Below are 115,343 nucleotides of genomic sequence, written 5' to 3'. Positions count from 1 at the left end.
TCGTGATCAGCCAGGCAGTGCCGCCGAATCGGACGATCGGCAGCAGAAAGCTGAAGCCGGACGCGAGCAGTGTGAGCGTCGACAGCGCCCCGATGACACCGAGCACCAGCCCGATCTGGGCCGCGGCACGTGGCAACAGGCCCCCGATCAAGCCGGGCACCGCGATCCCGGCGATGAGCAGGGCGAACATCACGGCGTAGGCCGGACCGCCAGTCAAGAACGACAGATCGGCCAACGCACGCGCCAATGCGGTGTCGGCATCGGCGGGCAATCTGCCGACGGACCACGCGAACATTGCGCTGATGCCGAGGGCACCTGATGCCAACACTCCGCCAACCATGGCGATCGCCGAACCGGGCGCGGTGATGCCCAGTGCGCGCAGCCGTCGGTAGATCACCGCCGCGACGACGGCCAACAGCACCGACGAAGCGAACAACAGGAAGGCACCCACCTTGATCGTGGTGTCGTGAGTCTGCGCGTAGTGCACGACATCCAGGCCCGAAGCGTCCGGGTGCGGCGTGGACACGTTGGCGACGACAGCCGCGATTGTCAGCGCAGCGTAGCCAAGCACAGGGAGTGGCAATAGCGGGCCGGCTTGGGGGCGACGACGGCCTGCGTCTTCAGCGTGAGGTGGGGCAGATGCGGAGGTCATGGGTCGCTCCCTCAGGTTGTAGTTGTTCAGGGCTGGTGTCCTGGACGCCTAGGGCGGTGGGGTGTAGCTGACGGTTATTGCAGCTGGCTCACGAGGAGTGGCTGCCCCGCCGCGCTGGACGCTGCGGCCACTGATTGAGATCTAATGCGAGTCGTCGCCGCAGCTGTCGTTGCCGCCGGTGAGCAGGACATCGTGGTGCCAGCAGAAGCAGCCACAGCGTCGATCAAGCGGCTGGCCGGTCTGCTGCCTTTCGCGCTCTGGCAGGTCGAGTTCCGTCACCTGTTCACGATAGCAGTTGACGTAGAGCGGCAATAAATTTATAGTAACATAAATATTATGTTGACTGGGCGAGGTGCGAGATCGACGCAACCTCGTGCGCTTCGCTGGTGAGGAATCGGTCGATGGTGCGACATCGTCGGGATCGTGTCGTTTCGTTCGCGAAGGAGAATGAGCGCCGTGATTCGGAGTCTGTCGAGGATTCGGCTGCGTCCGTAGAGATTCCCGAAGACACGCACCATGCCGACAAGCCGGCACACGTCGCCTTCGTCGATATCGGAATAAGGGACACCGCAAATGTCGAGGAAGAACGCGACCTCACCAGGCAATGACATGCTGGCCCGATGCGAACGGGAGCCTGGAGAACCCCCGGGCCCGAAGCCGCGGCGTAGCGGCGTATTGTAGTGCAGCACAACAAATTCCAGCCCACCCTATCCCGGCGCCGTGAAAATCCAAGAGGTTTCTAGCAGATGAATAGCAGGTTTCTGAAAGAAGTTGCCACGCAACTGTAGTTGCGTCATGCTGAGGTCATGGCCACACGGTCGAAGAGCCGGCCGGTCCGGCTGGGGCGGGGATCAGCGGATCCGCTGGGCTGCTGTGGGCAGCCTCTGATGTTGCTGCGTCGGCTCGGCGCGGGCCCTTGGCGGCGCCGGGTGGGCTGGATTCTGGTCATCATTTTCGTACTGTTCGTCTTTCCCGGCCTCATCGGTGCGGTGGCCAGCGCGCAACTCGAGGCCGCCACGACCGGCGCCAGCGTCTCCGAGTTCGACGGGCTCAGCTGGATGAAAATCCGAGACTCGGCGGGAGTTCCGCTGGCGAACTACGTATTCGCGACCAACCACGGCGGGATATTCAATCCGGGCGCGACGATCCTCTGGGCGATCCTCGGCTTCGAATTCGTCGGCTACATGGCCATCGTGACGACCGCAATCTGGCTGATCGGCAACGCCTTGAGTTTTCAGTGGCTGAACATGTTCGGCTCGGCGTTGACCGGGGTCGCCGACCGGCTGACCGGTCAGATCGCGACGCCGATCCTGCTGGTCACCGCGGCCACGATCGGCGCATTGTGCGTCGCCTGGTTCTGGCTGCGTGGTTATCACGCCAAAGCGGTGCTGCAGATCGTCACGATGTTGGGGGTGGCGGTGCTGGGTCCGGTGTTCCTGGCCCAGCCGCTGGCCGATGTGCTGTCCTCGGATGGATTGCTCGCGCAGGGCAGGAATCTGGGCCTTGCGGTCGCGGCGGGCTTGAACGGCAACAACAATCCGAACCCCACCCAGTTGGTCACGACCATGCAGCAGGACCTGGCCGACAACTTCGCGCGACACCCCATGCAGGTATGGAACTTCGGGCATGTGATCGACGACCAACCGGCGTGCCGGTCGGTGTGGTCTGCGGGCATGGCCGCCGGTGACGAGGATCGAGTGCGCAAAGGTTTGCAGACCTGCGGTGACTCCGCCGCCCACGCCAAGGCCGAGAATCCCAGCATGGGCCAGGTCGGCACCGGATTGATGTTGCTGATCTGCGGTGGCATTCTGTTGGTTTTCGCGGCGGTCCTCGGAGTCAGGGTCATCAAGGCCGCCCTGGACACGATCTACCACGGATTCATGTCGATATTCGGTTTCGCCGCAGGCGGATTCGTCTACGGTCCGACACAGACCTTTCTGGTCCGCAATCTCGTCGACAGCGTCGTCGCGGCCGGCCGGATGGCGGCATACACCATCTTCCTCGGCGTCTATGTGCTGTTCATGGGCAATCTGTTCCAGCAGGCCAGCGGACAGACCATGGCGGTGATCGTGATCGCGGGCACCATCGAGATCGTCGCCATCTTCCAGCTCAAACGCCTGAGCCGCAGCCTCAGTCGCGGCAACGACTGGATCGCCAACCGGTTCGCGCTGGCGATCCAGGGCACCCGCCCGGCGCCCGCGACCAGCGGCGGCACCGCCTTGGGGATGGGTACCGCGCATACCGGCGGCAGTATGTCGGGTTCCGGGCTCATTACCGGCCTCGCCGCACTCAACACCGCCAACACCTCACCGGTGCTGGCCTGGTTGGCGTTGAAGACGAATAGACCGCTGGATCCCAATGCGCGACTGCGGAAAGAGGCCGAGATGGTCAACATGCGCATCGCGGCCTCTCACATGACGCTCGAGCAGCAGGAGGAACTACGCGCCGCCAGACATGTCATGGACGCCAAGGCGACGTCGCGCGCGGACGCGTACGGCGGAATCGGCACCCCGGTCGGCAACGCCCATGCCTGGGATGGGCTCGGCGATATGGAAGCCAGCTTCCAAGCCAAGATGGGCTCGCTGACTCGGCTCGGTGTCGACACTAGAAGCATCTCCAATATTTCCACGGCCCTCGCTCTTCAGCGGGCAAACACACCGCCGAACGTCTTCGAATATCTGCCCCGGGCAAAAGCACACGCGGCGTTGGAATCGGCTGCGGCGGAGAATCGTCGGGGCTCGGCCATCGCCCCCGAGTTGCGCGGCCAAGCGCATGTCGCGGCCTTCAACTTCCGCAACAACGCACCCTCGCCCGCGCCCGGCGCCGCTATCGACCACGTACTCGTCAACCATGCCACCGCCGCCTGGCGGGCGGGTACTCCGCTCGATGTGGCAATCAGTCCGGATCGGTGGCGGGCCGCCGATAAGGCGACGCTGCAACGCGTCGGAAAGAACCTCGCCAACGATTATTTCGATGCGTTGGAACCGTGGGTATACACCCCGAATGATGCGAATCTTGCCAGGGCCATGGCAATGCTCGAACATGCGCACAACTTCGATGGCCTCACCGACGGCCTGACCAATGATCCGTGGGCCGGCCTACGGGCACGCAACCTTGCGACGCAACCCGGCGATCCCTTCGCATAACCCCGAGTAGGTTGAAGGCCCTCGGCGGGGGAAATAGGAACAAGTGGGCCCGCAGTAATCGCGCGGGCGCATCGGTTCGATCCCGAATGATCACGAGGCTGATCGTGCAGGACACGGCACCCATCACGTTCCAGGAACTGCGCGCCCTACTCCAGCAGCGATTGCCCGAACCAGCCGAGGGCCAGCAGCGAATAGCACGGCTGGTATTGGACGATCCGGAGGGCACCGCATTCCGCAGCATCGGCCAGAGCGCCGGACTCGCGGGGGTGCATCCGTCCTCGATGGTGCGTTTCGCAACCATGCTCGGGCTCTCGGGCTACCAGGCCCTGGAGCGTTATTCATAAGCCTCCGCGAAAAAGTGCAGTGCGACTATCGTTTTCAGGGCAGAGGGGAATTTGTGGACTGGCGCGCGGTAGCGGCCGCCTTCCTCGCTGAGCATGCGCCAGGTCTTCAGGTGAGCGACGGCTCGCTCCACCGCGGCCCGGATTCCGGAGAGTGCGGTATTGAACGCGGCCTGGCTCTCGTGCAGTTCGCGGCCCGGAGGTTTCTTGTAGGGCACCAGATCGATTCCGTCGACACCGACGTAACCGGAATCGGCGACAGTGTCGATCTCGGCGAGAAGGTCGGCGAGTCCGGAGGCGGCGTATGCGTGCGCGTCGTGTCGGGCGCCGTGCACGATCGTCATGCCGACCGCGACGAGCCTGCCGTCGAGGTCGGCGGCGATCTGGATGTTGAACCCCGGATACTGGGTTTTTCCGGAGAACAGGTCCGGGATCGCCGACCAGTCCCAGGTCGGGCAGATTGTGCCGTCCACCAGCACGGACCCGACTCCGATGACGTCGCGGGGGTTGGGAACGAACTCTTCGAGTACGTCAGCGATCACCGGTCGCAGCAGATCCCAGCGGCGGCTCACCGTGGACTGACTGATCCCGAAGAACGCGCCCGCGACATCCTGGACGAGGTTTCTGCGCATCAACGACACCACCAAAGCGACAGACCTGAACAAGCTCAACGCGTAAGGGCGACCGGCCGACTCGAACCCGCCGACGGTCTCGTGTACCCGGGCAGTCAGTTCCGTCAGTTGCCCATCGGTCAGCCCCGTAATAGCCTTGTACCGCAACGGCCCTCGTTCTCGCTCGTAGACTTCGTAACTCCACGAACTGAGATACATGAGGGCCGTTGCCAATTCGGCTGCGACGCGCCGACGTATCAAGCAGTGCGATCACCGTCTCACCGGCCACACAGGCCACGAGAGTTGCTATGCCACAGCCGATTGCGGGACAGGCTTATGAATAAGCCTCCCGGTCGAGTGCTGCCGCCGACAACTCGCCGCCGAGGCGTACCTGGTCCGCAGGCCGGCCGGTGCCCAGCCGCCGACCTCGAACGACGAATTCTTTACCGCGATCACAGAGTATGACGCGAACCATATGTTCCGGACCTTCGCCCGGATCGATCGCGGCGACTGGGACCGCGCGGTCAAAACACTGGCCACCGCACCGACCGTGCACGTGATAGGTCTGCGTCGCTGCCTCGCGGTCGCCTACCTGCTGCAGACAGTGCGTCCCCCGGTGCGGCAGCTGGGGCGACCGGCCGCCTGCTAACCGATGAGCTGCGTGACCTCGCGCCCGGCGATGCACTGATCGCCGTATCGATCCGCTCGCTTGTCTGACCGCCCCCTCGCTGCGGCGCTTGCCGCGGCGAGCAGTTGCCGGGCCTGCTTCAGCGAGATCTCAAGGAGTTCGGCGATGACGTCGTCGATCTGGCCTTGGTCGCGAATACTCGCCGCGGCCAACGCCTGTTCGGCGCAGTGGCCGGAGATCTCTTCGGCCGCAGGTGCTTACAACGTCTTGATCTGTAGGTGCAGCGCCTCGATTTCGCTGTCGCGTTTGTTTTCACACGCGGTGATCGCGTCCCATGCCGCGATGCAACTCGGCAACCAACCCTATTCTGACGCTGTTCGTGCCGGTCGGATGTGTGGTGTTGGGGTGTACTCAAACGCCACACAGGGGTCATTCACAGTCACCGGCTACGCCGTTGTCGCCCGCAAGCCGTAGGCACCGCGAGCCCCCGCTCGACCCGTCCTGTCGATTCCGGCCGCGGTGGTTCGTCGTTGTTGTGTCAGCAACTGCAATATCGAAAGGACATACCATGAGCGCACGACTCGATTTGTTCGGCAGCCCGACCGGCGGGAAGGTCGTCAAGTACGTCCAGGCCGCGAGTAAGGCGATCACCGACTCGCCGCTGCCCGCGGCGACTAAGCAGCTGGTGGAGATCCGCGCCAGCCAGATCAACGGCTGCGGGCGCTGCATCGACATACACACCAAGGACGCGGCCCACGCAGGAGAGACAGCTGTGCGGCTCAACCTGGTGGCAGCCTGGCGGGAAGCCACGGTCTTCACCGAGGCCGAGCGCGCGGCGCTCGAACTGGTCGAGCAGGGCACGCGAATCGCCGACGCCGCGGGCGGCGTCGGCGACGAGGCGTGGATGAACGCGCGCAAGCACTACGACGACGAGCAGCTCGTCGCACTAGTGTCGCTGATCGCCGTCATCAACGCCTGGAACCGGCTCAACGTCGTCCTGCAAACTCCGGGGGGCGACTACCAGCCGGGTCAGTTCGGCTGACCGGCAACCGCCGCGTCGTAGACGGCTTGGGCGGCCCACACCTCCTCGATCTATTCGAGAACCACCCTGCGGCCCTGGGTCATACTGGTGGCGGCCAAGGCGGTCTCGTTCATTGCAGGTCAACTCATATACGGAGAACGCAGTCGCGGCGCATAGAGGGTGTGTGAACCGCCCGAGTTTGATGCACGTGTGCATCAAACTCGGGCGGTTCAGTGTCTCCCATAGATTCGGGGCCCACTCACCGACGTGCAGGCGACTCCGGACGCCGTGCAGACGACTCCGAACATTGACAGAAACTCAAGGACGCGCTTACCGGATCAGTGTCTAAAAAACGTGTTGAAAAAGATCGGTGTCCAACAATTCTTGTCGGACCTTTCTCCTACACTCGCCGCGTGGACAGCCCGACCCCAGGGCTCCGGCGTTGTCGGGGTCTAGGTCATGAGCTGCGGAAACCGGTTGCGCGACACGCCGGTTCGGGATGCGAGGCGGACACGGGCTTCTCGGTGACGATGAAGGTTCCTACGCCTGAATCGATTTCCGGAGTCGCCCGTGTCCGCTGGTCCAGTATCGCTTGCCGAGCCCGTGGTGGAGGTGTTGACCCGTCGGCGCGTCGAACCGGCACCGTCGCCGCTACCGCAGGACCGGGTGATCGCGCCGTGTTTGCTACAGATGTTGGGGACGGTGCCCGACCCCCGCGATCCACGCGGGGTCCGCTACCCGTTGACCGCGTTGTTGGCGATCATGATCCTGGCCACCGCGGCCGGGATGCGGTCGGTGGCCGGGATCGCCTGTTGGACCCGTACCGCGCCGACGGAAGTGTTGGCGCAGTTGGGCATCCGGGTCCGACGCCCGAGCGAGAAGACGTTGCGCACGATTATGGCCCGCCTCGACGCCGCCGACCTGGACCAACGGTTGGGCGACTACTTCGCCGGCATAGCCGCCACGGTCGACACCACTACGGAGCTGATGGCCGTCGCGCTGGACGGCAAGACCGTGAGAGGTGCACGGTTGGGTGGTGGCCGGGCACCGCACCTGGTGTCGATGTTCGCCCACCACACCCGCCTGGTCCTGGGCCAGTTGGCGGTCGCCTCGAAGACCAATGAGATCCCAACGGTCCGGAAATTACTGCAATTATTCAGTCGCACAACGCTTTTGGTGACCATCGATGCTATGCACACGCAGACCGCGACGGCGAAGCTGATCTGCGGAAAGCTGAAATCGCACTACCTGATGACCGTAAAATCCAACCAGCCCGGCCTGCTGACCCGCATCAAAGCCCAGCCCTGGGCCGCGGTGCCGGTGGTGTGCACCGACAGCGACGACAAGCCACGCCACGGCCGTATCGAGACCCGCACCTTCAAAGTCCTCACCGTGACACGAGGACTCGGGTTCCCCCACGCCCGCCAGATCATCGAAGTCACCCGTGAACGCGTCCTGGTCAGCACCGGCAAGCGGACCTTCGAGACCGTCTACGCCGTGTGCAGCCTGCCCTTCGAACACGCCACACCCAGGAAGATAGCCGAATGGTTGCGCCTACACTGGGGAATCGAGAATTCGGTCCACTGGGTCCGTGATGTCACCTACGGCGAAGACCTCAGCACTCTGCGCACCGGCCATGCTCCCCAAGTCGCGGCCACGCTCAGAAACACCGCGATGAACCTCCACCGTCTCGACGGAGCCACCAACATCGCCGAGGCCTGCCGCACCACCGCGTTCAGCCCAGATAGAGGCATACACCTGCTAATGAAACCAAAAAACAGCTGGTCAGAGGCAGCTTAAGCGACAACGCCGGAGCCCTGAGCCCGACCCGCACCCTCGACAAGCCCACCGCTCTCGTTCTCGACGGCGACGTGCTCGACCGATCGGCGGGGGCGGCGCCCTTGTCGGCTATGGCCGCGTCCCCACCAAGGGCCAGCTGCTCGGCCGGCAGATCCACGCCCTCACCAAAGCTGGGTGCCAGCGGATCTTCACCGACAAGAAGTCCGGGAAGGACACCGAACGCGAAGAACTGTGGAAATGCGGCATCGGATTCCGATCCCTCCACGAAGCGCTCGACACCACCCACCCCCGGCGGGCGACTTGTGTTCTACGTCTTTGCCGCACTGGCGGAGTTCAACCGGGAACTGATCGTGCAGGTCACTCATGAGGGCCTGGCCGCCGCGCGTGCCCGCGGGCAGCGTCTCGGCCGGCCATCGGCCATGACCGCTGACCAGATCCAGCAGGCCCGCGCCATCCTCACCCGCCCGGAGAATACCGTGTCGTCGGTCGCCCGGCTGTTGAGGGTCTCGCGATCGACCATCTATACAGTAAGTACCTGCCCGATCTCGCCGAAACCCGAGGGGAACGCCGGAACGCTCATTGGAGATAGCGAGCCGGGGCGCCGGGAGATAACGCCAACCACCGTTCCGATGGCCACGGCCGAGCCTGATACCCGGTTGCTCTCCCACCCAGGCAGGGAGCTAGTTCGGAGGGCGCAGAGGACGCCAGTCGCCCCTGTTGGGTCTCCTTCCCAACCCGGCGTCGCAATTCAGCATCAAGCGCGTAGCGCATCAAGCGCGGTGGCGACAGCGTCGGTGATGCCTTCCATGGCCGGGAGTAAGGAGAAATCGCAACCAGGTACCGGCAGATGGATCTCCTCAGAGTATTCGAACTCGACATCGAAAGGCATTCTTGTGCACTCGCACAGGCTGACTGGGGTCGCGCAGCGGACGGTTGATGTTGACCGCGGCGATAACTGCGCCGTCGATCATTTCGCGTGGCATGTCTGCGACTATGCACATCCGCCGTGGTGATGGTGATCGTGAAGCTGTGCTGGGCGTAGGTAACGATCCGCAGGCTTCGGTGCTTGTCCTGGTTTACCAAGCCATTCAGCACCTGCAGCGGATGCTCGCCGGGCGTGGCCAGCTTGAACGGCTGGCAATCTTCGACGGCGTCCAGCACAGCGGGGTCGAGGTAGCCCGCCAGGATCTGCTGCACGTTCGGCCACTCCGGTGCGGTCATCACGAGGGGGAAGTTCAGCCCACGTTCTTGTGCCGGGGTGAGCGGTTGTCGGGTCGCGGCGTGGCCGAACACCGCATGATCCAGAGCCGCACGGAGGTTGGTAAGAAGATCCCCAATGATCAGCGGCCTGCCCGCGGGAAGGGGCTCGCGGACGTGCACTCGGTAGTGCACTCGCGCGAGGGACGGCACGAGGTCCTCTTGACGGAATTCGTGCGGACGGCGGGCACGGTAGTCGTTCACGGACGCGCTGAGGGCGTCCAAATGAACTCGGGCGCGCCCCAGTTTGGCGTCTGCGCTTTTCATCGCCTCAGATGCTAGCCAGCAGGTATCGACAACGATGACGAATAGTTGAACCTTTTGCCGGTGAGGCGGGCGGCAAGCGGGCCTCGGCAGGGCATTCCGCTCAGTTCGTAGAACATTGCGCTTGCCGAGCCGGTGAATTCATCGTCGCTCACGGTCAGTTCGAAGCGCACGATTCCTTTGTGCACCGAATCCGGGTCCTCCCGGTCGACGGTAAACTCCAGGAACGCTCCCGACACCTGCGCTCCCTCAGCGTGCCAGGTGCCCATGCCATTGCTGTCGCTGGTGCCACGGTTTCCGAGGTCCGGATTCGACTGGAGCATGGTGCCCTCCGCGTGAAACGTCATGACGTGGTACCCGAACGGCGCGCCGTCGGCGTGAACTTCCCAGACCCCGACGATGCTCATGACGCCTCGCAGAGAGCAGCCAACAGTTCTATACCACGGTCGATCTCGGAGTTCGGCACGTTCGCGAAGCTCAGGCGGATCCCGTTGCGCGGCGCGTCGGCGTCGGCGTCGGCGTAGAACATCGTGCCGGGCAGGAACGCCACTCCGGCGTCCAATGCCGGAGCGGTCAGCGCATCGGCGTCGAAATCGTTCGGGCCCTCGATCCACACGAACATTCCGCCCTCGGGCTCGGTCCAGGAGAAGCCGGGAGGCAGATGTTTCCCGAGCGCCGCGGTGAGCGTTGCCAGCTTGAGCGCATAGCTTTCCACGGTGCGTGCCACGTGCGCGGTTCCTACCGCACTGCCGAGGAAGGTGGCGGCGATGGCCTGGTTGAAGGTCGAGGTCTGCATGTCGATGCCTTGCTTCAGGGCGAGGACGTGTTCCAGCAGATCGACCGGCATCGCCGCGATGCCGATTCGTAGTGCCGGCGCAAGGGTTTTCGACAACGACGTGATATAGACGGTGTTGTGCGGCGCGATCGCCCAGAAAGCGGACAGTGGCTCGCCCCGGTACCGGAGCTCGACGTACACGTCGTCTTCCACCACCATGACGCCGTGCCGGGTGATCACATCGCCCACCTGTCGGCGGCGCTCGGTCGGCATGGTGCGTCCGGTCGGGTTCTGGAAGGTCGGCAACAGATAGACGAAGGCGGCATTGTGTTGTGCCAGTGCGGCATCCAATGCCTCGGGTCGGATGCCGTGCTCATCGGACTCGACTCCCACGACGATCGCGCCGTGACTGCGGAACACCTTCACTGCAGGACCGTAGGTCGGGGTCTCCACCAGCACCACGGCGCCCGGATCGAGCAGCGTCATGCACACGCTGTGCAACGCGCCCGATCCGCCCGTCGCAATGTGCAGTTGGTCCGGCGAGCAGGTGATCCCGCGTCCCGCCAGCAGCGTCTGCGCCTTCTCGAGCAGTGGTGGAAACCCCCGGGTCGGTCCGTACTGCAGCACCGAATTCCCGTACTCGGCAAACGCGTCGGCCGCCAGCGAGGCGACGAGCTCGCCGGGCAGCAGCGCCGGATCCGGCGCGCCGACGGCAAACGAGATCACGTCGGGGCGACGCGCGAGGGCCGCGAAAATATCGTCTATCGGTCCACTGCTCACCGCGGTAGCGCCCCGGCTCAGTCGGGCAATCACAGTCCGGCGCTCACCGGCGCGAGTTGGTGGCGCAACCGCGCGACAACGTCCGCCACATAGGCGTCGTGTTCCGGGGTCAGCACCACGTCGTCGTTGAACATGGGATCGGTGCGCATTTCCACCGCGACCAGATCGTCCGTCTCGCTGAGATTCACCGCCACGTGCACCACACCCTCGGGGATGTAGATGAATTCACCCGGCCCATGTAGATGCGGCGTCAATTCCGGCCCGATCAGCGTCGCCGCCCTCCCGCGCATACATACGACGATGATTTCGCTGTGCGCGTGGTAGTGGGCCTGAGACACCTTCCCCGCAGCCATGTTCACCATCCCCGCCGAAATACCTTGGCTCCCACATGTTTCCCGGGTGACGCAGGGGATCAGATGCTGCCCCTGGCGTCCGATCTTCGCTGTGACATCGGCTGCGGCTATCACTCGCACGGCCTGCGAAACGTCATCCATTGGGCATCCCATACTGTTCGGTCGGTACGGCTGAAAATAAGCTATTCTCACCGTTGGGAAAACCTCCGGAAAATGAGTCATCCACGCGCCGATCGCGCCTGCGATGAACATGGACCGGGGTCTTCGCCTGCTTCCAACGGTGACTGGTCAGACGGTGCTCGGCGTGGTGGCTCGAGTTTCTGCCATTTTTGTTGAATCATGCTGTGGTGGCTGATGATCCGTGTCCGACGTATGAGGAGTTGGCTGCTCTTGTTGTAAGTCAGGCGGAGACGATCGCGCGGTTGGATGCTCGGGTCGCGGGGTTGGAGGCCGAAAGTGCGGAGCTGCGGCGGCAGCTGGGTCAGAACTCGCGAAACTCGCCGAACCACCGTCATCGGACTCGCCGTTCGTCAAACCCGCTCCGAAGTCGTTGCGCCGCAAGTCCGGCCGTAAGCCGGGCGGGCAGACCGGCCACACGGCTCGACCCTGGCATTGGTCGATTCTCCGAACGAGACTCTGCGCCATGAACCGCCCGCGTGCCGGGGCTGCGGAGGCGAGTTGTGCGACGCCGAGCACGTCGGTGTGCAACGCCGTCAGGTGTTCGATCTTCCGGCGGTGACGATCCTGGTCACCGAGCATCGACTGATCACCAGCCGTTGCGCATGTGGTGTCGCGACCTGCGGCGACACCCCGGCCGGGGTAAACGCGAGCACCTAGACTAGGGGCTGGTGTCAAACGAGGTCTGTGACCGGTGAAGCGGCGGGCGTCGATTTCGGGGTGTAGTGGCGGATTTCGTTGGTGGCGTGGTGGTTTGGCCCTGATCGGGTGGGCGGCGACGGGCGGGTTGGCGTGTCGGTTGGATGTGCGGTGTTTGGACGGCTCAGTCATGCTGTTCACGCGGTGGCGGTGGCCCATCGTCGTGCTGTGTAGCCGATCCCGAGGGTGGTCAGGCGTGCGAGGTTGACCGCGGCGGCGAGCAGGGAAAAATCGGCGGCGATCTTCATCCGGCCTCGGAGACGAGCGCGACGCCCGCCGTGGCGGCGGCGCATGAGGTGGCCGATTTTGCGTTCGACCTTGGGGCGGGTGGCGTGGCACTCGGCTTTCCATGCCGGGTCGTCCTGGCGTGCGCGGGCTGTGGCCAGGTATTTCTCATGCGGGCCGATGCTGATCGTGCGGCCCTTGACGGCCGAGGTGCACTGCGCCCGCAGCGGGCAGTCGGTGCAGGCCGCGCCGAACGAGGCGGCGGCGGTGTGGCGTTCGCCGGTGCGGGCGCGTAGCGGCGCGGTGACCCCGGCCGGGCAGGTCACCGTCTGCTGCTCCAGGTCGACCGCGAAGCGATCCTTGGAGAAATGTCCCTTCACCGACGTCGCCGGATGGACCTTCAGCCCATTGTCAATACCGTTGTCGTCCAACCGTTTCAGCAACTCTCCCGCACCATAGGCCGCGTCACCGAACACCCAGTCCCCGGCATCGGCTTCGGGTCTACACGGACCACCGTTGTGTTCTCGGGAGTGAGCGGCTCAATATTCATCGTGCGCGCCTTTCTCATATCTCATGTGTGTTGACGTCGACGCGGATGTACTCACGTGTCGGCGGAGAGCCGGAGCGATCTCCTCGCCGAGGCGATGCAGGGACTCCACCACCGATTCACGAGGAAGCCCGCCCCAGTCCACTAGGGCCTGGATTCGGTCGAAGGGCACCGCGTCATACAGTTCGGCGAGCTTGGCAGCGATATGCTCGGTGGTGCCGACCATCAGGTGCTGTCCGGTTCTCATTCCAACCTCGAATTGCTCGGGCGTGACTACGAAGCCGTTGCCATGGGGATGTTTGGGGCGCAGGAAGTCGTGGTAGTAGGGATATGTCGCTGCTGCGGCTGCCGCACTCGAAGCCCCGAAATAATGCAATGCGATCCCCAGTCGAAGGTCGCTCGCGTGTCCTGACCGCTCACCGGTCTCGCGATATACCTCAGCCAACTCCCGCAGCGGGGCAGCCGAACCTCCGATGTACCCGAGGATCATCGGCAGGCCGAGCCGGCCGGCGCGGGCCGCGCTGGTGGGTGTCCCTCCCACGCCGAGCCACACCGGCAGCGGGTCCTGCACCGCCCTCGGCACAACCGCCGCAGAGTCCAGCGGAGGCCGGAATCGACCTCGCCATGTAACGACGGGGTTCGACCGAATCTCCAACAGCAAGCCGAGTTTCTCGGCGAAGAGTGAATCGTAGTCGCGTAGATCCGCACCGAACAGCGTAAACGGCTCCGTATAGGCACTTCTCCCGACCGTGATCTCGGCGCGACCGGAACTCAGGAGGTCCAGGGTGGCGAAGTCCTGGTAGACGCGGACCGGATCGAGGGCGCCGAGAGTAGTGACCGAACTCGTCAGCCGCAACCGTGAGGTTCGTGCTGCAATCGCGGACAGTACGACGGCGGGCGACGAGACGGCGAAGTCCGGATTATGGTGCTCACCGAGTCCGAAGTGATCCAACCCGAGTTGCTCGGCCAGCGCGCCGAGGGAAACTATCTGTTCTATGCGTTCCCACACTGTCCGAGAGATGCCGTCCACTGTGGTTGGTTGAATGTCGGCCAGTGATGCGATACCGATGTCGACCTCGCTCATGCGCTGCTGGCCTTGCGTACGGCGTCCTCCTCGTCGACCGCGATACATTCGGCACCGAGGTCGACCTCGCCCAAGTGGTGATAGGTATCCGGACCGCGTCGGGCGAAGGTTTCTCGCAGCGGAACCGTCACGCCGTTCATCGTCATGCTTCCCGAGAACACAAGCCGATCGTTCGTCCAGCCGGGAGAGCATTGGATCCCGCGGCCACCGTTGCTGTCATACCAGTCGGCGACGAACTCACTGGTGGCCGAGTCGTAACCCCACACGTAGCGAGCTGTCAACGGGGCGGGGTTGTCTGGCGTTGACACTTCGGCGGTGTCGATGGCGATCCGGAAGCCGCGGTGTTCCCGGCCGCCATCGATCCGCATCTGGATCGGCTTGCGCGGACCGAACGGGGTTTCGTGGAAGACATCGGGCGCCTCCCAGTGACCGAGGAAGAACTCCAGCTCACGCATCCGCGCATGTGGGCCAGGGTTGCCAGGGTGTGCTGAGGTGGACTCGGTCGTGTCGGCGGACATCGGCGTCCCCTTTCTAGGTGTGGTGCGCTTCATAGCTCAGGTTACACTATGATTAGTATAGTGCGCTATTAAATACATACCTCCTATGGACGTGTCAGAATGGTAGGCATGGGTGCGGAAACCGGACAAATGGGCGCATGTCCCGACTTTCACGCCGCTATCGAGCTCATCGGCAAGCGGTGGACGGGCCTCATCCTCCAACATCTTCTCGGTGGTGCGCTGCGGTTCAACGAGGTGAGTGACCGCATCCCACGCATCACCGACGCGATGCTGTCTCAGCGACTGAAGGAGCTCGAACAGGCCGAAGTCGTCGAGCGACTGGTGACCGTCGCGCGGCCGGTCGAGGTTCGATATGCGCTCACGCCGATCGGCCGCAAGCTGGAACCGGTACTCGATGCGGTGTTGGAATGGAGCGTGAACTGGGCGGCGCATCAAAAGGACAAAGCCGGTCGGTGAGGGCCTCACACCATCCACCCGAGAAACGGACTCCGCGCATCGGCTATTCGAAAACACTTTGCGGGGGTCACTTACAGGTGATGCAACGGCCGTCCGGCCATCGCCATCACTGTTTCGCCAAATGCCTCGGCCTGGGTCAGGTGCGCGTGAACGAATCACGCTATGAGGGAGGGCAACGCTTCCCATCCAATAACAAGCTGAGCTTCGCCGATGAGTTCGCTGCGAAGAAAATTGAGGCCGCTTTCAGGATCTCGTTGGCCTCCTTCAGATCTCGGTTCTCGCGTTCGAGTTCCTTGATCCGCGCCTGCTCCGCGCTCCTCACCCCGGGAGCCTTCCCGGTGTCGACCTAGACGGTATGAGGAGGCTGGGGCCTCTCTCACATGTAACCGTGGGTTGCCGACAGGGGTTGGTCCTGGCGGTAGAGCCACAAGATGTGGGAGGCCCAGTGAGGAATCAGCGTACGAGTGTCGGGCTGGATGTGCACGCACGGTCGGTGGTGGCGTGTGGTCTGGACGGTGAGACCGGTGAGTTGTTCGAGCGTCGGCTCACGCCGGATCACGGTGAGATCCTGGCCTGGATCGGTGGGTTGGCGCCGCCGGTGGCGGTGACCTATGAGGCCGGTCCGACCGGTTACGGGCTGGCCCGGCGACTGATCGAGGCCGGGATCGACTGTCAGGTCGCGGCGCCGTCGAAGTTGCAGCGCCCGGCGGGGGATCGGGTGAAGACCGACGTACGTGATGCGCGGCATCTGGCCCGGTTGCTGCACCTGGGTGAGATCGTGGCGGTGACGATCCCGACGGTGGCGCGCGAAGCCGCGCGAGATCTGGTTCGTGCGCGCGAGGATGTGCGCGGCGATTTGATGTCGGTGCGGCATCGAGTGTCGAAACTGCTTCTGCGGCAAGGGATCGTGTATCACGGCGGGAATGCGTGGACGGGTAAGCACGAGGTATGGTTACGGTCGCAACGATTCGACCTGCCCGGTGTGCAGCTGGCCTACGACACCGCGTTCGACGCGATGCTCGCGTGTATGGACTCCAACCTTCCTCGAGGAATGAAGTCTCTCGACATACCAGGAGATTCATTCAAAGTGCTGCTGGAGGCTTGGGAGGTGACGTTGTCGGTATGCGGCTGCTCGAACTGCAGGGGCAAGGTGCGCATATGCCCGCGTGGCCAGGGGAGGGGGCACGCGCGTGCCTGCACCGTCGATGCGACTGTGGTTGCGGCTGAGGTGGTGGGCCCGTATAGGCCGGATGCGTAATGATGGTGTCTCGTGGTGGATTACATGATGGTCTTCGACCGGGTCCGGGGTTCTCTGCTGGGTGGGGCGGTCGGTGATGCGCTCGGGTGGCCTATCGAATTCCTGCAGCTGAGGCAGATTCGCGAGCGGTATGGGCCCGAAGGTGTGACGGGATTTCTACCGCAGTACGACGAGGGTGCGCCGCAGCAGATTACCGATGACACTCAGATGACGCTGTTTACCGCGGAGGGGTTGTTGCGGTCGGTGCTGGGCGCTGACCCGGTGCCTGCGCTGCGGCGGGCGTATCTGCGCTGGTTGCAGACTCAGCGACAGGCCGGTCCCGGCCCTCGAATCGATGGCTGGCTGGCAGGTCTGCCGTTTCTGTATGCGGCGCGTGCGCCGGGGAATGCGTGCATGTCCGGGCTGGGTCAGCAGGCGCGGGGATATCTCGCGCCGGGGCCGTTCGGCGCAGCCGGTCCGGTGAATCCGGGGTCGAAGGGATGCGGCACGGTGATGCGGTCGGCGCCGTTCGGATTGGCCGGTGTCGGGCCTGACCTCGCATTCACCACGGCCGCGCGGGGTGCGCAGCTGACCCATGGGCATCCCACGGGATATCTCGCAGCGGGTGCGTTCGCGGCACTGGTCGATCGCATGGTGAGCGGTGTCGAACTGCCGATTGCGTTGCAGCAGACCATTACTCAGCTCGCGGCATTCCCGGCAGGTGCGGAAATAGTGGCGGCACTGACTCGAGCTGTCGAACTGTCCGAGGGTGTGGCGACCGCTGAAAAGGTCGAGCAGGTCGGCGCGGGGTGGATCGCTGAGGAGTGTCTGGCTATCGCGGTGTACTGCGCTCTGTACGCGGCCCGGACCGGCGATACGCGCGGCGCGCTGCTGTTGTCGGTGAACCACTCCGGTGATTCTGATTCCACGGGTGCGGTCGCCGGGAACCTGATCGGCGCCGCCCATGGTGTGTCTGGGCTGCCGATGGATTGGGCATCCGAGGTCGAGGGACGCGACGTGCTGGTCCAGGTCGCCGATGACCTCGTCATGAACTATTTTGTCGGCGACCGGTCCGCACTGGACGCCCGATACCAGTTCGACGAGGGACTGTAAGTGGTCGCTCGTTAGTTCGAGTGTCCGTGTCTTCGGGGTTCTCGGAGATCGGGACGGCGTCGGTCCGAACGCGATCGTCGGGACAGCGGACTCATCCGTGAATGCGTCCCCCGGCAGGGGACAGCAACGAACCGGAACACGTGTGAGCGGCTAGTTCGACTTGCTCGGTGCGGGGTGCACCAGTGCCGACGCTGGATGTTCTCATCGGTGCTAGCGGACACGTAATAATCCGGTTGGGCGGACATATGGCTCCGGGTCGGCGGACATGATTTCTCCGGGTGGGCGGACATCCGAGGTCTGCGGGACACGCCTGAGCAAATGCGAAACGGGATCCCTTCGAGCGAGTTGAGTTTTGGTTGCTGAGCCAAACCAACTGACGCGTCGAAGGGATCCCGTTGACCAAGTCTGACAGGGAGATCATGGAGATTCTGGAAGCGTTCGACTTAACACGCTGCGCGCATTCGGCCGCGGAGTTGGCGGGTGTGGACGAGAAGACGGTGGCCCGGTATGTCGCGGTCCGCGACTCGGGCCACGACCCGCTGGCAAAGCTGCGGCGACCGCGGGCGATAGACCCGTTCATGGGAAGATCGAGGAATGGGTGGACAAGTCCGGGGGCCGGGTGCGTGCGGATGTGGTGCATCAGCGGCTGACGGCGATGGGGTTCACCGGCACCGACCGCAGCACGCGGCGCGCGGTCGCAAGGGCGAAAGCGGCGTTCAAGACCGGGCACCGCAGAAAATACCGGCCGTGGCTGCCTTCTCTGAACTAGCCCCTGAGCCTGGTGGGAGGAATAGAAGTCGCTGTTCAGGGCTTGTTTTCCGGTTGTGCGGTGGTGGTGCGTCCGGCGAGTTCCCGGTAGCTGGGGATGCCGAGTGCGACGGCGGTGGTGTGCCGGGTGAGGGTGTTGTCGATCTGGGCGAGTTTGTCTTTGGTCGCGGCGAGGCTGACGCGTAGTCCTTCGCCTTCGCCGAGCCAGCCTTCGCCTTCGGCCTCGGCGATGCGGGCGGTGAGGTTGTCGTGGATGTCGGCCAGGCGTTGCCGCTGAGCGGGGTCGACCCGCAGCAACGGGCAGCGGACGCAGCTGTGCTCGAACTGACAGCTTGTTCCCCAGGCTCTGCCGCAGTCGCCGAGAGCGACGCGGCGCCGTTCGAAATGTCCGAGGAATTCGTCCCATTCGGCGTCGGTGGGCTGGCGATATTCTTCGCTGGGCCGCAAGGCGCGGCGGCGGGCGATGAAGGCCCGGTGACCGTTGATCGCTTCTTCGGGGTAGACGGCCTTGTATCCCATGGTGGTGTTAATATCCTTGTGCCCCAATAAAATTTGCGCGATGTGGGGCGGCATCCCGTTCATGATAGCTTCCGTCGTAAAGACTCTCCGGAAGTCGTGTGGGGCCCATGTCAGTGGTTGGCCGCTGGCGTCGGTGATCCCGCTGCGGGCCAGGGCTCCGGTGAGTAGGTCACGGATGCCGGCGATGGGGATCGGGCGGGCTTCGAGGCTGATGGTGCGCTGGAACAGTAGTGGCATCGGCGGGTTCCAGATCTTTTCGTGGTGGTCGTAGGCGACCACGAGTGGGACGCTGCCGTCGGGGTTGCGGATGCGGCAGATGATCGCTGAGAGGACATCGGCCAGCTCGGGCGCGATGACCAGGAGTCGTTCCTCATCGGTCTTTGAGGGTGGAATCTGAAGCAGCGCAACGAGTTCACCGGTTTTCGGGGTCCGGTATTGGACCAGGCTGTGGTGGGACAGTTCGGTCAGTTCCTCGACCCGGATGCCGGTCTGGCGCAGCACCTCGACCGCGGCCCAAGCCCAGAAAGCGTTGTCTTCCTCGCGGGTCAGATCCCGGCGCCGGCCGGTGGCGGGATCGTCAGCCCAGATGCGGGGCGAATGCCGGGCCAGCAGTGCGCGGTGCAGGGTGGTGTTGTCGACGGTGAACGGTTCGCCGGGTGCGGTGTTGCGGGCGAGTTCCAGCCGGGCAGCGGTGGTGGTGCGTTCACCGTCGACGGCCGCGATGAGGGCGGGCAGCATCGGCATTCGTTCGCGAGTGCGTTGGTCCATCCGCGCTTTCTGACGCGATTTCATGTGTTTTTGACGGGTGTCGGTGGCTTTGATCGGGCACGGCACCGCCCACTGACCCCACCGGGCAGGGTCGTCGAGCGCCCATGACGCAAGGTCGAGATAGAAGCTGCGGACCTTCATCAGCACGTCGGCGGCGCTGTCGCGTTCCACCGTGGTCTCGGTGACAGCACCGTCGGCGCCGGTGGAGCGCACGACCCTGGTGCGGATCCGCTGTTTCCAGGCCGCGGCGATCTCAGGGTTCAGTTGCAGCGCGCCGATGCCGGGGTGGTGGCGTTCGAGGTCTTTCCAGAACCACAACGCCAGCGTGGTGGCCAGGTTCGTCAGCGTGTTGTAGTCGATGCCCGGTTGCCGCTCGCGCAGGTAGTCCACCAGCAGATCCCGGATAGGCCGGCAGGACAGGTGGTAGCGGTCGATGAGTTGCTCGACAGTCATCCGCCCCGCGAACCGGCGGTTGAACATGCGCACCGTCGCCGGAGCGTCGGCGGGGAACTGCCCGAGCGCGTGCAGCAGCTGGTAGAAGGCGGGGCTGTGACGGTTCACGCGGGTCCGGCCGGTGAACACCTCTTGGGTGATCCGCATCGTTTCCAGGCAGTCGCCGACGGTGATGTCGCGGACTGAGCCGCCCTTGGCAGCCATGATCAGCGCGATCTTCTCGATCGCGGGCAGCATGGTCGCATCGCCCAGGGTGGTGGTCATTCGGACAGCCCGGAGTTCGGCGATGCTGTGCGGGTCGCGGACCTTGGCGATCTCGTTCGCGATCCGCAGCGGCGACGCGGTCGTCATCAGCCAACCCACCGGCGGGCGAACATAATCGGCGCCGATCAGCTGAATCATGCCCATACCCAAGACATTCCGAGCATGATCTCGATGCTTGCCCGCCAGCCCGGCAGCGTCGAGATCGGCAAGCAGTTTCGACCGCCAATCATTGCGGCCGTCACTACCGGCACCGGTGGCTTCCCATCGCCGCTGCCAGGAGTCGCCGGGATAGAGCTCGAGCCAATCCAGCACAACCGCCAGCGCCAGCTTCCGGTTGGATCGAGCATGAGAGTCACTGGCACGGAACGGTTCCCGAGCCAACCGGCCCTCGACCGCGGCGCGGGTCTCGCGAGTCCTGGGCCAGCTGGCCCGGACCGGGCGAGGCGGGAACTTCTCCAGCAGAGATTGGGCCTCGCTGCTGATCTGCCAGGTCCGCGCCACCGACAGCGGAGCCTTCGTCACGGTTGTCGTCACGGCTTGCTCCGTCCGAACAGCACGTCCAGGCTTTCCTGCCGATACCGCAGCACCGGTTGCGGGGCCGGCTGATCGGGCTGGGATCGGCGCTGGTGATGGGCCAGCACCGACTCGACAACATCGGCCGGGGTGGGGGTTGTATAGATCTGGGTGGTGGTCAGCGAGGCGTGACCGAGGACCCACTGGACGTCGGTGATCGGCATCTCGGGGTCGCGAGCGAGCCGATAAGCAGCCGTGTGACGAAGTTCGTGCAGCGAATGGTTCGATCCGAGAAGGTTGTTGGCGCGCACGAACATCGCCCGGGCGGCATGGTAGTTCAGCGGCCGGAACGGCCGCCGCAGCGTCCACCACAACGGGTCGTCCGGCCCGGCGGGCACCTGGCCGTGAATCTGCTGCTGGTAGAGCCGCAACCACACGAACGCATCCGGCGAGGCCGGCAGCTGCTGCAACGCGCGAGATCCTTTGCGCACCACAGTGATCAGTTGCTGCCCCGGGTCAGCACCGCCGCGCAGCACACCCAGCAGTTCCGCTGCTCGCGCGCCGGTCGACACCCACAACGCCACCAACGCGCGGTCTCGGTCGCTGGACAGGCGGGCGAACAGCTCGTTGAACACCTCGTCGGGGATCTGGCGGGGAATCCGCTTCGGTTGCCGCGGCCGATACAAGCCACCGCGTTGCGGCTCGAACCGGTCCATCGGGTTGTGATGCGCGTGAGCACGCCGGGCTCGCGCCAGCGGGAACGGGTTGATCAGCGGCCCGGTCCCGGCTTCCAGGTGAACCGCATAAAAGCTGCGCAGCACCGTCTCACAATGCGCGATCGTCGACGGCGCATAAGTGCGCCCCGGCGGACGCCGGCCGGTCACCGGGTTCACGGGCTTCGGCTTGACCACCCCAGGCTTGTCCGGCGAACGCCAATGCGGCCGAACAGGTTTCGAGGTGATCTGGATCCACCGCGAGAAATCCCGTGCCTCGTCGCGGGTGGCCTTCTGCCACTCGACGTCCACCGACCACAGGAACCGGAGCCACCGAAGCAGATCCATCCCATACGACCGTTGCGTCGCCGCCGACCGACCGGCGGCCTGCAGCTCGCCGAAGAACGCGGCGGCCGGGCCCACCGGCTCGCCCGACGGGTCGAGCAGCCGATACGGCTCCCACGGATCACCCGTCGCCGCGGCCAATCGCCCGACCCGCGCTACTACCAGCGTCGTCAAATCTCTTGGAGCGTCCCGCAATCCAGACACGAGACCGAACCCAACCACACACCATGGCCCCGAGTCCGCCGAATCACCCTCGGACCACGGGTAGTTCAGTCAACACACCGGAGCCGGGGATGTGGTTGCAGTTCGACTGGGGTGAGGGCCCGCGGGTGGCGGGTCGGCGCACGCAGTTGTTCTGCGCGTGGCTGGCGTGGTCACGATTCCGGGTGGTGATCCCGTCGTGGGATCAAACCCTGGGTTCGTTGGTGCTAGGTGTGGACGTGACGTTGCGCCGGATCGGTGGTGCGCCAACGTATTTGCTGACCGACAACCCGAGAACCGTGACGGTGGACCGGATCGCGGGGATTCCGGTGCGGCATCCCGAAATCATTGCTGCCGGAAGACATTACGGCTGCAAGGTAGAGACGTGTGAGCCGTTCGACCCGGAATCCAAGGGCGGGGCGGAACACACGGTGAAGATCGCCAAGGCCGATCTGGTGCCGACCACGGCGAACCTGTTGGCGGAGTATGCGACGTTCACCGATCTGGCCGACGCGTGCTGGGCGTGGTGCGAGCGGATCAACGCCCGCCCGCACCGCGAGACCGGCGTGGCGCCGGTGATCCGGCTGGGGATCGAACGTGAGCATCTGCATGTGCTGCCCGCCGAGCCGCATGCGATGGCGCTCGGTGAGGAACGCCTGGTCACCGACGATCAAACGATCCGATGGGGGTCGGTGCGGTATTCGACCCCGGACGGGCACCAAGGCAGGAAAGTCTGGTGCCGGGTTGCCGGTGAGGAGTTGGTGATCACCGGGCCGACCCCGGCCGGGTTGGCTGAGATCGCGCGGCACCGGCTCTCGACGCCAGGGAACCCGCGCATCCTCGATGAGCACTATCCGCACCACGTCGGCGGTGATCTGCCGCGGGTGCGGAAACTACGGCCCCGCACCGTCGAGGAGATCGCGTTCCTCGAACTCGGCGAGGGCGCGCACCGCTGGCTGGTCGAGGCTTCAGCCTCCGGGGTGTCGAGGATCCGCGCGAAAATGACCCGCGCCCTCGAGTTGGCCGCCCTCACTAGCTCAGAGGCGGTCGAGGAAGCACTCGGGGTAGCTGCGGTCGCGGGCCGCTTCGACGACGGCGACCTGGCCGCGATCCTCGATCACCTCGCGAAGTTCTCTCGCCTCACCGACGAGACGCGCGCCGACGAGACGCACTCGGCGCAGCCGGGCACCAGTAACTGGGAAAGGTTCGGCGCATGAGCCACCCGAGGCCACCGGCGCTGCCGGAAGAGCTGGACAAGATCTGCCGCCGGATGCGCCTGCCCTATCTGCGCAAGGCCGCACCCGACGTGCTCGCCACCGCCCGCGCCCAACGCTGGGACCCCGCCGAAGTGCTGCGGGTGCTACTCGCCGAAGAGGTCACCGGCCGCGACTCGGCGACCCGGCGGATGCGACGCAAGACGGCGAATTTCCCAACTGGCAAGACATTTTCGTCCTGGCGGCCGGAGGAGTCCACTATCACCGAGGCCACTCAGAACGCGCTTGCTACCCTGGAATGGGTTGGGCGACAAGAGAATTTAGCTGTCGCTGGACCATCGGGTACTGGAAAGAGTCACTTCGTCGAAGCGCTCGCGCATTCGGCGATCGAGAACGATCTGAGGGTGTCGTGGTTCACCCTCGAGTCGCTGACCGCCACGATCGGCAAAGCCAAGGTCGACGGGTCGATCGCTCGCGCGGTCGCCCGCATCTGCAGCTGTGATCTGATCGTGGTCGATGACATCGGCATGCTGCCGGTCGGCGCCGACGCCGCCGAAGCGTTCTACCGGGTGATCGATGCAGCATACGAGCGGCGGTCTATCGCGGTAACAAGCAATATTCATCCGTCCGGTTTCGACACCATCATGCCCAAGACCCTGGCCACAGCCACTGTCGATAACCGGAGTAGGTGCGGGTTCCTTCAACCGGATTTCGCTGGTGTCAACGCATCTCAGCAGCTCTCGGCCCGTTCGATGGCCTGATCAGACATATCCGGCAATCTGCGAGTTATTACAGGAATCCTGGAGCAGCTGCTGTAATCTGCGACACCATGCCGGATTCCGGGACACGCCCACTGTCGCTCGTTCCGGCGGCCACGCCCGATGGCGATGAAACGTCTGTGGAACCGATCCTCGAGCCGGGGCTAGCAGATGTTGTCACGCTCCAGCGGCGCAAGGCCGCCGAGGTTACTGCCGACGACGAGCAGAGTTTCTTCCTGGATACAGTCGCTGAGTATCAATGGGCCAGGGACACAGCGGGTTTGGCTGCTGCCACGCTGGATGGGCTGACCAAGCCGATCATCGAGATCTGCCAGTACTACGGTTTGGTGCCGTGGCAACTGACCCCACGCCAAGTCGACAAGTACTTCGCGGGTGTCGGCAAGCGGGCACGCTCGACGGTGCGCCGCAAGATGACCCTGATCGACAGCTACTTCGCCTTCCTCGAGCAGCGGTATGCCGGTGAGATCGCCCGCAACTACGGCGTCGGCGTGGAGTCGCCGATCGACCCGTTCAACCGGCCGACCCATCGCGGCGACTTCGGGCTGCGGATACCGCCGTCCCAGCGGGCGACACGCGAATTCTTCGGCCGCTGGCGGGAATCGCTGCCGCAGTCGCGCAAGCCGGCGATCGCCCGCCGCGACTACGTCATGGGCAAGCTCACCTACATCTCCGGCGTTCGCGCCGCCGAGCTGTGCTCGGTGAGGATCGGCGACGTTCACTGGGAGTCCGGTCAATGGGGCCGATTCCTGGTGCACGGCAAGGGAGCTCGCGGATCCGGGCCTCGCCAACGCGAGGCTTATCTGTTCGAGGAAGGCCGGGCGCTGTTGTGGTGGTATATCGAGGAAGTCCGCGCCGAATTCTGCGACGACCCAGACGATTCCGAAGCCCCACTGTTCCCGTCCGAGCGGATCCCGCAGGCCGTCGCCGCGTTGAATCTGGCCACCCCCGGCATCGCGGTCACCCCGTCGACGTTCCGGCGGGCACTGAAAGCCGTCGGCCGCCGGTTTCTCACCGGCCCAGTGACCGAGCTGCATCCACATCTACTCCGACATGCCTGCGCAACCCACAACTACGAGCGGGGAATGTCGCTCTGGGAAGTACAGAAATTATTGGGACACGATCGCCCGACCACCACTGTTTCCTACCTGGCCACCGCACACGCCGACCCGGAAACCGCGAGCCTGGCAGCAGCCGGGAGAGCGGTGCAACGACTCGTCATGGACAAAGGAACCCTGCGATGAAATGGAACCTGCGCTGGGCCGCGGCCAAACGCGACATCTGGCGGCCCAGCGAGCTGATGACCGTATTCGCCGAGGTCGGCTTCACGCCATCGCTGAGCAAAGTCGCCGCCCTCTGGAGCAACAAACCCACCACGGTCAGGCTCGATGACCTGGACAAGATATGCGCCGCACTGCAGTGCACGGTCGCCGATCTCCTGGAAGCCGAGCCCCTCACGACCGCCAATGAGCAAGAGCGGCAAACCAATCGGGCCGTCGGTGGGACGGATGAACCCGTGCGACCGACCGCCCGCCGCGGCGGGACCAAACGATCAATGCCGCCGAACTGACCCGTGACAGCGACACCGAGGAACTGGCCGATCGGGCAGTGCCCGGTCTGCCTGGGCTGGGGCGAGAGACGGCAATACACCACCTGCGCCCCCTGCGGGAAATGGCGCCGCGCCTTCCCAGAATGCAAGCCGTGCTTGCGATGTCGGCATCGCAACCATGTCAGCGACGAGGGACTCTGCCGCTCGTGCTTGCAAGTCCTGCGTGTCGACGATCCCGGATGGCTGCTCGATCCCGTGCCCGGCCGCCCGACGCAACTCACGCTGATCCTGCCGGAACTGCGCTCGTTTCGGGCCACCCCGATCGTTCTGCCCGCGAAGTGGAAAAACCCAAGTGCCGCAACGGGAAAACCCTTCCCCGACCTGGTGCCGACCCCGCAGCAACGACGGCGGCTGACCCCACGGCCTCCCGCGCCATCGATATCACCTCACCTGCTCGACCCCACGCAGATCATGCTGTTCGACGCCCGTCGAGACTGGAGTCGCTTCACCGTCGGTTCCCCCAATGCCCTGCCTGAGCTGACACCGGCAGCCACAGCCCTGCTCGAGGAGTTCCAGCAGCACGCACGAAACCACGGGTGGGGTCCGATGCCCCGCAACGCCGGGGCGATGACCTTGCGGGTCCTGCTGGGCTGGCTCGGCGCAGCCGCCCCCATCCCCGAAGCCGACATCCGTGCGGTCGCCGACCACCGCCCCAATTCCGCCATCCGACGCGTCCTGCAGTTCCTCGACGCTCACGGCATGGTCATCGCCGACCCCGCCCGCCAAGGCGACACCATCGAACGGGCCATCCAGCAGCGCATCGACACCCTTCCCGATGCCCTCGCCGATGAAATCGGTTGCTGGATAAGTGTTCTGCGTGGCGAAGGACGCCGACCACACCCACAATTCCCCTTCGCCACGATCCGCTCCTACCTGAACTGCCTGCGGCCGACGCTGGCCATCTGGACCGAGTCCGTCACCAGCCTGCGTGAGATCACCGGTCCCGACATCCAATCCGCCCTCGACCGGCAACCACCCGTCACAGCCCGCAACCTGCTCTCGGCCCTGCACAGCCTGTTCCGCGCCCTCAAACAAGAACGACGCATCTTCCGCGATCCCACCCGCGGGATCACCCTGACCGCGATGCGTCGCCTGCCCGTCCCGATTCCCACCGACCGCCTGCACGGTCTCATCGACCGCACCGAAGGGCAGATGGCCAAACTCGTCGTCGCCCTCATCGCCATCCACGGCCTGGGCAAACAAGAAACCACCCACCTGCAACTGAACGATCTCGACCTATCCGCCGGACGGCTGCTGGTTCGACGACAAACCCGACACCACACCGTCTACCTCGACGAACTCACCCACACCCTCGCGCTCGACTGGCTACACCAGCGGCGGCGCCTCTGGAGCCGAACCTCCAACCCCCACCTGCTGGTCAGCCAGGTGACCGCAGCCGATGCCACGCTCCCACCCGTCTCCCACCGGGTCATCGACATCATCTTCGAGCGGCTCGGTCTCACCCCATCCCAACTCCGCCGCGACCGCATCCTCGACGAAGCCGCACACACCGCCGACCCCGTCCACCTCATGCGCGTCTTCGGCATAACCGCCAAGACCGCCATCACCTACGTCCAAGCAGCCCACCCCGAACGCCGCTCCACCACACCCCGGTAACAACCCGCCGACGACCGCCCACATCCGCGAACCCGACCCGCTTCGACCACACACCACCCGACCACGCACGGGTTCATCGCATACCACCACCGAGAATCGGCGAACCCGCGCGCTTTCGCCTGCTCCACCACGCGCATCTCGTGCTCACCACAGGTGATTCCCACCGCTTGGCCGAAGCGCTCGCCGGCAAGGGGGTGGTCGCCTTGGCCTGACCCAGCACCTCCAGCGCCGCGGCCCGCGGCTAGAACGGCTCACCGTCGAACATCGGCTCGCCGCGGCTGCCGCCGAACAGGAACGCGAACCGGCCCAGATCGACGCGCAACAGCTCGATCGAGTAGGTATCGGACCCGACGACCCCGGCCAGCGATTCCGCAACGGCCGGACCAGCATTCGCCAGCCAATCATCGAGAAACATCAGCATCTCGGCGAGTTCGACGGCATCGGCAGTTGCCAGGCGGATGTCAGACACGACCACCACAATGCACCACCTCACACAACGCGGAAACCCCGGACCGCCGACGGCCACCCACCCGGACAACCAATGGCCGCCGATCCGGAGAACTAATGTCCACCAGCCCGGACGCTAGCTGTCCACCCACCCGGTTTTCCCGGTGACCGTTGACACCTGCGGTAACCAACCTGCGCATATCAGACTGACAACGCGTCGACACCGACACGCTCGCCACCCCCGACACGGACGACCGATCCCGGCAAACGAAGCGGCGTCCACGACGACGGTCCTGGACGCCGCTTCCCCATGCCTCTTGACAAACCGGCCTACATATCAGGTGGCTGGTGGGGACTGTCAAGTTTCCGGTGTAACTGATTGATTGCTCGGTTACTTTCGTGCGGCGGACAGGCGTCCGTCGAAGGTGATCTCGAAGGCGTTGAGGGCGTCTTTCCAACGGTTGGACCAGCGTTTGCGGCCTTTGCCGGTGGGGTCGAGACTCATGACCGCGAGATAGACGCATTTGAGACATCCCAGGGCTTAGCTTGTCAAGCTGCGGCTTGTTGATCTTGGGTGTGGTGTGTCCAGGCGGTGGTCTCGTTGTAGAGGGTTCCGGATTTGAGGCAGCCGTGGAGGATGCCCACGAGCCGGTTGGCGACCTGACGCAGGGCGGCACGGTGGGCTAGGCCGCGGGCGCGTTGCTTGTCGTAGTAGGCGCGGGCTCCCGGCGATACGTTGAGCGCACTGAATGCTTGGGCCATCAGCGCGTCGACGAGCCGGTCCTGGTGCACGAACCGGGCCGCGACGACCTTCATTTTCCCCGAGGCGCGGGTGATGGGGCTGGTCGCGGCATAGTTCTTGCGGGCCTTGGCGCTGGCGTAGCGGGTGGGGTCGTCCCCGAACTCGGCGAGCACCCGGGCGCCGAGGATCTTGCCCAGTCCTGGCTGGGACAAGATGATCTCAGCGGCCGGGTGCCGGCCAAAATGGGCCTCGACCTCCCCTTGCAGGACTTTCACCTGCTCGTCGAGGGTGGCCAGGACCGCGACCGCGGCGCGGGTCCCTGCCGCGTAGGCCGCCGCGATGACCTGGTTGCGGCCCAGCTGCTCGCTGCGCAGGATTGCCTGGATACGGGCGGCTCTAGCGTCGAGGTCGCCGCGGCGGCCGGCCCGCTTCAGCGCGGCCCGGATCTGGTTGAGCGACAACCGCGCCGCGGCGGCCGGGTCGGGTGCCTTGCCGAGCAGCTCCAGGGCGTCGGGAGCGTCGAGGTCGTCGAACGCTTCCAAAGCGGCGGGGAAGTACTCCCGCAACGCGTACCGTAACCGCTGCGTGTGGCGGGTGCGTTCCCAGATCAACGTTTTATGTGCTCGCGCAACAACTTTCACCGCTTCTGCGGCGGGACTGTCCCCGGCGACCGGACGCAACTGGTGCGCGTCGGTACGGACCATGTCGGCAAGGGTATGCGCGTCGGCGGCATCGCTCTTCGCACCCGAAACGCTGCGGCGTTCCCGGAACCGGGCCGCCTGCAACGGGTTCACCGCGTACACCGTGTAGCCGGCCGCGATCAACGCCGCGACCCACGGGCCACGATCGGTTTCGATCCCGATCCGTACCTGCGCGGCATCGGCGTCGTCGCCGAGGTGTTCACCGATCATGGCGTGCAGCCGGGTGATCCCGGCGATCCCTTCCGGTAATCGAGCCTTGGCCAGCCGTTTCCCGGCCTCATCCATCAGCTCGACATCGTGGTGGTCCTCGGCCCAGTCATCACCGACCAGCAGCACAGCTGTTCCCTCTTCATCGTTGTCGGACACCAAATCCGGCAGCGTGCGGGAGAACGTCGGCGACCTAATGAATCGGTGCTCACGCCGTCATGCGGCAGGCACGACATCCCATCAGCGATCCATTTCTCCCGGCCGACCGGCAGGGGCACGATCTCAAAGCAGGACTCGAAGTCCGGGGCCAATCAGTGCTCACCTACCAGCCGCTACCAGTAGCGAGTCTGCCCGATCGACCGACCCGCTACATCTCATTAGGGCGGCCTGCTGGTTCGGGAAGTGGCCGCGGGCGTTGACGGCGCGGCGGATGCGGGCGTTGATGGACTCGATGGCGTTGGTGGTGCAGATCAGGGTGCGGATTGCCTTGTCGAACTGCAGGAACGGCACGAACTCCGCCCATGCGTTGGTCCACAACCGGATGATCGCGGGATACCGTTTCTCCCACTTCTCGCTGAACTCGGCGAACCGGTCGAGCGCGTCGGACTCCGACGCCGCGGTGTAGACGGGTTTGAGGTCTTTCGCGATCGCGGACCAGTCCTTGCGAGAAGCGTAGTGAAAGCTGTTGCGCAGCAAGTGAACTACACAGGTTTGCACGATCGTTTGCGGCCACACCGCGCTGATCGCGTCGGGCAGGCCCTTGAGTCCGTCGCACACCATGATCAGGCAGTCGGCGACGCCGCGGGTCTTGATCTCGGTCAGCACCCGCAGCCAGTACTTCGCGCCCTCCCCGTCGCCGTGCTCCCCGGCCCACAGCCCCAGCACCTCTCGGGTGCCTTCGCGGGTCACCGCCAACGCGACATAGATCGGCCGGTTGGCGACCTGGCCGTCGCGGATCTTCACATTGACCGCGTCGATGAAGATCACCGGATACACCGAGTCCAAAGGCCGGTTCTCCCCACTCGCCCATACCCTCGATCACGCGGTCGGTGATCGTGGAAATCGTCTGCTTGGAGACATCGGCGCCGTATACCTCGGCCAGGTGCGCGGAGATCTCACCGTGGGTCAATCCCTTGGCCGACAACGACATCACCATGTCATCGACCCCCGACAGGCGGCGCTGGCGTTTCGCTACGAGCTTCGGGGCGAAGCTGCCTCCGCGGTCGCGGGGCACACTGATCTCGACCGGGCCGGTGTCGGTCAGCACCGTCTTGGCTCGCTTGCCGTTGCGGGAGTTCTCCCCGTCACGGCCGGCCGGGTCGTGCTTGCCGTAGCCGAGGTGGTCATCGAGTTCGCCTTCCAGCGCGGACTCGATCACCGCCTTCGTCAGCTGCCCCAGCAGCCCGCCCTCACCGGTCAGCCGCAAACCGTCAGCGCGGGCGCGGTCCACCATCTGCCGGATCAGGTCACCCTCCGGCGGCGCCGCTCGGGTCGCGTCCAGCTCGGCTACCATCTCCTCATTAATCACATAAGTCACAGTGAGCTCCTTCTGTCTCAGGAGTTACACCGTTTACCGTACAGTCCCGGCTGGTGTCGAACGGGGGTGGTTTGTGGGCTCGGGTCGGACGGATCGATCGTGCGGCGGGTCGGACGGTCGATTGTGTGTGGGTCGGCTTGTGTTGCTGGATTTGCGTTTTCGGTGCCGACGACCTCTTGTGAATGTCCCCGACGGTCTAATGTGGTCGCCTGATCTGCCCTAGTTCACTGGTCAGGCTGTCGCGATCGTCCAGGATCGGTTGGGTGCACCGCTGACGCCGAGTACGGCCAGCCGGGCAAGGTTGGTCGCTGCCGCCAACAATGCGAAGTCTGCGGCGACCTTCAGTCGTCCCCGGACACGCGCGCGACGGCCGCCGTGGGCAGTCGGCACAGACCGCACCGAACGCGGCGGAGCCGACGGCGCGTTCACCTTTGCGGGCACGGATGGGCGCGGTGTTGCCGGCCGGACAGGTCACCGTCTCACGCTCGAGGTCGACATCGAAACGATCCTTGGAGAAATGTCCCTTCACCGACGCCGATGGCTGCACCTTCAGTCCGTTGTGAACCCCGTTGTCGTCCAAGTGTTTCAACAACTCACCAGCACCATAGGCGGCATCGCCGAACACTCTCCGACCATCACCATCACCATCACCATCACTATTTTCGGCTTCGGCTTGCAGGATGTCGGCGAGCAGTTCCTCGGCGATCTCAGCATCGCCGCTGTTACCGGGCGTGACTTCGGTGGCGGTGATGATCTCGGTGTCCGGGTCGATCGCGATGTGGCCCTTGTAGCCGTCGAATCCCCGCGCACTGGTCTTGTGCCCGTGGCGGGTCTCGGGATCCACCGTGGAAATAACCCGGTCCGGGGCAACCCTGCGCAGGATCCGAAACACCCCGTCATCACCAGCGCCGATGTCTTGACCCAACACGGTCGCCAACAACTGCGACGCCTTGTCCACCGCGACGCCCAACTCGCGCCCGTCGAGACGGGCCAGCACTGCCATCCCGTCACGGGTCCGGGAATCGACCAATTCCTCACGGGCAGCGTGGTCGTCCCAGTCGATGCTCGGCTTACCCGTGCCGGCGTAGTCGTCGCCGCTGGTGATCACCCCACGCAGTTCCTCACCCAACTCGCCGGCGGCTACCGCGAGCAGGCCACGAATCGCCGAACGCAGCAGTGTGATGGTGTCCATCGTGGCCACCGCGTCATACAACGGCGTCGAGTCCAGCACCCGCTTACGACCCACCACACCCGCTCGCCGGGCCACCTCGAGGACCACCTCGAAAATCCGGTCCGGGGAATCCGAACGAGCCAACCTGGCACGCATGTCCACCAACACCGTGTGTACGAACCCCGGATAATCGAAATCCAACCCACCCGCCGCGTACTTCCACCGCGCGTCGAACGCGAACCGGTCCACCGCCTCCCGATCCGACAGTCCCTCCAACCGTTGCAGCACCATCACCACCGCCACGATCATCAGCGGAACACTGCGACGACCCACATCGGTGAACAGATCAGCGAACATCTCATCGGGGAACAACCCGAAGCATTCCCGATGCAGCACACCATAAATCGAGTCCGACCCGACCCTGCCCTCACAGAGGGCCACCGTCGACCGCAACAAGTCCGCCTGCCTCGGCGCCTGCCCCAACGTCACCCGACAATTCAACTCGAGCCGCCACAAGCGCGTCAACGCCTCACGAAAAACACCAGCCACCTATGGCTGGGTTCGTTGGTGAGGAACTGCCAGTAGGTCACGCCGCCGATATTGAGGGCGACGATCAGGGATGACTCATCGAGTGTTCGGAGCATATAACGGACCCTGATCCCGACCTGCTTGGACATCAGGACGGCGGCGATGTGGCACCCGCGGATGGTGATGGTGCCGGTTCCGCGGTCGAAGCCGGAGGTGGCGTTGAAGATCCGCTCGTAGGTCCGGCGACGATTGTCGATCAGGCTCACTGGGTCGAGGACGCGTAGCACGGTGTTCATGGGTTCCTCATGTTCGTTGTCGCAGGCTCGGCCTGAAGTCGTTGTGCCCGTGATGCTTTCGGTATTTGAAATCGCAATGTGCCCCGCGTGGCCTGGACCAGTGGAGGTCGAAGTCGTCCGTCTACCGAACTTGGGCGTCGAAGAAGTCGAGGTCGCGCGGGTTCGTCGAGTTCGCGACCATTGCGGACAGAAGCAGCGGAAACGTGCTCGCCGTAGGACTAGTAGTACTCAGGTGCGTAGCGAGTGTGGATCGCAGACAGGATCGGCTCGACTGCGGTGTTGATGGCGTCGGCGACGCGATCGAGTTCCGCTGCATGGTCGGCGTGCATGCAGGCGCGGCGCGTACAGGTGGTGTAGAGCCACAATTCGCCGAAGGGTAGCTGCGCAGCTTCCGTTGTTGCGCTCGGCCCGGACGAACTCCTGGTCATCGGACTGGCCGTGGTCGCGGACACCGACCGCGACCCGACCAGGGCGATCGCGCGGGAGATGGTGTCGGGAAGGCACGAACAGCCGTCATGCGCGTCGAGCATGGTCTGGGCTACACCTAGGACGTCGCCGCGGGGAGTGGCCGAGATGGTTGCGTCGGACAAGACCTCAGTCTTGCCGGACTCGTTGTAGCCCAGAACTAGCCTGCGCATCAAGACTCCTCAAGGTCATAAGTGCAGCCGGGACTGGCTGCAGGACTCCATACCGCGCCGCACGTCCCCCGCGGCTGGCACCACTGACGGTACGAGCGGCGGGCGCAGCGCGGTTGCAGGTCGGCGCACGAAAGTTGCTGACACGCGCAACGTTCGCCCGCGACCTCCCTGAGTCCGCGGAGGGGCGACGGCGCGGCGACGATCATCGCAGTCGCGGGTCGCACTGACGGGGTCCTCCGCCCACAAGTACGCACTCGTCCGATCGCTGTCCGACTCCCCTGCGTACGATGCGGTTGGAGGCCGCGGCCGTCACGTTGCGGTCGTCGGTACAGCAACAGCGCAGAGCGGATGGCACGCGTGGTCCCGTGTTCGGGGTGTCTTGGTCCCATGCGAAGCGGAGCCGGCACTCTCTCGACTCCTTGTCGGTCCAGTTCACAGCGCCATCATCCTCGCGGCCACCGATAACACCGCAGCGATTGCTGCGGCTATGCTGGGTCCGGGAACGAGCAACCCGCCTCGACAACTCGTGGTTGCGGCGGTCGCTGGCGCTACGTCGTCGCTCGACGACCCCCTTGCTGTCGAGATTGTCGACCAGTGCCACCACGCGACTGGAGACGACACCGAGTTCGCTCGCCAGCGACCGCTGGCTGCCACCCGGCTGGGCGGCGATCATCCGGAGCAGTCCGACATCGGGTGGCGAAAGCCCGAGATCGCTTATCCGCTCGGAGAACCGCTGCGCCGCATGTGCACCGGTCTGAGCGAGCAGGAACGGCGCTGCCCGCGGCGGCTGTGTGCGCGCCGCACGATTCTCATCCCTTGCTCCATGTCGCTCACCGCGCTATCGTACACACTCGAATACCGTTCACTTCAGTGAATGAGTTAGTGCAGGAATGGATTGACATGGCGCTTTCGTCACCACTGCCAGAGACCGTGCACAACCGGCAATCAGAATCCGAACCACCGCTCGGTGTGCTAGGCATCATAACCACCGCACTATTCGCGGCCGGGTTGGTCATCGGCAAAGTACATGCCGGCGGTGACGTGTTTCCGTCACCGTTCGGGTCGGCAGCCGCCGCGCTGACCTACTTCACCGCACATTCCGATGCCGTCCGGACCGGGGCGACCCTTCAGTTCGCCAGCACGATCCCACTGGTGATCTACGCATCGGCCGCGTCGGCTCGGCTGAATGCCCTTGGTCTGCGGGCGACGGGCGCCACCGTCACACTCGCAGGCGGCGTGCTTGCCGCGGCGTTCTTGGCATGCTCGGCCATCGTCACATGGGTGTTGACCGTGCCTGATGTTGTCGCCGACCTGGCGTTGGTGCGGGCGCTGCACACCCTGGCGTCCTCGGTGGCCCCGGTGCTGTCGTCCCGACCGGCATGCTTATTGCTGCATTGGCGGCCTCCGGCGTGCTCGGACGGGCGCTCGGGCCGCGGCTCGGCTGGAGCGGTGTGCTGATCGGGGCAATCGCTGGGCCGACCATTCTCACCTTCATGTTCACCGGCGGGGCCTTTCTGCTGCCTATCGCGCGATTCGCTGGACTGGCCTGGCTAATCGCCGCCGGTTTCGCTCTACCGAAACGCGGCACGACCGTCGTTTCCGACCGCAACGAAAAGGAGTCTCAATGAGGATGTCAAGCCGCAGCTGGGGATCCGATCGGGTTGGGGGCCTGGTCGGTGAGGTGGCGGCCGTCGCGCAGCAGCGCCCACAGGACGTCGACCAAGCGCCGGGCCAGGGCTAGAAGGGGGCTTGGGTATGGATGAGTCGTTCGGATCGTTTGCGCTGGTCGAACGCTCGCGATCGGCCTTCGGTGTTGATGGAGGACTGGGCGGCCATAAAGAACACGCGCCGCAACCGCTGGTTGTAGCGTTTTGGTCGGTGCAGGTTGCCGCTGACCCGGCCGGAATCCCGCGGCACTGGCACCAGCCCAGCGTAGGAGGCCAGTCGGCCCGGGGTGGCGAACGCGGCCAGGTCGGCGCCAGTGGCGATGAGGAACTCGGTACCCGGGTGCGGGCCCATGCTGGGCATCGACTCGATGATCGAGGCCTGTGGACACTCACGGAAGCGGGTCGCGATCTGCTTGTCGAGATCTTTGATCTCGCGATCCAGATCGAGCAGCTTGGCCGCCAGCCGCTTGATCAATCCCGCCGTGGCCGCTTCCGCGGGCACCGAGATGTCCTGCTCGCCCGCGGCGGTGACAGCCTCGGCGGCGATGGTGTCGATGGTCCTGGCCCACGCTCCGTTCTCGGTGAGATATGTTGTGACACCAGCAATTCCGTCCGCGCGGATCTCGGTCGGGGTGCACATTCCGGCGACCAGGATCAGCGGCGAGCGGTTGGAGTAGTCGAATTCGGCCTCCAGTGCGGGGAAGATAGAGGCGAGCATGGCGCGCAGTTGGTTGACCCCTCGCACTCAATCGGCCATGAGGTCGCTGCGGTAGCTCGACAGCTGAGTCAGCTCGGCGACCAGCTCATCGGGTGCGGTTACGGCCGTCAGGTCGGTGCGTATGCGTGCGGTCTCAGCGATGACGCGGGCATCTTTGGCGTCGGTTTTACCCTCGCCGCACAACACTCCGGTCATGGTGGCCACCATGCGGCCCGGCACATACACCACCCGCTCGCCAGCGGCGAGCAACACCGTGATCAGCAGCGCGGCAAGCGGGCTGGTCAGATCGATCGCCCATTGCAACTCGATCCCGGTCTTGCGCGCACGGGCGATCACCGACTCGATCGAGTGTTGATCGTTGCCGAACTTGCCCGACCAGCATGCTTTGCCGGTCTCGTCGACCACGCACACATGATAGCTGGCCTTACCGACATCGATCCAGATCCAGATCCAGATCCAGATCCAGATCCAGATCCATTGACGCAAAGCCACTCTCACACTCCTGTCAACACAAAACAGGCCCGTGGACAACCCCGCCATCAGGTCCCCAACAGCGACGACTCGCATCAGATCTCAATAAGTGTCGGCGCGTCCAGCACGGCGGAACAGCCACTCCTTCGGAGCCACAAACGCAGCAAACAACCATCGCTACACCCCACCGCCCTGGGCATCCAGGGCACCAAATCCCAGACACCCACAAACTTAGGGAGATCAATCATGTTGCTTTGGACCTCGGGCACGAGCCGAGTACGGCATGCACTGGCGCGAACCGCCATCGTCGGGACATTGGCACTCGCCCCGGCCGCGCTCGCCGTACCGGCGTTCGCGACCCCCGGCTCGGGCACCGACCTGCCTGGCGTCAACACCACGTGCGGCATGCCGCCCTGCACTCCCGACGGCTTCGGCTCCGACGGCTTCGGCGCGGATGGTCGCGACCGATTCGGTCGCGACCGATTCGGCCGGGACCCAGGAGGTTTCGGTCTGGACGGCTACGGCCTCGACGGCTTCGACCGATTCGGTTACGGTCGCGACGGCTACGACCGATCCGGCTACGACCGATCCGGCTACGATGGATTCGGCCGCGACGCTTGGGGATACGACCGTAGCGGCTACAACGCGCAGGGCTGCGGCCGCTCCGGCGAGGACCGCCCGGACGCCGACCACGCGGAATGCGACCGCCAGCGCCAGTCCCTCCTCCCCTCCACCGGCAGCAGCTCATAACCTCCCCCGCCCTCACCAGCGTCACGAGTGGCACACTATGGAGGAGGCTTCTCGGTGTTTCCCGCAACCATGTGCCACTCACGTATGCCGAATCCCGCGGTGGGCCGCTTCCGCGGGCACCGAGATGTCCTGCTCGCCCGCGGCGGTGACAGCCTCGGCGGCGATGGTGTCGATGGTCCTGGCCCACGCTCCGTTCTCGGTGAGATATGTTGTGACACCAGCAATTCCGTCCGCGCGAATCTCGGTCGGGGTGCACATTCCGGCGACCAGGATCAGCGGCGAGCGGTTGGAGTAGTCGAATTCGGCCTCCAGTGCGGGGAAGATAGAGGCGAGCATGGCGCGCAGTTGGTTGACCCCACGCACTCAATCGGCATGAGGTCGCTGCGGTAGCTCGACAGCTGAGTCAGCTCGGCGACCAGCGAGTGATCGACATTCCCGAGGAGATCGCGGTCGCGGTGTTCGAGCATCGTCTGCATTCGGTGCGGTGCGGGTGCGGTCATGTCACCGAGGCGGACGCGCCGGACGGGGTGAACGCCCCGGTGCAGTACGGCACGAACCTGCGGGCGTTGGCGACGTATCTGGTGGTGTATCAACATATTCCCCTCGCTCGTGCGGGGTGAGTTGATCGCCGATGTCACCGGGGCACGACCCTCGACCGGGTGGATCAGTTCGGTGATCGCGGCCACGGGCGAGTCACTCGCCGATGCCGACGCGGCGATCCGCGCCCGGTTGATCGCGGCGTACACGCTGCACGTCGATGAGACCACGATCAACCTCAACGGGGGAGAAGATGTGGCTGCACATCGCCTCGACGGCCACGTTGACATCGTATTTCCTGCACAAGTCGCGGGGGCGGGTCGCGGTCGACGAGTTCGGAGTCCTGCCCGGTCTCACCGAGGTGTGCCTGCACGACGCGTTGGCCGTCTACGACGGCCCCGACTATGCCACCGCCACCCACGCGTTGTGTGGCGCCCACATCGCCCGCGAACTCGTCGTCGCGGGCGAGGCCGACCCCGACAATCCGTGGCCCACCCACGCCCTCGATGCCTTGTACGGGCTCAACACCGGCGCACGCCAGGCCCGCGACGACGGCCGCGACACGATCGCCGCCGAGGTCCTCGATCCGCTGCTGCATCGAGGAAAACATGCCCTGTTGTGCGGGCTGGTCGATAATCCCCGCCGCGACGGGCGTCCCACCAGGGACAAATTGGCTAGACAAAGCTTTTCAGTGCTTGAACGGTGTCGTCAGCCGCCCGATCAGTTCGGGGAGGTGATTTCGGAGGTAGAAATGATCCCCTCGGTATACATACGTCGTTACGGAACCGGTCGCCTGTTTATCCCATCCCTCCAGATGTTCGGGCCTGCAAAGCGGGTCATCGTCTCCGGCGAAGAGGACGAAGGGGCAGTCGAGCAGAGTCGATGCCGCCGTGTACCGATAATTGCGGTACATGGTGTAGTCGTAGGTCAGCGCCCGCGTGGCGCGTTCGAGCAGGGCTTGTTCCTGCCGGATCTCCGATGGGATGAAGGCCAGAGCCTCCAACGCCTCGGGACTCGGGTTACGGAAAAGACGTTCCGACAGCTGGTCCATTCCCGGGCCGTCGGGGGCCGGCATCGCCGAGAGCCCGAGCGTCACAGGGGCGATGCCGTGTCCGCGCCAGAGTGCGCGAGCGGTCTCGAACGCCAGCAGGCTGCCGCCGCTGTGCCCGAAGAATGCGAACGGGCGGGGGTCCCGATCCGCTGAGATCATCATTGAGAGTTCTTCGGCCAGTGCGGACAGATCGCTCCGCGGTTCCTCCTCCGCGCGGTCTTCGCGCCCGGGCAACTGGACGGCGTGCAACTCTACGTGCTCGGGAAGGAGGTCGATCCAGGGCAGGTAGGTCGATGCCGAACCTCCGGCGTGCGGGAAGCAGTAGAGCCGTGTCGTGGCTTCAGGTCGTGGAACGAACGTCCGAAACCAGCGTCCGGCGGTGACGCCGGTGTCGGCGGGGGCGGCATGGGTCTGCTCGTCGTCGGTGGTCCGCACTTCCAGGTCGAGACGTTCCATGAGATAGCCGACCAGCTCGCCCGCACTGGGGTGGGTCCACACGATGGTGGCGGGGATCTTCACCTGCAGGTCCACTTCGAGGCGATTGCGTAACTGCAGGGCCGTGAGCGAGTCGAACCCGAGGTCGGACAGCACCGTGCTCGAGTCGATCGATGCGCTGCTCAGTCCGAGTATCGCCTGCATGCATGTACCGAGGTAGCCCAGGTCGACCCGGCTTCGCTCATCGGGCGATGCGGTCCGGAGCCTGGTGTTGATGCCGTCGTTGCCGGTGACGCCGGACTCGCCCGCCGACCGGACCGGCATGTCCGCGAAGAAGGTGGACTCGGCTGCGCCAGGGGCGGCACGGAACCAGTGTTCGGGGTCGTAGACGAATACGCCGGCGTTGGTCCGCTCGTGGTCGATCAGTTCCGCCAGACAGCGCAGCCCGTCGGCGGTGGTGAACGCGGCGTACCCGTGCCGCCCCAGCTCCGTGGCTCGGCCAGCCTCGCCCCAGACCCCCCAGCTGATCGCCTGAGCTGGTAGTCCGCGCGCCCGTCGCCACCGAGCAAAGGAATCGAGCCAGTCGTTGGCCGCGGCGTAGTTACCCTGCCCCGGGCTCCCGAGCAGCGACGCCACCGACGAGAACAACACGAACCAGTCCAGCGGGAGACTAGTGGTCGCCTCGTGCAATCGCCATGCGCCGGTCACTTTCGGCCGCCACACACGTTCGAGCCGCTGGGCGTTCAGATGGCCCAGGGCACCGTCATCGAGGATGGTCGCTGCGTGCAGCACCCCGGACAGCGCCCGTCCGTCGGCGGTCGCCGCGGCGACCAACCGCTCGGCCACGCCGGGTTCGGCGATGTCGCCGCGGACGACGTCGATCTGCGTACCGCCTGCGCGGATTTCGGCCAGCGCGGCAGCGGCGTGTTCCGAGGGCGCCGACCTGCCGTTGAGCACGATCCTGCCGGCGTCCTGGTCGGCGAGCCAGCGAGCGATTTCCAGACCGAGACCGCCGAGCCCGCCGGTGATGATGTAGCTCGCGCCGTGACGCACGGCAGGCCTGGCACCGTGCGGGAGGGCGACGTCGACTTCACCCTGCTGCGGCACCGTCAGAATCAGCTTTCCGATATGCTTGGCAGCGGCCATGTGCCGCAACGCCGTGGCTGCCTCGTTGAACGGGAACTCGGTGCAGACCGGCGGGCTGAGTCGACCGGCGGTGAACTCGTCCCGGAGTTCGTTCAACAACTCACGGATCAGCGGACGGCGTTCGCGGCCGAGAACAGCGAGATCTACCGCAGCCACCGTGATGTTACGGCGCAGCGCCAGCAGACCCAGCTTGGCGTTGGCGTAAATATCACGTTTGCCGATCTCGATGAACCGCCCGCCGAGGTTCAGCACGTCCAGGCCGGCGAAGAGCGCGGGTCCGGACAACGAATTCAGCACCATGTCGACCCCCTCGCCGTCGGTCGCGGCGAGGGTCTGGGCGGCAAAATCCAGTGACCGAGAGTCCATCACATGCTGCACACCGAGAGCGCGGAGGTAGGCGCGCTTACGGTCGCTGCCAGCCGTGGCGAGGACCTCCGCATCGAGCGACCGGGCGATCGCTATCGCGGCCAGGCCGACACCCCCGGTTCCCGCATGGATGAGGATTCGCTCGCCGGCGGTGATGTGGCCGACTCGCGTCAGCGCGTACCAGGCGGTCAGGTAGGCGGCGGGCACACCGGCGGCCTGGATATCAGTCATCCCGTCGGGCACCGGCACGACCACTTCGGCAGGCAAGGTGACGAAAGTGTCGGCCGTGCCGTCGTGGAACGCCATCACCCTGTCGCCGATCCGCAGGTCGTCCACTCCAGGACCCACATCGGTGATGACGCCGGAGCATTCCAGACCGAGCCGACCGGAGGTGCCGTGCAGGTCGGGGAACATGTCGAGCATGTGCATGACGTCTGCGAAATTCAAACCTATTGCCGCCGTCCTGATCTCGACCTCACCGTGCGCCGGTTCGCGGCGTGGCCGGGTGAGCGCGCCGATCGTGTCCAGATCGCCGGGCCGGGCGATGTCGAGAGAGATGCGGTCCTGGCCGTACCGCCGGATCCGCCGGGGCCGAGTTCGCCAGGTTCCGTCGCTGATGTGGGCCTTCACCAGCCGCGCCGCCCACCGCCGGTCGCCCCGCCAGGCGATCTCGTCGTCGGAGCCGTCGGCGAAGAGTTCGGCGACGAGATTGCGCACAGTGTCGGTGCCCGGCTCCACGTCGACCAGGGTTGTGCGGAGGCCGGGGTGCTCGCACATCGCCACGCGGGCGACGCCGCGCAACCCACCGTGCACGAGTGTGGGCGCCTCGTCTCCGTCGATGGTCTGAGCGCCCTGGGTGACGATCCATAGCCGAGGCATGCCGGTCTCGGACTCCGACAGCAGCCCGGTCAGATCGACGAGACGCATCACCTCGTCACGGCACAGATCCGGGACATCCGGCTGCGCCGAGGCCGACGAAGCCGGGAGGAACACGACGTCCGTCGCGGGAGCCAGCGCCTTCGTAACCGGTGCCACAGGCCACGACTCGCGTGGGCCCTCGGCGCTCAGCAGTGTGGCAGGCGCCCCCGACGCGGCCAGTCCAGCATGGAGAGCTGCCGACAGTGGGTTGTCGCTGTCACCGAGTACGAGCCACGTTCCGCGGGCAGTGGTCGGCAGTTCCAGCGGCAGGGACGTCCACCGGACCTCATGGAACAATCGCTCGTGCCGGGAGGCCGGTCCCTGCCGCTCCATCGGAGCGAACCGCACATCGGCGGCTTCGGTCAGCACGGAGCCGTCCTCTGCCAGCAACCGCAGCTTCCCAATTGCTCCGTCCGCCGACGCCGAGACAAGTGTTGTCTGGCAGTACGCGGCGGCCGGATCGGCCGCCGCGTAGACGCGAAGCGATCCCATCCCGACAGGGAAGAGCAGCCGCGCCCCCGCGCTGCCGGTCGCGGCGACCGCCGAGATGAGCAGCGTCTGCAGGCATGTGTCGAGCAGGACCGGATGCAGACTCACCGGCCCGGCGAGCGTACGTGCCGCGGGCGGTACGCCGACCCGCGCGAGCATCCCACCGTCGGCCGCCCTCCGCAGACTCTCCACACCAGCAAAGGCCGGGCCGTGATGGTAACCGTCGGCGCGTAGTTCCGCGTAGCGGCCTTCGACGTCGATCCGCTCGTCATAGACCGCATCCAAGGAGGCTGGATCGACCGGTTCGGGAGGAATGCCCTGGGGTAGATACAGCAATTCGGCGGTCGCGTGGGTGATCCACTCGTCGTCGCCGTCTCCCTTGCTGAGCATCTCCACGACCGCCGTGTCATCGCCACGAGGTATGAGCGAGGTATACAGCGTCGTGTGCTCCTCGAGTGGCAGCAGCCGGACGAATCGTATATCGACCAGCTGGACGTGCTCTTCGGCGCAGTCGAAGAATTCGGTCGCCGCTGCCAGCGCGGTCTCGCAGTACGCCGCTCCGGGCAGTACCGTGACGCCTTCCACCTGGTGCCCGGCGAGCCACGCCTGTGCCCGTGTGCCGACATCGACCTGCCAGAGGTGCCTTCGCCCGGCCTCAGGGACGGCCGTGTGCGTGCCGAGCAGCGGTGGCCGGATCTCCTCCGCCACTTGTCGAGCCGGGTGTGGCAACGGTAGATCGACCCAATGGCGTATCCGATTCCACGTGGTCGCCGGGGCCGCGACGAGCGTCCCGTCCGCGTGTCGCCGACCGAAGTCGATGGGAACGCCTGCGCGGTACAGACGGGCCATTTGGCCGGTGATCGTGCGCAGATTGTCGTTGTCGCGCCGGATGGTGTGCGCGATAACCGCGTCGCCGTCGGTCTCCTGGAGCGTCTCTCGCATCGCGTGGCCGACGATGGGATGCACCGAGACCTCGAGGAAGGCGGCGTGGCCGTCCTCGGCGGCGGCCCGGACCGCGTTGGCGAACCGGACCGGTCTGCGGAGGTTGTCGGCCCAGTAAGCGCCGTCGAAGGCAACCGTTTGTCGCGGGTCTTCGGTGACGGTGGAGTAGAACGGCACGGTGGGACGTTCGGGCCGGATCTCGGAGAGCGCACCGATCAGCAGGGGGGCGTACGGGTCCAGATGCGGCCCGTGCGCCGCCACGTCGGAGGCGACGAACCGGGCCATCAGCTCGCGTTCCTGCCATTGCTCGACAATGTGCCGTATCGCTTCTGGGCCTCCCGCGACCACGGTGGCCTGTGGCGACGAGATCACGGCCACAGTGACATCCTTGACCCGGCGGAGTTCCTCCTCGACCTGCTGGTGGGGGAGGTCAACCGACGCCATAGCCCCGGTACCTGCCAGCGGGATCAGCTGGGCGGCACGGCGGCAGCTGACCCGTACACCGTCCTGTAGGGACAGGGCACCGCAGACCACCGCGGCGGACACCTCGCCCATCGAATGGCCGAGCACCGCCGCGGGTCTCAGGCCGAGGGATCGCCAGATCGCGGCAAGAGCTACCTGAGTGGCGAACAAGGCGACCTGGACGCGGTCGATCTCTGTGACCACCGTCGGGGCGCGCAGCGTGTCGGTCACCGAGAAGCCGGCCTCGGCGGCTACCAGTGGCTCCAGTTCGGCAATCGCCGCAGCGAACACGGGCTCCTCGTCGAGTAGGCGGCGCCCCATGCCTGCCCACTGCGAGCCCTGTCCGGAGAAAACCCAGACCGCACCCATGCCGGCAGCAGCGCGGGCGGTGCCGCTGAGCGAATCGTCCTCCTCCTCGCCCGCGGCGAGTCGGTCGAGTCCTTGGATGAGCTCATCCACAGACTCGGCGACCACGGCCGTCCGCGCCCGGTGATGCGAGCGCCGCACCGCGAGCGTGTGCACCACATCGCCGAGTTCAACCCGGTCGTGGGTGTCGGTCAGCCAGCGGGAAAGCCGCGCAGCGGTCGCACCCAGCATCTCCGGCGCTGTCGCCGAGAGCGGTACCAGAACCGGGCACGGCGCGGAGTCGGTCCGCGTCCCCGTGGCAGCGGGCGGATCCGTGTACTCCTCCAGAACAATGTGAGCGTTTGTGCCGCTGAAGCCGAACGAGGACACTGCCGCCAGCCGCGTCGGCGCGTCCACCGGCCAGGCAGTCGGCTCGGTCGGCACGAAGAAGCGGGTGTCGTCCGGAGAGATCTCCGGGTTCCACCGCTGGAAATGCAGATTCGGCGGGATGACGCCGCGCTGGATCGCGAGTACGGCCTTGATGAAGCCCGCGATTCCTGAGGCGGACTCCAGATGGCCGATGTTCGACTTCACCGAGCCCAGCGCGCATCGTCCCGCGCCGTCCCCATAGATCGGAGACAACGCGCGGAACTCGATCGGGTCGCCGACCGGCGTCCCGGGGCCGTGGGTCTCCACCAGCCCCACCAGGCCGGGGTCGATCCCCGCCTGCGCGACCGCTGCAGAGTAGACCATGCGTTGCGCTTCCTCGGATGGGTGGACCAGTCCCTGCGACCGCCCGTCCTGGTTGATCGCGGAGCCGCGGATGACCGCCAGCACCCGGTCCCCGTCGCGTTGTGCGTCCGAAAGCCGTTTGAGCACAACAATTCCGACGCCTTCGCTACGCACCAAGCCGTCCGCGCGGGCGTCGAAGGCGTGACAGCGTCCGGTGGGCGAGAACATCCCCCACCGCGTCCCGGACAGCATGAACTCTGGACTCAGCATAACGTTCACACCGCCAGCCAGCGCGAAGTCGGACTCTCCCGTCCGCAGACTCTGGACGGCCAGATGGGTGGCGACCAGCGATGACGAGCATGCTGTGTCGATGGCGACACAAGGACCGTGCAACCCGAGGACATAGGAGACACGTCCCGCCGCGGTGCTGTGGACGTTCCCGATAGTCGCGGCGTAGGCATCGATGTTCTGGTAATGCGTGCCGAGTCGCACGGAGTTGTCCTGACTCCAGATCCCGACGAAGACACCACCCTGCGTTCCCATGACATTGCGTGGCGGGATGCCAGCGTGTTCCAGGGCCTCCCAGGAGGCTTCCAGGAGCAGCCGATGCTGGGGGTCCATCGAGGCGGCTTCCGCGGGCGATATACCGAAGAAGGCGGCGTCAAAACCGGTGATGTCGTCCAATGTGGCGGCCCAGCGGGTGTTGGAACGGCCCGGTACCTGTCGATCCGGGTCGTAGAAGGCATCCACGTCCCATCGGTCGAAGGGACCCTCGCGCACCGGGTCCTTTTTCTCGATCAGAAGACGCCAGAGGTCATCCGCCGAATTGACGTCCCCCGGCATTCGACAGGCCATCCCGATGACCGCGATACGCTCGTCAAATTTGTGTGGTTCGTCCATGAGCAGATGCGAGATGTCACCGATAACCATCGTTCTTTCCTTTCCGACAACTGCCGCAACTCGTATCGAGACAATGAAGGGTATTTCTACAGCGGGATGTTGCCGTGTCGCTTCGGCGGCGATGGCTCTCGCTTGTGGTTCATGACGGACAGTGCGGCAGCGATATTCTGCCGTGTTTCCGATGGGGCGATCACCGCGTCGACGTACCCGCGTTCGGCAGCACGGTATGGCGTGCAATGGGTTTGGTCATACTCATCGATCAGTTGACTGCGAACGGCCGCCGGGTCTGTCGCGGCGGCAATTTGGTCGCGGTGCAGAATGTTGCTGGCGGCTTCCGCGCCCATCACGGCGATCTCAGCGGTCGGCCAGGCGAAGCAAATATCCGCGTGCAGGTGCTTCGAACCCATGACAACGTATGCTCCGCCGTAGGCTTTACGGATTATCGTGGTGATCTTCGGCACAGCGGCCTCTGCGTAGGCGTACAGCAGTTTTGCGCCGCGGCGGATGATGCCGTTCCATTCCTGGTTGGAACCAGGCAGAAATCCTGGAACGTCGACCAGCGTGATGATCGGGATATTGAAGGCGTCGCAGGTCCGCACGAATCTCGCGGCTTTTTCCGATGCGTCTATGTCCAGGCATCCGGCGGATTTCAGTGGCTGATTCGCCACGATACCGACCGAATTCCCGTTGATCCTGCCGAGGCCACAGATGATGTTGGGTGCGAACAGTTGCTGCACATCGAGGAAGTCGCCATCGTCCACGATGGCGTTCACCACCGCATACATGTCATACGGCTGGTTCACCGAGTCGGGAACCAGCGAGTCCAGCAAGGCTCCGTCGGGGTTTTTCCCCGCTGTGTAGACGGGCGGGAGTTCGCGGTTGTTGCCAGGCAGATAGGCCAGCAGATCCCGGACATAATCGATCGCGTCTTCCTCGTCCGCGGCGAGATAGTGCGCGTTGCCGGAGCGGGAGTTGTGCACCCGAGCGCTGCCGAGTTCTTCGAGCCCCACTTGTTCGCCCATGGCGACGGCCAGTACGTCTGGGCCGGTGACGAACATGTGTGATGTCTTGTCCACCATCACGACGAAGTCTGTGAGCGCTGGTGAGTACGCCGCGCCTCCGGCGCACGGGCCCATGATGATCGAGATCTGCGGAACGACGCCGGACATGCGCACGTTCCGGAAGAAGATCTCGCCGTAGAGCGCCTGTGCGACTACCCCTTCCTGGATGCGACCGCCGGCTCCATCGTTGATACCCACCACCGGACAACCCGACTTGGCGGCCAGATCGAGGATCTTACAGATCTTCTCGCCGTGCGTCTGTCCGAGCGTGCCGCCGAAGACGGTGAAGTCCTGAGCGAACACCGCCAGCGGTCTCCCGTCCACCGTCCCGTGGCCGATCACGACGCCGTCGCCGTACGGACGGTCGTCGACGTTCTGATCGGTCGAATGGTTTCGTGCGAACGCGTCGAGTTCGACGAAGGAACCGGGATCGAGGAGGTGTGCGATGCGTTCCCGGGCGGTCTTCTTGCCGCGGGAACGTTGTCTAGCGATCGCGCGCGCCGTTCCGGGGGATCGCGAACTGGCCGCGAGCTCCTGGAGGCTTATTCATAAGCCTGTCCCGCAATCGGCTGTGGCATAGCAACTCTCGTGGCCTGTGTGGCCGGTGAGACGGTGATCGCACTGCTTGATACGTCGGCGCGTCGCAGCCGAATTGGCAACGGCCCTCATGTATCTCAGTTCGTGGAGTTACGAAGTCTACGAGCGAGAACGAGGGCCGTTGCGGTACAAGGCTATTACGGGGCTGACCGATGGGCAACTGACGGAACTGACTGCCCGGGTACACGAGACCGTCGGCGGGTTCGAGTCGGCCGGTCGCCCTTACGCGTTGAGCTTGTTCAGGTCTGTCGCTTTGGTGGTGTCGTTGATGCGCAGAAACCTCGTCCAGGATGTCGCGGGCGCGTTCTTCGGGATCAGTCAGTCCACGGTGAGCCGCCGCTGGGATCTGCTGCGACCGGTGATCGCTGACGTACTCGAAGAGTTCGTTCCCAACCCCCGCGACGTCATCGGAGTCGGGTCCGTGCTGGTGGACGGCACAATCTGCCCGACCTGGGACTGGTCGGCGATCCCGGACCTGTTCTCCGGAAAAACCCAGTATCCGGGGTTCAACATCCAGATCGCCGCCGACCTCGACGGCAGGCTCGTCGCGGTCGGCATGACGATCGTGCACGGCGCCCGACACGACGCGCACGCATACGCCGCCTCCGGACTCGCCGACCTTCTCGCCGAGATCGACACTGTCGCCGATTCCGGTTACGTCGGTGTCGACGGAATCGATCTGGTGCCCTACAAGAAACCTCCGGGCCGCGAACTGCACGAGAGCCAGGCCGCGTTCAATACCGCACTCTCCGGAATCCGGGCCGCGGTGGAGCGAGCCGTCGCTCACCTGAAGACCTGGCGCATGCTCAGCGAGGAAGGCGGCCGCTACCGCGCGCCAGTCCACAAATTCCCCTCTGCCCTGAAAACGATAGTCGCACTGCACTTTTTCGCGGAGGCTTATGAATAACGCTCCTGGAACTCGGCAAGCTTCGCCACCGTTGCACGCCGACCATCGACAGGCCCGGTCGCGCTCCTGCCCGCGACCTGGTTGTCGGTCATCGCGAGAGACCTTGCTTGTTGGCTGGGTAACGACCAGCCGTGGTCGCTTGCCGCCTGCTCATGATCGCGAACATAGTAATTCGATCAAGTCTGTGTCCACCGGCGTGTTCACCGCCTGTGGGAAGGATCGCTGTCCGGGGTGGCAGTGAGCCTTTCCGGGTAGCAGCCCGCCTGGTCGAGTTCAACGCTCACGTCAACGCGGCCGTCGACCGGTTCGCAGAGCTGCTCGGTTCGCCGGAATGCGACCTTCGGGCCGAGCACCCTACCCCGTCCACTGTCCCCACTCATGGCGGTACGTAGCCTGGCGTCGTGGCGGGAATGTCCTCGCCATCGGCCAGACCTTCGAAAGCTGCTTCTCCTACGGCCATGACGAGCAGGCCGTCGTCTACATAGGCGCCCTGGGATCTGGTTGCCGTCGTGCAACAGCACCGTCCGGTCGCACTCGCGCGCTCGGCCATGTCATTTGATCTTCCCGGCGAACGGCGGGTCGCCTGCCTGGTAAATCAGGCAAACGGCGTACTGCTGCTGATTCGGGATTTTCCAGGAGCCGCTCCTCGGATAGAGCATGGTGAGTTCGAAGCCCTTCGGCGACAATGCTATTCGATCGCATGCCGACCAGGCCAGGATACTGACCACGGCATCCCCGGGCCAGGCAGCGCCCGGTTCGTCGAGTATCGGATAGCCCATTATCTGCGCCCAGTGTGGGCTGTCACACGCCACCGCGGCAACGAGGTGAGCAGGTCTTCGAAGTCACCTTGCTCTCGACACAGCTGCCTACGGGCGGATTCGCTGAAATAGCCAGGTTGTACAGCCACATCCGCACCGAGGCATGCGGATGACGGTCCAGCTCCGTACGCCTGCCTCCCAGCATGGGTGCGTCGTCGACGCGATGTAGAACACAGGTCGCATAGTTCTCGTGGCCTGTGCCGCTGTCGTTCCAGTCAGCTTGTCCGGCAACCATGTCGCTGTATTTCGCTATCGCGTCGGGCGCCGAGGTGTAGAACGCCTGGCACGCCGCCCGACGAGGAGCCGATCGGGCTCGATCCCCCGGCTACACGCCGCTGTTCGTGCGTGGTTCGGCCACTCACGAACACCTGCTCGAGCTGTACGTGACGGAATCCGACGAACCGCGACCGGCGCGGGGACCCGCCGCCCCCACTCAACCGCCGAGAACATGGAAACTCGAAACCCCCGAACGACTTGTCCTCGTCGTGTTGGCGCAGCGCTACCTGCTACAGGAGCCCTACCCGCAACCGATGGCCTGGCAACAGGCAGCGACCCACCTCAACGACCTGCAACCCGATGCCGGATGGACCGACAGGAACGTCGCATGCCTGGTCGAGAAGGTCCGCACACGCCTGTCCAAAGAGGGCGTCGCAGGTCTCATCCGTGAAGAGGTAGGCGAGCCGGTCGGCAACACGTTGAACCACAACCTCATCCGCGAACTCATCGACAGCACCACCCTGGTCCCACCGGACCTACGCTTGCTCGATCACCCCGACGACTGATGTACCCGGTCCGGTAGATACGGAGCCTCGCCACAGGTCCGACTCGCGTCGGGACCGGTCCCGACCAGTGCGGGCAGTATCGCTCCGTGAGCATCACACGTCGTGGTGTTCGGCGAGATGTGCGGCTCGGCACGGCCGCCACGATGCGAGGAGTGTAAAATGCTTATCCGATCAATCACGTCCGCGGCCTTCACCATTGCCGGGCTTGCGGTGTGGTCTGGTAGCCATGGGCGTCTCTGGAGCCCAGACGCTCGAGCAAGGATCAGACCCGGCGCTGCTGAGATCGGTGGCGGCGGGGCCGATCGCCGGAAATGTGGCGTCCGGTTCGGCGCAACAGCCCGGCTTCGACCCCGGGCCCTATCCGAATCTCGATGCATGTGAACGAGCGCGGGCCCAGTATTACGACCCGTCGCAGTTGGAATGTGTTCCGGTATAGAGCCGCTGATACCAGCCGTTGCCGAGGGACGACGATGGCTGCCTGCATAACCCGCTGACCAGTTACGACCCAAAACCCATGGCCTCCAAGTTTTCTGGGGTGGTCCGACCGGGACAGCGGGGCAGACCCGGGCGGATACGCGTTATGGAACGCTATTGAGGTGGCGGTCAATCACTCTCGGTGCGAATGGCCTATTTTGTTTGGTTAGTCGCCCCTGCCCGGCACCAGCCGGCAGCAACATCGAGGAGGTCCAGATGACGACGCCAGATACGCTTGAGGCTACGCTCGCCGCCGCCGAACGCCAGGCCGAGGCCACCTTGAAGTTGGCCGGTGCGGCGACCACCCAACTTCGGAAGGCCCGCGCCGCAGCCAAGTCTGGCCAGTTACGTGACATGCGCCGGGCGTTCTCGGCCGCCGAGTCGGTTACTGCGGAGCTGACGGCTGGTGTCGCGGCGTTGCGGGACTCCTTCGACATCGATGAGCAGGCGTACCTGTCGTCGGGCGATTTTACGAAGGAGCTGCTGGCGGCAGCGGAGGTTGCCGGGGTGGCAATGTTCGAGGAGGACGACCGGCTGATGTGTTATCCGTCGTTGCTGCGGGTGCTCCCTGCCGACGTTTCCGTCGAGGTCGACAAGGTACGAGAGCGGCGGATCAGGCCTTCGGTACTGGTGGCCCAGTTGGCAGCGGCGCAGGGGCGGGCGCCCCGATTCAAGCCGGAACAGTTCCTGGACAGCCTGCGGGGCGCCTATGAACTGGCCGTCGCCGGTGAAGGTAAGAATCCCGACGCCGTGGTCCGATTGGTCGATGTGTGGTCGGTGCTGACCTTGCTACCGGGCCAGGCCAGGGAATACTCCAAACAGGAGTTCGCCCGCGACCTGTACCTGCTGGATCAAAGCGGGGTTACCACGACGACGCGCAGCGCTCGCCAACTCCGCTGGTCGGCGAGCACCGGCACGAAGGGTTCGGGGGTGTTGACCACGGTGGCCAGAAGCGGCCAGCAGCAACGGTACTGGGGGATCTCCTTCACCACCGCTGACGGTGGCCGATGAGCTTCCCGGTCGCACGCGGCGAATTGCCCGGCGGCGGCGGGAACCATCGGGTCGAAGACTACCTCGACTTTGTCGCAGCCGAGTATTTACACACCTTCGTTGCGCACGGTGGGACAGCTGTCAAGCTGGTCGTCCCTGGGGACCGCGACATTGCCCGACGGTTCTCGGCCGGACTCGCCGATGTCACCGACGGGTTCATCCATGTTTCCGTCGACACCGCGGGTACCAGGGTCCACTTGATGGACCAACTGTTCGCGGCGATCGCCCGACAGATCGACTGGCTGTCATTGGCGGCCAACGTACTTCACGACGCCTATCGGCACGCCGGCTTCCCGTCAGCGAGATCCGGTGAGGCCGATCTGCCTGTCGCGGTGGTCGCCGCCCAGCACGGGATCGATGCCGCCGAGTTGTACCGCAGCGTTCGGCGGGCCCTGGAGAGTCTCGTGCTTGCCGACCACACCCTCGCCCACGAGTTCCGAGTGGCGATGCTGCGGTTGTGTCAGGCGCTGATGGCCCACGGCGACGTCAGCGAAGCCGATCGTGCGGCGGTGTTGGGCTGGCTACATGGCGAGAAGGTACCTGCCGCACAGTTGCGGGCGCTGTTGATACACAACCGGATCACCAGGCACAACGCCCGGCCCATGTTGACTTCGTTGACGCGGTGGGTCCGACGTGCGGGCAGAGCGGGGGTTGTGCTGGAACTCGATCTGGCGCGGGTCGCGGTCGGGCGGCGACCCCCCGTCGAGGAGCGCGACGGTTTCTACTACTCGAAGGCCGCGGCGTTGGACGCGTACGAACTACTGCGTCAACTCATCGACGCCACCGACGAACTGGTCGGTCTGTTCGTCGCGGTGCTGCTGCCTCCGGAGTTGGTCGGCGACGAGGCCCGCGGCTTGCCCGCCTACAGCGCGTTACAGCTGCGGGTCGCCGACGAGGTCCGGGATCGTAACCGGGCCAACCCCTATGCCGCGCTGGTGCGGCTCGACGTCCGATTGGAGGCCGTCCGGTGACGGTGGTGGTAGAGCCGTCGGTCACGCACCGGCGGGCGATCGAGGCCCTGCGGGCAGGCGTGCCGAGCCTGGACGCCGTGGCGATGCTCGGCTCCGGCCAGACCGAGATCGAGGACCTGTTCCTGGAGTTGTTGGGCGCTGCCCGCACCGGCACCCCCGGTGGGATGCTCATCGGGGGCGGGTTCGGTTCCGGAAAATCCCACCTGCTCGAGCACCTGATGCGGCTGGCACTGGATGAGGGGTACGCGGTCAGCCGGGTCGTAGTGAGTAAGGAAACCCCGCTGCACGACCCGGTGAAGGTGTTCCGGGCCGCCGCCGATTGTGTTGTTGTGGCGGGCCGGAACGATTCGGCCATCGCCGAGGCCGCTGCCGAACTCGACGTGCACGGCCCGGCGTACGCCGAACTGTTGCGCTGGGCGATGTCGCCTGCCGCCAATCTCAACGAGCGGTTTGCGGCCTCGTTGCTGCTGTACGCCAAGATTCGCGACTCCGACCCGGAGTTCGCCGAGACGCTGGTGCGCTTCTGGTCCGGCGATCCGATCAGTGCCCCCGAGTTGCGCCGCAGGCTCAAGGCCGCCGGCGAGGGACCGGTCGCGCTCTCGTCGGTGTCGGTCAGGGATCTGGGCGCCCAACGCCTTCGGTTCGTCTCCCGGCTGATGACCGCCGCGGGTTGCGCCGGCTGGTTGGTGCTCTTCGACGAGGTCGAGTTGATCGGCCGGTACTCGGTGCTGCAACGCGCGAAATCCTACGCGGAGATCACCCGTTGGGTCCGAGGCAATCACGATGCGGCCGGCCTGCCCATCGCCGCGGTCTTGGCGATGACCGACGACTTCGAGGCCGCCGTCATCACCGGCAAGAAGGACCGGGTCAATATCCCCGCCAAGCTGGCAGGCAATGAACTCTCCGCCGCCGCGCAGACGGGTATGCGGATCATCGACCGCGAGATGACCTTGCTCACGCCTCCGGACACCGCGGAACTCGACCGTGCCTACGCCCGGTTGAAGGACCTGCACGCGGCCGCGTTCAACTGGAGCCCACCGGATATCGCCGGGCTGGAACGGCTCGGCGCCACCCGCATGCGTCAGTACATCCGCGCGTGGATCAACGAGTGGGATCTGCTGCGGCTGGATCCGGAGTTCCGCCCGCAGACCGAGACAGTCGACGTCCACACCGACTACCGGGAGGACGTCGATCTGGAGGGTGCGCTTGCGGGTTCTGAAACTCGCTCGATCACAGGCGCCGAGGCCGACTTGTAAGATGCACCGCGTGCAACCCGATAACGGGGTGTCGGCGGTCTTCGTGCCGGACGGGCTCCCACGTGCTGGCCGGTTCGCGTTGTGGGGCAAGGGAATCGCGGGTCCTGATACGGTCGACGTGTTCGTCAGACACGCCGGGGCGGTAGTCAAACGCGCGACCGCGGCGCATTTCGTGTCCCTCGAGCAAGCACTTCCGCTACTGCTGTCCAGGCAGCAGAAAAGCCCCGCGTTGGCAGCGTGGTCGGCCGCGGCTCTGGCCGGGTTGGAGCTGATCGCCCGAGGTCGACTCCTACCGGCGGTGACTGCGGCCGGCTACGACAGCTGGCGGATCGGCCCCTTGGAGGCTACCGACGCCGAGCGGCTGCATGCGTTGGCCGCCGCGTTACCTCCCGAAGGGCACGCCCTGGCAGTGCCCGGTTCCTGGCCTGCGGTCAGGGTACATGAGCCGGTGTCGTTGATCCGGGACTTCTGGGACGCCCTGGCCGATACCCTGCCGCGGGTGGGCGCCAACGGTCCATTCGCAGGCAGGTCGCCGACCAAGGTTCGGGGTCCGCTCGACTGGCTGCGGCCCGACGAGACCGCCAGGGTCGTACTCCAGGCTGCTCTGCCCACTGCCGCGGACGCGCCGTATAGCATCGCCGTGCGGCTGCGCAGCGCCATCGACCCGAGCTTGGTTATCGATGCCGCCGAGCTGTGGACAGCGCCACCCGCCGTCTCGGCCCGCTTCGGCGCGGACCCGGAGCCCGCGCTGCTGGCCTCGCTGCGCCGGGGCGCCCGGATCTGGCCGCCGTTGGCCGGGATCCTCGGCCAGTCCAGCCCCAGCCCGATAGCGGTCGCAGACGAGGCCGTCAGCGAACTCTTGGACGTCGCCGAGCCGTTGTCTGCCACCGGCATCGAAATATTGCTGCCCAGCGAACTGCTTGGTGAGCCACTCACACTCACGGCGGTAGCCACTCCCACCCCCGGCAGCGTCACCGATACCGTGTTCAACCTGACCGAGTTGGTCAGGTTCACCTGGCAACTCACGGCCGGCGACGAACCTCTCACCGAGGACGAACTGGCTGAACTCGCCGCAGCCAAGCGCTCGCTGGTCCAGTTCCGAGGCAAGTGGGTGAAGGTCGACGCGCAGGTACTGCACAAGGTCCGGCGTCAACGCCGGCCGCTGACCGGCCCAGTAGCGCTGGCGGCCGCACTGACCGGCAGCCTCGCCATCGACGGTGAGCTGGTCGAGTTCAAGGCCACCGGCGCGCTGTTGGCGCTGAAAGACACCTTGACGGAGCCGCCGAAGGTCGTGGCTCCTGCCTCGTTGAACGCCACCCTGCGGCCGTACCAAGAGCGCGGTCTGAGCTGGTTGGCGGCGATGGCCGAGCTGGGCTTGGGTGGCTGCCTGGCCGATGACATGGGTCTGGGCAAGACCATCCAGGTCATCGCACTGCACTTGCATCGGGAGGGCGACGGCCATCGGGAGGGCCATGGCCCGACGTTAGTGGTGTGCCCGACGTCGCTGCTCGGCAACTGGGAGCGGGAGATCACCCGGTTCGCGCCGAGCATTCCGGTCCGCCGCTATCACGGCGGCAACCGGCACCTCGAGGGCATCGCGTCCAATGAAATGGTGCTGGTCACCTATGGCCTGATCCGCAACGACGCCCCCGCCCTCGCCGAGGTCATGTGGGGCCTGATCGTGGCCGACGAGGCCCAATACGTGAAGAATCCGCTATCGCGAACCGCAAAGCAGCTGCGCGCCATACCTGCTCGTGTCAGGCTGGCACTGTCGGGCACCCCGGTGGAGAATCGGCTCTCGGAACTGTGGTCTCTGCTGGACTGGACCACCCCTGGGCTGCTCGGCTCGCTGGACCACTTCACCCGGACGCTGGCCGTCCCGGTGGAACGCTACCGGGATCCGGAGGCCACCGAGCGACTCGCGCGACTGGTCAGACCGTTCCTGCTCCGCCGTCGCAAAATTGACCCTGGGATCGCGCCCGAACTGCCTGCCAAAACCGAGACCGATCGGATCGTGCAGCTGACTGCGGAGCAGGCCTCGTTGTACAAAGCCGTAGTTGCCCAGAGCCTTGCCGACATCGAGCAATCCACCGGGATCCAACGGCGCGGTTTGGTCCTGAAGCTGCTCACCGCGTTGAAGCAGGTCTGTAACCACCCTGCGCAATACCTGCACGAGCTGCGGCCGATCGCAGGCCGCTCCGGCAAACTGGCCGCCCTCGACGACCTGCTGGAGGTGATCCTGGCCGCGGGTGAGTCTGTGCTGATCTTCAGCCAATACGTCCAGATGTGCACTTTGATCGAGCTACACCTCCAGGCCCGAGGCATCCGGACCCTGTTCCTGAACGGACGGACCATCGACCGGGACACAATGGTCGCCGAGTTCCAGGCAGGCAGGGCACCGGTTTTCCTGCTCTCCCTCAAGGCCGGGGGTGTCGGACTCAACTTGACCCGAGCCGGCCACGTTGTCCACTACGACCGCTGGTGGAACCCCGCCGTGGAAGACCAAGCGACCGACCGCGCATACCGGATCGGTCAGGACCGACACGTCCAGGTCCACAAACTCGTTACCGCGGGCACCATCGAGGACCGGATCGCCACCCTGCTGAACGACAAACGAACGCTTGCCGAGTCTGTGACCGGCGCCGGCGAGAACTGGCTCACCGAACTATCGACCGCCGAACTAGCGGACCTTGTCAGTTTGGGGGCGGAATAAGGTGGATCGCCTACCATACGGCCGGACCTGGTGGGGTAAGGCGTGGCTGGATGCTCTCACTGATCGAGCCAAGCTCGACCTCAACCGGTTGATCCGGGGCCGGAGCTACGCGCGCGGCGACCGGGTGCGTGACCTGCACATCGAACCCGGCGCCATCCGTGCGCTCGTCCAGGGCAGCCGGGCATGGCCGTACGCGGTGACCGTCACGGTTCCGATGTTCGACGACGCCACTTGGTCCAAGCTGCTCGACACAATGGCTGCCGAGGTAGGTCACCTCGCCGCGCTCCTCGACGGTGAACTGCCAGCCGCGATCGGTACCGAACAGGAGCTGCTGCCTGGCTCCGGGGAACTGGGGATCAGCTGTTCCTGCCCGGACTGGGCCGAGCCGTGCAAACATGCTGCCGCCGTCTGCTATCTGACCGCCGACGTGCTCGACGTCGACCCGTTCGCCCTGCTGCTCATGCGGGGACGCACGAAAGTCGAGGTTGTCGCTGCGCTCCGCGATCGCAGGAAACCGGCCTGGTCAGCGCCTGCCGGCATGCTTGCCAAGGACGCCTACCGACGAAAACCGGCCCCGCTGCCGACACTCGCACTGCCGGCGGGCCAACCCGGCCAGCCCACCACGCTGCCCGTTCCACCGCCCGCCGCCGCCGGCGTCACCGCCCGCGAACTCACCGAACTGGCGGCATCCGCGGCCCGCCGCGCCTGGGAACTGTTGATCTGACGTGGCCATGCGCGTACTTGCTACACCGGGAGATGAATTCGCGCTTCGGGCCACGCACCACCCGCGACCGGCGGTCGAGCCGGGTGCCGATCGCGAGATCCGAATGTCCGGACATCAGGGGAGCCACTAACGGCAGCAAGCCGTTCAGGTCCGTGGACAGGTCCACATCCATATAGGCAACCACCTCGGCGTCCGACGCCGTACCGGTGCCGCAGGGAAAATCACGATCGGCCGGGGCCGGCCTGGGTGAGTTGCGCGGATCCTGGCACCGCTACCGGCCCGGAACCCGACTCCACCTCCCAGAATTGGGAAGGCGCAGAACTTTTCCAGCGGAACACTATTTGATGTACCGTTAGATAGCGGCACATAGATTAGTAGGATTTGCGGTCCGTGAACACACTGCCAGTCAAGTTCCTGGACCGGCAGAACGAAGGGGATATCGATAACCATGAACCTCAAGTCCAAGAAGGTCGTCATTTCCGCCACGATCGCCGGCGCACTGGTCATCACGCCGGCCGCCATGGCGATTCAGTCGACCCTTGCGACGCCCGGAAGCCACGGTAACAGCAACGGCAGCAACGGTCGTGGCGGCTACGGCGCCGGTGCCGGTAACGGCGCAAGGGACAGCTTCCACGGCGGCGGGGGCGGACGACGCGCGGACCACGACTCATCCGCCAACTCGGACCGGAACCCGCACTACGAGAGCCATTACGACGGCGAGAGCTGGGTCTGGCTTCGCCGCTGACCCCATTCGCGTCATTGCTGTCGACGCGAAAACGCCCCCGCTGGCCCCGATTCAGGCGAATTCCCGGGACCATGCGGGGACGTTTTGTCGTTCCAGCGTCTGCGGCAACGGCCACCTGCAAGTCGGTCAGGCTTGCGCAACGCGTATCCACCACCCCGCTGGCAATTGCTATGACGGCACAAGCCTTTTCGTCACCACACCCGCGCGATCGCAGCTGTGTCTTGACGAACAGGCTTGTGCCTCCTCTGATCTCATCAATGGCGTAAGTAGGTCCCAGTAAGTAGGTCAGGTCAGGTTGCCGTCGATGCAGAGGCTCGAGGACCGCCACGATGGGCCCGGGCGGTTTGCGCTGAGGTCGAAGGTCCACACGGAGATAGGGCCGGCCGCCCGCCAGTACAACCCGCCTCGGCCGTCCGGGACGGCCTCGTAGATATCCTCCCTGCCCTCGATCAGCTGGCTGCCGACGCAGGAGTCCATGTAGTCGGTGCCGGGCTGCTGCGCACCCGGGCTGAACTGGCCGACGGGATTACCGTTCGTGCCAGGATTGCGGACGGTGCTGCGCCCCGGGGCCAGACCCTCACGGTTCCAGCGGGGGAAGCCGAAGAAGTCCATCTGGCACCGGTATATCCAGCCGCCCGCGGCAACTGGCACACCCTGTGGATGCGCGGTGCCCGCCCACAGGCAGGTGACGCCGACGTCGGCGCGGGCCGTGGTGGTTGCCGTGCCGAGGCTGAGCCCGCCCGCGGTCGCGGCGATCGCCGCAATCAGCGTCAGCGCTCGGACCTTCGAACCGATCTTGGCGCTACATGCCGGAAGTTTCGGCGCCGGGCGCCGTCCATTGAGGTTGATCATCGACGTTTCCTTCATCATCGGTCGCCGCCGGCCGATGCCAACGGGCCGACGGGAATGTTGATCACGTCGATTAATGTACCGCTATTTAACGGCACGTTATGATGGGTATCACCACGGGTGGGAATGATGGAGGAGTGATGGATCCCATGCGATGGGAGGTGACATCAGCAGTCACAAGCGGTGCCGTTTCGAGCGACCTGCGAGCAGTCGCAAGCGGTGCGCGAGTGCCGGCCGCGTCAAGCGTCGGGCAGGGTCTCTGCGAGTTCGGTGTCCTGCTCGAGATACCGGGCGACGAAACGGTTCACCAGTTCGGCGGTCGCCTGCCCGGGGCAGACCCGGGCCGCTGCTACCCGCTCGGCGAGGTCCGTCGGGGTGCGTTCGGACCGCTGGAACGGCTCCCACACGGTCCGGTGGAACAGATCGACGAATCTGCGGGCGATACGGTCGCAGTCGGCACGCAGCTTCTCCAGTTCGCCGAGCAGTTCGTCGGCGGGGATGCCGGCGCCCACGAGCTGGTCGAAGATGCGAATCAGTTGGCGATCCACGATTCGGTACGTCGTGGCGTCGACGGGTTCGTACAGACCGGCCGAGACCACACGGGCCAGGCCGTTCGGCACATCGCGATAGCGCTGCTCGAGTTCGGTGGCCGCGATCGTGTCGCCGGAAGACGCAACGTCGGGCTGTGTCGCATCAGGTTCCGCGACGCCGAGAATGTGGCCGAGGTCGTCACCGCGGTCCCAGGCGGCGAGCAGCTCTTTGATCCCGTTGAGCTTGATCCCCCGGTCCAGCAGCCGGCTGATCGTTTGCACCCGGTTGAGGTGGTCCGGCCCGTAGAAGCCCGTGCGCCCCTTCACCTGCGGTGGGGGCAGAATGCCTCGCTCGGCGTAAACCCGTAGGCTGCGCACGGTCGTACCGGCCTCGCGTGCCAGCTCGTCGATCGTGTACGTCACATCCCCACCCATACCTCTATGAAACCACATTGAAACATACTCGAGGTAAGCATACGTCGGCGATGCCGGACACCTATCGGTCCGCCGCCCGCTCCCCTCGCCGCCGCAACTCTTCCCGCCGTTGGAAATTCACGTCGCACAATGCAACGGTCCGCGGGCTTATCCTTCCGATATGAGTGAAGCGCAGGCTCCTCGAATTACTGTCGCGGAACGGGAACGCGCGCTGGAAGAGCTGTCGCGCCATCTCGGCACCGGGCGACTGAACCTGACCGAGTTCGACGAACGCGCCGCAATTGCGGTGGCCGCCACCACCAAAGGACAATTGGCGGAATTGTTCGCCGACCTACCCGGCACCGCGCCGCCGTCACCGCCGGTGCACACCGACAATCGGAAGAACCGGGCCGCGACATTCGCCGCGGCGATAACGATCGCCGCGGTCTTCCTGGCCGTCGCCTCGGGCAATTGGGTGTGGTTGTTGGCGGCCACAGGTACCGTCGTCGTTTTCCTGGTCGACCGGCTCCGCTGAGGATCCTCCCCCTACCACCGCGTCTGTGGCCGGACATGGTTGGCCAGATCGACCAGACGGTACCGATGCCAGCGATCCGGTGCAGTGCGAGCCAGGGCACGCAGGGATGATTCGAGCCCTTGCCGCAGTCCCGACTGGGTGACCGGGAAACCGAGGATGGTCCGGGTCGAATTCCGCGGTCTGCCACCCGCACGCAACCATTCCAGCGCGGCACCGACCACAATGACCTGCAATTGCAATGTTCGCGTGTCGTCCGGCAGCGCGTCCAGACGGGCCGCCGCCGCGGCAATGTCCGCCTCGGTGATATCGACGATCGGCCGCGACACCAGCAGCAGACAACCGGTCGTGTGCGCCACGGTGTGGTGGCGCGACACGGCAGGCACCTGGTCGAGGACCGCGACGGCCTCGAGCAGTTCGCCGTCGGCGGCGAGCCGGCGGGCCAGGCCGAAGGCCGCACTCACCACACCGTGGTTGGTCCGCCACACCGCCCGGTAGTGCTCCGCCGCGGACCGGTGCCAGCGATCGGTATCGGCGGGAACATCCAGACGTTGCAGCACCAGTTCCGCGGTGGCAGCGAGCGCCAGTTCCGGGCCGATCTCGCCGGGCAGCATCGAGTGCACGGTCTCGAAATGCTGCCAGGCCCGCTCGTAGTAGCCGTCGAGCAGCGCGGCGACTCCCACGTACCACTCGATGCGCCAGTCCGCGCCATAGCGGGGTCCCAGATCCGCGAGCAGCTGACAGGCCGGGACGGTTTCCCCCATGTCCAGATAGGCCCGGACCGCGGTCAGTGGTCCCTCCAACTCGAAGGACTCCGGCGCGATGATCGTCCCGGCACGGATGCGTTCGTGGGTCCGGCGCAACGCGTCGAGCGCGTGCCGCGGCTCGCCGTGCAGCAGCGTGGACAGCAGGTCCGCACTGGGATCCTCGCTGTCGATCAACGGCGTCGGCAGGCCCGCGACGACTTCGCCCGCCGCGAGCACGGGCATGCGCGTCATACCGTCGACGATCCCGTCGGTCTGGCCGATGAGCGTATCGGTGCCGAAATCGTTTCGCATGGAGCTGAATTCGACCGACGGCTGCGGATGTTCCAGGCCGGTGTCGATCGCGAGGACCATCCGCAGTGCACCGGCGAGCTGGCAGTACATCGAATACGCGGAGGGGAACCGGCGCTCCGGCTCCGGATCCGTGGCGCGCAGCAGCAACCGGTACAGGCACGGATAACGCTCCAGCAGCGGATCCTCGTCGGGCTCGGGTATGCCGCCAAGAAAGTGACCGTCGCGGTCCCGTGGCAGATCCAGTGCCAGCGCGGCCAACGTCCGGCCGACGGCATAGATGTCCGATACCACCGTGGGCCCGGTCTCGGTGATCTCGGGCGCCTGATAGCCGGGTGTGCCGTAGATACTGCCGTAGGAGTCCATGGCCGCGACCGCACCCAGATCGATGAGTTTGACCTCGTGCTCACCGACCATGATGTTGTCGGGTTTCACGTCGTTGTAAGCCAACCCGAACGAATGCAGATAGTCCAGCGCGGGCAGGATTTCCATGATGTAGGCAATGGCCTCGACGACCGGAATGCGATCCGGGTGGCGCAGATCGAGCACCTTCTTCAGCGATTGGCCGCCCACATATTCCATGACGATGTAGCCGTCGGGAATATCACGTGCCGACCGATGCTTGACGAAGTTGTAAATCTTGACCACACCGGGATGGGCCACCTCGGAAAGAAATTGACGTTCGGCGAGGGCGACCACATGCGCTTCGAAGTCGAGCGGGTTCTGCAATCCCTTCAACACGACCCAGCGATCACTCACATTGCGATCGATGGCGAGATAGATCCACCCCAGCCCGCCGTGCGCCAGCGATCCCTGCACCTCGTACTGATCGGCCACCAGTTCGCCCGGCTGCAGGGCGGGCCTGAAGTTGAACGGCGATCCACATCGGCCACATTCGCCGACCACGGCACCCGGTCCGGCGGCGGTTTTGCGACCGACCGGTTCCTGACACTTCCAGCAGAACCGTTTGAGTTCGGGCACTTCAGGATTCGAGAGGATGGCAGTGCGCGGATCAACCGGTGCCACCCGCGGCATCGGTACCAGGCCGGCGCCCAGCCGGCGCACGCTCGGACGCGACCGGCCACTGCGACCGGAAACGGGCTCTTCGAAGTCGATGATCGGACCGGAGACCGGCTCCGAGGTATCCAGGACCGGCATCGTCGAGCGCGCTTCGACCGGCGAGCCCCGCGTCCCCGGCCCGGGGAGTGAGAACCGTTGCGACGGTTCACCTTCCGTGGTGCGCGGCCGCGACCACGGGTTCGGGAGGCGTTGGGACGGTGCGACTTTCGACATGCCGCGGGTGGCCCAGGGGTGCGGCGTCCGCCGCGGCACCTCAGTACCGCGCATCCGCCGATTCGCCCATGGGTGCGGCAGCGGATTCTCGGAGGCGCTGGGTTGCTCCGGCATGGGAACCTTTCGAGCCTGTTGAGTCGAGGTCCCATTCTGTTCCGCCGTCCACCGCTATGCGCATGCCTTATTCCCTGCGGTGGGAATAGCTCCGCCCCGGACGAATCGTCCGGGGCGGATGTCGGTTACTTCTCGTCTGGCTCGTCGAGAACGACGACTTCGCCGTCACGCTGACGCGGCGGCCGCTCGGCCAGGACCGGGAACTGACCGGTGATGCCCTCACGCTCCTTGGCGATGCTCAAGACTCGCTTGCGGGCGAGGAACCACCCGCCGACCAGCACCGGAACCACGATGACGCACATGGCGATCACCGCTCCGCGCTGCTCGGCGCTATCGCTGAACGCCATCAGCAAGACCACGGCGACGAGGAAGACCAGCGTTGCGTAGCTCGTGTACGGCGCACCGATCAACCGGAACGACGGACGCTCCACCAGACCCTTGCGCCACCACCGCCACAGCTGCAGCTGACAGACGATGATCGCGGTCCAGGAGGTGATGGTGCCCAGCGCCGACATGTTCAGCACGATCTCGAATGCCTTGTCGGGCACCACCGCATTAAGTCCGACGCCGAGCAACGCGATCGCGCCCGTGGCGAGAATGCCGACGTAGGGCACGCCGCCACTCGACATTCGCGAGGCCAGCTTGGGCGCACTGCCGTTCATCGACATCGAGCGCAGGATCCGCCCCGTCGAGTACAGACCCGCGTTCAGGCTGGAGAAGGCCGCGGTCAGCACCACCAGGTTCATGATCGTGCCCGCACCACCGACACCGAGCCTGGAGAAAAAGGAGACGAAGGGGCTCTCACCGGACTTGAAGGCGGTGTAGGGCAGCAGCAGTCCGAGCAGCACCAGCGATCCGACGTAGAACAGTCCGATACGGGCGATAACCGAGTTGATGGCCCGCGGCATGATCTTTTCCGGATTCTCCGCCTCACCCGCCGCCGTACCGATCAATTCCACTGCGGCGTAGGCGAATACGACGCCCGTGGTGACGGTGACCAGCGGTATCAAGCCGGTCGGGAACAGTCCGCCGTGGTCGGCGATCACACTGAAGCCGGTGGTCTGGCCCTGCACCTTGAATCGGCCGACGAGGAAGATCGTGCCGACAATAAGGAAGGTGACCAGCGCGATGACCTTGATCAGCGCGGCCCAGAACTCGAGTTCACCGAACCAGCGCACCGAAATCAGGTTGATGCTGACCACCAGAGCCAGCGCCACCAGCGCGATCAGCCACTGCGGAACAACCTGGAAGGCTCCCCAGAAATGGACATAGGTGGCGATGGCGGTGATGTCTACGATGCCCGTCATGCACCAGTGGAAGAAGTACATCCACCCGACCGCGAAAGCGAGCTTCTCGCCGTAGAACTCACGCGCGTAGGAAACGAACGACCCCGAGGACGGACGATGCAGCACCAGCTCGCCGAGCGCTCGCAAGATGAAGAACACGAACACGCCACAGACGGCGTACACCAGGAACAATCCTGGACCGGCACTGGCCAGCCGACCACCCGCGCCGAGGAACAGTCCGGTGCCGATCGCGCCGCCGATCGCGATCATCTGCAGCTGACGCGGGCGCAGCGCCTTGTGGTAGCCCGCATCTTCGGCGTGCAGGGCGTCCGCTGGCGCCGACACCTCCGCGGGGGGTCGAACTGTTGTCATGGTGAAGACCTTTCACGTGACGGCGATCATATCGCTGTTCAATGTACCGCTAGTCAGTGGCACGCTCAATAGGAACCCCGATTTGTAACAATCTGGACATCAGCCGCGGATACGCCCCGGGTCCTGGACGTGGTGTTGATTGATCGGGCCGTCAACTATCGGTACGCTCAATGTGGCAACGACTGATGGAGCGCACATGGCATGGTTCGATCGGGAGTTCATCGCGGTCCCCGAAGTCCGCAAGAACCAATTGGTCTACAAGTGGCCGGATGTCAACATCCGCCGCTACAGCCGCGCCATCGTCAACGCCGACGAGATCGCTCTGTTCGTCAAATCCGGGCAGGTCGTCGCCGCCATGGGCCCCGGCAGGCATCGGATCGACGCCGATGAACTACCGGTCCTCGGCGCCCTCGTCGACACGCTCACCGGCGGCAACTTCTATCGCGCCGAGCTGTATTTCGTGTCCACCCGGGAGTTTCCCGGGATCAGGTTCGGCGGGCGCCTGGCCGACATCGCCGATCCGGTCAGCGAGCAGATCGTGACGCTGCGGGTCTTCGGTGAGTTCGCGCTGTCGGTGCGGGATCCGGCCGAACTGGTTACTTCCCTGGCAGGCACCGCCGACCTCACCGTCCCGGCTACGGTGGAGTCCTGGTGCGCAGACCTGTTGCTCAAGTCCATGAAAGTCGCTGTCACACAGGGTATTTCACAGGGAAACTGGCCGGTGCTCGGGCTGTCGGCGCAGTTGCAGCCGATCGAGGCCGCGGTGGTGCACCAAACCAACCTCACGCTCTACGAGTACGGTCTGCGCATTTCCCGGATGGGCAACTTCGACATCACCCTGGCTCCGGAGGATGCGGAACGGCTCAAGCGGCTGGCCAAGGATGTCACCTACATTCGGCTCGCCGGCGATTTCCAACGCTACGCGGCAGGCGAACTGGCGCTCGGGGCCGGTCAGGGATTTGCGCACGGCGGCACCGGCGGCAACGGATTCCTCGGCGCGGCACTGGGTTTGAATGCCATCCAGCAGCACCCGACCACCAGCCCCTGGCAGCAACAGCCGGCATCCCCCACGGCACAGCCGGTGTGCGCCGGGTGCCGGACCGCCAATCCGGCAGGCGCGCGATTCTGCATGAACTGCGGTGAGCCACTGGCCCCGCAGCGACGGCACTGCACCGGATGCGGGGCGGATCTGACTGCCGGAGCGAAGTTCTGCAGCACCTGCGGTACCGCCGCGGCCAATAGCTGACCGGCCCCGCCCCACGGAGGCTTCGGTCGCCGGGACCAACGGAGGGGACCCGGCGACCGAAGGACCGGCGTTCAGCCCGAAACAGGCGCCGCCGCAGCGGATTCCCCACTGCTCACCATGCTGCGCACCTGCCGCGCGGCCACCGACAGCGTCGCCAGATCGTGCTTGCCCGCGGCAAAGATCTCCCCGAGAGACGCACCGGCTCGGGCCAGGCGGGAGCGGTTGATCGACTCCCAGTCCGCGATCTTCTCCGCAGCGCCCTCGTACGGCTCGGAGGTGGTCAGCACATCGAGGGTCAGCGAGCGCAGCGAATCGTACAGATCGTCGCGGACCGCGAGCCGGGCCAGCGTGCGCCACCGGTCATCGCGCTCGAGGTTGGCGACCGCGTTCAGCAGTCGCTCGATCTCGAAGTGATCGTTGAGCGCGTAGTAGAGCACCGCGACCTCCTCGGTGTCCCGCTCGGCGATATCGGCCACGTCGACCACGTCCAGCAGCGGGAAGAGGTGGATGAGCCGGAACACCTCCTCGGCCAGTTCGCGTGGCGCACCATGCTCGAGCGCGCCGCGCGAGCGCACCGCGAGATCGTCGGCGAGGTATCCGGGCAGCCTCGCGGGCACCATCTTCCCCGCAAGGTCGCGGACACCGTCGCGATACCGGGCGATATCGGCGCCGATCGCAATGGGCTGTGGGCGGTTGGCCAGCAGCCACCGGGAGGCGCGATCGAGGGTGCGTTTGGTCTCCAGCTCGAGCTCGTCACGCGCCGCCGTTGCCATCGGGGTGGTGCGGATGCGCTGCCACAGTGTGTGCAGGTCGAAGATCTCGGCCGCGACGGTGAATGCGCGCACCGCGTCCTCGGTGCTCGCACCGGCCTCTTCGGCAAGGCGGAACGCGTAGGTGATGCCGCCGTGGTCCACCATATCGTTGACGACCATGGTCGCCACGATCTGGCGGCGCAGCGGATGCCTGCGGATCGCGGCATCGAACCGTTCGCGCAGCGGGGCCGGGAAATAGCCCGACAGCACCGACGCGAAGGCCGCACTGTCCGGCAGATCACCGGCCAGCAGGTCGCCCTTGAGCGAAAGCTTCACGTGCGCCAGCAGATTCGCCAACTCCGGCGAGGTCAGGCCCCGCCCCTCCGCCGCACGCCGGGTCAGCTCGGCATCCGAGGGCAGCGCCTCGAGGCGGCGGTCCACACCCCGACGGAATTCGAGTTCGGAGATCAGCCTGCGATGCACGCCCGACATGGCCACCGCCTGAGCGCGGGACAACCCCATCCGGAAGTTTTGCGAAATATTGTCGCGCAGTACGAGTTCGGCGACCTCGGCGGTCATCGCGGCGAGCAGTTCGGTGCGATCGGCGACATCGAGGTCGCCGCCGGAGATGACGGCGTCGAGCAGCACCTTGATATTGACCTCGTGGTCGGAGCAGTCGACCCCCGCCGAGTTGTCGAGGGCGTCGGTGTTCATCCGCCCACCACCGGCGCAGTATTCGACACGGCCGAGCGCCGTCGCACCGAGGTTGCCGCCCTCACCGATCACCTTGACGCGCAGGTGGTTCGCGTCGACTCGCACGGAATCGTTCGATTTGTCACCAGCATCGGCGTTCGTCTCGGTGGAGGCCTTGAGGTAGGTGCCGATGCCGCCGTTCCAGAGCAGATCGACAGGGGCGAGCAGGATGGCCCGGATCATCTCCGGCGGGGAAAGTGTGGTCACACTCGGATCCAGATCGAGGGCCGCGCGCACCTGGGAACTGACGGGCACGGCCTTGGCCGACCGGTCGTACACACCGCCGCCCTTGCTGATCAGCGACCTGTCGTAGTCCGCCCACGAGGAGCGCGGCAGCGCGAACATCCGCTCCCGCTCCCGGAACGACGTCACCGGATCGGGATTCGGGTCCAGGAAGATGTGCCGATGGTCGAATGCGGCCACTAGCCGGATGTGCTCGGAGAGCAGCATGCCGTTGCCGAACACGTCACCGCTCATATCACCAACACCCACAACGGTGAAGTCCGTTGTCTGCGTGTCGATATCCATCTCCGCGAAATGCCGCTTCACGCTCTCCCACGCACCCTTCGCGGTGATACCCATCGCCTTGTGGTCGTAGCCCACCGAACCACCCGACGCGAAGGCATCGCCCAGCCAGAAACCGTACTGGCACGCGACATCATTGGCGATATCGGAGAACGTGGCGGTGCCCTTGTCCGCGGCAACGACCAGATAGGTGTCGTCACCATCGCGCCGCACCACCCGCTCCGGCGGCAGCACCTTCCCGGAGGCGTGGTCGACGTTGTCGGTCACATCGAGCAGGCCGGAGATGAACGTGCGATAGCAGGCAATGCCCTCGTTCAGCAGTGCCTGCCGATCCGCGCTCGGATCCGAGGTGGTCGCCGGTGGCTGCTTCACCACGAAACCGCCCTTGGCACCGACCGGGACAATGACCGCGTTCTTCACGGCCTGTGCCTTCACCAGACCCAGGATCTCGGTGCGGAAATCTTCGAGCCGGTCCGACCAACGCAACCCGCCACGCGCCACCGGACCGAAGCGCAGATGCACACCCTCGACCCGGGGCGAGTAGACGAAGATCTCGAATTGTGGCCTTGGCCTGGGCAATTCGTTGATGGCGTGCGGATCGAACTTGAACGACAGGTACTCGGGAGCGTTGCCGTCGCTGTCGCGGCGGTAGTAGTTGGTGCGCAAGGTCGCGGTGATCAGCCCGAGCACGGCACGCAGGATACGGTCGGTGTCCAGGCTTACGACCGCGTCGATCTCGGCCTGCAGTCGCTCCGCGATGCCTGCGGCCCGGGCCGAGGCCACCGGGCCGACACCCTCGGGATCGAAGTAGGCGTCGAACAATTCGGTGAACAGCCGCGCCATCGCCGGCTGCGCCAGCAATACCCGGACGATATTGCCTAGGGTGTAGGCGAAACCGGCCTGCTGCAGGTACTTCGCGTAGGCGCGCAGCATTGTGATCTGCCGCCAGTGCAGTCCGGCGCGCAGTACCAGTTCGTTCAACCCGTCGACCTCAGCGCGGCCGAACCACATTGCCGCGACGGCCTCCGGGAAACGCTGCCGGACACTGCCTTCGGCGATCGGCTCGTCGCCGGACCGGGTCAGATCGGCTTCGATATCGGTGTCGATCGCGGTGCGCAACAGCGCCGCCGGGACGCGCAGCCCGAAATCGTAGATCCACTTCTGCGACCCGTCCTCCAGCGTGACGCGGTAGGGCCGCTCGTCGACCACTTCCACACCCAGGCTGTGCAGGACCGGTAGCACTCGGCTGAGCGAAACCCCCTCGCCCGCGACATAGAGCGTGAATCGCCATTCCCCAGAAGGTGATTCCACATTCCGGTACAGATTCGTGTCGATGGCGCCGTCGGCGAGGCGTTCGAGGCGTTGCAGATCGGCGAGCGCGCGTGCCGGTTCGTACTCCTGCTGGTAGCTCGCGGGAAACTCGGCCGCATAGGCTTTTGCGACCTTCGACGACACCGCGGACACCCCGGTCGCCTCCGCCACCACTCGGTCGGCCCAGGTCCTGCTGCTCGCGAAGAGCAACTCCTGGATGCGCTCCCGATTGGATTCGGTGATATCGGCCGGATCCGCGTCGGGACCGCGATGCACGGTGAAATAGACGACGGCCAAATCGGATTCACTCGCCCGGGCCGAGTACGCCACCTGCTCCCCGTCGAACTCGGCCCGCAGGATGGCCTCCATGCGCAGCCGGACCTCGGTCGAATAGCGGTCCCGCGGCAGGTAGACCAGGCAGTAGACGGCGCCGCTGCGCCCGTCGCGCCGGATGAACAGCCGGACCTGCCTGCGCAGGCCCAAATTCATGACGGCGGAAACGGTTTCGAAGAGTCGGCGGGCATCGGTCGAGAACAGCTCGACCCGCGGGAACGACTGCAGCATCTCCAGCATCGCCTGGCCGGAGAACGAATTCAGTTCGAAGCCCGCCCATTCGATGACCTGGTGCACGCGATGGGAGATGACCGGAATGTCGAGGATGTTCTCGTGCAAGCCGGTCACCGTGAAGGAACCGACGAATACGTGGTCGCCCTGCACCTGGCCCACGGTGTTACCGGCCGGGCCACCGCGGCTATAGTCGGCGACACTGACGAAGTAGAGCTCGCCGGACCCGGGCATCAGCGAATCCACCGACCCGTTGGACAGGCGCAGCACCGGCCGTGTGGCGCCGAGCACGGGGACATCGATATCGACGTTCGATCCGTTCCAGAGCACGCCGAGACCGGTGCCCGGCGTCTGCCGCGGCTCGAATCCGGCGTCGGCCGGCGAGTCGGTCCGGTACCGGTAGTAGCCGTAGCCCAGCACGGTGAAATGACCATCGGCCAACCAGCGCAACAGCTTCGCGCATTCGGGGATCTCGAGGTCATCGGACCGCTGCGTGACATGGTCGAGCCGACTCGCCAACGTGACCAACGCGTTCGCCATGCTCGGCGTATCGTCGACGACCTTCCGGAGCACCCGCAGCAGCGACGGCAGCTCGCGGTCGATCCGGTCCAGCAGCGCGGTACCGATGGACGGGCTCAGCTGCACGTGGATCCACGACTCCGCAACGGTGTGGCTGCCGCCGGCCGCCTGCCGGGCGTCGCGTTCTTTGGGTGCGATACCGCGCAGGCGCCCGCGCGAGTCGCGGACGACATCGAACACCGGATGGACGACCTCGGTCACGGTGGCGCCGAGCCTGCGCAGCGCGGTGGTTACCGAGTCGACCAGCAGCGGCATATCGTCGTTGACGATCTGGATCGCCGCTCCGAGCCCGCTGCCGTCCTCGGGACGATACACCCGGGTGATCGCCACACCCGGCATGCGGATCGCCGCCAGTTCCAGGTGGTGGCGGAAAATCTGTTCGGCCCGATCCGTGATCGTCGGCGCCGCCGCGCCCGGCTGGATCCAGCGGAAATAGGCCGCCTCCAGATCGGTGGGATCATCGCGGAACCGCTTGAAGGAAATCGTCTGCTGGGTGGGTGCCGCCATCGACCCGTGCCTTCCCGAGATTTTGAGACCGTTGTGTACGTTTTAGTACTTTACCTTTTCCATGTACCGTTGTACAGCGGCACATGAAAAAGTGTAACATCCACGATCGCTGGATCGGTCCTGGTCAAGCGCACAGATCGGCTCGTGCACGGCAGCTCACCGAGTCAGGCCCGATCGCGACAGAAATGTCTGCGCCGCCGCGCGGCCGGTGAAGGATCCCGTTTCGATGCGAAGTCCGGCCGAGATGTTCGCGTACCACACCGTTGCCGACGGTCCGATAGCCACGAAGACAGGACCGTCGGAGAGCACGGATGCGCCCGCTGTTCGCCAGCGGGAGATGGTGTCGGACAGGCGATCCGGTGAATCCAGCGCCACCGACAAGGTTAACTCCCGGCCGCCGGTAATCCCGCCGGCGAGTATCGGATGATCCACCCGGATGACACATCGCTGCGCCGAGGTCGAGGTGTCGGCCCGCTGACAGGACGCGGCCGAGCGCACCAGTTCCGGCAGGGCCTGGGCGGGATCGAGATCGGGTAGCGACGCCAGCGGCAGCGAACACGAGTGAACGATCGCGATAACGAACACCACCACCGTCACCGCGACTCCGGCGAACGCGGCGCGCCACTGCCACTGTGGATACTGCTGGGCGGCAACCTTTTCCGCACCCGCCGCAGCCTTTCCGGCACCCGCCACAGCCTTTTCGGCACCCGCTACGACCCCCGCCACCATCGTTGCGGCCGCCCCAGCCGCGGCCGCGACGCGGGCCAACGGCGCGCCACAATGCGCACACCGGGAGTCCGCACTCGTGTTCCGGTGCGAACAGTACTGGCAGATCAGATCAGAGAGCGTCAATGTCCGGTTATCACGATCGATGAGATGGCGACGGTGTTGACCGCCTGATCACCCTTCGATTGCAGGACCGTCAGAGCTATCTTCGACGCACTCACCGGCGGCTCCATCTTCGTGACCACAAGAGTTCGCTGATCCAGTGTCTGCTGGGTGTAGGTGGTCTTGTTCGAATCGTCGAACTGGTACGAAACCCTGCTGACCGTACGGTATTTCGCCCACTGGTCCGCACCGTCCGCACCGACGCTGTCCCAGCCGGGGACGATGCCGATCGAGTCGACCTGATAGGTCTTTCCGAGATCGATGGTGAGCACCTGCCCGTCGACCTTGTAGGCGCGCGCACACGACCAAGCCTTGCCCTGTTGTCCGCCAAAGGCGTCCATCGCCGGCGTGCCGCCCGGCGGGCAGTGGGCCTGTGCGGCTTTCACCTGGAGGGGCCCGCCGACGGCGACTCCGGACGGCTCGGGTTTCGACGGCATGGGCTGGGTCGCAGTGACGACCGCGAGCCGGTCCGGTTGTTTCGCCTGATCCTTCCCGCCGGTGGTGACGAGCGCGATCACGAGCAGAACCGCCATGACGGCGCAAATCGCCAGTGCCACCTTCGGATTCTTCAGCTGTGTGACGAGCTTGGTGATCCGCTCGGCGAACTCGGGCTGACGTAACGACGATCTGCGTGCCCCCGTCCCGGGCGCGGACTCGGCCGAGTTGTCCGGCGCGGCCCGTCCTCCCGAAACCTCGGAGAAATTCGACGAAAAGTCCAGCGCCGGTGCGGAATCCGGCGACTGCCCGTTCAGCAGCGCGATGATCCGTTCGCTGGCCTTCGGTCCGTCGGACGACCGGCGCTGGGGGCCCGGAGCCGCTTCGACCGGCTCGCTGGCGACCGACGGATCCGCTCCGGACGCATTCGTCAGTGCGTCACCTGCTGCCTCGCCGACCGATTCACCGGCCAACGGCCCGCTGAGTACTGGTATGGCGGTCGCCGCCCCGCCGGCCTCCCCGAACAACGGATCGGACAGCAGAGCGTCCAACACCGCATTTCGATGGTGGAGAATGACATCTCCAGCGTCCTCGGCGGGCATGATCCGGATCGTATCCAGACCGGCCCGCGCCCTTGATCTCCGCTATTCCCGCTGCAGGGAACAGTCTCCACCCGCGACCACCGTCAGCGCTTCTTCTCCTCGGTGAGAAAATATTCAGGGGGAACATCGAATACCCGTGCCAGCGCAATGATCAGATCGAGCCGGGGTATCGCGTCACCGTGGATGAGCCGATACAGGCCGGACTGTGAGACCGGAACATCCGGGTACGCCAATTCCAGGTGCTGCGCCAGCGAGTACAGCGTCAACCCGCGCGTCGATCCGTCCTCGGTGGACACCACCGATTCCGCGATCAATTCGGACAATCGACTGGAGAAGATCGCGGCCGCGGCTTGCCTTGGGGTAAGCGCGTCCTCGCCATCTTGGTTTTGGAATTGGACGCTGTTCGACTGGGAGTCCGCCACCACGCCGACAAACATTACCGTCCCGATCCGTCAGCCATCGTGCCACCCGGGTTCGGGACTGTCGCCGGCAGCGCGGGCCTGGTTCCGTTGCTGTTGCGCGCGGGTGGGCCGATGGTGGCGTCGTAGTAGCGGGTCTCGCCCCGCGGCTCGATGAGATCCACTCGTACGGTGCGCATCGGGATGCTGACATCCACCGCGGTCGCGCTGACCTGATCGATCGCCAGATCGACCGATCGACGGCGCGGCCCACCGGGGTCGGTGATGGCGACGGTGGTGTGCGCATTCGAAGCACGCGGCGGCAGATTGTCGAACACCGTGATCGTCGCCGATGCGGCACCGACGGGCGGATCCGGTTCGCCGGCCACGGCATCCGGGGCCAGGCGCAGCGAGTCGGGGTCACCGACCGCGGCGACCAGTTGCCACCAGCGGTGCGGCCGGGTCGAATGGACCTCCACGTCCGCACCGACCACCATGGCGCGCAAGACGATCTGCTGTGCGACCGGTAGGTCGGCATGCACATCGATCGTGCGTCGCCGGGGGTTGTAGCGCGCGGGGTCGAATAGCGGCAGCGCCAGCGAATGGGCCGGCTGCCCGCTGATCGAACCGAGAATCTGCCCGCTCGGGCCGATCGCGATGGCGAGATCCGCGACAAGTTCGTCGGGGGCGATATCGGCGCCCGATTCGTCGGCGGGTACCGCGCGGAGCGAGGTTCCGCTGGGCAGTGAGGCCAGTAACGCCGTCGCCTGCTTACCCCGCAAGGGACGCAGGTAGTCAGGTGGCTCGGCCGTCACCGGCGGGCCGACATACCGCGCGATCGCCCGCGGGCCGGCATCGGCATCGGTGAGGCTGACCACCAGCGTCGTCCGGCCGCGGTTCCAGGACCAGCAGTCGTCGAGGCCGGCGCCGTCGAACCGGGTCCAGTCGATCAGGAAGCTGGTCACGCTGCGTCCGGGCACCGAGGTCTCGAGGCAGGTCCAGGTCTCCCGAAGATCGGACAGTTCGACGCCGGCGTGCAGTCCCCTGGTCGCCTCCAGCAGCGCCGAGGCAGGCAACGCATGCGCGGCGATACCACGTTCCCGCAACCGGCCCGCGATGCGATGCGCCGCCGTGGCCAACGCCTTCGGCGCCACCACCGCACAGGGTCCGCGCCGCTGCAGCAAATCCAGATTCCGTTCCTGATCCAGCCGAACTACCAGCCAGGTCAAGCGGTGGCCGACCACCGGATGGGAACCGATCAGCTGGTCGTACAGCATGCTGTAGTTACCGGTCGAGCGGACGCGCTGGCCGGTGGTCACGACATCGATGTCGATGGCGAGGCCGAACTGGTCGAGCATCGGGATCAGCAGGTCGACAGGGACCGTGTCCTCGGTATAAATGGACTTCTCGGAGATGACCGTGGGCAGGTCGAGGTTGGGGGCGAGCTGGATCATCGCGATCAGCGAGGTGCCCGCGGTCCGGATGCCGCAGACTCCGGCGGGGACCTCCACGTCCCGCACATCCGGTGGGCCGGCGAGCGCGCGGATACGGTCCGCCCTGCCGAATCGGTAGTCGGCCCAGTCGAGCAGCCATCTGATCGCGGTCCGGTCGTTCACGCGGATCGCCACGTGCACCAGTAGCACGGTGACCACCGCGGCACTCGCCCACAGCGGGGTGTGCGCGGAGATACCGGTCACCACCAGGCTGCCGCCGACCACCGCGACGGCGAACGGGCCCCGTTCAACACCGCCCACCCGAATACTGGGAAGGCTCACCGCTGCCTCCGGACCGCGGTGCTCGCCCGGCTCGCGCCTACCCCGAGCAGGATGGCGGCGAGGATGACGACCGCCGCCGTAACCATCGGGCGGATGTCCTTGGCACGCGGCGGCGCGGGCATCACCAGCACCGACGAGCGAAACAGGCCGGCGGGCGGCTGCGGTGGCGTGCGATAGCTGAGTGCGGCGAGGGGATCGATCACACCCGCGCCGACGACGTTATCGATACCACGTGCCGGGGCGTGGGCGCTGGCCTGCAGGCGGGCGCTGATCTCCGCCGGGGTCTCGTTCGGGAACCGCGACCGCAGCAGTGCGGCCACCCCGCTGACATAGGCCGCGGCGAACGAGGCGCCACCGACCGGCACCAGCTTGTCGGGCTCGCCGACACCGTTGATCAGGCCACCGCCGCCGGGACCGAGCGATTCGATCGCGGTACCGGGCGCGGCGACCGAAACCCACGGTCCCGACAGGGAATCCGTCATCACCGCACCGGTCGCGGTGGTGAATCCGACGGTCAGCACATCCGGACCGAACCAGCCCGGTGCCGACACGGTCTTGACATCACGCCAGTTCCTCGGGTCATTGGGTCGCGATGGGTCGGGGTCCGGATTCTGCTCACAGCCCGTGGCGCCGGTATTGCCCGCGCCGGCCACGATCAGCGCACCCCGGACGTGCACGGCGTATCCGATGGCCACCGACAGCATCGACTGGTCGATCGCCAGGCCCACTTTCACGCAGACCGGCAGCGTCACCGTGATCACCCCGGCGCCCTGGTTCGCGGCGTGCACGATCGCGCGCGCCAGCGTCCGGATATCGACGGCGAGTTGTTGCGGCTGATCACCACTCGGCTTCTCGGCGGAAAATGCGCCGGAGCGGTACCGGATGGAGATGATCCGGGCGTCCGGCGCTACACCCGCGAAGCCGTCGGTGGGATCCGTTGCGGCGCCGATGATTCCGGCCACGAGCGTGCCGTGGGCGTCGCAGTCGGACAGGCCGTCGCCACCCGTCGCGACATAGTCGCCGCCGCCGACCAGACCGGGCAGCCGGGAATTCGGGGTCACGCCGGTGTCGATCACCGCAACGGTGACCCCGGCGCCGCGGCTGAGTGCGCGGGCCTTCGCCAAGTCGAGCGCAAGTTCCGGCGGCGGCGTGCGCGACAGGTCGCTGTCCTTCAGCACACCGGTCGCCAGGCAGCCCTTGTCCTGTTTCGTCGGAAACTCCGGACCTGGCGCATCGTCCGGCGGCGCCGGGCCGACCACCACCTGTGGCGGCTCCACCGCCACGGCCGGAGCGGCGCCCGTGAGCAGCGCCAACCCGGCCAGTACCGCGACTGCGGCCGGGCCTATCCGCATCAGATCGCCCGCATCGCGGTGTAGACGCCCATGATCCAGAACGCGATCATCGGCACCACGAGAATGAGCGCGTACTCCACCAAATCGATGATCCGGCGGGTCACCGGCGACAGCCGTCGGCCCGGCAACTGCGCCGCCGCAACACATCCCGCGACGGCCGCCGCCGCGACCACGAAGACCACCACCAGGCGGGCAGGCGCGCTTCCGTAGGCGCCGACCAGTACGAAACCGACGCCGGCGACGGTGACGGCCGCGGCGGCGGCGAGTGCGATCGCCTGCACCCGGTCCGGATACCAGCGCGACCGCATCGCCAGCAGACCGGCGATGGCCGCGGCCATGACGATTTCCCGGATCCCGCCCGGACTGACCGCGGCCGAGAACACGGCGGCCGCCGACAGTACGACCGAGGTCGCGGCGATGAGCCCACGCAGACTCGTCACCGCCAGCCGGGCGCGACCTTCGATGCCGACGACGGCCTGTTCCCGATGCCGTTCGGTGTCCTCGGATGATTCGAGATCGGCATTGTCGCGCGCGGATTCGGCATCGAAGATATCGGTCAGGGTGGCCGGTGCGACCTCGTTACCGGGATCGGGCAGATCGGGTGGCCGGATCCGGGCGATCACCACCGCCAACCGCGGCGCCGCAGTCAACAGCACCAGGCCGACGAACGCGGTGCCACCGAATATCTGACGCATCGAAAGATCCAGGTAGGCAAGGGGAATCGCGGCCACGGCCAGGGCAACTCCCAACACCGTCACCGCCATCAGCGTGGCGATCCCCAGCCTGGTCAGCCGCATCATGGCCATCGCGGCGACGGCGGCGACGACCGCTCCGGCCGCCACATTGGCCGCGGCCAACGGGCCCGGCGCACCGTAGGCGGGCGGCACCAGCATCGCACCGCCCGCGAACAACAACGGAATCGCCGACAATGCCAACCCCAGGCAGATCCGCGGGGCGAAGCTGCGCCGCCGCGCCTGCAGGGCACCCGCCCAGCAGGCCGCGCCGAGCAGCAGCGCGGGCAGCGCACACCACAGGATCGAGCCGGTCTGAGTCCACGACCTCGACAACATCGCCGCGACCGCGACCGCGCCGGCTCCCAGTGCGGTCAAGCCGACAGTCGCCGCGGTATCGGCGTCGAACTCGGCGAACTCGCGCTCATTGATCAGGGCCAGCGCATCGGTGATGTCCTCGACGACGGGGGTGAACACCTCCGCCGATTCAACCGCGGTCAACATCAATACCGTGCCGTCGACGATGTCGTGATCGGCAAGGCTGCGCCACCGGGGCATCGGCGCCTCGCCCGGACGGGCCAGACTCCACTGCCCGGTCGGCGGGGTGAAATCGACGCTCTCGTCGTCGATCGCCTTGGCGAGCACAACCAGCAGATCGTCGATGAAGGTCTCGATGGTGAACTTGGTCGGCACCACGACGTCGACCTGATAACTGGATACCAGGACCGCCATCCGAGCCCGCGCCACCTCGGCGGATTGCTGTGCCGCAGCCGCGGACGGCGAGGCGACGGCTGTGCTCATAGCCGCCCTCCTGCGCCCCGGTTGACACCGGCGCCACCGGCCAGATGGTTCGGGAAACCGTCCGCGAGCCCGGCCGCGAGTTCCTCGAAGGCGAGCAGGGTGTCCTTGTCGAGCAGACGCAGGTCGATTTCGCCGCCCTCGGCCAGATGGACGTCGTAGGGCAGGATGCAGGTCGGCCGCTGCCCGGTCGCGAACAGCCGCTCGATCGCGCCGACGTCCACAATCGGTTTGGACGGCTGATGATGTGCGATCGCGACCACCGACTTGGCGATCAGGTGCTGCATCCCGTGCGAGCCGAGCCAATTGAGGGTGGCGACAGCGCCTTTCACGCCGCCGACGGTGGCCGGCGTGACCACCACGACCGCGTCGCTCGTCTGCAGCACGCTGAGGGTCGCCGAATCCAGCACGCCCGTCCCACAATCGACCAGCAGCAGGTTGTAGTGGCGATGCAAGACCTCGACGGCGGCCGCGTATTCGCGCCCCGACAGCGCCTCATTGGCTTCGGTCGTCCAGGGCGATGCGATCACGGCCAGATCGGCCGCATTGATCGACATGAACGACTGCACCGTCGAGAAGGCCTCCAGATTCGACGCTTGCGCCAGATCACGCAGGGTCAGGCCGTACGGGTGCGGGGTGGTGCGGGTGGGCAGATCACCGAAATCCGGATTCGCGTCGATGGCGACCACCCGGTCCGGGCGCAGGGCCGCGAAGGTCGATCCGAGCGTCGCGACGGTGGTGGTCCGGCCGACGCCGCCCTTCACGCTGACGACCGCGATCTGGTAGGCGATATTGAGCTGGCGGCGGATCCGGGCGCGGCGGTCCTCGGTGCGTTGTTCGGCCGGGGACAACCCGAGCCGGAACCCGACCTTGTTCAACGCTCCGCGCATGCCGGCACTGGATTGCAGCCGCGCCCGATTCGACGCGGCGATATCGGCCAACAGATCCATCGAGGTCAACGCGGCGGGCAGCACCTCGACCCGCGGCGCCGATTCCATTGCCGAGCGGTCGATTCGATCGGGCACCCAGTGCGATGTCGCGACGGCGGGTTGCCATGGCAAGCCGCCGTTTTCGGTGGCCGCAGTGCTGCCGACAGACTCCGGACGGGTGAGCCACGCCTCCGGCGCCGGGGGCACTACCGGAACCGAATTACCTTGTGACACTGCCCCGTTCGTCGCGGCGGCGGGAACCTGCGGATGCGCCTGGGGAACCTGCGGATGTGCCTGCACAGGCTCCGGTGCGCTCGCAGCCTCCTGCGCGGCAGCGCGGCCGGTGCCATCCTCGCCCTGCTGCTGCGACTGGCCGGGCGCCCCGATCACGGGTTCGCTGCGGCTGGGGTACGGCTGAGCCGGCGCGCGGTTGTGCTCGCGAGGTCCGTGCCCGACGGTCGGCCCGGTCGGCTCCGCGGCCTGCGAAAAGTAGGCTTCGTAGCCGCCCTTGGCTCGGACGGACTCGGCCGGATGGCCATTAGTACTCGGCGCTCGGCTCATATCTGTCGTCCTCTCGAAAACCCCAGTGGGACTTTCAACCAACTCGGCTGGTGTCGAACCAGCTTCGGCCCGGCAACATTTCGATCAGTCCCCCGATGCCGGCGTGCAGAGCCGAATCGTCACCGGGCGCGAAGGTCGAACGGACTTCCCCGTCCATCGCCCTACTCGGCGTCACGATAACGCGGCCCGACAACGTGTCGAGCACGCTCACGCACACTTGCGGCTGCACCGAGACACCGTCGCGGTGTTCGAGCACCAGCACCTCCGCACGCCGCACGATCTCCTCGAACACTCGACTCAGCACACCCGCGGTATGCGGCTGCGCACCCAACTCCAGCAGCGCCCGCCGCCGATCGTCGCGATCGGCGGGCACTTCTGCGAAGTCCGCCTGCGGGGCGGTCATCGGCTGGAAACTCAGCGCCGGGCAGGAGCCCAACGCCGCAGCGACAGCGGCGGACACCGTCTCCAACTGCCGTCCCTGCTGGAACACGGGCTGGATGACGACCTCGTCGTCGCAGCGCACCGCCAATACATGGGTTTCGCCACTACGCACCAGGGACAGCCGGAGCATACCCTGCGGTTCGCCATCCAGACCGGTGTCCAGAACCCGCACCACCAGTTCCACATCCGGGCGGTACAGGCACTGCAACCAGTGCTCGACCATCGGATGCACGCGATCGCCGTCGATGATGCCCACCTCGGTGAGCTCCTGCGCGACGACAGCGCGCACCCGATCCTGGTCCTCGAGCTTGTAGATGTTGGGCAGCAATGCCAACACCGAGGGGTAGGAATCGATGCCGGCCATATCTTTCAATAGCAGCGCGGCATCGACATTCAGGTCGATCGCGATCGGATCGGTCTCCACTTCCTACCGCTACACCTTGGACGGGAACCTGCTGGCCTGGTGCTTATCGACACCGTCCATTGCATCGCCAGCCGCCTGCACGGCGTTGTTCAGAGCCTTGACCTTACCGTCGTAGGCGGTCAGCTTGTTGTTGAAGATATCCATGATCCCCTGGTAGCCCTTCGCACTCGAGCCCTGGAATTCCTGCATGAGCAGGTTGTAGAGCGCACGCAGGTTGTCGGTGTTGGTCTCCATCGCGCCGACGAGGGATCCGATCCCATCGGTCGCCGCACGGATGGAGGTGTAATTGAAGTGAATGGGCTGGGACATCGTAATAGCCTTTCTTGCCTTGGTTTGCTTTCAGTACCAGCTCGAACCCGTCAGGGGAATGAGACGTCGACCTTTCCGGCGTTGTAAGCCGCTGGCCCCTGCATGCCCAGGAAGGTGTGGTCGCCACCCTGCCCGACGTATTGTTCGCCACCGTTCGCGTCTACGGCGCTGAAGCCTCTGTCTAGCTGCGCTGCCGCGTCCAAGTCATGGGCATCGATCTTGACACCGGTATCGGTCAATGCGTCGATGATCTCCTGCAGGGTTCCGCCCAGTGATTTGCCCGCGTTGTATGCCTCGGTCAGCGATCGCTGGACCGCAGCGCCAGCAGCGCCTTTGATGGCCACGGCCAGCTCATGTTGGGAACCCGAGAGGCCGTTCAGGTGGCCCTCGAGTTCATTGAGGCAAGCCGCCGAGTTGGCGGCTCCCGTCCTCAACTTGTCCGGGTCGACATTAGTAAAAGTAGCCATTGTTGTTCCTCTCCATCAACTGGATTTCGACCTCGGCGCTTTCACCGCGGAAGAACTGGGGTACTCGATTCCGCGTCGTCGTCGGCGCGCTCGATGACACCGACCAGCACTTCCTGATCGGCGACCGACTCATCCGGACGATCGGTGTATTCGATAACACCGATCACCGGAGGCTTTTCCAATACCGGGACTTCGAACTCCTCGCCCGGCACGAAAACCTTGCCCGGCTTGCGTTCCTCGTCGCGGCGACGCCGCATTCGAGCCTTGGCCGCGGTCGCACCGCGTGGCGGGCCGCCGCGGGCCGCTGGTCCGGTGGTCACCGGATTCGACGCGGGTCCGAACGCCGTGCCCGGGCCGCGCAGCCAGTTGGATGGCATCCGGAATCCGGTCGACGCGCCCGGCATCGAACCGAGCCCGCCGCGGACCATGCCGAGTGCGACAAGACTGCCCGTGCCACCGTTCAGTCCCGCCAATGTCGTCGAATTCGGTGAGGTTCCGTAGAAACCCTGCTGGTCCAGCGATGACTCGCCGGTGCCGTCCATATTCGGATTCGTCGCCGAATCAGTCGGGGACGGCATGGCCTGATCCACATTCGAGGGCGACTGGGTGGGATCTGTCGCCGTCTGTGTGGGATCTGTCGGCGAATTGCCGGTATCGGTGGGGGTATTGGTGGGGTCCGAACCCGGCTGATTGACATTGCCGGTATTGGTCGTCGTGGTTGCGGGATGCCCCACATTCGACGTGGTGTAGCCTTGCGGCCCCGGCGGGTTGTACGTCACGGATATCGGCGGCGCGTCCGCACCACCGCCGGTAACGATGGGCGGGGCCACCATCGGCGGCGGGAACGTCGCGAGTGTCCCTAGCGCCCCGGCCGCATATCCGTACATGACGCCGGCGGCCGCCGGCCAGATCACGCCGAAGTAGATGGCTTCGTTCAGCGCGATCAAGGGCGCAGTAAGCGGACTCGTCGGGCTGGCCAGGATCAGGCTGGCGAGTTCCGCCCGGTTTTCGGCGAGCGCCGTCGCCACGACCAACATGGCCGACCGCGCCGCGGAATACTCCGCCGCCGCCTTAGTCAATACAGTCGAGGCCTGCTCGGCGACAGCGGACTGCTCCCGCAACCAGGCCGCGTGATTGCGGAATGCCGCCTGCGCCTTGTCCGACGACGGCCCGGTATATGTCCCGCCCATCTGAGTCATTGAGCCATCGGTAGCACTGGCCGCGGCCGCCAGCGCGGCAGCCACGGTCGCATACGCGGTTGCGGCGGCGATCGTCGGAGCTTCGCCCGGGCCGGTGGTCAGCTGGAAGACATTCACTTCGGGTGGTAACGCGCCGAATGCGAACGGTAGCGACAGCAGCATGACATCAGCCTTCGCTCGAATTATATCTGCTATTCCACAAAGGCCGAACCCGAGGTGAGAACATTCGCGCCGCCGATCATATCGCTGCCCGAATAGGCCGCAGCCACTTCCGGCAGCACCGCCGCCGCGTCCGCGTGATACCCCATCCCCGGTGTCGTGCAACCGAAGAACCGTTCGCCGTATGAAAACGTCGCCACTGGATACAGCGCACTCACATCGTCGATTGCCGGTGGCAGCGCGACGCAAGCAGCGGCCGCTGCGGTCAGCACCTGCATCGTGTCAGCGTTGGTCATGCCGAGTTGCGCGCTGATAACGGGGAGAAGCTCCGGAACAATATCGAAGGACATGGACGTCTCCTAACAACTGGCGCCGACTCATACTGAGTGGTTACAGAAGGAACGCTAAGCCATTCCCAACAATGGGAATGCAGTCGACAGACCGCGGACCAGCATCTAAACGTGTCGGTCGTCTCAATCCTGCGGCGGCGCCCAGGCAGCCTGAACAAGATCCTTCCGAGAGTGCAACGGCTCGACGAAGATGCCCCGGCCCACCGGCTGCTTCATCGGCTTCACATCGCCGATGAGAATGCCGTCCAGTTTCGAGCCGTCCATGATGAGCCCCGACGAGTTGAGGTTCTTGATCTGCCCGAGCACGTTGTCGTACATCGCCGTGTCGGCCTGTGCGATATTGCGTGCCACGATGACGTGCAGACCGGTATCCCTGCCGTCGATGATGATGTCCTTGAGCGGCTCCAGCGGATTGCGCAGACCGCGCTGGGCGACCATGTGATAGTCATCGATCACCACGAAAATCTCCGGGCCCGTCCACCACGAGCGCTCCTTGAGCTGCTGTGAGGTGACGCCGTCCGGCGCGCGGCGGCTACGCATCTTCTCGGCGAACGGCGGCAGCCCATCGAGCAGGTCGCGCTCGCTGGTCAGGTACCCGACCAGTTGCTCCTCCGGTACGGCGTCCATATGCTGGCGGCGGTAGTCGATCAGCAGCACCCGGGCCTGATCCCTGGTGAACTGCCTGCGGATCGACTCCAGTAGCGACGCGAGCACCGTCGACTTACCCGACCCCGATGATCCCACCACTATGAGATGCGTCGATACCCCGAAATCGACCGCGGCGGGATGCAGATCGGATTCGCGGACGCCGAACGGCACCACAAGTCGCTGCGCCGGAGTCGCCGGTTCCGGTCGGCCCGCACGAATCTCGTCCAAGGTGATCTGGGCGGGCAACAGCTTGACCTCGGGCGCCCGGCGGCCCTGGTAAGTCCGGTGCAGCTGATCGATCGCGGCCGTCATGCCCCCCGTCGACTCGGCCTCCGCCACCCCGTCGATCCGCGGCAACGCGGTCAGCATGTGCAGCGCGTCATTCGAAATACAGCGACCGGGGCGATCCGGTGGAATCGCCGAGACCACATTGCGCTGTCCCATGAACACGGTATCGGTGAGATCACCGAGCCGCATCTCCAGCCGGGTCTGCAGCAGGTCCTTGATGGCCGGGCGGATCGCCGCCCACCGCGAACTGCTGATCACCAGGTGGATGCCGTAGTTGAGGCCCTGCAGCGCGATCGACTCCATCACCGGCAGATATTCGTCGAAATATGGTCCGGTGACGGCGAATCCGATATCCCAGCCGTCGACGACGACGAAGACATCGCCGTGCTCGTCCCCACGCGCGGTGAGCTCCGCCGCCTCCCGCGCTACGGTGCGCCGACGCCGGAACTCACGCATGCTGTCGATACCGAGTTCGGCGAACAACGCCTGCCGGCTCGCGATGAGGTTGGTGACGAGTGCGAAGGTCCGCCGGATCCGATCGCCGTCGCGCGACGACGCGACCGAGCCGACGTGCGGCACGTTGCGCAGACCGGACAGACCGCCGGAGAAGTCGAGGCAGTAGAACTGCACCTGCTCCGGGGTGTGGGTCAGCGCGGCGGACATCACCAACGTCTGCAGTGCGGTGGACTTGCCCGACTGCGGACCGCCCACGACGGCCACGTGACCGCCCGCGGCGGACAGATCGACCGACCACACGTCCTGGCGTTGCTGGCGCGGCTTGTCCACGATCGCCAGCGGCACTTGCAGCGTCCCGGGCGTCACGGCGGGCAGCAGCTTGTCCAGGGTGGCAGGCGTGGTCAACGGCGGCAGCCACATCTTATGGGCGGGCGTGCCGTATCCGGCCAGTTGCTGCAGCGCCGTCTCCATCACGGTCAACGGCTCGCTGTCGGGCGTTTCCGGCTGCGGCACAACGAATTCGGGCTCGACGGGCGCGGGCCGCACATCCACGATGTGCGTCGTGGTGAATTGCTGGGGCGGCCGATAGCCGCCGCCGGGCCTGCGAGCTCGTTGCGCGCCCGCCGTCGAGGTCTGCACGGGCGCGGTGTACGGCGAACCGACATAAGCGGCCTGGAACCGCTGCAGATCGCCCGAACCGACGCGTAGATAGCCAGCACCCGGCTTCTTCGGCAGGTGATAGGCATCGGCCGTGCCGATCGCGTCGCGGGAGTCGCTGGTCTGGTTGGTGCGCAACGCGATTCGGTACGACAGGTGCGCCTCCAGCTCACCCATCCGGTTAGCGGGCACCTTCTGCGAGGCGAGCAGCAGATGGATACGCAGCGAGCGGCCCAACCGGCCGATCGCGACGAACAGCTTCGAGAAGCTCGGGTGGTGCTCGAGCAGTTCGGCGAACTCGTCGAGGATGACCAGCAGCGTGGGCAGCGGCGCGAGCTGGGCGCCCTGCTCGCGGGCCCGCTCGTAGTCGGCGACGCTGGCGAAGTTGCCCGCATCGCGCAGAATTCGTTGCCGCCTGCTCATTTCGCCGTTGATCACGTCTTCCATACGGGTGACGAGATCGGCTTCTTCCTCCATATTGGTGACCACGGCCGTCACATGGGACAGCCGGTCGAAGCCGAGGAAGGTCGCACCGCCCTTGAAGTCGACCAGCAGCAGGTTCAGCGCATCCGGCGGATGGGTCGCCACCGCCGAAAGTACAAGGGTCCGAAGGAATTCGGACTTTCCCGAGCCGGTGGCGCCGATGCACATGCCGTGCGGGCCCATGCCCTCCTCGGCCGATTCCTTGATATCGAGGAAGACCGTGCCCCCGACCTGATCGTGCCCGAACGGGATGTTCAGCCGGGACCGGTCACCATCGCGGCGCCGCGGCCACTGCCGCTCGACCCGGATCGCGCCCGGATCCACGATGCCGACCATCTCCTCCCACGAGGTGCCGCCGCTGGCCTGGTCGGCGACCACCGCCTCGACCACCGTCGACAGCCGATACGGGGAGATGTTGCGGGCCAACGCCGTAGCCGTGGTGACCGACATCGCGTCGGCGACCCCGATCCGCCGCAGCCCGCGCGGGGTCACCTCGTGCAATGACCGATCGGCGTTCGTCGTCAATTTCAGTGCCCGGGGCAGGGTCTGCTCCGTCCTACCGAGCCGCAGCCAGGTACAGCCGTCGATACCCGAGATATCGCGGTCGGTGGCCGACCCGCCGACATCCACGATCAGCAGATAGTGCTTGCGGTCCAGTGTCGGTTCGGAATTCGCCGAGAACGGACCGCGGTTGAGCCCGGCCAGCACCTTCGCCCGCAATTCGGCGACGCTGCGATACACCATCCGGCTCGACCCGATCGCGTCGGTTTCGCGGGGATGCTGGGTGTGCGGCAACCATTTCAGCCAGGACCACGCCGGCGTATCTGGATCAGAAAGCACCGCCGCGACCGCGACCTGGTCTGGACCGTGCAGCACCACGACCTCGGCGATCATCGCCCGCACCAGCCCCGCCACCGTGGCCGGGTCGCCGTCGATGCCGATTTGCGGAGCCGACAGCAAATTGATCGCGACGGGCATGCCGCCGACGGTGGAGTATGCCTTCGCGAACCTGGTCACCTCGACAACGCCGACCGGGTCCAGGTCGGAGGTCGGCGCGGCCTCCGGCACGATGACACGCACCTGGTTGGCGATCCGGCCCCGGCCCACCCGCACGCGCAGGAACTGCGGGCTGGCAACCTGCACCTCCCACATGCGCTTACCGCCGATCAGCGCGGCGACCTCGGCCGGTCCCGGATGGGTGTAGCGCAGGAACGTATGCAATTCGGCTTCCGCCACATGCACGGTCTTGCGGTTATCGGTGATGCTGCGCAGATAATCTTTGCGTTCTTCGTTGAGACTCGCGGCGCCGGCGCCACCGCCCCCGAGCGCACCGCCCATCATGCCGCCCATCGAGACCAGCATCATGACCGGGAACATCATCATCATCGGCGACATCTGCCCGCCGCCGCGGAACATCATCACCATCATCCCGACCATGGCCGACATCATGACCACCGGCATGATCATTTTGAGCCGGGACGGCGGCACCGGCTTGGGCAGTTCGGTCGGCGGCTGCAGCCGCAACTCGGTCACCGCCGGCGCTTTAGGTCCGCGCACCATCCGAGCGGGCCGCACGAATCGACGCGTGCTCGTCACGATGTTCCGCCTGCGAGCCCGATCGCGGCCTTGTCCGTGGGGATGCCGTCGTGCTGAATCTGGGCGTCCTGCTGCGACAGGGTGGGACCGACCGCGAACAGCGACACGATGCTCCAGGGCGCAGGGACCGGGGCCCGCAGCGCCAACGCTTTCAGCGTCTGATCGGAGGTACCGCCTGGGCCGGCGTCGACACCGTAACGGACGCCACTGTCGGAGATCCAGAACAGCGACTCCCGCCGGGGCGATCCCCGGTCCACCCCGGTCACCTGCACGAAACGGCCCGTGGTTCGCGGCAGATAAGCGGCGTCAGCGGTGGTACCGCGGGATCCGGTCGCGGTCACCAGATCGACGGCGCGGTACTGCTCGTCTGTCGTCAACGGCAGCTGCCGTCCCACCAATAATTCGATGGCGGCATTCGGATCGGTGCCCGAACGCGACCAGTGAAAGCACGTCACCCCGAGCCGCCCCGGATCCACGACGTGGACCGGACGGTTCGGGTAGCTCGCCGTACCCGGCCACGCACCGGGTCGCAGATTCGCCGCGATCACATCCGGCCCGACCGTCCTGGTGCCGACCGAGCCGTGCGAGTCGGCATTGCGGATCATCGCCGCCAGCACCGAATTGACCTGCACCACACCGGATTGCGACACCAGGTAGTAGGACGCGCCACGATCCGGCATGGATACCGTCAGCACCGAGCCGACCGGCACGCTCAGTCCCGACGACAACGTCACGGTGTCTCCCGAGCCGGGCACCGTGGGCACCCGCAATGGCGGTGCTTCCGGGATGGCGCCGATGAATCCCTTGGAGGCGGACACCACCGTCGTCGTCGGATCGATGCCCAGCGCCAGGATCACCGCCGAATCGCGCAGATCTATTGCCGCGCGGACGATTTCCTTCTGTTCGTCGGCGTATACCAGCCAGGTGGTGGTGTCATCGCGCAGCAGCCGGGCCTCGGTATCACCGAGTCCGCGGATCGCATCACCATCGACGGTGAGCGGACCGCTGATCGCGGTGGTACGCACCGGGGACAGGGCAACCGTCGGTAGCCCGGTCGCCGGATTGACCGGGGCGGCCGCGCCGATCTTCGCGGTATCGCAGACCGTCCACGACGAGTTCGGGTCGCCGTTATCGGCGATCGTGCCCGGCGCGCCCGGAATGCCGACCCACGGCCCGCGCGGATACTTCGCCAGTTCCTCGCGCGAGACCTGCACCGGATTGTCGGGCGAACCGATGATCAGCCGCGCCGAGGTCAGATTCAGCGCCGGATACATCCTGGCGCCGACCCGGACGAACAACGCGTCCGTGTCCTTCTCCGCGATGATCTTCGAATCCCCCACCGTCTTGGCGGGTTTGAAGAAGGCCAGCACGGCGGCACCGGCGATCAGCACACAGGTGAGCGCGATCCCGATCGTCAACGCGGTGGACCGACCGCGCTGCGGATCATCGATCATCGAAGCGTCCCGGCGGACCAGCGCATGCTCGATGCGGCGCAGCAGAAAACGCCAGCCCGAGATCTGGTGCTTGGTCACCACCCGGAAGCGCGCCACCAGGTCAGCCTGTCGTTGCCGGCGCTAGGCCCGCCAAAGCGGCGGCGATGTCGAACGCGTCGATGGTCATCAATTCCTCGTTGCTCATCGACACCACGTCCACGTTGTCTCTGGTGAAGCGGTAGTCTCGCTCGGCCTCGGCTGCCTCGACCACATTGCGCACGAAACGCCCATTGCCGACCAGATCGATCAGCCTGCGCCCGTTCCTGGTCTGCTCCGAGAGCTGTTCGCAGCGCTCGCGCAGCACCTCTCGGGCCTGTTCGGACAGGATCGAATCCTTGTTGCGCGCAATGTGATCGGCGATCTGCACCAGTTCGGGCGCATCGTAGCTGGAGAACCGGATCCGTTTGGTGAAGCGGGAGGAGAGGCCGTCATTGGAGGTCAAGAATCGGTCGATCTGATCCTCGTATCCGGCGATGATCACGACCAGCTTGTCGCGGTCGTTCTCCATGCGCGCCAGCAGGGTGTCGACGGCTTCCTTGCCGAACGCGTCACCACCGGACAGGCCCTCTTGGATCAGCGTGTACGCCTCATCGATGAACAGCACCCCGCCCAGCGCCGAGTCGATCAAGGCATTCGTCTTCGGCGCCGTATGGCCCAGATGCGTGCCGACCATGTCGTTACGGGACACCTCGATCACCTCGGCGTTTTCGACGACGCCGAGACCCGCGAAGATCTTGGCGATCACCCGGGCGATGGTGGTCTTGCCGGTGCCGGGCGGGCCGGAGAAGATCAGGTGCTGCGAGCGGGAATCCACGGCGAGCCCGCGCTTGGCCCGCACCTGGTCCATCAGCACACCCGACTTGAGCCGATCGACCTGCTCCTTGACCGAGTCCATGCCGATCTGCGTTCGCAGCAGATCGGATGCCTCGGCCAGCAGCGTTTCCCGTTCCGCGCGCGCGGCGGTGGCTGCGACCTCGGCCGGATCGTCACCGGACTTCGGATCCCACTGGTTGGTTCGCGACGCAATGACCGCCGCGGTGGTGACCTCGAGCCGATAGGTCTTGTCCCGTACCGCGCGCTGCCAGTCCGGGCGATCGGCCCACAGCGCGGATCCCTGCAGCCCCTTGAGGATCTTGTCGGCGGCATCGTGATCCCCGTCCTGCCGCAGCAACATGCCGAGCAGGAAATGCGCGTCCGCCCAGATATAGGACAGATTGCCGGACTGGCTGTCCTCGACGATGCGCTGTGCGCGCGGCAATGCCTCACCGAATCGGCCGAGGTGTGCCAGCGACTTCGCCGTCATCAGTTCGGCCGCGATATCTAGCAGTCCGTCCTCGAGGTTGGGCTTGGCGTTGCGGGCGGCGAGCACATCGAGCCACTGCCTGGTCCGGAAGAACAGCGACATCCGGACGAAGTCGGCGACATCATCGCGCGGCACTTCATCGAGAATGGCCGCCGCTTCCTGCCATTCATCACCCTCGGCGTAGGAGCACGCCTGGGCGATGGCGATCTGATCCCGGTCCGCCATGGCGACGCGCAGCCCGTAGATGCCGATTTCGACCTGACACCACAGCGCCCGATCGACCAGCCCGGCCCGCTGCTGATCCCGATAGAGGTTGTGCACGGACCGATAGGCCCCGTAGATCACTTCGGCGGTGACCTCGCCTGCCATGGCCCGGCCCAGCCAGGCATCGCACATATCCGGATCCAAGTCGGTGGCTGCCCGAAATGCCGCTGCGGCATGATCTTGGTTACGCACACCCCCGGCGACCAGCGCCAGACTTTGAACACCTGTGTAGAACGCGTCCTCGGCCGCAGACAACTCGGACTTCCCTTCCGACGATCCCGATGACCGAAGATAGCCATTTCGGGTCTTGTTCCGACCCTGCGCTATTCCCAACCTTGGGAATGGACGCCGCGACGGCCCTCATCCGGTTAACATCACGTCAAATAAAGGTACACTGTTGATTGTGCCGTCATTTAGCGGTATGTTTACTTCGGGTCGGCGGTCCCTCATCCCGCAGACCCGGCCCCGCCAGCGGCGGTCGGCGGCCGTGCCCCCGGCGGTCGGCCGCCGCGCGGTATGGGGCGGGTCGTCGCTGCTCACATTCCGACGATCCGCCCCGTGCGGCGGCCGGTTGGCACCCCACACCCACCGGTCGCCGCACCGTCCTATCGGCCGGCATGCCGGCCGAGAAATTCCGCGATATGGCGATGTGCTGATCGATCGCTGTGCTGATCTATCTATGTCGACGACTACCGATGCACCGGCCGCGACCCGATGGCGGGCGCCGCGGCGGGCTTCGACCACGGTGTCGCTCCCGGCTTACGCCTGTCGGCCGAATGACCTTCCGGCAGCCGGAAAGCCCTGGGCGGCACGGCACTCACGTGCGATGTCATCGGGCATATCGGCGGCTATCACAACACCCGCACGACGACGGCGTTATCGGACATGCGCGACCACTTGACGGTCGACCCGGAGTACGGTGCCTCGATCACCATGCCGTTGCCCGCGGCGAGCTGGACATGCTCCGGGCCCCGGGCACTGAACGAACTGGCGGGAAAGACCAGGTCGCCCGGCCGTACATCGTGCGGGGACACCCGGACCCCGCTGTAGATCTGTTCGTAGGTGGTCCGAGGCAGCACCACCTCGCCGCCGCTGGCCTGCGCGATCGCGTATTGGGTCAGCCCGGAGCAGTCGAAGCCGCCGCCGCTGGGCCCGCCCGCTCCGCCGCCACCCCAGATGTACGGCGTGCCGAGCCAAGCGCTGGCCGCGCCGACGGCCTTGCCGCCTGCGGTCCCGTCCGATGGCACCCGAGGCGTAGTGCGACGCGATAACCGGGCGACGGACCGCGAGCGAGACCGCCTGCGACGACTCGATGTGGTGGTCTTGCGGCGGGTCGTCGCCGCAGTAGCGGCCGGCACGATCTGCGCGGCCCGCTGCTGCGCCGCCGCGACATCGGCATCGACCTGCCGCGTGGCGTTCGTGATGGTGACCCGTGCGGCATCGAGTAATGCCGGTCCGCTGAACCGGGTATCGCCGACCGCCGCTATCGCCTGCGCCCGTGATCCGAAGTCGGCGATCTGATCGGCCAGCCGGTTTCGTCCGGCGACTGTTCCGTCACCCGACTCGGCGACGGCCTTGCGCATGACGCTGTCGCGCCCCGCATGCGATTCGGTCATCGCCAGCTGCAGGCCGTGCGCATCGGTGTAACTGGCCGCCGCGGCTGCGGTGTGCGCCTGGAGTTGGTGCGCGACGGCCTGGACGACGGTCATCGACTCACCCGGATCGGGTTGTCCTTCGCCGTAGAGCCCGAGCAGCGATTGCAGAACTCCGTGCAGGTCGTCAGTCAGTGTGGGTGGCATCGGACCGACTCGCCATCGCTCATAACCGACCGCCTTCCAGACCCAGCGCATCCATTGTGCCGACACTCGTATCCCATTGCTTCCCAGTCCTGGGACACATTCGACTATGCGGCAACCGCACCGTGTCCGGGCGAATTGCATTCCCAAGGGCGGGAAGCCAAGACAATAGTGAGAACTTCGACGGAGGCGGTGTCCACGATATGGCAGCTGAGGTGGGCTCCACCGGTCATTACTTTCTCGTGGAGCTGAAGCCACGTCCCACGGGAGCATCAACGGGCCTGAAGGCCTACATCTCGATGGCCGAAGCGGAAATCCAAACCGCGGTCGACATGTTGGGCAGAGGCCTCACCGACCCGCCACCGAATGTGGACGACCTCTTGCAGCCGGTGGTATACGAGAGCCTCGGCAGCGGGCTGACCGCCGACCAGTACAAGCAGGCCCTGGCCACGGTCGCTTCCAAGCAAACCGCGCTCCTGACCATGGACAATCAGGTGATCCAGACCGCCATCGTGATCTCGGCCAGCAACGATCAAACCCTGACTGCCATCGAGAACATAGTCACAGGCCTGAATAGCCAACTCGCAGCCGTCGGATCAGGCAAGCTGACATCCCCTACCGAGGTGGCACTCATGAAGAATATTGCCACCGCGGTAGGGGACGTCTACGCCATGGTCACTGCTGTTGCCACGTCGAACGCGAATATGGCGGGCAGTTCCGCCAGCAGCTCGGCTTCCAGCAGCGGCAGCTCCGGGAGCAGCGGTTCCGGCAGTAGCGGATTGTCGTCGCTGGTGCAGGGGCTCGCCTCGATGGTCCCGATGGTGGCGATGGTGGCCGCGCCGATCGTGCAGGACTTGCTGAAGAAACCCGAGAAGAACCCCGACGCGCAGCAGAACCAGAATGGCCAGCAGCCCGGCGCGCCGGCGGGTGCCGCACCGGCGGGTGCCGCACCGGCGCCAGACACCGCGGCCCCGCCGATCACGACGGCGCCCGGCGGCGTCGGACAGCTGGCTGCTACACCGGCGGCACCGGCCGCCCCCACAACCACTGCTCCGGCGTCGAATTCACCCGTAGTGCCAGCCGCCCTTCGCCGGACGACCCGGCGCCCGGCGACGCAGGTCAACTCGACTCAGGCCAGCGATGTCGCCGAAACCGAGGAGCAGTCGGACGAGGCGATCATGCCGGATCCAGCTGTGGCTCAGGCTTAATCGAGCCCGGGCGGCGCAACCGAGCCTTTACCCCTGTCGGTTCGGGCCGTTGCCGAGTATCATCGACCGCCCGGTTCGACTCGAACCGTGGCGGGGTTCGATTCAGATCGTGGCGGGTGCGGTCACCGCTGGCGGTGCCGTCGGTGCGGCAGGCGCCGCCGTCACCGCACTCGGCGCGGGCGGATTGGCCACCAGCTGGGCGGAGTTGTCGGTATTGGTGCCGCCGGGATGGCGGTAGCCTTGGAAGTCACCGTAACCACCCGTGCGACCGTCCGGCGGATTGTTGGGGTCGAACTGCGGGACGAGATGCCCATCGATGATGAAATATCGTCGCCCATCCGCACTGTCCACGACCACCACTGCGGTGCGATTCGCCCACTGCACGACATCACCGGTATGCAGGTTCCCACTGTCGGCCGTCGTCCATGATGACTCCTGCCCGGCCGTCCCCGCATATGCGGCCCGCGCATTGCTGCCGTTCGGATTGTTCAATTCCGTGTTCACCGCCTGCGCCACCGACGACGACACCTTCTGCGTCTGCGTCGAACCGTCGGGCAATTTCACCTTCATATCCACCATCGACTTGGATCCGGTGAGAGACGGCGGCGTGTCCGCCGTGGCGGACACTACGCCCGATGCCGTATCGGTCACCGTGGACGGCGCGGTGGCCGCGGCCTGAACCGCCTGCGTCGCACGCGGATCTTGCCCGCTCTGGTAGTAGGGATCGTTACTGATGCCGCTATTGTTGTTCTGTTGCTTGTTCTGGTTCAGGCTCTGCATCAGTTGCGCCAGTTGCATCGTTTGCATCATTTGCGCCGTCGAATCGCCGCTCGAACTAGCGGTGGTGCCGTTGCTGGTGGGGGCACCGTTGTTCGACCCGCTGGCGGACGGATTTGTCCCGCTGTTGATCTTGTCGATCGCGGAATTGATTGCGGACAACATCGCGGAATTCGAGGCACCCGTGCTGCTGGTCGTATCCGTACTGCTGGTACTGCTGGCGGCGGGGTTCAGCAGGTCTTTGAAGGTGCTGCTCCAGTCGGTGGGCGTCGCGGACGTGGTGCCGCCGCCGTTAGAGTTGGTGCCGTTAGAGTTGGTGCCGCCAGAATTTTTACCATCCGTCGCCTGATTACCGGCCTTCGCCTGACCATCCTTGTAACCTTGCCGGTAATCGGGTGAAGACTTGTCGATCGCAGCCTTAAGTTTGTGCATCTGATCATTGACGTCGTCAACCTTGGTCTGCACGTCGTTTATTACGCCGGCGACGGATGCTATGAGCTTTTCCTCGACACTATGCGGGATCTTGTTATCGGCCGTGTATGTGTCCGTGTACGGCCCATAAGCGCCTGCTATATGAATATTGACGGAGGCAGCCATTATTTTCTCATTGAGACCATCGACCATTCCTTTTATTTTACCGAGAGCCTCGGTAACGAAGTCGGGAACCTTGCCGATGTCCGAGGTCACATTCTGGTCATGCTTGCCCAGTTCGGATTTGACCGCATTGATGGCGGTTAGATGGTCCGAGTAACTATTGGTCAACGCCGAGTGATTCTTGGAATCGACGAGCCCCGCCTCCACCAGCTTCTTGACGACATCTGGACTTTTTTCCGGATGCCCAGCACGCATCGGGTCGACGAGTGCATCTATTCCCTGCTCACCCGCGTCGATTACCGCCTTCAAGGTACCGGTTTCACCCCTCGGGTGTTTCAGCGGAAACTCGATATTACTTTTGTCTTCGGGATCAAATATCTTCTTGCCAACCGGCTTACCGCCACTTATCGCGGTGACAGTTCCGTCACCGCCCAACTTCACTGCCGTATCGGCAAAACACGCAGCCGCGGCGGGATCGTTGACGGTTCCGAGCCGTTTTCCGTCTTTGCCCAAAAGATACAGTGAACCGTCGGACGATGTGTACACCTTGGCGCTGGCGAGCTCTTTGGGGTCGACACCCTTCTCGAGCTTCGGGTCCCACGTCTTTTCGACGCTACCGTCCTTGCCGGACAAGACCATCTGTCCATTAGGGTAGTACGTCAGCTTCTGGTCGCCGTTCTGCAGCGACTCCCCGGGGGCCAGGTACTGACCGAACCCCATCGAGTCCTTGCCGTTCGCCGACTCCCCCGGGGATGATTCACCGCTCATTCGGCTCGTCCTTCACCGATTAATTTGTTACGCCGGTCCGGGGCAACCCTGGGCGCAACGTCTTCGGGCGGTGCGACCACGGCAGCATTCGGAGGGCCAGCGGTGACCGCTGGGGCCGTGGCCGTGCTAGGAGTGACCGCCGGACGCACGGCGCGGTCGGTGTCGGAGGTGGACACAGCAGCCGGAGTCGCCACGAACAGAGGATGTGCCACGATCTGCTCGTGCGCGTAGACGGCGTCGCGTAGGGACTGCCTGGTCGGCTCGCCCGCCAGCAGCAACAACAATTCGTTGCATCGGCGTTCGAAAACCATGGCACGCAAATCCGATACCTCGTCATCGACGCGCAGCTCACCCAGCCCGACCCTGCCGACATCGACCCGCCGCGACAGCATCTGCGCGACCAGCAGGTCGTCGGCGTCGCGCAGCTCGTTCCACAGCTCGCGCGGTACCGGCTGCCCGGATTGCGCGAGCGCCAGGATCCGTTGCCGCACCGGTCGTGCGGCGCTCACCGCGGCCGGAGTCGCAACTGAGCGACCGACCTGCGCATGCGCGTCCGCCGCCAGTTCGAGACATTGCGCCCGCACCGCCGAATCCGGCACCTGCGCAACCTGTTCCAGCGCCCCGACGGAGCCGGTCAGCCCCAGCCGGTCGGCCGTGTTCGGTGCGAACTCGCGTAGATCGAGGTCGTAGGCCGGACCGACGAGCCCCGCCATCGCGACATCGCCGAGCTGCGCCCGCAGGCCTGGATCGATCGGTCCCGACGACACCAGCGCCGACAGCCGCGCATTGGCCTTCGGTCCCCAAGCCAGTCCGAACTCCACCAGCACGCGCGCCGGATCCGATACCCCTTCCCATGGAGACCCGCTGCCGTCGGCGCCGAGCAGCTCGTCCCACAGCCACGGTGTGGACACCTCCCGGGGCAGGAACACCCCGGCTGGCAGCCACCCGCGGCCCTCGTTCGAGGTGATGAACACACCGATACCAGCCGGGCTGCGCATTACTGCTACAGCCCACGCCATACCCACCGGCGAATCCGCGGCCGCCAGCACGCCGCTCAACAATGTCCTGGCGAGGATCAGATCGTCGTTCACCTCGTCACCCACCACGTAGGCAGGTTCGGCCGCCTTGTCCTTTGCGGCGGCGACCGCCGCGGCGAATGGTGTCAGCGGGGGCACCGGGATCGGCATCGCGTCCCCGGTGGGCGGCTGCGTGGTCTGATCCTGCATCGGACCGCCGTACCCGGCTCCGACAGCCGGGCCGGAGATGACCGGGCCCGAGGTCACCTCAGCGGGCGGCACCACACCGTTGGTGCCGACTGGCGACGTCGTGGGCGGCACCACGCCGTTGCCGGTGGGCGATGTCGCGGGTTCGGTCGATCCCGGAGTCATCGCCGGACCGGTCCCGCCCGCATGTGGCACCGCACCGTTTGTCCCCACCGGTGTCGCACCGTTCGTCCCCACCGGGGTTTCGGACGAAGTGGGCCCGCCACCGGGGCCGGACGGCCCACCGGGCGGAGGCGTATGCGAATCGGAGCCGCCGCCCTGCGGTGTGGCGCCGTGGTCGCCGATCGCCTGTCCGTGCCTGTTGATCTGCGACGCCATCTCTTGGTCGGCCCGTTCGAAGGCAGCTGCTGAAGCATCCAGCGAGTCCGCCGTCTGGTCGTGGTCGGCCGCCAGGGCATTGCCCGCGCGCTCGCGGGCCGCGTAGTATTCCACCAGCGCGCCGTACACCGGTGTGGCGATCGAGCCGTATGTCGCTGGAAAGCTCTTCAGCCAATCGGCTGGTTGCTTCGCCCATTTCCGGATATCGTCGGCAACCTGCCGATGTTGGTAGGCCAGCTGACGCAGCACCGCAGGGTCAATTTCCGTGCTATTCGGCATGCTGTATCGAATCCTTCCCGCCACCAACTCAACTCATTGTCGATCCTTCCCACCACTGGAGACACAGATCGCCGGTTTGCGGTCGCGATCGGCGCCGGATCAGCTGACTCCGAGCGACCTGCAGGGGCCACGATGAAGATGTTACGAGCGGTGTAGCCCTTCTTCTCGTCAGTGCGCGGTCGGACCGGTGGAGATGGTCGGGCGACGGCGCGACGGGTCCTGATCCGCTGCGGCGGAACGGTTTTCCACGAACCGGGGATGCTCCACGAGCTGCCCGTGAGCATAGACGGCATCGCGCAGGCGTTGCCGTGTCGACTCCTCGGCGAGCATCGACACGAGCTCGTTGCAGCGCCGTTCGAACACCATGGTCCGCAGGGTGGCCGCGTCCGTCACCGACCGGCCGTCGGTCTGCTCGGATCGCAACTCTCCCAACGATACTCGCGAGACATCGACCCGCAGGCCCAACATGGACGCCGCCAGCAGATCATCGGCATCGCGGAGCTCGTCCCACCACTGCTGCGGCACCGCGGCACCGCGCCGGATCGCCACCAGTATCCGCTCGCGCAGGTCCGGCGCGCCCAGGGCGTCCGCCGCGCCTGCCCTCGACTTTCCCACGCGCACATGCGCGTCCAACGCCAACTCGAGACAGCGCGGGCCGATCGACCCGGCGGGCAATCCGGCGACCCGCTCCAGCAATGGCGGGGCGGCCACCAGCCCCAGCCGATCGACCAACCCGGGTCCCGCGGATCCGAGAGCCATCGCGGGCGAGGCCGCGACCTCGCCCGCCGTCGGCGCATCCCCCAACTGTCGGCGCATTTCGGGATCAATGGACTGCGAGGAGGCCAGGGCAGACAACCTGGCCCCTGATTTGCGGCCCCACGCCGAGCCGAACTCGGCCAGGACCCGTGCGGGATCCGAGACGCCTTCCCACGCGGAACCGTCGGACTCCGACCAGAGCCAGGGTGTCGACACCTCGCGTGGCAGGAATAGACCCGCGGGAATCCACCCGCGCCCCTCGTTCGATGTCACGAACGCGCTGACCCCACCGGTATGCCGCATGATCGACACCGCCCACGACAATCCCACCGCCGACGAGCCGACCGCCGCCAGGATTCCGCTCAGGATCGTTCGCGCCAGCACCAGGTCACCATCGACCCGGTCACCGACGACGAACGACGGGCCGGCCGCCGACATCATGGCCGCCCCCACCACGTCGCGGATCAGTTCGTCGCTGCCACCCGCATCGGGCGGGCCCGCTTGTGGCTGCGTATCGCGTTGTGGCGGTTGCTGTTTGGTCGACGACGCCGAGACGCCCGGTGCATTCGCCGATCCCGCGAAGACTTTCGGCCCGGTTGCCGACCCTCGCGGGTCCGCCGTCGCCCCCCGCGAATCGACCATCGGCCCGGGCGGTCGTGCCGGAGATGCCGGTGTCCCAGAAGATGATGCCGCAGACGAAGGTGCCGCGGACGACGTCGGTCCAGCGGCGGACGCGGACGACGAGGCAATCGGTCCGGGCAGAACCGTGGGCGGCAGTCCTGCCGCCGCGGCCGCGGCGCCACCCGCGAGCAGTGGGGACGCGAACGCCGACTGCGCACCCGGGACCGAGTCGGTCGCATTGGTATCCAGCATGTTTGCGTCGGGCGCACCAGCCGCGGTCTGCGAACCGGTGTCGGTCACCGAGCCGTCAGTTCTGGAAGCGGCGGTCTCCGTAGTGCCCGAGAACGTGCCAGGCGAACTGCCGGCAGCCGACATATCGGCCCCGCCGCCCGGGCTGTCCGTCGGCGAATAGCTCACGGCAGTAACGCCATTCGTGGACGAAGCGGGAGATGTGGTGGACGGCCCCATACCGGTCACCGCCGGACCCTGCACCGGCCCGCTTGCGGTCACCTCCGTTGGTTGGTCCAACGGGTATGAATCAGCGGGATACGGCACGGGCAGGTTGGGATCCAGCCCCGGATCGAGCGGCGCGGGAAAGTCCGGGCCAGACCGGCCCGCGGGTGGCGCGTCGGGATGGGAGGGGTCCGGATGCTGATGAGCATGCCCCCTCGGCACCGCCGGACCACCGGCATGTCCGGCCTCCCATGGTCCAGGCTGCCCCAACACGTCGGCGATCGTGGCCAGCGAAGGCAGTCCCGTCGGGCTGATCGAGTTCAGCGCGCTCCGCACGACGTCTTCGACCTCCGCCTTGGCCTCGGCGATGATGAGGGCGATGCGGCGCCGGACCGCCGCGGCATCGGCTTGACTGTCGCCCGAGTCGTCGGGTCTGGACGCTGTCTGGATTCGCCGCGTCGCCCGATCGACGGTGTCGAGTATCTGGTTCCGGGTCCGGCGCACCAGCTCGGCGAAGTCCCCGAAAGTATCGGCGGCGGCGATCAGCGCGTCGGCGAAGGCCCGCGGATTCCATCGCTGGGAGCGCATATCGTCCTTGACCGGCTGCAGGCTCACGCTGGCACGGACGCTGTTGTCGAAGCTGCGTCGCTCTCTTTCCAGGCTGTCGAGATCGAGCGCTGCGGCCCCGTCGCGTGCCCGGGTTTCCAGCGCGCTCCAGTCCCCCGGGGGGATCGCCGGCCAGTTGTCACCGACGATGGCTTTCCAGTAAGGACTTTCGCGCTCCGGTTCCATCCGGCAATCAGATCGATTCGTAGCGGTCGATCTGGTTCCCGCCGGACGTATCCGCGGCGCCGAGCGCGTTGGCGGTTTCCGTCGCATGGCGCAAAGTCGCATCGGCGCGGCGACCACTGGCTGCCACCGCATTGCCGAAGGTAGTCGTGATCCATTGCTGCTTGGCGACGAGTGCGTGATCCAGCGGCGACTCCGCACGATGATGCGGCACCAGATCCACCGTTGTCTGCGCGACCCCGGAGGCGACCGTGGTTGCCGCTCCGGCGAAGTGACTCGCCACCGCGATGACATCGGGCGGTGCGTCCAAATCCAGCTGTTCCATATCGAGTCCTGTTCTGGCGCTGTCGTTGTGGAGTCAGGAAGTTCTGCCGAACTCGGCTTCCTCCGTGGCTCGATATGAGGTCTCGGTGGGCAGGTCGAACGAATCGATGGTGTAGGGGCGGGTGCCGTTGTGTTCCATCTCGGTCCGCAGCCCGACCCGCGATTTCAGGTGCGCGAGCCGCGCCAGCCGGACGATCTCGGCCGCCAGCCAGCTGTCACCGTTGTCCCGGGCGTCATCGTCGATGTGCAGGCCGACGACCTCACCTGCGCGATCACACGCGACTCCGACGGTATGGTCCGGATTGAACACCTCGTAGATCATTTGCCGCCAGTTCGGCGCGGCCGCGTCGAGGTCGTCGGCATCGAAATCGTCCGAGTCGGTCGGGTGCATCTGGGTCATCGGCTCTCCGAGAGTTTTGTCTGCCGGTATCGGGTCATACCGCTGCGTTCCGGATGGACGGCTCTTCGTCCGGCTCCTGCAGCCGTGCGGAAAGTACGTTCCAGATGGCATCGTCGATGCTCAGGACGTGGCGCAATTGCCAGAAGCGGGCGCCGAGATACATCTCGCCCGTCCCGTCCGGGGCAATATCGAGGTGATCGGGACCCTCGACGGTCGGGTTGAGGGTGACGGTCGTGACCGGCGGTCGCTCGTCATCGATGTTGAGGACCGTTGCACCGCCGCCGGGGATGAAGTGTTGCCGGCAGCGCGGACTGGCCGCGATCGTGATATCGGCGCTGTTGGTGGTGAGCGTGACCTCCGGGTTGAGCAGCAACTGCGTCACCCAGGCCCGGGCCGCCGTTTCGGGGCGGTCGGCGTTGATCGCGATGGCATGGGTGATCGAAAGGTCGACGACCAGTACCGAATCGGTGGTAGTGACGCCGACGACCACCAGCCGCTTGGGCGTTCCGGACGGATGCGGCAGATCGTCGGCGGCCAGCGTGAGCACATCCGAGCCGACACCGACCCCGGTGGCGGGATGGGCGCCGACACTCCCGGTCGCGACCTCGATGGTGTACGCGGCAATGGGATTGGGGACGCGCCCGCCGACGCCTGCCAAACGGGCGAGCCCCTCGTCATGTAGCCACCGCACTGTGGCGGCGGCGGTGACTTCGGTCTCGGTCATGACGGCTGCCCGGACCCGGACGCGGCCGGCGCGGACTCGGTGGAATCCGGCCAGGAATCGGTATCCATGATGGTCTCGTACTGGCGCGCCGCATCCGTGGTGCTCTCCCGGATGGCCGCCATGATCTCGGTGACCAGCTCCGCGCTATCGAACCGGACCGCGGTCCCCGGCGCAAGGTAGAGACTGGTGAGCCGGCCCATCGCATCGACCTCGGGCACGACCGCGCCGCTGGGCGATGGCCGGCGCGCGCGGATACCGTCGATCTTCTCGCGCAGATCGGCGATCCGGTGCCGCAACTCGCGGGCGGCGTCGAGAGCCGCCTGTACGTCGGGGTGGATATCACTCATGCAGAACCTCCGGCTTGGGTCGGTGCTTGGTTGGGGGCCGGCGTCGGCGAGGTCACGGTCGGGGCGATTGACGGCCTCTCCCCGAGCACGGCATCGGTGTAGGGCGTGTCATCGACGTACATCAGGCGATCGGGATGCCAAGCCACCACCCGGCTGCGGTCACCGCCGGCACCGGCGCCGCCAGCGCCCGCACCCGGCGACATCGGCATATACGGCATCATCGGCGACCCGCCAGTTCCGGATGCGCCGCGCGCCGCCGAGGACGAGGACTGCAGCGGATCGATCACCGATGCTCGAGGTAGTGCACTGCCGAGCGAACTCGCGGTCGCAACCATGGGCATCGCCCCCACCTGGACCGATGGGGTGGTGATCGTCGGCTCCAGCGCCGCGGCGATGGCACCGACCGACCCACCGGCGCCGCCCACCGATCCGAGGCCGCCGGTGCCGTAGTCGTATCCGCCGGTGCCGTAGCCGTCGAGGCCATTGCCGGTGTTCTGGGAGTCGCTGTTCGCCGATGACAGACCGGTTGCGCCCGAGGTCATCGCACTCATCAAGGCGGGCAGCATCGACGTCAGCGCGCTGGTATCGCTGCCACTACCGGAGCCCGAACCCGAGGCGGAAGCGGAAGCGGAATCAGAGGCAGTGCTCGTCGCGACCTTGGAGCCGACCGTAGTCGAGTAGTCGGTGATCGTCTCCGCCGACAGCGCGTTCTGCTCCTGAAACTTGGCCAGCGCCTTGGAAATCGCCAGCTCGTTCTTGGATCGCATCGCGGCGACGAGTTCCTTGCGTGCGGCGATGATCTCCTGTGGGGTGGGGTGTTTGGCTTTCGCCGCCTGGAATGCGCTGCTGTAGGTGTCGATACCGTCGGCCAGCGTCCCCAGTCCGGTGCCGAGTTGGTCGAGCCAGTCGCGATGCTGAGTGAGCTTGGTGGCTGCCGCGCTGCCGACCGGTGTCCAGTTCTGCATCGTCGACGCCGCCTGATCGAGGCCGGCGGTGGCGGCGGGGTGGGAACTGGCGAGGAAGCTCCGGACCGAATCCGAGAAGCCGGAAGCCGCGCCCGGACCCGGCCCTGCATGCAACTGCTGCGCGAACGTCAACGGATCGACGGATCCACTCGGGGTCGGCATCGAGAAGTCGGGTAACTGCCGCAGCCCGAGCGGTTCCACCGCCCCTACCGGATTGGTGGCCAAGTCGGCGCCCGAACCGTTGATCTGTCGTGCGCCCTCGGCATCGGCCGCACTGTAATCGACCGCCGACGCTCCGATGTGATGCGCGGTCTGCTGAATCTCGTTGAGTATTCCGATCGTTCCGTTCATCAACTTCGCAGCGTGCGCGTTGAGCTGCGGCACCGCGGCCGCGGAGATGGGATCGGCGCCCGCGGGCACCACCCAGCCCTTCGGCAGCGCCGCACCGGTGCCGCGCGCCACGTCAGCAAGAGCCCCCGCCGCCGCGACGAGCTCCCCCAGATCGACATTCAGCGCCACAACTGCCTCCTCTCACCAATCGGCTCCCGATCAGACGGGCACCGAGGCGACCGGCGCCGCCGCGGACGGGTCGCCCGTGACCGGAACGCCGGATGTCGCGTTCTTGTCGCCGGTCATCTCGATGCCGTTCGGGTGGGAGAACCCGGCGAAGGTTCCGAAGTCTCCCGCGTTATCGGACATTTCGGCGGTGAACGTCTTCAAGTGCCCATCGACGACGGCTTCCAGCGTGCCACCCTCGTCGGGACCGAAGACGACGAGGATCGCCGTCCGGTTGTCCCAGGTGGCGACATCGCCGGTCATCAGCTGGTAGGGATCGACCTTGGCGCCGATCTCCTTCTTGTCCTTCCACTTCGACGTTGTCTTCGAGTACGCGTCCTGCGCGTCGGTACTGCTGGCATTGCCGAATGCTTTGTCGAGGGCTTGCGCGACGATCACGGACACTTTTTGCGTGCGCCCATCGGGGAAGGTGTACACCACGCTGCCGTCGGCATCCGGGGTGCGACCGGGCGCGCCAGCCGGCTGCGTCGAGGATGTCTGCGACGGTGCTGCGTTCGCTGTGTTCGCCGGGGTGGTGGCGGCCGCGGGCTGAGCCGCCGCCGGGGTGGCAGTGGCAGCGGCCGGCACGGCCGCAGCGGGATATTGATCGACGCGGTTCGGATCGGCCCCTGTGCGCTGGTTGTTCAGACCGCTGTCGGCCATGCTCCGCTGCATGGCCTGCTGCAGCAGCATCTGGTTCATCAAATCCGACGACATGCTGCCCAATCCGGAATCCGTTGCCGAGGCCGGGGTGGTTGTTGGAGTCTGCGTTGTTGGAGTCTGCGTTGTTGGAGTCTGCGTTGTTGGAGTCGGCGTTGTTGGAGTCGGCGTTGTTGGAGTCGGCGTTAATGGAGTCGGCGTTGTTGGAGTCGGCGTTAATGGAGTCGGCGTTGTCGGAGTCGGCGTTAATGGAGTCGGCGTTGTCGGAGTCGGCGTTAATGGAGTCGGCGTTAATGGAGTCGGCGTTGTCGGACCCGGCTTTGTCGGACCCGGCTTTGTCGGACTTGGGATCTCACTCGTCGCCTGCGCTATCGCTGCGTTAGCAGTTTTCATCGCCGCTACGGAATCATTCACCGCTTTGGTGATGTAGTCGAAGATATGGTCGTTTTCGCTCTTACCATCGGGCGGGAGAGTTGGCGCTTCGGCGTTGACCACGGCGATGATGTCGTTGATGGCCTTTTTACCTTGGTCTCCGGCGTCGCCAGCCTTTTTTACCGCCTTAGCCAGCGCCGCGTCCTCCTCCTGCAGACTCTCGAATGCCTGCTTCAGAGCCAGTTGGACCACCGCGTAGTTTGCGAATGTATTGCTCGTATTTGTCGTCATCTCCGACCACCAGCCCGATCCGGTCGTGAGGTCGGGGACTTGCGGTACCCATGCCGCGGTCGGTGGCTCCTGCTTGGCATCCTTGCCGAAGGCGTTGTACAGCAGGCGCAACTTCCCGGGAAGGTCTTTGTAGACACTTTCCACTTCCGGGAGATATTTGAACTGATATGGATAATTGGGCGATGTCATATCGGGCATCAACAACTCGCTCATTTCCATTTAGCGCGCCTCAGTCCCCGCGACCTATATTTATGACCGGAAGTTGTGCGAGGTTATAGATTTTATTGTCGAAATGAGATGCGACCAGGCCGCCCACTCCTGCCATGATGGATCTGATTCCGAACCCGGTGGCCTTGCTAGCGACGGTCGCGGCGGTGGTGGTGGCAGCGGCTGCGGCCGCGCCGATACCCAACTTGGTAGCGACTTTTGCGAAGACCTGCTCGAGTGCGCCTCCCACAAGCTTGCTGGCACCAAGGCGAGTCGCGACACCGTCTACCACCGCGGACGTGACAGCAGCACTGAGGGAGTGGGTCTGGTAGCCGGTGTAGAGCCCCGCCGCCAAGGAGGCAGCGGCGGCCCCCACCAGCGGACTACCGACCGCCGTGCCGACGAGACCAGCCGCGCCGACAATGGCATCTTTCCAGGTCAGACCGAGAAAAGACATATGGGCACCTGCCTGACCTTCCGCTTGAGCGCCTCACCTGGTCCACCGTCAGCGACGCTGTCAACCATTCTCATGAGACTTCTTTCCGACTAGCCCATTGTCGATGATTCCCAACAATGGGAACTAGCCAGCGGGCCGAACCGGTCAGGATAATCCTTGGACGACGTGCACTGACGTGCACGAATTGACGTGGCCATCAAGATCTTTCCCACCGCTGGTGATCAATGTAGGAGGAGGTGCCGGATGAGCAGCCACCATCTGCTGTTCGAGCACACCGCCGGGCCGGTCAGCAACGTTCCGGGTGTCAAGGCGGTGCGTAACGGCCGCGCGTATGTGGGCTACTGATGCCGACGCCGACGCGGGAACCGCCGGATCCGAGCGTCGACGTCGACGACGCCCGGATCGCCGACCGGCGCGCCACGACCGCAAACTCCCGTCGGAAAGCCGCCACCGGTACGCGCGGCAATTCCCCACGCGTGCCGGGACTTCCAGCCGGCGGAACGGCAGCGGCAAGCCCGTCGAACCAGCCGGCGGCGCTGGCTCGTGGCGGTCCAGTGGCGACTCCGGTTGCCGAATCACCTTCTTCCGCAGTCACATCGATGGCGCGGCCGGATGCGAGCGCCTGGCAGGCCGCTGCCGCCAGTACTCCGATGGCGGCGGCAGCGCTCGGTGCGCTGGCGTCGATCGCCGCGCAGTATGGCGAAGGCAGCCCCACCGCCGACACCGGACAGCCGTACTCTCCTCCTCGCATCGCAGCCGGGCGGCCTACGGGACCCATGGTGATGGACGGGGAAATGGGACCACGGTATTCGGCCGACAACCAGCACAAATCCGGACAGGCGGATGCGCAGCAAGATCTCAATACCGAACTCCGTCGCGTGCTCGGTGGCGCGGTCGACACCACCATCCAGGGCCGTGCGGCCATCGACTCGATCATCGCCGAGGTCAATACGGCCTTGACCGCCCTGGGCACCGTCGCGGATTCGCCGGCCGGACGTCAGCTCGTGATCGCGACGCTCGGCAACGCATTGCAGCATGCCGGAACCGTGCTCGGGCAGGGCCAGACGGCGGCCGCGCTCACGGCGAACCAGGTCGCGGCCCTGGCCAGTCGGTACCTGCAGAATTCGCGGCCCACCCGGCCGGCGGCGCCGCGTCGCAGCACCCAGCCGGATCCCCGCGCCGCGGGCGGCGGACCGCCGCGTACGCGGCCCTCCGGCCAGCAGGGGCAATGGATCGACGAGGCTCTGCGCGTCCTGCGCGAAAACGGTTACGACACACGACAGATCAGCGCCGCCGATATCGCGACCATCATCCAGCACGAGTCGGGCGGCAATCCGAACGCGATCAATCTGTGGGATAGCAACGCCGCCAAGGGAATTCCGTCGAAGGGTTTGATGCAGACCATAGACCCGACCTTCAACGCGTATTCCCTACCGGGACATCGCGATATCTGGAATCCGGTCGACAATATCGTCGCGGGAGTGCGATATTCCATCCACCGCTACGGTTCGGTCAGCAACGTTCCCGGCGTGGCGAACCTGCACAGCGGCGGATCCTACGTCGGATACTGATCGGCCTACGTCCATCGGCTGGCGTGATAGCTGCTCGGCAGGCTGATCACTTTGACGACATCTCCGGTATGCGGGGCTTCGACACATTGGCCGTTCCCGATGTACATCATTACGTGTCCGGGACTTCCGTTGTTGAACTCGGCATCCGGGAAGATCAGATCGCCGGGGCGAATATCGGCAGGATTGACCTTGGGCAGCTGCTGATACTGGTCCTTCGCGACCCGCGGGATACTGACGCCCGCCTTTGCGGCCGCGTATTGCATGAGTCCCGAGCAGTCGAAGGAATTGGGGCCCTCCGCTCCCCAGACGTACGGGTCACCGAGCTGGGCGAGAGCGGTGGAAATCGCTGTCTGTGCCGCCGCTGTCGTGCCGGTGCTGCTGGCTGGGTACTTCTGTCCGTTGATGTTGTAGAGGTATTGGCCGGTGAGGAGGTTGATGGCGTTGGCGGTGTCGGTGGCGGTGGCTTGGGTGCCGGAGACGATGGTTTGGGCTTTTTGTAATGCGGCGGTGAGGATTTGGAGGACTTTTCGCTGGCCGTCTTTGGTGTAGGCCTGGGTTCCGAGGTCGGCGAGGGCAACGTTGACTTCGCGGATGAGGGCGGTGACGGCGTTCTTGTCGACTGTGTGGTTTCCGGCCAGGTTGGTGATGTAGTTGGCGAGTTGGTTGTCGAGGTTGTTGAACGCGGTCGCGGCGTTGGCTTGCCACAACTGTTGGGCTTTGATCGCGGTGGCGGTAGTCCCGGATCCGGAACTGGAACTGGTCCCGGAACTGGATCCAGTTCCGGTGAGACCCAATTCTTCACGGAGCGCGGTGACCTGGGGGTCGGAGGTAGCGCCGCCGCCATAGACTTCGGCCAGCAGTTTCAGTGTGTCCAACGCTTGCTGTGTTTCGGGAGTCAACTCACCCGTACTGCCGGTGCTGCCGGTTCCGGTGGAGCCGGAACCACCACTGCCGCTACCACTTCCGCTGCCGAGTCCGGCCAACGCCGAGGCGATCATGGGGAGCATCCCCAACGCCATCGTCCCGGCCGAGATCGCCGCCGGGGCCAACGCCGCGATCTTATCCGCGTCCAACCCCGGCACCGGCGCGGGTGGTGGCGTTGATTGCTGCGGGCCGGGCACGGCCTGCCCAGGGGCCGGCGCCGCACCCGACGGGGGCGCTGCACCCGGGGGAGGCGCGTTCGTCCCCGGCGCCCCCTCCTGACCGGTCCCCGGATTCGTGCCCCCCGCACCCGGATTCGCGGTCCCCGGCGCCGACCCGTTCTGCCCGGACCCGTTCTGGCCCGGCACGCTCGGCTGACCCGGCAACCCCGGCTGATCACCCCGCCGCTGCCCCGGCGGCCGCCCCGACCACGGTATTACCGACCCCGACGACGAATCACCCTCGGCCCCAGCATCATCCGGATGCGCCTGAGCATCCTTCTCGGTCCCAACCTCCGCCGGACTCGTCACGACCCACCACCCAACACACGCTTCACCCGGACGTCACGCCCGGTTGGCATCGCTTCCTGAACTGTCCGTCCCGACGCCGGATCGACGGTGACGATCTGGGTCGCATCGACGGCTACGCCGACTCGGGTGGGGGCGTTGGATCGGTAGTCCCAGAAGACCAGATCACCCGCTGATATGGCGGCCAGATCGACACGCTGACCGCAAACACCCTGCTCAGCAACGGCATTGGGTAGCACGATGGTCGACGAGACGCCGGAGGCGGCGCTTACCGGCCGCCCACACGAGCTGGGTGTCGTCTCGTTTCGCGGCATCGTGGCACCAGATGACGACCCCGCAGCGTCGACACCCGCAGTGACCGCCTGGGTGCAACGGCCCGTCATCGCCGCGGCCGACGCCGCATCAATGACGGCCTTCGTCATCGTTGCGGCATCGGTTGTGCTACCGGAAGCAGTGCCGCCGTTGGCGCTGAGGGTCGATGGAAGACGAGCTGTCGCCAAAGCCAACTGCCGCGCGCACTCGACGGCGAACCCGTTGTTGGCAGTCTGCAACGGCGGGAGCTGCCAGGACGCGGACCGCATCGCGGAGACGCAGGTACGTTGCCAGTCCGAGGCATCCGTGGCGTCGGGTGCGATGGTCCATTCCGCATAGGGGTTCACGGTCGGCGCTGCGGACTCGGAAAAAGTATCGGTTGTCCTGGCCGACGAGGTAGCGCTGGGCGTGGCCGTCGCGATGGCCGGATCCGGACCGACCGCACTGTCACACTGGTAGTGCAGATCCGCGGCGGCCGATGAGGACGTGTTGCCCGTCGCGAGTACAACCACTGTTCCGAGGCCGAACAACCCCGCCATGACGGCGAGCAACCCCCATACCCAGACCGGGAGCATTGTGAGGATCATGAGGCGACCGATCATCGAATACCCTTCTGCTATCAGGGCCTCGGCGGCGCGGGGTGAGATGCGTTCCGCGGGAAACCGGACGACCAGTTATCGACATTGGCGGCACGGTTGCCGTAATACCTGACTCGCCGGTGTAGATTCATATCGCGCATGGAGGCGGTGTCCTGCCGGAGCGCATCAACCGACTCGATCAGGCCCCTGGCCTCTTCGTTTGCGATCCACTTCATCATGCGCCCGGCCGGATCGCGGGCAAACCCTTCCCACGCGATATTGCGCGCAGCGAGGTTGTGCGCATGGTTTGGGTTCTGATTCTCGATGAGGTCTGGATCATTAAAAGCCGTGGCCAGAGCGCTGGAATTACCGCGCGATGCTTCTTCCAAGGCCCTCATCTTCGCATGAGTTGGATTCTCGATGAAATTCCGGACGACCGCCTCCATATCGTCGCCACCGTAAGCGAGGCCGTTGAGTCCATTGATTCCGTCCACCAAGGTGACCCCGCCCGGAAGAAAATCCTCCCGATACCTGATCACTGCCCTTTCCATGGACAAAATCGTCGCCTCCAGATGCTCTTCCTCCCGGGGACGAGGTACTCTGCCGTTCATCCTGTTCAAACGGGTGAGTGAGTTCTCAGCGAGGGTCTGCCCCGCCAGCACCTCCGCAAGATTGCGATCGGAAATGGGGTTGTGGCTCGCCAGTTTGTCAATTCTCTGGTAAGCGTCCATTCCGTCCACAATCATGCCACGCCGCCCACCTTCGAGCTCGATCGCGCCACCGACCTCGGAGATTCCACCGCCGCCGTACAAGGCCACCGCCTCGATGGCTGCCGCCGTACCACGCGCGGTACCTATGCCGCCGTTCGCCGCTCCGGCACGACGGGCCAATTCCCGGAAATACATCTGCTTCATATAAGACTGGTAATACGCACCATCGGGCCCGCCGAATTCCGGACCATTCCACACACCTCCCTGCATCTTCGCCATTGCCTTTTTCAGCCTGGATTGCGGGTGGAACGATCCGGGCAGCCCCATCATCGCCCATTCGGTCAACGGCGAGTTGGCAATCGTGCTGGCGCCACCCATCAGAGCCATCATTCCCATGCTCGACATGCTGTGGCTCGCGCCGAGTTGCCCCATACCCAATGCGGTCGAACTGCCACTTCCGGAACCCGACCCGACCCGTGCGCCACCGTTCTGGATAGCCAGCGCGAAGCGGTTGGCCACCCATTCGTTGCCGTGGTCGAGGCTGCGGCTGAAGCGCCTGGCTTGCAGGAAGGCGACGATCATCACCACTGCGGTGATGAACAATACCGCCATTTCCCGGCCTTTCGCCTGCCGCAGCAAATCATCCTCGATCAGCGCTACGACCGCGACCAAGATCATCTCGGCGGCCATTCGGCAAAAAGAGAAGAGACCGTGCACGACACTGCGAACGGTGAATGTCTGCGTCGGACCGTACACATAGCCACCCGCGGCGAAGCCGAAGATGCCCATGAATCCCCAATAGATCGAGTCCAGCGCCGACCACATGATCTTGATCGACATGTAGGTGAAGAAGGGCATCAGTGCCAGCAGCATCACGAGCAGCAGCACCAGACCCGCTCCGATCTGCCCCATGGCGGGATGGTCGGCCGCCGCGGCGGCAGCGGAGTCGCCACAGGCTTTCAAGCCGTTCTTCACCTGGCTTTCGCTGTTGGCCGATACACCGGACGACCATGCCGAGGCACATGCCGGCCGCTCGTCGACGACATGACCGTAGTTCCACACCTGTAGGGGATGACGCACGAAATTGTCGACCAAGTCCTTTTGCATCGTCACTACCAGCGCGGAGGGGTTCGGGTTACTGTCGCCATTCAGCCCCGCCGCCACCGAAAGACCGACATTCCGGCCCTGGGCCAGCATTCCGTCCGAGGACAATACCTCCCCCAGCGGGTCCTTGAGAAACACCGTGCTCATGATCGCCACGGCCAGCAACGTCACCACTTGGACCGTGGCCTTGGCATGAAATCCGCGGACTACGAAGTAGGCGACGAAGAACGCACCGATCGTCACGAAGACCAAGAACACCATCGGCGTCGCGATCTGCCCGGTGAACTTTTCCGCGGCCCCCTTCAATGGCGCGTTGATAAAGTCCAGCCACCCTAAGCTCAACGCGGATCCGAACAACCAGATCGGCACCGTCGCAATGATGAGAAAGAGCGCGCACATAATGCCGAGGGTGGTCGCGACCACCGTATCCACGGGGTGGAATATGCTGCCTTCGCTGGAAACGTACATATACCTCGATACGTCGACCCCGTACGAATCCCTGAGATTCGTCCAGCCGAGCGCGCTGTTGCCTCCGGATTGCACGGCCCCGGTGTCGGTTTGCGCGCCAGCCACCGCGCCGAGCACGACCGGCAGCACGACCAGCACGACGAAGACGGCCAGCCCCCAGAAGATCCAATGTCGGCGCCGGGTCGCCGTGATCCACATCCAGCAGTGGTGCGCCACCGTCCTCGGCTGCCATCGGACCGGATCCCAGAACTCCAGTTCCCGCTCCAGATCCGACCGGCTCCAACCGCGCGACCAGGTCGGCACTGCTGCTCGGATCCTCATGCGATTTCCTGATGTGCTGGCAATGCCGGGCGCGCCGCAACACCCGCTGACGGCGTGCTACCGATCGCGTCGGCGCGGTCGGAGCGCGCCGGGCCGAGCACCTTACCGCGGCCGATGCGGTTGAGCGCGTCACGCATGAACATCTCACCGCGCCGCTCCTCCGGCACCTGCCGGCCCGGGCCGATCGGCGGGGACGTCTCTTCGCGAAGAATCTGCAGCAGGAACGGCGCCTGCTCCAGGTCGACGCCCAGCCACTCCAGGCTATTGCGGGCCAGCGTTTCATCCCGCTGCCGGAAGACGAACCGATTGGGGATGAGATTGTGCGCCGCGCCCTGGAAGTCGGTCGCCGGATCGTGCGACGCCAATCCGATTGCGGCCAGATGCTTCCGACCGTCGCGACTGAAGTCGGAGGTCACCGCCGAGCCCACCTGAGTTTGGGTGAAATGGTGCGCCTCGTCGCCGACCAGCAGCCCGAATCTGCCATTGTCGGTGAGGAACGCCTCCCGGGCGGCGACGCCGACCAACTCGTAGAGTGCGGTGCCGAGCCGCTTCGTCAGCGGCAACCGGTTGTACAGGTGTGGGGTGGTGAGCTCCTCCGCCGTCGGCAACGCCACGTGGTGGCTGCGGATCACGGTCGCGGCGGCATCGAGCCGCAGCGGTCGCAGCTCGGGATCGAACAGCACCGGAACCCGGTCGACCACCGTCCCGAGCCGAGCCGCCAAATCGGCGTAATCGTCTCCCACCCCCGGGGTGTCCCGCAGCCGCCGCACGACTTGGAAGAAGTCGAGCAGACTCCGAATGCCGTGCTCGGCAATCCCCCTGGGCGACAGCAGATTGCTGGCGGCCGCTCCGGCTCCGGAGGTCGGCGACAGATCCAGCAGCGGCAGAATCGAATCCAGTGTTCGCTCCCCGGCGATCCGCGGCTCGAACAAGCGCAGCGGATCCAGTGACACCGTCGGATTGGCCAGATCGATGACGACGGCATTATCGATCGCGGACGCGAAGTGCTCCCATTCGCCGACCTGACTGCGATCGATGGCCAGGAATTGGCCGCCCATATCGTGTACCAGCACGGCCATGAGCTTCAGGAAGTAGGACTTGCCGGATCCGAGCTCACCGGTGACCGCGAACGACGCGGACAGGTCGTGCAGCGCAGCCTCCATGATGCCGAAATGGATCGGCTCGAAATTCCCCGACAGCAGGTTCACGCCGATCACCGGCCCACTGTCGTCACCGATCTGGCTGGTGGTGAACGGCACGAAACCCGCCCACATGTCGGAGGGAACGATATGGGCGAAATCGTCGTACGCGCGCCGTGGCGGACTGCCGGGCACCAGCATCGACCACAGATCCACCTGCGCACCGACCGGCGCGGTCATCTCGACTTGGAACCGCCGGTATCGACGTTTGAGCATGTTGACCGCATCCATGGTCGTATCGCGCGACGGTCCGCCGATCGCGATCACGGTGGTGAAGGACACCTCGGATTCGCCGCCGTTGACCTCGAAATGCTGGTTGTACTCGCCGAGCATTTGCGCCTTCGACATCAAGGTGTTCTGCGCGAAGGAGACCTCCTGATCCCGCTGGTCCATCTGTTCACCCAGCCGCCGCAGGCTCAGTTCGTTGTGCTTGAGCACCTGCTCGGCCGGTTTCGTCGACACCCGTATCCCCCAGTCGACCGTGACGTCCTGCAGTCCCTCGAGCACACTGAGGAATTCACTGCCCCCAGGAAATGCCATGCCCGCGTACGGGAATGAGCGAGGTGTCAGCATCGCCTGATAGGAAGGCTGGAAGACAAGGTCCGGCTGCACCACCTTGATAACCGGAACGAAGGACGGACGTATGCGCCGACCTCCGTCTGCCTGTGCCCCTTCATCGAGTGCGGCCGAGCGGAAGACGGCTGATGTCGCGTCGTCCAGAACGCCTGCCCGGGTGGGCGCGACCGGATCCCCCACCGCACCACGGGCGAGGTAGTGCTCCCACAACCATTGGAACAGCGCGGCCGGTACGGGAACCGGATCGAAGTCGCCGCCGATGCGCGAGAGGATCTCGTTGGCCTTCTCGTCGTAGGCATCGAGGTCGGCGCGAGACAGCGCGGTGGCGTCGATGGTCGTGGTGGAACCGCGCCACATCCGCGACAATGCCGAGATACCCGAATTGCTGGCTCCGACCGGGATCGACAGCAGAAATATCCGTGTCTGCGGAAGAATCGATCGGACCCGCTCGTAGGAGGCGACCACCTCGGTGGCGTAATCGTCGCATTCGTCGAGATCCACGCCCTCCACCATTTTGCTGAGCACGTCAAGGGTGTTGAGGCGGGCTTGGATACCCAGCAGCAGTGAACCGTTCGGCAGGTTGTTGATCAACGCGTGATGGGAGGCCTTGACATCGAACTTGTCACTGGTCTTCCGCAACCCGTAGCCCAATGGGTTGATGAAGTATGTGGCGGTAACCAGACCGGAATGCGTGAACTGCAGATTCCCGCGAATGGCGGCGGTGGGCTGAAGATCTCGTTCGAATGCCATCACTGACGCCCTCCGGGTAACGCACCATTGCCACTTTCGTTCACCTGCGGCAGTGCCTTGCTCCATTTATCGAGAATGTTGAGCGGACGCTCACTTGCCAGTACTGCTACCAGTGCACGATCATCGGCCGGATCGACTTTGCGATCGGGAAAGATGACGACCACGCTCTCCTCGACGAACAGGGTGTGTCGCGTCGACTCCTCGGCGCCCGGCATACCCGAGGCGGATACCGGCTTGCGGATGACGAGCACCCGGCCCACCCACAGCATCCGCGATGTCATCCGCACACCCGTATAAGGCACCAGCCCCAGGGCGAAGACGACGACGACGGCGACGATCAACCCCGCCACGAAGGTGATCGCGGGATTCGCCGGCAGTGTCATGGCCAGCACCGAGGTGATCACCATCAGCGCCACCCCGCCGATCACCTGTGGCAAGGTGTATGGCCCGAACGGGAGCTTCTGCCCGTTCTGGGCCTTGCCGATCAAGGTGGGAACCCGTTTGATCGGCGTGAACACCTTGACCACCTGGGTCACCGATACACCCCTCCGACGGGCTGATCGGGGACGATCCGGGTGGAGTCGACGCGCGCGTAGTTGACCACGGTGGGCAGAATCCAGAACAGGACCGCTGCCAACACCGCCGAGGCGGCGACACCGAGGACCTTGCCCGGCGACAGCTTCGATTTCACCCCTTCGGAAATGAGCAGGCCCATGCCGGCGATGGCGATGATGATGATCCCCGCCCAACGGACGAAAACCAGCACGTTGTAGAGGATGTAGCTCAGTTGACTACCCATGGGGATGCCCTTTCCTGGTCAGTTCTGTGTCGCCGGCGGGATCGACACCGCGGTCGAGGGCGCGGCGGTCGCCGTGCTGGATGCGGCGCCGCCCTGCGAATTGTTGGCGGAGACAACCGTCAAGGGCTCGCTCAGAGCGGGAATCGAATCTATGTATTCCACCTGCCACTGCCCCGAGTTGCTGATCATCGTCAGGGGATAGGCGAGGGTCGGCGCGGCGCCGCTGCCGCTCTTCGGGTTGATCGTGGCCAGCACGCGTGTGGTCGAGCCGCTCACGCCGCAGCCGCCGTCCTCGGATGACACCGATGTGGTCTCCACCGAGGCGAAGGGAGCCGGCCGCAGCGCGACGATCCCGGAGTTCGGTATGGTGTAGCGCGCGACATCGCCGGAACCGGTGAGGTATGCCGCCAGGAACCCCGAGGCCACCTGCGCCAGCGGCGTTTCCGACCCGCAGGGCATCGCGTATCCCAGCACCAGATCGTCACCGTGTCCCGGCGGCTCGACGGCGGCCGGTAGTGCCAGCGCGCGACGTTTTCCCTCGGGTGACACCGACACCGCAACCCGGTAGTACTCTCGCCCGCCGCCGGCTCCGGCGGCCGCCTTGGCGACCCGGACCGAAACCGTAACCGCCCATACGTCGAGCGCGTCGGTGCTGACATTGCGCGAGGCGAACACGACGATCGGATCGGATACCTGCCGCCCGGTCGAGGGCAGGGTGATCTGCTGCCCGCCACTGACGTATTCGGCGAGGCGCTCCTGTTGTCCAGCCGAGGCGCTCAAGTAGGTGACCACGAATTCTTCGGCGAACGATTCGGCCAGCTGCGCGTGCCCGATGATCGAGGTCGAGGTGGCATCAGGCGAAGGGGCGGATGGTGGCGCGGAGAACCAGCCGAGGATGGTGCGGCCGCCGCCGAGGATCGCCAGGACGGCGACCACGGCGACCACGGCATTGTCGCGGCGGCGGCGGGCGGCCATCCGGCGAAGTAATTCATCGCCCGACTCTGCCTGTCTGCCAGCCGTTGTCCGCACTCTCGAAATGGTAGAGAGCCGGACCGCCTTTAAATTACCCAACTGTTCCCGTGTGTGGGAATAGTGACAATCAGTAGGCAGGGCTACGTTTCATGCGGTCGACCAGCC

Annotated in this window: 91 protein-coding genes and 9 pseudogenes (2 of these 100 only partly in view); 36 read left to right on the top strand and 64 right to left on the bottom strand. The window is 65.5% G+C overall.

The genetic code is table 11. The features are described from left to right. Positions 1-652, bottom strand: partial view of a DUF4386 domain-containing protein gene (locus ACV7NQ_RS21655; RefSeq protein WP_463361331.1) — the 5' portion only. 44 nt of this gene lie to the left of the window's left edge; 652 of the gene's 696 nt are visible here — the first part of the coding sequence; the start codon lies at positions 650-652; its stop codon lies off the left edge, out of view. 144 nt (positions 653-796) lie between these two features. Here ACV7NQ_RS21655 and ACV7NQ_RS21650 point away from each other — a divergent pair, with 144 nt between their 5' ends. The 4 genes from ACV7NQ_RS21650 (at position 797) to ACV7NQ_RS21635 (ending at position 4,142) form a co-directional block, all read left to right on the top strand. Beyond that, positions 797-967 carry a hypothetical protein gene (locus ACV7NQ_RS21650; protein ID WP_463361330.1) on the top strand — a complete coding sequence of 57 codons (171 nt, stop codon included), beginning with the start codon at positions 797-799 and terminating at the stop codon, positions 965-967. Between the two features lie 86 nt (positions 968-1,053). Then, the gene (locus ACV7NQ_RS21645; protein ID WP_463361329.1) at positions 1,054-1,260 is read left to right on the top strand and encodes a hypothetical protein; all 207 of its coding nucleotides are present in this window, start codon (positions 1,054-1,056) and stop codon (positions 1,258-1,260) included. Between the two features lie 279 nt (positions 1,261-1,539). Further along, a complete protein-coding gene (locus ACV7NQ_RS21640) occupies positions 1,540-3,798 on the top strand; it encodes a hypothetical protein (RefSeq protein WP_463361238.1) in 2,259 nt (752 codons plus the stop codon). A gap of 86 nt (positions 3,799-3,884) precedes the next feature. After that, a complete protein-coding gene (locus tag ACV7NQ_RS21635; protein WP_463361328.1) occupies positions 3,885-4,142 on the top strand; it encodes a hypothetical protein in 258 nt (85 codons plus the stop codon). Here ACV7NQ_RS21635 and ACV7NQ_RS21630 read toward each other — a convergent pair. Next, positions 4,133-4,969 carry a transposase family protein gene (locus tag ACV7NQ_RS21630; RefSeq protein ID WP_463358528.1) on the bottom strand — a complete coding sequence of 279 codons (837 nt, stop codon included), beginning with the start codon at positions 4,967-4,969 and terminating at the stop codon, positions 4,133-4,135. The genes ACV7NQ_RS21635 and ACV7NQ_RS21630 overlap by 10 nt on opposite strands. A gap of 256 nt (positions 4,970-5,225) precedes the next feature. On the opposite strand from ACV7NQ_RS21630, the gene ACV7NQ_RS21625 reads away from it, so the two are divergent. Next, positions 5,226-5,399 (top strand): hypothetical protein, encoded by a 174-nt coding sequence (locus tag ACV7NQ_RS21625; protein ID WP_463361327.1) that lies wholly within the window; start codon positions 5,226-5,228, stop codon positions 5,397-5,399. Here the strand turns inward: ACV7NQ_RS21625 and ACV7NQ_RS21620 are convergent. After that, positions 5,396-5,590 (bottom strand): hypothetical protein, encoded by a 195-nt coding sequence (locus ACV7NQ_RS21620; RefSeq protein WP_463361326.1) that lies wholly within the window; start codon positions 5,588-5,590, stop codon positions 5,396-5,398. The genes ACV7NQ_RS21625 and ACV7NQ_RS21620 overlap by 4 nt on opposite strands. Before the next feature lie 356 nt (positions 5,591-5,946). Here ACV7NQ_RS21620 and ACV7NQ_RS21615 point away from each other — a divergent pair, with 356 nt between their 5' ends. From ACV7NQ_RS21615 to ACV7NQ_RS21595, 5 genes are all read left to right on the top strand, one after another. After that, a complete protein-coding gene (locus ACV7NQ_RS21615; RefSeq protein ID WP_463361325.1) occupies positions 5,947-6,420 on the top strand; it encodes a carboxymuconolactone decarboxylase family protein in 474 nt (157 codons plus the stop codon). 549 nt (positions 6,421-6,969) lie between these two features. Beyond that, on the top strand, positions 6,970-8,199 hold the full coding sequence (locus ACV7NQ_RS21610) for an ISAs1 family transposase (protein WP_463361324.1): 1,230 nt from the start codon (positions 6,970-6,972) through the stop codon (positions 8,197-8,199). An 82-nt stretch (positions 8,200-8,281) separates the two neighbouring features. Continuing rightward, on the top strand, positions 8,282-8,566 hold the full coding sequence (locus ACV7NQ_RS21605) for a recombinase family protein (protein WP_463365763.1): 285 nt from the start codon (positions 8,282-8,284) through the stop codon (positions 8,564-8,566). Then, positions 8,502-9,212 (top strand): helix-turn-helix domain-containing protein, encoded by a 711-nt coding sequence (locus ACV7NQ_RS21600; RefSeq protein WP_463361323.1) that lies wholly within the window; start codon positions 8,502-8,504, stop codon positions 9,210-9,212. Before ACV7NQ_RS21605 ends, ACV7NQ_RS21600 begins: the two co-directional genes overlap by 65 nt. After that, positions 9,136-9,738 (top strand): hypothetical protein, encoded by a 603-nt coding sequence (locus tag ACV7NQ_RS21595; RefSeq protein WP_463366115.1) that lies wholly within the window; start codon positions 9,136-9,138, stop codon positions 9,736-9,738. The genes ACV7NQ_RS21600 and ACV7NQ_RS21595 overlap by 77 nt, the downstream gene beginning before the upstream one ends. On the opposite strand, the gene ACV7NQ_RS21590 is transcribed toward ACV7NQ_RS21595, so the two are convergent. Genes ACV7NQ_RS21590 through ACV7NQ_RS21580 form a run of 3 tightly spaced genes read right to left on the bottom strand, consistent with a single transcriptional unit; the run spans position 9,735 to position 11,769 of the window. Beyond that, positions 9,735-10,127 (bottom strand): hypothetical protein, encoded by a 393-nt coding sequence (locus tag ACV7NQ_RS21590; protein ID WP_463361322.1) that lies wholly within the window; start codon positions 10,125-10,127, stop codon positions 9,735-9,737. The genes ACV7NQ_RS21595 and ACV7NQ_RS21590 overlap by 4 nt on opposite strands. Next, complete coding sequence (locus ACV7NQ_RS21585) at positions 10,124-11,275, bottom strand: aminotransferase-like domain-containing protein (RefSeq protein ID WP_463361321.1); 1,152 nt, start codon at positions 11,273-11,275, stop codon at positions 10,124-10,126. Before ACV7NQ_RS21585 ends, ACV7NQ_RS21590 begins: the two co-directional genes overlap by 4 nt. Positions 11,276-11,304: 29 nt before the next feature. Beyond that, positions 11,305-11,769 carry a cupin domain-containing protein gene (locus ACV7NQ_RS21580; protein WP_463361320.1) on the bottom strand — a complete coding sequence of 155 codons (465 nt, stop codon included), beginning with the start codon at positions 11,767-11,769 and terminating at the stop codon, positions 11,305-11,307. 471 nt (positions 11,770-12,240) lie between these two features. Here ACV7NQ_RS21580 and ACV7NQ_RS21575 point away from each other — a divergent pair, with 471 nt between their 5' ends. Next, positions 12,241-12,465, top strand: coding sequence for an IS66 family transposase zinc-finger binding domain-containing protein (locus tag ACV7NQ_RS21575; RefSeq protein WP_463361319.1), 225 nt, complete (start codon positions 12,241-12,243; stop codon positions 12,463-12,465). A 176-nt stretch (positions 12,466-12,641) separates the two neighbouring features. Here ACV7NQ_RS21575 and ACV7NQ_RS21570 read toward each other — a convergent pair whose 3' ends face one another. The 3 genes from ACV7NQ_RS21570 to ACV7NQ_RS21560 form a co-directional block, all read right to left on the bottom strand. Beyond that, complete coding sequence (locus tag ACV7NQ_RS21570; protein ID WP_463361318.1) at positions 12,642-13,205, bottom strand: transposase; 564 nt, start codon at positions 13,203-13,205, stop codon at positions 12,642-12,644. A 63-nt stretch (positions 13,206-13,268) separates the two neighbouring features. Next, the gene (locus ACV7NQ_RS21565; RefSeq protein WP_463361317.1) at positions 13,269-14,360 is read right to left on the bottom strand and encodes an LLM class flavin-dependent oxidoreductase; all 1,092 of its coding nucleotides are present in this window, start codon (positions 14,358-14,360) and stop codon (positions 13,269-13,271) included. Continuing rightward, entirely contained in the window at positions 14,357-14,878 is a 522-nt protein-coding gene (locus ACV7NQ_RS21560) for a hypothetical protein (RefSeq protein ID WP_463361316.1), read from the bottom strand. The genes ACV7NQ_RS21565 and ACV7NQ_RS21560 overlap by 4 nt, the downstream gene beginning before the upstream one ends. A 108-nt stretch (positions 14,879-14,986) precedes the next feature. On the opposite strand from ACV7NQ_RS21560, the gene ACV7NQ_RS21555 reads away from it, so the two are divergent. Beyond that, a complete protein-coding gene (locus ACV7NQ_RS21555) occupies positions 14,987-15,334 on the top strand; it encodes a winged helix-turn-helix transcriptional regulator (protein WP_463361315.1) in 348 nt (115 codons plus the stop codon). A 223-nt stretch (positions 15,335-15,557) separates the two neighbouring features. On the opposite strand, the pseudogene ACV7NQ_RS21550 reads toward ACV7NQ_RS21555, so the two are convergent. Continuing rightward, positions 15,558-15,680, bottom strand: a pseudogene (locus ACV7NQ_RS21550) (IS3 family transposase); the annotation flags it as partial. A 99-nt stretch (positions 15,681-15,779) separates the two neighbouring features. Between ACV7NQ_RS21550 and ACV7NQ_RS21545 the strand changes: the two are divergent. From ACV7NQ_RS21545 to ACV7NQ_RS21535, 3 genes and pseudogenes are all read left to right on the top strand, one after another. Beyond that, a pseudogene (locus tag ACV7NQ_RS21545) lies at positions 15,780-16,367 on the top strand (IS110 family transposase); the annotation flags it as partial. A 237-nt stretch (positions 16,368-16,604) separates the two neighbouring features. Beyond that, positions 16,605-17,684, top strand: a complete 1,080-nt coding sequence (locus tag ACV7NQ_RS21540) for an ADP-ribosylglycohydrolase family protein (protein ID WP_463358829.1) — start codon at positions 16,605-16,607, stop codon at positions 17,682-17,684. Between the two features lie 419 nt (positions 17,685-18,103). Next, a pseudogene (locus tag ACV7NQ_RS21535) lies at positions 18,104-18,438 on the top strand (IS21 family transposase); the annotation flags it as partial. 50 nt (positions 18,439-18,488) lie between these two features. On the opposite strand, the gene ACV7NQ_RS21530 reads toward ACV7NQ_RS21535, so the two are convergent. Both ACV7NQ_RS21530 and ACV7NQ_RS21525 read right to left on the bottom strand, forming a co-directional pair. Further along, on the bottom strand, positions 18,489-20,990 hold the full coding sequence (locus ACV7NQ_RS21530; protein ID WP_463361314.1) for a tyrosine-type recombinase/integrase: 2,502 nt from the start codon (positions 20,988-20,990) through the stop codon (positions 18,489-18,491). After that, positions 20,987-22,201 carry a tyrosine-type recombinase/integrase gene (locus ACV7NQ_RS21525; RefSeq protein ID WP_463361313.1) on the bottom strand — a complete coding sequence of 405 codons (1,215 nt, stop codon included), beginning with the start codon at positions 22,199-22,201 and terminating at the stop codon, positions 20,987-20,989. The genes ACV7NQ_RS21530 and ACV7NQ_RS21525 overlap by 4 nt, the downstream gene beginning before the upstream one ends. Before the next feature lie 119 nt (positions 22,202-22,320). On the opposite strand from ACV7NQ_RS21525, the gene ACV7NQ_RS21520 reads away from it, so the two are divergent. From ACV7NQ_RS21520 to ACV7NQ_RS21500, 5 genes are all read left to right on the top strand, one after another. Beyond that, a complete protein-coding gene (locus ACV7NQ_RS21520) occupies positions 22,321-23,445 on the top strand; it encodes a Mu transposase domain-containing protein (RefSeq protein ID WP_463361312.1) in 1,125 nt (374 codons plus the stop codon). Continuing rightward, positions 23,442-24,203, top strand: a complete 762-nt coding sequence (locus tag ACV7NQ_RS21515) for an ATP-binding protein (RefSeq protein ID WP_463361311.1) — start codon at positions 23,442-23,444, stop codon at positions 24,201-24,203. The genes ACV7NQ_RS21520 and ACV7NQ_RS21515 overlap by 4 nt, the downstream gene beginning before the upstream one ends. 137 nt (positions 24,204-24,340) lie before the next feature. Beyond that, on the top strand, positions 24,341-25,462 hold the full coding sequence (locus ACV7NQ_RS21510; RefSeq protein WP_463358548.1) for a tyrosine-type recombinase/integrase: 1,122 nt from the start codon (positions 24,341-24,343) through the stop codon (positions 25,460-25,462). Next, on the top strand, positions 25,459-25,788 hold the full coding sequence (locus ACV7NQ_RS21505; RefSeq protein WP_463358547.1) for a helix-turn-helix domain-containing protein: 330 nt from the start codon (positions 25,459-25,461) through the stop codon (positions 25,786-25,788). The genes ACV7NQ_RS21510 and ACV7NQ_RS21505 overlap by 4 nt, the downstream gene beginning before the upstream one ends. 189 nt (positions 25,789-25,977) lie before the next feature. Next, positions 25,978-27,444 (top strand): hypothetical protein, encoded by a 1,467-nt coding sequence (locus ACV7NQ_RS21500; protein ID WP_463358546.1) that lies wholly within the window; start codon positions 25,978-25,980, stop codon positions 27,442-27,444. A 241-nt stretch (positions 27,445-27,685) separates the two neighbouring features. Here ACV7NQ_RS21500 and ACV7NQ_RS21495 read toward each other — a convergent pair whose 3' ends face one another. The 8 genes and pseudogenes from ACV7NQ_RS21495 to ACV7NQ_RS21460 all read right to left on the bottom strand — a co-directional run bounded on the left by ACV7NQ_RS21495 (position 27,686) and on the right by ACV7NQ_RS21460 (position 34,429). Beyond that, positions 27,686-27,913 (bottom strand): hypothetical protein, encoded by a 228-nt coding sequence (locus ACV7NQ_RS21495; protein WP_463358545.1) that lies wholly within the window; start codon positions 27,911-27,913, stop codon positions 27,686-27,688. Positions 27,914-28,282: 369 nt separating this feature from the next. Next, a pseudogene (locus ACV7NQ_RS21490) lies at positions 28,283-28,420 on the bottom strand (IS256 family transposase); the annotation flags it as partial. Positions 28,421-28,440: 20 nt separating this feature from the next. Then, on the bottom strand, positions 28,441-29,670 hold the full coding sequence (locus tag ACV7NQ_RS21485; protein ID WP_463365473.1) for an IS110 family RNA-guided transposase: 1,230 nt from the start codon (positions 29,668-29,670) through the stop codon (positions 28,441-28,443). A gap of 249 nt (positions 29,671-29,919) precedes the next feature. Continuing rightward, positions 29,920-30,994, bottom strand: a pseudogene (locus ACV7NQ_RS21480) (IS256 family transposase); the annotation flags it as partial. Between the two features lie 280 nt (positions 30,995-31,274). Further along, positions 31,275-32,705 (bottom strand): transposase, encoded by a 1,431-nt coding sequence (locus ACV7NQ_RS21475; protein ID WP_463361310.1) that lies wholly within the window; start codon positions 32,703-32,705, stop codon positions 31,275-31,277. A gap of 65 nt (positions 32,706-32,770) precedes the next feature. Continuing rightward, positions 32,771-33,073, bottom strand: coding sequence for a hypothetical protein (locus ACV7NQ_RS21470; RefSeq protein WP_463361309.1), 303 nt, complete (start codon positions 33,071-33,073; stop codon positions 32,771-32,773). A 218-nt stretch (positions 33,074-33,291) separates the two neighbouring features. Beyond that, entirely contained in the window at positions 33,292-33,711 is a 420-nt protein-coding gene (locus ACV7NQ_RS21465; RefSeq protein WP_463361308.1) for a hypothetical protein, read from the bottom strand. 202 nt (positions 33,712-33,913) lie between these two features. After that, entirely contained in the window at positions 33,914-34,429 is a 516-nt protein-coding gene (locus tag ACV7NQ_RS21460; RefSeq protein ID WP_463365762.1) for a MarR family winged helix-turn-helix transcriptional regulator, read from the bottom strand. 251 nt (positions 34,430-34,680) lie between these two features. Between ACV7NQ_RS21460 and ACV7NQ_RS21455 the strand changes: the two genes are divergently transcribed. Then, positions 34,681-35,169, top strand: a complete 489-nt coding sequence (locus ACV7NQ_RS21455; protein ID WP_463361307.1) for a hypothetical protein — start codon at positions 34,681-34,683, stop codon at positions 35,167-35,169. A gap of 175 nt (positions 35,170-35,344) precedes the next feature. Here the strand turns inward: ACV7NQ_RS21455 and ACV7NQ_RS21450 are convergent. Continuing rightward, a pseudogene (locus ACV7NQ_RS21450) lies at positions 35,345-36,564 on the bottom strand (IS110 family RNA-guided transposase). Between the two features lie 249 nt (positions 36,565-36,813). Between ACV7NQ_RS21450 and ACV7NQ_RS21445 the strand changes: the two are divergent. Further along, a complete protein-coding gene (locus ACV7NQ_RS21445) occupies positions 36,814-37,317 on the top strand; it encodes a hypothetical protein (protein WP_463361306.1) in 504 nt (167 codons plus the stop codon). Positions 37,318-37,422: 105 nt separating this feature from the next. On the opposite strand, the pseudogene ACV7NQ_RS21440 reads toward ACV7NQ_RS21445, so the two are convergent. Further along, positions 37,423-37,736, bottom strand: a pseudogene (locus ACV7NQ_RS21440) (IS110-like element ISMav6 family transposase); the annotation flags it as partial. A gap of 3 nt (positions 37,737-37,739) precedes the next feature. On the opposite strand from ACV7NQ_RS21440, the gene ACV7NQ_RS21435 reads away from it, so the two are divergent. Further along, complete coding sequence (locus tag ACV7NQ_RS21435) at positions 37,740-37,937, top strand: hypothetical protein (protein ID WP_463366114.1); 198 nt, start codon at positions 37,740-37,742, stop codon at positions 37,935-37,937. 137 nt (positions 37,938-38,074) lie between these two features. Continuing rightward, positions 38,075-38,398: pseudogene (locus tag ACV7NQ_RS21430) on the top strand (IS66 family transposase); the annotation flags it as partial. A 144-nt stretch (positions 38,399-38,542) separates the two neighbouring features. Here the strand turns inward: ACV7NQ_RS21430 and ACV7NQ_RS21425 are convergent. Together ACV7NQ_RS21425 and ACV7NQ_RS21420 are read right to left on the bottom strand one after the other, a co-directional pair. Then, positions 38,543-45,670: an SDR family NAD(P)-dependent oxidoreductase gene (locus ACV7NQ_RS21425; RefSeq protein WP_463361305.1), complete on the bottom strand. Its 7,128-nt coding sequence runs from the start codon at positions 45,668-45,670 to the stop codon at positions 38,543-38,545. Positions 45,671-45,726: 56 nt separating this feature from the next. Next, a complete protein-coding gene (locus tag ACV7NQ_RS21420; protein WP_463365761.1) occupies positions 45,727-47,247 on the bottom strand; it encodes an acyl-CoA carboxylase subunit beta in 1,521 nt (506 codons plus the stop codon). 121 nt (positions 47,248-47,368) lie between these two features. Here ACV7NQ_RS21420 and ACV7NQ_RS21415 point away from each other — a divergent pair, with 121 nt between their 5' ends. The 7 genes from ACV7NQ_RS21415 (at position 47,369) to ACV7NQ_RS21385 (ending at position 56,993) form a co-directional block, all read left to right on the top strand. Then, positions 47,369-48,205, top strand: coding sequence for a transposase family protein (locus ACV7NQ_RS21415; protein WP_463358528.1), 837 nt, complete (start codon positions 47,369-47,371; stop codon positions 48,203-48,205). Positions 48,206-49,364: 1,159 nt separating this feature from the next. Next, the gene (locus ACV7NQ_RS21410; RefSeq protein WP_463361304.1) at positions 49,365-49,805 is read left to right on the top strand and encodes a hypothetical protein; all 441 of its coding nucleotides are present in this window, start codon (positions 49,365-49,367) and stop codon (positions 49,803-49,805) included. Positions 49,806-50,495: 690 nt separating this feature from the next. Beyond that, positions 50,496-51,290, top strand: coding sequence for a hypothetical protein (locus ACV7NQ_RS21405; RefSeq protein WP_463361303.1), 795 nt, complete (start codon positions 50,496-50,498; stop codon positions 51,288-51,290). After that, complete coding sequence (locus ACV7NQ_RS21400; protein WP_463361302.1) at positions 51,287-52,300, top strand: BREX system ATP-binding domain-containing protein; 1,014 nt, start codon at positions 51,287-51,289, stop codon at positions 52,298-52,300. The genes ACV7NQ_RS21405 and ACV7NQ_RS21400 overlap by 4 nt, the downstream gene beginning before the upstream one ends. Beyond that, a complete protein-coding gene (locus ACV7NQ_RS21395) occupies positions 52,297-53,556 on the top strand; it encodes a BREX system ATP-binding domain-containing protein (RefSeq protein WP_463361301.1) in 1,260 nt (419 codons plus the stop codon). Before ACV7NQ_RS21400 ends, ACV7NQ_RS21395 begins: the two co-directional genes overlap by 4 nt. A 10-nt stretch (positions 53,557-53,566) precedes the next feature. Beyond that, on the top strand, positions 53,567-56,269 hold the full coding sequence (locus ACV7NQ_RS21390; RefSeq protein ID WP_463361300.1) for a DEAD/DEAH box helicase: 2,703 nt from the start codon (positions 53,567-53,569) through the stop codon (positions 56,267-56,269). A 1-nt stretch (position 56,270) separates the two neighbouring features. Continuing rightward, positions 56,271-56,993, top strand: a complete 723-nt coding sequence (locus ACV7NQ_RS21385; protein WP_463361299.1) for an SWIM zinc finger family protein — start codon at positions 56,271-56,273, stop codon at positions 56,991-56,993. Positions 56,994-57,018: 25 nt separating this feature from the next. Here the strand turns inward: ACV7NQ_RS21385 and ACV7NQ_RS21380 are convergent. Further along, positions 57,019-57,195: pseudogene (locus ACV7NQ_RS21380) on the bottom strand (glycosyltransferase family 2 protein); the annotation flags it as partial. 246 nt (positions 57,196-57,441) lie between these two features. On the opposite strand from ACV7NQ_RS21380, the gene ACV7NQ_RS21375 reads away from it, so the two are divergent. Beyond that, positions 57,442-57,738 carry a hypothetical protein gene (locus ACV7NQ_RS21375; protein ID WP_463361298.1) on the top strand — a complete coding sequence of 99 codons (297 nt, stop codon included), beginning with the start codon at positions 57,442-57,444 and terminating at the stop codon, positions 57,736-57,738. A gap of 285 nt (positions 57,739-58,023) precedes the next feature. Here the strand turns inward: ACV7NQ_RS21375 and ACV7NQ_RS21370 are convergent, their stop codons facing one another. Next, complete coding sequence (locus tag ACV7NQ_RS21370; protein ID WP_463361297.1) at positions 58,024-58,590, bottom strand: hypothetical protein; 567 nt, start codon at positions 58,588-58,590, stop codon at positions 58,024-58,026. A 236-nt stretch (positions 58,591-58,826) separates the two neighbouring features. After that, the gene (locus tag ACV7NQ_RS21365; RefSeq protein WP_463361296.1) at positions 58,827-59,540 is read right to left on the bottom strand and encodes a MerR family transcriptional regulator; all 714 of its coding nucleotides are present in this window, start codon (positions 59,538-59,540) and stop codon (positions 58,827-58,829) included. 172 nt (positions 59,541-59,712) lie between these two features. Here ACV7NQ_RS21365 and ACV7NQ_RS21360 point away from each other — a divergent pair, with 172 nt between their 5' ends. Further along, a complete protein-coding gene (locus ACV7NQ_RS21360; RefSeq protein WP_463361295.1) occupies positions 59,713-60,066 on the top strand; it encodes a DUF1707 SHOCT-like domain-containing protein in 354 nt (117 codons plus the stop codon). A gap of 11 nt (positions 60,067-60,077) precedes the next feature. On the opposite strand, the gene ACV7NQ_RS21355 is transcribed toward ACV7NQ_RS21360, so the two are convergent. Together ACV7NQ_RS21355 and ACV7NQ_RS21350 are read right to left on the bottom strand one after the other, a co-directional pair. Next, positions 60,078-62,525 (bottom strand): serine/threonine-protein kinase, encoded by a 2,448-nt coding sequence (locus tag ACV7NQ_RS21355; protein WP_463361294.1) that lies wholly within the window; start codon positions 62,523-62,525, stop codon positions 60,078-60,080. Positions 62,526-62,650: 125 nt separating this feature from the next. Then, positions 62,651-64,183: an amino acid permease gene (locus ACV7NQ_RS21350; RefSeq protein WP_463361293.1), complete on the bottom strand. Its 1,533-nt coding sequence runs from the start codon at positions 64,181-64,183 to the stop codon at positions 62,651-62,653. A 196-nt stretch (positions 64,184-64,379) separates the two neighbouring features. Between ACV7NQ_RS21350 and ACV7NQ_RS21345 the strand changes: the two genes are divergently transcribed. After that, the gene (locus ACV7NQ_RS21345) at positions 64,380-65,429 is read left to right on the top strand and encodes an SPFH domain-containing protein (protein WP_463361292.1); all 1,050 of its coding nucleotides are present in this window, start codon (positions 64,380-64,382) and stop codon (positions 65,427-65,429) included. 71 nt (positions 65,430-65,500) lie between these two features. On the opposite strand, the gene ACV7NQ_RS21340 is transcribed toward ACV7NQ_RS21345, so the two are convergent. The 17 genes from ACV7NQ_RS21340 to ACV7NQ_RS21260 form a co-directional block, all read right to left on the bottom strand. Continuing rightward, complete coding sequence (locus tag ACV7NQ_RS21340) at positions 65,501-70,420, bottom strand: NAD-glutamate dehydrogenase (RefSeq protein ID WP_463361291.1); 4,920 nt, start codon at positions 70,418-70,420, stop codon at positions 65,501-65,503. Between the two features lie 156 nt (positions 70,421-70,576). Beyond that, entirely contained in the window at positions 70,577-71,188 is a 612-nt protein-coding gene (locus ACV7NQ_RS21335) for a hypothetical protein (RefSeq protein ID WP_463361290.1), read from the bottom strand. A gap of 80 nt (positions 71,189-71,268) precedes the next feature. Further along, entirely contained in the window at positions 71,269-72,345 is a 1,077-nt protein-coding gene (locus ACV7NQ_RS21330) for a discoidin domain-containing protein (RefSeq protein WP_463361289.1), read from the bottom strand. An 83-nt stretch (positions 72,346-72,428) separates the two neighbouring features. Next, positions 72,429-72,782, bottom strand: a complete 354-nt coding sequence (locus tag ACV7NQ_RS21325) for a helix-turn-helix domain-containing protein (RefSeq protein WP_463361288.1) — start codon at positions 72,780-72,782, stop codon at positions 72,429-72,431. Then, positions 72,782-74,518: a type VII secretion protein EccE gene (gene eccE, locus ACV7NQ_RS21320; protein ID WP_463361287.1), complete on the bottom strand. Its 1,737-nt coding sequence runs from the start codon at positions 74,516-74,518 to the stop codon at positions 72,782-72,784. The genes ACV7NQ_RS21325 and eccE overlap by 1 nt, the downstream gene beginning before the upstream one ends. Next, complete coding sequence (mycP, locus tag ACV7NQ_RS21315) at positions 74,515-75,870, bottom strand: type VII secretion-associated serine protease mycosin (protein WP_463361286.1); 1,356 nt, start codon at positions 75,868-75,870, stop codon at positions 74,515-74,517. Before mycP ends, eccE begins: the two co-directional genes overlap by 4 nt. After that, positions 75,870-77,402 (bottom strand): type VII secretion integral membrane protein EccD, encoded by a 1,533-nt coding sequence (eccD, locus tag ACV7NQ_RS21310; RefSeq protein ID WP_463361285.1) that lies wholly within the window; start codon positions 77,400-77,402, stop codon positions 75,870-75,872. The genes mycP and eccD overlap by 1 nt, the downstream gene beginning before the upstream one ends. Further along, positions 77,399-78,889 carry a MinD/ParA family ATP-binding protein gene (locus tag ACV7NQ_RS21305; protein WP_463361284.1) on the bottom strand — a complete coding sequence of 497 codons (1,491 nt, stop codon included), beginning with the start codon at positions 78,887-78,889 and terminating at the stop codon, positions 77,399-77,401. Before ACV7NQ_RS21305 ends, eccD begins: the two co-directional genes overlap by 4 nt. A gap of 34 nt (positions 78,890-78,923) precedes the next feature. Continuing rightward, complete coding sequence (locus ACV7NQ_RS21300; protein ID WP_463361283.1) at positions 78,924-79,754, bottom strand: ESX secretion-associated protein EspG; 831 nt, start codon at positions 79,752-79,754, stop codon at positions 78,924-78,926. Between the two features lie 9 nt (positions 79,755-79,763). Further along, positions 79,764-80,063: a WXG100 family type VII secretion target gene (locus ACV7NQ_RS21295; protein ID WP_463361282.1), complete on the bottom strand. Its 300-nt coding sequence runs from the start codon at positions 80,061-80,063 to the stop codon at positions 79,764-79,766. A gap of 50 nt (positions 80,064-80,113) precedes the next feature. Further along, positions 80,114-80,530: a WXG100 family type VII secretion target gene (locus ACV7NQ_RS21290; RefSeq protein WP_463361281.1), complete on the bottom strand. Its 417-nt coding sequence runs from the start codon at positions 80,528-80,530 to the stop codon at positions 80,114-80,116. 41 nt (positions 80,531-80,571) lie between these two features. After that, positions 80,572-81,891: a PPE domain-containing protein gene (locus ACV7NQ_RS21285; RefSeq protein WP_463361280.1), complete on the bottom strand. Its 1,320-nt coding sequence runs from the start codon at positions 81,889-81,891 to the stop codon at positions 80,572-80,574. Between the two features lie 29 nt (positions 81,892-81,920). After that, positions 81,921-82,238 (bottom strand): PE domain-containing protein, encoded by a 318-nt coding sequence (locus ACV7NQ_RS21280; RefSeq protein ID WP_463361279.1) that lies wholly within the window; start codon positions 82,236-82,238, stop codon positions 81,921-81,923. 123 nt (positions 82,239-82,361) lie between these two features. After that, positions 82,362-86,303 carry a type VII secretion protein EccCa gene (gene eccCa, locus ACV7NQ_RS21275; protein WP_463361278.1) on the bottom strand — a complete coding sequence of 1,314 codons (3,942 nt, stop codon included), beginning with the start codon at positions 86,301-86,303 and terminating at the stop codon, positions 82,362-82,364. A 59-nt stretch (positions 86,304-86,362) separates the two neighbouring features. Then, a complete protein-coding gene (gene eccB / locus ACV7NQ_RS21270; protein WP_463361277.1) occupies positions 86,363-87,916 on the bottom strand; it encodes a type VII secretion protein EccB in 1,554 nt (517 codons plus the stop codon). 4 nt (positions 87,917-87,920) lie between these two features. Further along, on the bottom strand, positions 87,921-89,681 hold the full coding sequence (gene eccA / locus ACV7NQ_RS21265) for a type VII secretion AAA-ATPase EccA (RefSeq protein WP_463361276.1): 1,761 nt from the start codon (positions 89,679-89,681) through the stop codon (positions 87,921-87,923). A gap of 596 nt (positions 89,682-90,277) precedes the next feature. Further along, positions 90,278-91,225 (bottom strand): C40 family peptidase, encoded by a 948-nt coding sequence (locus tag ACV7NQ_RS21260; protein WP_463361275.1) that lies wholly within the window; start codon positions 91,223-91,225, stop codon positions 90,278-90,280. Positions 91,226-91,425: 200 nt separating this feature from the next. Between ACV7NQ_RS21260 and ACV7NQ_RS21255 the strand changes: the two genes are divergently transcribed. Then, positions 91,426-92,430 carry a hypothetical protein gene (locus tag ACV7NQ_RS21255; RefSeq protein ID WP_463361274.1) on the top strand — a complete coding sequence of 335 codons (1,005 nt, stop codon included), beginning with the start codon at positions 91,426-91,428 and terminating at the stop codon, positions 92,428-92,430. Between the two features lie 102 nt (positions 92,431-92,532). Here ACV7NQ_RS21255 and ACV7NQ_RS21250 read toward each other — a convergent pair whose 3' ends face one another. The 10 genes from ACV7NQ_RS21250 to ACV7NQ_RS21205 all read right to left on the bottom strand — a co-directional run bounded on the left by ACV7NQ_RS21250 (position 92,533) and on the right by ACV7NQ_RS21205 (position 104,370). Continuing rightward, positions 92,533-94,569 (bottom strand): hypothetical protein, encoded by a 2,037-nt coding sequence (locus tag ACV7NQ_RS21250; RefSeq protein ID WP_463361273.1) that lies wholly within the window; start codon positions 94,567-94,569, stop codon positions 92,533-92,535. Further along, positions 94,566-96,449 (bottom strand): type VII secretion target, encoded by a 1,884-nt coding sequence (locus tag ACV7NQ_RS21245; protein WP_463361272.1) that lies wholly within the window; start codon positions 96,447-96,449, stop codon positions 94,566-94,568. The genes ACV7NQ_RS21250 and ACV7NQ_RS21245 overlap by 4 nt, the downstream gene beginning before the upstream one ends. Before the next feature lie 168 nt (positions 96,450-96,617). Further along, on the bottom strand, positions 96,618-99,071 hold the full coding sequence (locus ACV7NQ_RS21240) for a hypothetical protein (protein ID WP_463361271.1): 2,454 nt from the start codon (positions 99,069-99,071) through the stop codon (positions 96,618-96,620). 7 nt (positions 99,072-99,078) lie between these two features. Then, entirely contained in the window at positions 99,079-99,393 is a 315-nt protein-coding gene (locus ACV7NQ_RS21235) for a hypothetical protein (RefSeq protein WP_463361270.1), read from the bottom strand. 33 nt (positions 99,394-99,426) lie between these two features. Continuing rightward, positions 99,427-99,792: a hypothetical protein gene (locus ACV7NQ_RS21230; protein WP_463361269.1), complete on the bottom strand. Its 366-nt coding sequence runs from the start codon at positions 99,790-99,792 to the stop codon at positions 99,427-99,429. A gap of 34 nt (positions 99,793-99,826) precedes the next feature. Next, complete coding sequence (locus tag ACV7NQ_RS21225) at positions 99,827-100,516, bottom strand: hypothetical protein (protein WP_463361268.1); 690 nt, start codon at positions 100,514-100,516, stop codon at positions 99,827-99,829. Next, positions 100,513-100,863: a hypothetical protein gene (locus ACV7NQ_RS21220; protein ID WP_463361267.1), complete on the bottom strand. Its 351-nt coding sequence runs from the start codon at positions 100,861-100,863 to the stop codon at positions 100,513-100,515. Before ACV7NQ_RS21220 ends, ACV7NQ_RS21225 begins: the two co-directional genes overlap by 4 nt. Continuing rightward, the gene (locus tag ACV7NQ_RS21215; protein ID WP_463361266.1) at positions 100,860-102,347 is read right to left on the bottom strand and encodes a PPE domain-containing protein; all 1,488 of its coding nucleotides are present in this window, start codon (positions 102,345-102,347) and stop codon (positions 100,860-100,862) included. The genes ACV7NQ_RS21220 and ACV7NQ_RS21215 overlap by 4 nt, the downstream gene beginning before the upstream one ends. 30 nt (positions 102,348-102,377) lie before the next feature. Further along, the gene (locus ACV7NQ_RS21210) at positions 102,378-103,925 is read right to left on the bottom strand and encodes a hypothetical protein (protein WP_463361265.1); all 1,548 of its coding nucleotides are present in this window, start codon (positions 103,923-103,925) and stop codon (positions 102,378-102,380) included. 10 nt (positions 103,926-103,935) lie between these two features. Continuing rightward, positions 103,936-104,370, bottom strand: a complete 435-nt coding sequence (locus ACV7NQ_RS21205; protein WP_463361264.1) for a hypothetical protein — start codon at positions 104,368-104,370, stop codon at positions 103,936-103,938. Between the two features lie 599 nt (positions 104,371-104,969). Between ACV7NQ_RS21205 and ACV7NQ_RS21200 the strand changes: the two genes are divergently transcribed. After that, entirely contained in the window at positions 104,970-105,941 is a 972-nt protein-coding gene (locus ACV7NQ_RS21200; protein ID WP_463361263.1) for a transglycosylase SLT domain-containing protein, read from the top strand. A gap of 5 nt (positions 105,942-105,946) precedes the next feature. Here the strand turns inward: ACV7NQ_RS21200 and ACV7NQ_RS21195 are convergent, their stop codons facing one another. The 8 genes from ACV7NQ_RS21195 to ACV7NQ_RS21160 form a co-directional block, all read right to left on the bottom strand. Then, positions 105,947-107,014 carry a C40 family peptidase gene (locus tag ACV7NQ_RS21195; RefSeq protein ID WP_463361262.1) on the bottom strand — a complete coding sequence of 356 codons (1,068 nt, stop codon included), beginning with the start codon at positions 107,012-107,014 and terminating at the stop codon, positions 105,947-105,949. A 374-nt stretch (positions 107,015-107,388) separates the two neighbouring features. Continuing rightward, on the bottom strand, positions 107,389-108,303 hold the full coding sequence (locus tag ACV7NQ_RS21190; protein WP_463361261.1) for a hypothetical protein: 915 nt from the start codon (positions 108,301-108,303) through the stop codon (positions 107,389-107,391). 17 nt (positions 108,304-108,320) lie between these two features. Beyond that, positions 108,321-110,882, bottom strand: coding sequence for a hypothetical protein (locus ACV7NQ_RS21185; protein ID WP_463361260.1), 2,562 nt, complete (start codon positions 110,880-110,882; stop codon positions 108,321-108,323). Then, positions 110,879-113,407 (bottom strand): ATP-binding protein, encoded by a 2,529-nt coding sequence (locus tag ACV7NQ_RS21180; RefSeq protein WP_463361259.1) that lies wholly within the window; start codon positions 113,405-113,407, stop codon positions 110,879-110,881. The genes ACV7NQ_RS21185 and ACV7NQ_RS21180 overlap by 4 nt, the downstream gene beginning before the upstream one ends. Beyond that, on the bottom strand, positions 113,407-113,943 hold the full coding sequence (locus ACV7NQ_RS21175) for a hypothetical protein (RefSeq protein WP_463361258.1): 537 nt from the start codon (positions 113,941-113,943) through the stop codon (positions 113,407-113,409). Before ACV7NQ_RS21175 ends, ACV7NQ_RS21180 begins: the two co-directional genes overlap by 1 nt. Further along, on the bottom strand, positions 113,940-114,206 hold the full coding sequence (locus tag ACV7NQ_RS21170; RefSeq protein WP_463361257.1) for a hypothetical protein: 267 nt from the start codon (positions 114,204-114,206) through the stop codon (positions 113,940-113,942). The genes ACV7NQ_RS21175 and ACV7NQ_RS21170 overlap by 4 nt, the downstream gene beginning before the upstream one ends. Positions 114,207-114,224: 18 nt before the next feature. Beyond that, the gene (locus ACV7NQ_RS21165) at positions 114,225-115,235 is read right to left on the bottom strand and encodes a conjugal transfer protein (RefSeq protein ID WP_463361256.1); all 1,011 of its coding nucleotides are present in this window, start codon (positions 115,233-115,235) and stop codon (positions 114,225-114,227) included. A 70-nt stretch (positions 115,236-115,305) separates the two neighbouring features. Next, positions 115,306-115,343, bottom strand: the 3' portion of a protein-coding gene (locus ACV7NQ_RS21160; protein ID WP_463361255.1) for a GAF domain-containing protein. It continues 1,087 nt past the right edge of the window; only the last 38 of its 1,125 coding nucleotides appear in the window; the start codon falls outside the window, past its right edge; it ends in the stop codon at positions 115,306-115,308.

This window comes from Nocardia sp. Tas62D01 (assembly GCF_055232035.1).
The sequence above is the reverse complement of the archived record's forward strand: the minus strand, read 5'-3'. Positions and strand labels throughout refer to the sequence as shown.

Excerpts from the sequence above, each read along its gene's own strand:
- ACV7NQ_RS21295 (WP_463361282.1), bottom strand. The coding sequence starts at position 80,063 with ATGTCCCAGCCCATTCACTTCAATTACACCTCCATCCGTGCGGCGACC.
- ACV7NQ_RS21645 (WP_463361329.1), top strand. The coding sequence starts at position 1,054 with ATGGTGCGACATCGTCGGGATCGTGTCGTTTCGTTCGCGAAGGAGAAT.
- ACV7NQ_RS21245 (WP_463361272.1), bottom strand. The coding sequence starts at position 96,449 with ATGCCGAATAGCACGGAAATTGACCCTGCGGTGCTGCGTCAGCTGGCC.
- ACV7NQ_RS21230 (WP_463361269.1), bottom strand. The coding sequence starts at position 99,792 with ATGACCCAGATGCACCCGACCGACTCGGACGATTTCGATGCCGACGAC.
- ACV7NQ_RS21515 (WP_463361311.1), top strand. The coding sequence starts at position 23,442 with ATGAGCCACCCGAGGCCACCGGCGCTGCCGGAAGAGCTGGACAAGATC.
- ACV7NQ_RS21400 (WP_463361302.1), top strand. The coding sequence starts at position 51,287 with ATGAGCTTCCCGGTCGCACGCGGCGAATTGCCCGGCGGCGGCGGGAAC.
- ACV7NQ_RS21340 (WP_463361291.1), bottom strand. The coding sequence starts at position 70,420 with ATGGCGGCACCCACCCAGCAGACGATTTCCTTCAAGCGGTTCCGCGAT.
- ACV7NQ_RS21180 (WP_463361259.1), bottom strand. The coding sequence starts at position 113,407 with ATGGCATTCGAACGAGATCTTCAGCCCACCGCCGCCATTCGCGGGAAT.
- ACV7NQ_RS21255 (WP_463361274.1), top strand. The coding sequence starts at position 91,426 with ATGGCAGCTGAGGTGGGCTCCACCGGTCATTACTTTCTCGTGGAGCTG.
- ACV7NQ_RS21560 (WP_463361316.1), bottom strand. The coding sequence starts at position 14,878 with ATGTCCGCCGACACGACCGAGTCCACCTCAGCACACCCTGGCAACCCT.
- ACV7NQ_RS21470 (WP_463361309.1), bottom strand. The coding sequence starts at position 33,073 with ATGAACACCGTGCTACGCGTCCTCGACCCAGTGAGCCTGATCGACAAT.
- ACV7NQ_RS21615 (WP_463361325.1), top strand. The coding sequence starts at position 5,947 with ATGAGCGCACGACTCGATTTGTTCGGCAGCCCGACCGGCGGGAAGGTC.
- ACV7NQ_RS21415 (WP_463358528.1), top strand. The coding sequence starts at position 47,369 with ATGTATCTCAGTTCGTGGAGTTACGAAGTCTACGAGCGAGAACGAGGG.
- ACV7NQ_RS21520 (WP_463361312.1), top strand. The coding sequence starts at position 22,321 with ATGTGGTTGCAGTTCGACTGGGGTGAGGGCCCGCGGGTGGCGGGTCGG.
- ACV7NQ_RS21445 (WP_463361306.1), top strand. The coding sequence starts at position 36,814 with ATGTTGCTTTGGACCTCGGGCACGAGCCGAGTACGGCATGCACTGGCG.
- ACV7NQ_RS21640 (WP_463361238.1), top strand. The coding sequence starts at position 1,540 with ATGTTGCTGCGTCGGCTCGGCGCGGGCCCTTGGCGGCGCCGGGTGGGC.
- ACV7NQ_RS21360 (WP_463361295.1), top strand. The coding sequence starts at position 59,713 with ATGAGTGAAGCGCAGGCTCCTCGAATTACTGTCGCGGAACGGGAACGC.
- ACV7NQ_RS21350 (WP_463361293.1), bottom strand. The coding sequence starts at position 64,183 with ATGACAACAGTTCGACCCCCCGCGGAGGTGTCGGCGCCAGCGGACGCC.
- ACV7NQ_RS21375 (WP_463361298.1), top strand. The coding sequence starts at position 57,442 with ATGAACCTCAAGTCCAAGAAGGTCGTCATTTCCGCCACGATCGCCGGC.
- ACV7NQ_RS21580 (WP_463361320.1), bottom strand. The coding sequence starts at position 11,769 with ATGGATGACGTTTCGCAGGCCGTGCGAGTGATAGCCGCAGCCGATGTC.
- ACV7NQ_RS21200 (WP_463361263.1), top strand. The coding sequence starts at position 104,970 with ATGGCGCGGCCGGATGCGAGCGCCTGGCAGGCCGCTGCCGCCAGTACT.
- ACV7NQ_RS21280 (WP_463361279.1), bottom strand. The coding sequence starts at position 82,238 with ATGTCCTTCGATATTGTTCCGGAGCTTCTCCCCGTTATCAGCGCGCAA.
- ACV7NQ_RS21225 (WP_463361268.1), bottom strand. The coding sequence starts at position 100,516 with ATGACCGAGACCGAAGTCACCGCCGCCGCCACAGTGCGGTGGCTACAT.
- ACV7NQ_RS21345 (WP_463361292.1), top strand. The coding sequence starts at position 64,380 with ATGGCATGGTTCGATCGGGAGTTCATCGCGGTCCCCGAAGTCCGCAAG.
- mycP (WP_463361286.1), bottom strand. The coding sequence starts at position 75,870 with ATGCGGATAGGCCCGGCCGCAGTCGCGGTACTGGCCGGGTTGGCGCTG.
- ACV7NQ_RS21290 (WP_463361281.1), bottom strand. The coding sequence starts at position 80,530 with ATGGCTACTTTTACTAATGTCGACCCGGACAAGTTGAGGACGGGAGCC.
- ACV7NQ_RS21355 (WP_463361294.1), bottom strand. The coding sequence starts at position 62,525 with ATGCCGGAGCAACCCAGCGCCTCCGAGAATCCGCTGCCGCACCCATGG.
- ACV7NQ_RS21595 (WP_463366115.1), top strand. The coding sequence starts at position 9,136 with ATGTTGACCGCGGCGATAACTGCGCCGTCGATCATTTCGCGTGGCATG.
- ACV7NQ_RS21650 (WP_463361330.1), top strand. The coding sequence starts at position 797 with ATGCGAGTCGTCGCCGCAGCTGTCGTTGCCGCCGGTGAGCAGGACATC.
- ACV7NQ_RS21425 (WP_463361305.1), bottom strand. The coding sequence starts at position 45,670 with ATGGTTATCGGTGACATCTCGCATCTGCTCATGGACGAACCACACAAA.
- ACV7NQ_RS21185 (WP_463361260.1), bottom strand. The coding sequence starts at position 110,882 with ATGAGGATCCGAGCAGCAGTGCCGACCTGGTCGCGCGGTTGGAGCCGG.
- ACV7NQ_RS21250 (WP_463361273.1), bottom strand. The coding sequence starts at position 94,569 with ATGAGCGGTGAATCATCCCCGGGGGAGTCGGCGAACGGCAAGGACTCG.
- ACV7NQ_RS21235 (WP_463361270.1), bottom strand. The coding sequence starts at position 99,393 with ATGGAACAGCTGGATTTGGACGCACCGCCCGATGTCATCGCGGTGGCG.
- ACV7NQ_RS21505 (WP_463358547.1), top strand. The coding sequence starts at position 25,459 with ATGAAATGGAACCTGCGCTGGGCCGCGGCCAAACGCGACATCTGGCGG.
- ACV7NQ_RS21325 (WP_463361288.1), bottom strand. The coding sequence starts at position 72,782 with ATGTTTGTCGGCGTGGTGGCGGACTCCCAGTCGAACAGCGTCCAATTC.
- eccD (WP_463361285.1), bottom strand. The coding sequence starts at position 77,402 with ATGAGCACAGCCGTCGCCTCGCCGTCCGCGGCTGCGGCACAGCAATCC.
- ACV7NQ_RS21370 (WP_463361297.1), bottom strand. The coding sequence starts at position 58,590 with ATGATCAACCTCAATGGACGGCGCCCGGCGCCGAAACTTCCGGCATGT.
- ACV7NQ_RS21330 (WP_463361289.1), bottom strand. The coding sequence starts at position 72,345 with ATGCCCGCCGAGGACGCTGGAGATGTCATTCTCCACCATCGAAATGCG.
- ACV7NQ_RS21590 (WP_463361322.1), bottom strand. The coding sequence starts at position 10,127 with ATGAGCATCGTCGGGGTCTGGGAAGTTCACGCCGACGGCGCGCCGTTC.
- ACV7NQ_RS21630 (WP_463358528.1), bottom strand. The coding sequence starts at position 4,969 with ATGTATCTCAGTTCGTGGAGTTACGAAGTCTACGAGCGAGAACGAGGG.
- ACV7NQ_RS21285 (WP_463361280.1), bottom strand. The coding sequence starts at position 81,891 with ATGCTGCTGTCGCTACCGTTCGCATTCGGCGCGTTACCACCCGAAGTG.
- ACV7NQ_RS21170 (WP_463361257.1), bottom strand. The coding sequence starts at position 114,206 with ATGGGTAGTCAACTGAGCTACATCCTCTACAACGTGCTGGTTTTCGTC.
- ACV7NQ_RS21240 (WP_463361271.1), bottom strand. The coding sequence starts at position 99,071 with ATGGAACCGGAGCGCGAAAGTCCTTACTGGAAAGCCATCGTCGGTGAC.
- ACV7NQ_RS21190 (WP_463361261.1), bottom strand. The coding sequence starts at position 108,303 with ATGATCGGTCGCCTCATGATCCTCACAATGCTCCCGGTCTGGGTATGG.
- ACV7NQ_RS21260 (WP_463361275.1), bottom strand. The coding sequence starts at position 91,225 with ATGCCACCCACACTGACTGACGACCTGCACGGAGTTCTGCAATCGCTG.
- ACV7NQ_RS21205 (WP_463361264.1), bottom strand. The coding sequence starts at position 104,370 with ATGTCTTTTCTCGGTCTGACCTGGAAAGATGCCATTGTCGGCGCGGCT.
- ACV7NQ_RS21565 (WP_463361317.1), bottom strand. The coding sequence starts at position 14,360 with ATGAGCGAGGTCGACATCGGTATCGCATCACTGGCCGACATTCAACCA.
- ACV7NQ_RS21305 (WP_463361284.1), bottom strand. The coding sequence starts at position 78,889 with ATGAGCCGAGCGCCGAGTACTAATGGCCATCCGGCCGAGTCCGTCCGA.
- ACV7NQ_RS21465 (WP_463361308.1), bottom strand. The coding sequence starts at position 33,711 with ATGCGCAGGCTAGTTCTGGGCTACAACGAGTCCGGCAAGACTGAGGTC.
- ACV7NQ_RS21555 (WP_463361315.1), top strand. The coding sequence starts at position 14,987 with ATGGGTGCGGAAACCGGACAAATGGGCGCATGTCCCGACTTTCACGCC.
- ACV7NQ_RS21625 (WP_463361327.1), top strand. The coding sequence starts at position 5,226 with ATGTTCCGGACCTTCGCCCGGATCGATCGCGGCGACTGGGACCGCGCG.
- ACV7NQ_RS21635 (WP_463361328.1), top strand. The coding sequence starts at position 3,885 with ATGATCACGAGGCTGATCGTGCAGGACACGGCACCCATCACGTTCCAG.
- ACV7NQ_RS21220 (WP_463361267.1), bottom strand. The coding sequence starts at position 100,863 with ATGAGTGATATCCACCCCGACGTACAGGCGGCTCTCGACGCCGCCCGC.
- ACV7NQ_RS21210 (WP_463361265.1), bottom strand. The coding sequence starts at position 103,925 with ATGGAAATGAGCGAGTTGTTGATGCCCGATATGACATCGCCCAATTAT.
- ACV7NQ_RS21405 (WP_463361303.1), top strand. The coding sequence starts at position 50,496 with ATGACGACGCCAGATACGCTTGAGGCTACGCTCGCCGCCGCCGAACGC.